The sequence below is a fragment of the Actinomadura sp. 1N219 genome, from assembly GCF_044326405.1.
GTDB lineage: Bacteria > Actinomycetota > Actinomycetes > Streptosporangiales > Streptosporangiaceae > Spirillospora.
On record NZ_JBIRAY010000001.1, the window covers coordinates 1,311,728 to 1,423,954 of the forward strand.

Annotated in this window: 112 protein-coding genes (2 of these 112 only partly in view); 53 read left to right on the forward strand and 59 right to left on the reverse strand. The window is 70.8% G+C overall.

Features of this window, described 5'->3' with window-relative positions; translation table 11 throughout:
- The 4 genes from ACH35V_RS05885 to ACH35V_RS05900 all read right to left on the reverse strand — a co-directional run.
- Positions 1-1,321 carry the 5' portion of a sensor histidine kinase gene (locus ACH35V_RS05885; RefSeq protein ID WP_395970483.1) on the reverse strand. Its footprint begins 65 nt before the window's first position, so 1,321 of the gene's 1,386 nt are visible here — the first part of the coding sequence; it begins with the start codon at positions 1,319-1,321; the stop codon falls past the left edge of the window.
- Positions 1,322-1,474: 153 nt separating this feature from the next.
- Positions 1,475-2,368 carry a cytochrome P450 gene (locus ACH35V_RS05890; protein ID WP_395970484.1) on the reverse strand — a complete coding sequence of 298 codons (894 nt, stop codon included), beginning with the start codon at positions 2,366-2,368 and terminating at the stop codon, positions 1,475-1,477.
- Between the two features lie 97 nt (positions 2,369-2,465).
- Entirely contained in the window at positions 2,466-3,113 is a 648-nt protein-coding gene (locus ACH35V_RS05895; protein ID WP_395970485.1) for a response regulator transcription factor, read from the reverse strand.
- Positions 3,110-3,934: a sensor histidine kinase gene (locus ACH35V_RS05900; protein WP_395970486.1), complete on the reverse strand. Its 825-nt coding sequence runs from the start codon at positions 3,932-3,934 to the stop codon at positions 3,110-3,112. Before ACH35V_RS05900 ends, ACH35V_RS05895 begins: the two co-directional genes overlap by 4 nt.
- Positions 3,935-4,247: 313 nt before the next feature.
- On the opposite strand from ACH35V_RS05900, the gene ACH35V_RS05905 reads away from it, so the two are divergent.
- Complete coding sequence (locus ACH35V_RS05905; RefSeq protein ID WP_395970487.1) at positions 4,248-5,813, forward strand: Rieske 2Fe-2S domain-containing protein; 1,566 nt, start codon at positions 4,248-4,250, stop codon at positions 5,811-5,813.
- Between the two features lie 107 nt (positions 5,814-5,920).
- Positions 5,921-6,085, forward strand: coding sequence for a hypothetical protein (locus ACH35V_RS05910; protein WP_395970488.1), 165 nt, complete (start codon positions 5,921-5,923; stop codon positions 6,083-6,085).
- 6 nt (positions 6,086-6,091) lie between these two features.
- Here the strand turns inward: ACH35V_RS05910 and ACH35V_RS05915 are convergent, their stop codons facing one another.
- The 8 genes from ACH35V_RS05915 to ACH35V_RS05950 form a co-directional block, all read right to left on the reverse strand.
- On the reverse strand, positions 6,092-7,012 hold the full coding sequence (locus ACH35V_RS05915) for a hypothetical protein (protein ID WP_395970489.1): 921 nt from the start codon (positions 7,010-7,012) through the stop codon (positions 6,092-6,094).
- A 22-nt stretch (positions 7,013-7,034) separates the two neighbouring features.
- Positions 7,035-7,778 carry a sugar transferase gene (locus tag ACH35V_RS05920; protein WP_395970490.1) on the reverse strand — a complete coding sequence of 248 codons (744 nt, stop codon included), beginning with the start codon at positions 7,776-7,778 and terminating at the stop codon, positions 7,035-7,037.
- Positions 7,779-7,780: 2 nt separating this feature from the next.
- A complete protein-coding gene (locus ACH35V_RS05925) occupies positions 7,781-10,483 on the reverse strand; it encodes an O-antigen ligase family protein (protein ID WP_395970491.1) in 2,703 nt (900 codons plus the stop codon).
- Positions 10,480-11,712, reverse strand: a complete 1,233-nt coding sequence (locus ACH35V_RS05930; protein ID WP_395970492.1) for a glycosyltransferase — start codon at positions 11,710-11,712, stop codon at positions 10,480-10,482. The genes ACH35V_RS05925 and ACH35V_RS05930 overlap by 4 nt, the downstream gene beginning before the upstream one ends.
- Positions 11,699-12,853: an SDR family NAD(P)-dependent oxidoreductase gene (locus ACH35V_RS05935; protein ID WP_395970493.1), complete on the reverse strand. Its 1,155-nt coding sequence runs from the start codon at positions 12,851-12,853 to the stop codon at positions 11,699-11,701. Before ACH35V_RS05935 ends, ACH35V_RS05930 begins: the two co-directional genes overlap by 14 nt.
- 2 nt (positions 12,854-12,855) lie before the next feature.
- Positions 12,856-14,004, reverse strand: coding sequence for a DegT/DnrJ/EryC1/StrS family aminotransferase (locus tag ACH35V_RS05940; RefSeq protein WP_395970494.1), 1,149 nt, complete (start codon positions 14,002-14,004; stop codon positions 12,856-12,858).
- 10 nt (positions 14,005-14,014) lie between these two features.
- Positions 14,015-15,526 carry a hypothetical protein gene (locus ACH35V_RS05945; protein ID WP_395970495.1) on the reverse strand — a complete coding sequence of 504 codons (1,512 nt, stop codon included), beginning with the start codon at positions 15,524-15,526 and terminating at the stop codon, positions 14,015-14,017.
- Between the two features lie 112 nt (positions 15,527-15,638).
- Positions 15,639-16,301, reverse strand: a complete 663-nt coding sequence (locus ACH35V_RS05950) for a response regulator (RefSeq protein ID WP_395970496.1) — start codon at positions 16,299-16,301, stop codon at positions 15,639-15,641.
- A 264-nt stretch (positions 16,302-16,565) separates the two neighbouring features.
- On the opposite strand from ACH35V_RS05950, the gene galE reads away from it, so the two are divergent.
- A complete protein-coding gene (galE, locus tag ACH35V_RS05955) occupies positions 16,566-17,570 on the forward strand; it encodes a UDP-glucose 4-epimerase GalE (RefSeq protein ID WP_395970497.1) in 1,005 nt (334 codons plus the stop codon).
- 66 nt (positions 17,571-17,636) lie between these two features.
- Here galE and ACH35V_RS05960 read toward each other — a convergent pair whose 3' ends face one another.
- Positions 17,637-18,323, reverse strand: a complete 687-nt coding sequence (locus ACH35V_RS05960; RefSeq protein ID WP_395970498.1) for a methyltransferase domain-containing protein — start codon at positions 18,321-18,323, stop codon at positions 17,637-17,639.
- A gap of 281 nt (positions 18,324-18,604) precedes the next feature.
- On the opposite strand from ACH35V_RS05960, the gene ACH35V_RS05965 reads away from it, so the two are divergent.
- Together ACH35V_RS05965 and ACH35V_RS05970 are read left to right on the forward strand one after the other, a co-directional pair.
- Positions 18,605-18,979: a type II toxin-antitoxin system RelE/ParE family toxin gene (locus tag ACH35V_RS05965; protein WP_395970499.1), complete on the forward strand. Its 375-nt coding sequence runs from the start codon at positions 18,605-18,607 to the stop codon at positions 18,977-18,979.
- The gene (locus ACH35V_RS05970) at positions 18,976-19,308 is read left to right on the forward strand and encodes a helix-turn-helix domain-containing protein (protein WP_395970500.1); all 333 of its coding nucleotides are present in this window, start codon (positions 18,976-18,978) and stop codon (positions 19,306-19,308) included. The genes ACH35V_RS05965 and ACH35V_RS05970 overlap by 4 nt, the downstream gene beginning before the upstream one ends.
- Before the next feature lie 331 nt (positions 19,309-19,639).
- Here ACH35V_RS05970 and ACH35V_RS05975 read toward each other — a convergent pair whose 3' ends face one another.
- The 4 genes from ACH35V_RS05975 to ACH35V_RS05990 all read right to left on the reverse strand — a co-directional run bounded on the left by ACH35V_RS05975 (position 19,640) and on the right by ACH35V_RS05990 (position 23,563).
- A complete protein-coding gene (locus ACH35V_RS05975; RefSeq protein WP_395970501.1) occupies positions 19,640-22,174 on the reverse strand; it encodes a tetratricopeptide repeat protein in 2,535 nt (844 codons plus the stop codon).
- Positions 22,175-22,183: 9 nt separating this feature from the next.
- Entirely contained in the window at positions 22,184-22,570 is a 387-nt protein-coding gene (locus tag ACH35V_RS05980) for a cupin domain-containing protein (protein WP_395970502.1), read from the reverse strand.
- 229 nt (positions 22,571-22,799) lie between these two features.
- A complete protein-coding gene (locus ACH35V_RS05985) occupies positions 22,800-23,186 on the reverse strand; it encodes a hypothetical protein (RefSeq protein ID WP_395970503.1) in 387 nt (128 codons plus the stop codon).
- Positions 23,165-23,563 (reverse strand): ATP-binding protein, encoded by a 399-nt coding sequence (locus ACH35V_RS05990; protein WP_395970504.1) that lies wholly within the window; start codon positions 23,561-23,563, stop codon positions 23,165-23,167. Before ACH35V_RS05990 ends, ACH35V_RS05985 begins: the two co-directional genes overlap by 22 nt.
- A gap of 206 nt (positions 23,564-23,769) precedes the next feature.
- On the opposite strand from ACH35V_RS05990, the gene ACH35V_RS05995 reads away from it, so the two are divergent.
- From ACH35V_RS05995 to ACH35V_RS06005, 3 genes are read left to right on the forward strand one after another with little or no spacing between them, the layout of a single operon-like run.
- Positions 23,770-24,576: a helix-turn-helix domain-containing protein gene (locus tag ACH35V_RS05995; RefSeq protein WP_395970505.1), complete on the forward strand. Its 807-nt coding sequence runs from the start codon at positions 23,770-23,772 to the stop codon at positions 24,574-24,576.
- On the forward strand, positions 24,573-24,752 hold the full coding sequence (locus ACH35V_RS06000) for a DUF397 domain-containing protein (RefSeq protein ID WP_395970506.1): 180 nt from the start codon (positions 24,573-24,575) through the stop codon (positions 24,750-24,752). The genes ACH35V_RS05995 and ACH35V_RS06000 overlap by 4 nt, the downstream gene beginning before the upstream one ends.
- Positions 24,753-24,791: 39 nt before the next feature.
- Positions 24,792-24,977, forward strand: coding sequence for a DUF397 domain-containing protein (locus ACH35V_RS06005; RefSeq protein WP_395970507.1), 186 nt, complete (start codon positions 24,792-24,794; stop codon positions 24,975-24,977).
- A 206-nt stretch (positions 24,978-25,183) separates the two neighbouring features.
- Here the strand turns inward: ACH35V_RS06005 and ACH35V_RS06010 are convergent, their stop codons facing one another.
- The gene (locus tag ACH35V_RS06010) at positions 25,184-25,795 is read right to left on the reverse strand and encodes a dihydrofolate reductase family protein (RefSeq protein ID WP_395970508.1); all 612 of its coding nucleotides are present in this window, start codon (positions 25,793-25,795) and stop codon (positions 25,184-25,186) included.
- A gap of 173 nt (positions 25,796-25,968) precedes the next feature.
- Between ACH35V_RS06010 and ACH35V_RS06015 the strand changes: the two genes are divergently transcribed.
- Positions 25,969-26,607 (forward strand): TetR/AcrR family transcriptional regulator, encoded by a 639-nt coding sequence (locus ACH35V_RS06015; RefSeq protein ID WP_395970509.1) that lies wholly within the window; start codon positions 25,969-25,971, stop codon positions 26,605-26,607.
- A 166-nt stretch (positions 26,608-26,773) separates the two neighbouring features.
- Here the strand turns inward: ACH35V_RS06015 and ACH35V_RS06020 are convergent, their stop codons facing one another.
- Positions 26,774-27,661 (reverse strand): aldo/keto reductase, encoded by an 888-nt coding sequence (locus ACH35V_RS06020; protein ID WP_395970510.1) that lies wholly within the window; start codon positions 27,659-27,661, stop codon positions 26,774-26,776.
- 51 nt (positions 27,662-27,712) lie between these two features.
- Between ACH35V_RS06020 and ACH35V_RS06025 the strand changes: the two genes are divergently transcribed.
- The 3 genes from ACH35V_RS06025 to ACH35V_RS06035 all read left to right on the forward strand — a co-directional run bounded on the left by ACH35V_RS06025 (position 27,713) and on the right by ACH35V_RS06035 (position 29,728).
- Positions 27,713-28,210 carry a MerR family transcriptional regulator gene (locus tag ACH35V_RS06025; RefSeq protein WP_395970511.1) on the forward strand — a complete coding sequence of 166 codons (498 nt, stop codon included), beginning with the start codon at positions 27,713-27,715 and terminating at the stop codon, positions 28,208-28,210.
- A 160-nt stretch (positions 28,211-28,370) separates the two neighbouring features.
- The gene (locus tag ACH35V_RS06030) at positions 28,371-29,030 is read left to right on the forward strand and encodes a TetR/AcrR family transcriptional regulator (protein ID WP_395970512.1); all 660 of its coding nucleotides are present in this window, start codon (positions 28,371-28,373) and stop codon (positions 29,028-29,030) included.
- A gap of 68 nt (positions 29,031-29,098) precedes the next feature.
- Complete coding sequence (locus ACH35V_RS06035) at positions 29,099-29,728, forward strand: LysE family translocator (RefSeq protein WP_395970513.1); 630 nt, start codon at positions 29,099-29,101, stop codon at positions 29,726-29,728.
- Here the strand turns inward: ACH35V_RS06035 and ACH35V_RS06040 are convergent.
- Complete coding sequence (locus ACH35V_RS06040; RefSeq protein ID WP_395970514.1) at positions 29,709-30,533, reverse strand: alpha/beta fold hydrolase; 825 nt, start codon at positions 30,531-30,533, stop codon at positions 29,709-29,711. The two genes, ACH35V_RS06035 and ACH35V_RS06040, sit on opposite strands and share 20 nt — an antisense overlap.
- A gap of 174 nt (positions 30,534-30,707) precedes the next feature.
- Here ACH35V_RS06040 and ACH35V_RS06045 point away from each other — a divergent pair, with 174 nt between their 5' ends.
- From ACH35V_RS06045 to ACH35V_RS06060, 4 genes are read left to right on the forward strand one after another with little or no spacing between them, the layout of a single operon-like run.
- On the forward strand, positions 30,708-31,706 hold the full coding sequence (locus ACH35V_RS06045) for a hypothetical protein (protein WP_395970515.1): 999 nt from the start codon (positions 30,708-30,710) through the stop codon (positions 31,704-31,706).
- Between the two features lie 59 nt (positions 31,707-31,765).
- Positions 31,766-32,377, forward strand: coding sequence for a TetR/AcrR family transcriptional regulator (locus tag ACH35V_RS06050; protein WP_395970516.1), 612 nt, complete (start codon positions 31,766-31,768; stop codon positions 32,375-32,377).
- Positions 32,378-32,425: 48 nt separating this feature from the next.
- Complete coding sequence (locus ACH35V_RS06055) at positions 32,426-33,784, forward strand: MFS transporter (RefSeq protein ID WP_395970517.1); 1,359 nt, start codon at positions 32,426-32,428, stop codon at positions 33,782-33,784.
- On the forward strand, positions 33,774-35,198 hold the full coding sequence (locus tag ACH35V_RS06060) for a pyridoxal phosphate-dependent decarboxylase family protein (protein WP_395970518.1): 1,425 nt from the start codon (positions 33,774-33,776) through the stop codon (positions 35,196-35,198). The genes ACH35V_RS06055 and ACH35V_RS06060 overlap by 11 nt, the downstream gene beginning before the upstream one ends.
- Before the next feature lie 22 nt (positions 35,199-35,220).
- Here ACH35V_RS06060 and ACH35V_RS06065 read toward each other — a convergent pair whose 3' ends face one another.
- Positions 35,221-36,450, reverse strand: coding sequence for a D-alanyl-D-alanine carboxypeptidase family protein (locus tag ACH35V_RS06065; RefSeq protein WP_395970519.1), 1,230 nt, complete (start codon positions 36,448-36,450; stop codon positions 35,221-35,223).
- A gap of 794 nt (positions 36,451-37,244) precedes the next feature.
- On the opposite strand from ACH35V_RS06065, the gene ACH35V_RS06070 reads away from it, so the two are divergent.
- The 3 genes from ACH35V_RS06070 (at position 37,245) to ACH35V_RS06080 (ending at position 39,411) form a co-directional block, all read left to right on the forward strand.
- Positions 37,245-37,844, forward strand: coding sequence for an RNA polymerase sigma factor (locus ACH35V_RS06070; RefSeq protein WP_395970520.1), 600 nt, complete (start codon positions 37,245-37,247; stop codon positions 37,842-37,844).
- A 2-nt stretch (positions 37,845-37,846) separates the two neighbouring features.
- Positions 37,847-38,899: an LCP family protein gene (locus ACH35V_RS06075; RefSeq protein ID WP_395970521.1), complete on the forward strand. Its 1,053-nt coding sequence runs from the start codon at positions 37,847-37,849 to the stop codon at positions 38,897-38,899.
- 92 nt (positions 38,900-38,991) lie between these two features.
- A complete protein-coding gene (locus ACH35V_RS06080) occupies positions 38,992-39,411 on the forward strand; it encodes a CBS domain-containing protein (protein WP_395970522.1) in 420 nt (139 codons plus the stop codon).
- Here ACH35V_RS06080 and ACH35V_RS06085 read toward each other — a convergent pair.
- The gene (locus ACH35V_RS06085) at positions 39,408-40,574 is read right to left on the reverse strand and encodes an aminotransferase class V-fold PLP-dependent enzyme (protein ID WP_395970523.1); all 1,167 of its coding nucleotides are present in this window, start codon (positions 40,572-40,574) and stop codon (positions 39,408-39,410) included. The genes ACH35V_RS06080 and ACH35V_RS06085 overlap by 4 nt on opposite strands.
- A gap of 196 nt (positions 40,575-40,770) precedes the next feature.
- On the opposite strand from ACH35V_RS06085, the gene ACH35V_RS06090 reads away from it, so the two are divergent.
- Positions 40,771-42,657, forward strand: coding sequence for an ABC transporter ATP-binding protein (locus ACH35V_RS06090; RefSeq protein ID WP_395970524.1), 1,887 nt, complete (start codon positions 40,771-40,773; stop codon positions 42,655-42,657).
- A gap of 71 nt (positions 42,658-42,728) precedes the next feature.
- Positions 42,729-43,184: a VOC family protein gene (locus ACH35V_RS06095; RefSeq protein WP_395970525.1), complete on the forward strand. Its 456-nt coding sequence runs from the start codon at positions 42,729-42,731 to the stop codon at positions 43,182-43,184.
- On the opposite strand, the gene ACH35V_RS06100 is transcribed toward ACH35V_RS06095, so the two are convergent.
- The 6 genes from ACH35V_RS06100 to ACH35V_RS06125 are packed head-to-tail and all read right to left on the reverse strand — an operon-like array spanning position 43,181 to position 46,283.
- Positions 43,181-43,624 carry an SRPBCC domain-containing protein gene (locus ACH35V_RS06100; RefSeq protein ID WP_395970526.1) on the reverse strand — a complete coding sequence of 148 codons (444 nt, stop codon included), beginning with the start codon at positions 43,622-43,624 and terminating at the stop codon, positions 43,181-43,183. The genes ACH35V_RS06095 and ACH35V_RS06100 overlap by 4 nt on opposite strands.
- 15 nt (positions 43,625-43,639) lie before the next feature.
- Complete coding sequence (locus ACH35V_RS06105) at positions 43,640-44,419, reverse strand: ABC transporter permease (RefSeq protein ID WP_395970527.1); 780 nt, start codon at positions 44,417-44,419, stop codon at positions 43,640-43,642.
- The gene (locus tag ACH35V_RS06110) at positions 44,410-44,646 is read right to left on the reverse strand and encodes a hypothetical protein (RefSeq protein ID WP_395970528.1); all 237 of its coding nucleotides are present in this window, start codon (positions 44,644-44,646) and stop codon (positions 44,410-44,412) included. The genes ACH35V_RS06105 and ACH35V_RS06110 overlap by 10 nt, the downstream gene beginning before the upstream one ends.
- Positions 44,643-45,587, reverse strand: a complete 945-nt coding sequence (locus ACH35V_RS06115; protein WP_395970529.1) for an ATP-binding cassette domain-containing protein — start codon at positions 45,585-45,587, stop codon at positions 44,643-44,645. Before ACH35V_RS06115 ends, ACH35V_RS06110 begins: the two co-directional genes overlap by 4 nt.
- Positions 45,584-45,904: an ArsR/SmtB family transcription factor gene (locus ACH35V_RS06120; RefSeq protein WP_395970530.1), complete on the reverse strand. Its 321-nt coding sequence runs from the start codon at positions 45,902-45,904 to the stop codon at positions 45,584-45,586. The genes ACH35V_RS06115 and ACH35V_RS06120 overlap by 4 nt, the downstream gene beginning before the upstream one ends.
- Before the next feature lie 19 nt (positions 45,905-45,923).
- Positions 45,924-46,283 carry a VOC family protein gene (locus ACH35V_RS06125; protein ID WP_395970531.1) on the reverse strand — a complete coding sequence of 120 codons (360 nt, stop codon included), beginning with the start codon at positions 46,281-46,283 and terminating at the stop codon, positions 45,924-45,926.
- Positions 46,284-46,372: 89 nt separating this feature from the next.
- On the opposite strand from ACH35V_RS06125, the gene ACH35V_RS06130 reads away from it, so the two are divergent.
- Entirely contained in the window at positions 46,373-47,656 is a 1,284-nt protein-coding gene (locus ACH35V_RS06130; RefSeq protein ID WP_395970532.1) for a cytochrome P450, read from the forward strand.
- A gap of 209 nt (positions 47,657-47,865) precedes the next feature.
- On the opposite strand, the gene ACH35V_RS06135 is transcribed toward ACH35V_RS06130, so the two are convergent.
- Both ACH35V_RS06135 and ACH35V_RS06140 read right to left on the reverse strand, forming a co-directional pair.
- Entirely contained in the window at positions 47,866-48,615 is a 750-nt protein-coding gene (locus ACH35V_RS06135) for an SDR family NAD(P)-dependent oxidoreductase (protein WP_395970533.1), read from the reverse strand.
- Positions 48,616-48,791: 176 nt separating this feature from the next.
- Complete coding sequence (locus ACH35V_RS06140; protein WP_395970534.1) at positions 48,792-51,497, reverse strand: ATP-binding protein; 2,706 nt, start codon at positions 51,495-51,497, stop codon at positions 48,792-48,794.
- 241 nt (positions 51,498-51,738) lie between these two features.
- Here ACH35V_RS06140 and ACH35V_RS06145 point away from each other — a divergent pair, with 241 nt between their 5' ends.
- Entirely contained in the window at positions 51,739-52,776 is a 1,038-nt protein-coding gene (locus ACH35V_RS06145; RefSeq protein WP_395970535.1) for a helix-turn-helix domain-containing protein, read from the forward strand.
- A gap of 479 nt (positions 52,777-53,255) precedes the next feature.
- Here ACH35V_RS06145 and ACH35V_RS06150 read toward each other — a convergent pair whose 3' ends face one another.
- Complete coding sequence (locus ACH35V_RS06150; protein WP_395970536.1) at positions 53,256-53,678, reverse strand: hypothetical protein; 423 nt, start codon at positions 53,676-53,678, stop codon at positions 53,256-53,258.
- A 328-nt stretch (positions 53,679-54,006) separates the two neighbouring features.
- Here ACH35V_RS06150 and ACH35V_RS06155 point away from each other — a divergent pair, with 328 nt between their 5' ends.
- From ACH35V_RS06155 to ACH35V_RS06165, 3 genes are all read left to right on the forward strand, one after another.
- Complete coding sequence (locus ACH35V_RS06155) at positions 54,007-55,044, forward strand: hypothetical protein (RefSeq protein ID WP_395970537.1); 1,038 nt, start codon at positions 54,007-54,009, stop codon at positions 55,042-55,044.
- An 89-nt stretch (positions 55,045-55,133) separates the two neighbouring features.
- On the forward strand, positions 55,134-56,078 hold the full coding sequence (locus tag ACH35V_RS06160; protein WP_395970538.1) for a glycoside hydrolase family 43 protein: 945 nt from the start codon (positions 55,134-55,136) through the stop codon (positions 56,076-56,078).
- A 555-nt stretch (positions 56,079-56,633) separates the two neighbouring features.
- Positions 56,634-56,903, forward strand: a complete 270-nt coding sequence (locus tag ACH35V_RS06165) for a hypothetical protein (protein ID WP_395970539.1) — start codon at positions 56,634-56,636, stop codon at positions 56,901-56,903.
- 275 nt (positions 56,904-57,178) lie between these two features.
- Here the strand turns inward: ACH35V_RS06165 and ACH35V_RS06170 are convergent, their stop codons facing one another.
- Positions 57,179-57,724 carry an HAD domain-containing protein gene (locus ACH35V_RS06170; protein ID WP_395970540.1) on the reverse strand — a complete coding sequence of 182 codons (546 nt, stop codon included), beginning with the start codon at positions 57,722-57,724 and terminating at the stop codon, positions 57,179-57,181.
- Positions 57,725-58,003: 279 nt separating this feature from the next.
- Between ACH35V_RS06170 and ACH35V_RS06175 the strand changes: the two genes are divergently transcribed.
- A complete protein-coding gene (locus ACH35V_RS06175; RefSeq protein ID WP_395970541.1) occupies positions 58,004-58,789 on the forward strand; it encodes a hypothetical protein in 786 nt (261 codons plus the stop codon).
- Positions 58,790-59,139: 350 nt separating this feature from the next.
- On the opposite strand, the gene ACH35V_RS06180 is transcribed toward ACH35V_RS06175, so the two are convergent.
- Both ACH35V_RS06180 and ACH35V_RS06185 read right to left on the reverse strand, forming a co-directional pair.
- Positions 59,140-59,607: an NUDIX domain-containing protein gene (locus ACH35V_RS06180; RefSeq protein WP_395970542.1), complete on the reverse strand. Its 468-nt coding sequence runs from the start codon at positions 59,605-59,607 to the stop codon at positions 59,140-59,142.
- Positions 59,608-59,631: 24 nt separating this feature from the next.
- Positions 59,632-60,858 (reverse strand): helix-turn-helix domain-containing protein, encoded by a 1,227-nt coding sequence (locus ACH35V_RS06185; protein WP_395970543.1) that lies wholly within the window; start codon positions 60,856-60,858, stop codon positions 59,632-59,634.
- A 71-nt stretch (positions 60,859-60,929) separates the two neighbouring features.
- Between ACH35V_RS06185 and ACH35V_RS06190 the strand changes: the two genes are divergently transcribed.
- The 3 genes from ACH35V_RS06190 (at position 60,930) to ACH35V_RS06200 (ending at position 63,005) form a co-directional block, all read left to right on the forward strand.
- Positions 60,930-62,045, forward strand: a complete 1,116-nt coding sequence (locus ACH35V_RS06190) for a radical SAM protein (RefSeq protein WP_395970544.1) — start codon at positions 60,930-60,932, stop codon at positions 62,043-62,045.
- Positions 62,042-62,176 carry a hypothetical protein gene (locus ACH35V_RS06195; RefSeq protein WP_395970545.1) on the forward strand — a complete coding sequence of 45 codons (135 nt, stop codon included), beginning with the start codon at positions 62,042-62,044 and terminating at the stop codon, positions 62,174-62,176. The genes ACH35V_RS06190 and ACH35V_RS06195 overlap by 4 nt, the downstream gene beginning before the upstream one ends.
- Positions 62,177-62,246: 70 nt before the next feature.
- Positions 62,247-63,005 carry a hypothetical protein gene (locus ACH35V_RS06200; RefSeq protein ID WP_395970546.1) on the forward strand — a complete coding sequence of 253 codons (759 nt, stop codon included), beginning with the start codon at positions 62,247-62,249 and terminating at the stop codon, positions 63,003-63,005.
- A gap of 63 nt (positions 63,006-63,068) precedes the next feature.
- Here ACH35V_RS06200 and ACH35V_RS06205 read toward each other — a convergent pair whose 3' ends face one another.
- Genes ACH35V_RS06205 through ACH35V_RS06215 form a run of 3 tightly spaced genes read right to left on the reverse strand, consistent with a single transcriptional unit; the run spans position 63,069 to position 64,191 of the window.
- Positions 63,069-63,245, reverse strand: a complete 177-nt coding sequence (locus ACH35V_RS06205) for a DUF397 domain-containing protein (protein ID WP_395970547.1) — start codon at positions 63,243-63,245, stop codon at positions 63,069-63,071.
- Entirely contained in the window at positions 63,236-63,421 is a 186-nt protein-coding gene (locus tag ACH35V_RS06210; RefSeq protein WP_395970548.1) for a DUF397 domain-containing protein, read from the reverse strand. Before ACH35V_RS06210 ends, ACH35V_RS06205 begins: the two co-directional genes overlap by 10 nt.
- A complete protein-coding gene (locus ACH35V_RS06215) occupies positions 63,412-64,191 on the reverse strand; it encodes a helix-turn-helix transcriptional regulator (protein WP_395970549.1) in 780 nt (259 codons plus the stop codon). Before ACH35V_RS06215 ends, ACH35V_RS06210 begins: the two co-directional genes overlap by 10 nt.
- Positions 64,192-64,314: 123 nt before the next feature.
- Between ACH35V_RS06215 and ACH35V_RS06220 the strand changes: the two genes are divergently transcribed.
- Positions 64,315-64,704, forward strand: coding sequence for an ATP-binding protein (locus ACH35V_RS06220; protein ID WP_395970550.1), 390 nt, complete (start codon positions 64,315-64,317; stop codon positions 64,702-64,704).
- Between the two features lie 198 nt (positions 64,705-64,902).
- Here the strand turns inward: ACH35V_RS06220 and ACH35V_RS06225 are convergent, their stop codons facing one another.
- From ACH35V_RS06225 to ACH35V_RS06240, 4 genes are read right to left on the reverse strand one after another with little or no spacing between them, the layout of a single operon-like run.
- On the reverse strand, positions 64,903-65,790 hold the full coding sequence (locus ACH35V_RS06225; protein ID WP_395970551.1) for an ROK family protein: 888 nt from the start codon (positions 65,788-65,790) through the stop codon (positions 64,903-64,905).
- Positions 65,787-66,602, reverse strand: a complete 816-nt coding sequence (locus ACH35V_RS06230; RefSeq protein ID WP_395970552.1) for a carbohydrate ABC transporter permease — start codon at positions 66,600-66,602, stop codon at positions 65,787-65,789. Before ACH35V_RS06230 ends, ACH35V_RS06225 begins: the two co-directional genes overlap by 4 nt.
- On the reverse strand, positions 66,599-67,540 hold the full coding sequence (locus tag ACH35V_RS06235) for a carbohydrate ABC transporter permease (protein WP_395970553.1): 942 nt from the start codon (positions 67,538-67,540) through the stop codon (positions 66,599-66,601). Before ACH35V_RS06235 ends, ACH35V_RS06230 begins: the two co-directional genes overlap by 4 nt.
- On the reverse strand, positions 67,541-68,788 hold the full coding sequence (locus ACH35V_RS06240) for an extracellular solute-binding protein (protein ID WP_395970554.1): 1,248 nt from the start codon (positions 68,786-68,788) through the stop codon (positions 67,541-67,543).
- Between the two features lie 492 nt (positions 68,789-69,280).
- Between ACH35V_RS06240 and ACH35V_RS06245 the strand changes: the two genes are divergently transcribed.
- From ACH35V_RS06245 to ACH35V_RS06255, 3 genes are all read left to right on the forward strand, one after another.
- Complete coding sequence (locus tag ACH35V_RS06245; protein ID WP_395970555.1) at positions 69,281-70,108, forward strand: SRPBCC family protein; 828 nt, start codon at positions 69,281-69,283, stop codon at positions 70,106-70,108.
- 11 nt (positions 70,109-70,119) lie between these two features.
- A complete protein-coding gene (locus ACH35V_RS06250) occupies positions 70,120-71,175 on the forward strand; it encodes an SRPBCC family protein (RefSeq protein WP_395970556.1) in 1,056 nt (351 codons plus the stop codon).
- 121 nt (positions 71,176-71,296) lie between these two features.
- The gene (locus tag ACH35V_RS06255; protein ID WP_395970557.1) at positions 71,297-73,429 is read left to right on the forward strand and encodes a histidine kinase; all 2,133 of its coding nucleotides are present in this window, start codon (positions 71,297-71,299) and stop codon (positions 73,427-73,429) included.
- Here ACH35V_RS06255 and ACH35V_RS06260 read toward each other — a convergent pair.
- Positions 73,426-74,031 carry a response regulator gene (locus ACH35V_RS06260; protein ID WP_395970558.1) on the reverse strand — a complete coding sequence of 202 codons (606 nt, stop codon included), beginning with the start codon at positions 74,029-74,031 and terminating at the stop codon, positions 73,426-73,428. The two genes, ACH35V_RS06255 and ACH35V_RS06260, sit on opposite strands and share 4 nt — an antisense overlap.
- A gap of 126 nt (positions 74,032-74,157) precedes the next feature.
- Between ACH35V_RS06260 and ACH35V_RS06265 the strand changes: the two genes are divergently transcribed.
- The 15 genes from ACH35V_RS06265 (at position 74,158) to ACH35V_RS06335 (ending at position 90,203) form a co-directional block, all read left to right on the forward strand.
- The gene (locus tag ACH35V_RS06265; protein WP_395970559.1) at positions 74,158-74,889 is read left to right on the forward strand and encodes an ABC transporter ATP-binding protein; all 732 of its coding nucleotides are present in this window, start codon (positions 74,158-74,160) and stop codon (positions 74,887-74,889) included.
- Positions 74,889-77,318 carry an FtsX-like permease family protein gene (locus tag ACH35V_RS06270; protein WP_395970560.1) on the forward strand — a complete coding sequence of 810 codons (2,430 nt, stop codon included), beginning with the start codon at positions 74,889-74,891 and terminating at the stop codon, positions 77,316-77,318. The genes ACH35V_RS06265 and ACH35V_RS06270 overlap by 1 nt, the downstream gene beginning before the upstream one ends.
- 106 nt (positions 77,319-77,424) lie before the next feature.
- Complete coding sequence (locus tag ACH35V_RS06275) at positions 77,425-77,751, forward strand: ArsR/SmtB family transcription factor (protein WP_395970561.1); 327 nt, start codon at positions 77,425-77,427, stop codon at positions 77,749-77,751.
- Between the two features lie 2 nt (positions 77,752-77,753).
- Positions 77,754-79,097: an alpha/beta fold hydrolase gene (locus tag ACH35V_RS06280; protein WP_395970562.1), complete on the forward strand. Its 1,344-nt coding sequence runs from the start codon at positions 77,754-77,756 to the stop codon at positions 79,095-79,097.
- 119 nt (positions 79,098-79,216) lie between these two features.
- A complete protein-coding gene (locus tag ACH35V_RS06285) occupies positions 79,217-79,657 on the forward strand; it encodes a helix-turn-helix domain-containing protein (protein WP_395970563.1) in 441 nt (146 codons plus the stop codon).
- A gap of 31 nt (positions 79,658-79,688) precedes the next feature.
- Positions 79,689-80,111, forward strand: a complete 423-nt coding sequence (locus ACH35V_RS06290) for a VOC family protein (RefSeq protein WP_395970564.1) — start codon at positions 79,689-79,691, stop codon at positions 80,109-80,111.
- Positions 80,112-80,633: 522 nt separating this feature from the next.
- A complete protein-coding gene (locus tag ACH35V_RS06295; RefSeq protein ID WP_395970565.1) occupies positions 80,634-81,443 on the forward strand; it encodes an SAM-dependent methyltransferase in 810 nt (269 codons plus the stop codon).
- A 196-nt stretch (positions 81,444-81,639) separates the two neighbouring features.
- Entirely contained in the window at positions 81,640-82,524 is an 885-nt protein-coding gene (locus ACH35V_RS06300; protein WP_395970566.1) for a helix-turn-helix domain-containing protein, read from the forward strand.
- Between the two features lie 283 nt (positions 82,525-82,807).
- A complete protein-coding gene (gene hpnC, locus ACH35V_RS06305; RefSeq protein ID WP_395970567.1) occupies positions 82,808-83,665 on the forward strand; it encodes a squalene synthase HpnC in 858 nt (285 codons plus the stop codon).
- A 4-nt stretch (positions 83,666-83,669) separates the two neighbouring features.
- Complete coding sequence (hpnD, locus tag ACH35V_RS06310; RefSeq protein WP_395970568.1) at positions 83,670-84,530, forward strand: presqualene diphosphate synthase HpnD; 861 nt, start codon at positions 83,670-83,672, stop codon at positions 84,528-84,530.
- Positions 84,527-85,897: a hydroxysqualene dehydroxylase HpnE gene (hpnE, locus tag ACH35V_RS06315; RefSeq protein ID WP_395970569.1), complete on the forward strand. Its 1,371-nt coding sequence runs from the start codon at positions 84,527-84,529 to the stop codon at positions 85,895-85,897. Before hpnD ends, hpnE begins: the two co-directional genes overlap by 4 nt.
- Positions 85,894-86,904: a polyprenyl synthetase family protein gene (locus ACH35V_RS06320; RefSeq protein WP_395970570.1), complete on the forward strand. Its 1,011-nt coding sequence runs from the start codon at positions 85,894-85,896 to the stop codon at positions 86,902-86,904. The genes hpnE and ACH35V_RS06320 overlap by 4 nt, the downstream gene beginning before the upstream one ends.
- A 21-nt stretch (positions 86,905-86,925) precedes the next feature.
- The gene (shc, locus tag ACH35V_RS06325) at positions 86,926-88,800 is read left to right on the forward strand and encodes a squalene--hopene cyclase (RefSeq protein ID WP_395970571.1); all 1,875 of its coding nucleotides are present in this window, start codon (positions 86,926-86,928) and stop codon (positions 88,798-88,800) included.
- On the forward strand, positions 88,797-89,801 hold the full coding sequence (hpnH, locus tag ACH35V_RS06330) for an adenosyl-hopene transferase HpnH (RefSeq protein WP_395970572.1): 1,005 nt from the start codon (positions 88,797-88,799) through the stop codon (positions 89,799-89,801). The genes shc and hpnH overlap by 4 nt, the downstream gene beginning before the upstream one ends.
- A 75-nt stretch (positions 89,802-89,876) precedes the next feature.
- The gene (locus ACH35V_RS06335; protein ID WP_395970573.1) at positions 89,877-90,203 is read left to right on the forward strand and encodes a hypothetical protein; all 327 of its coding nucleotides are present in this window, start codon (positions 89,877-89,879) and stop codon (positions 90,201-90,203) included.
- Here ACH35V_RS06335 and ACH35V_RS06340 read toward each other — a convergent pair whose 3' ends face one another.
- From ACH35V_RS06340 to ACH35V_RS06370, 7 genes are all read right to left on the reverse strand, one after another.
- Positions 90,204-91,061, reverse strand: a complete 858-nt coding sequence (locus ACH35V_RS06340) for an SMP-30/gluconolactonase/LRE family protein (protein WP_395970574.1) — start codon at positions 91,059-91,061, stop codon at positions 90,204-90,206.
- A gap of 110 nt (positions 91,062-91,171) precedes the next feature.
- A complete protein-coding gene (locus ACH35V_RS06345; RefSeq protein ID WP_395970575.1) occupies positions 91,172-91,579 on the reverse strand; it encodes a DUF1257 domain-containing protein in 408 nt (135 codons plus the stop codon).
- 13 nt (positions 91,580-91,592) lie between these two features.
- Complete coding sequence (locus tag ACH35V_RS06350; RefSeq protein ID WP_395970576.1) at positions 91,593-93,203, reverse strand: Hsp70 family protein; 1,611 nt, start codon at positions 93,201-93,203, stop codon at positions 91,593-91,595.
- Positions 93,200-95,455, reverse strand: coding sequence for a hypothetical protein (locus ACH35V_RS06355; protein WP_395970577.1), 2,256 nt, complete (start codon positions 95,453-95,455; stop codon positions 93,200-93,202). Before ACH35V_RS06355 ends, ACH35V_RS06350 begins: the two co-directional genes overlap by 4 nt.
- On the reverse strand, positions 95,456-97,003 hold the full coding sequence (locus ACH35V_RS06360; RefSeq protein ID WP_395970578.1) for an AAA family ATPase: 1,548 nt from the start codon (positions 97,001-97,003) through the stop codon (positions 95,456-95,458).
- Positions 97,003-97,590 (reverse strand): 4Fe-4S cluster-binding domain-containing protein, encoded by a 588-nt coding sequence (locus ACH35V_RS06365; RefSeq protein WP_395970579.1) that lies wholly within the window; start codon positions 97,588-97,590, stop codon positions 97,003-97,005. The genes ACH35V_RS06360 and ACH35V_RS06365 overlap by 1 nt, the downstream gene beginning before the upstream one ends.
- Positions 97,587-97,790 carry a DUF2997 domain-containing protein gene (locus tag ACH35V_RS06370; protein ID WP_395970580.1) on the reverse strand — a complete coding sequence of 68 codons (204 nt, stop codon included), beginning with the start codon at positions 97,788-97,790 and terminating at the stop codon, positions 97,587-97,589. The genes ACH35V_RS06365 and ACH35V_RS06370 overlap by 4 nt, the downstream gene beginning before the upstream one ends.
- Positions 97,791-97,979: 189 nt before the next feature.
- Between ACH35V_RS06370 and ACH35V_RS06375 the strand changes: the two genes are divergently transcribed.
- Complete coding sequence (locus ACH35V_RS06375) at positions 97,980-99,092, forward strand: serine hydrolase domain-containing protein (RefSeq protein WP_395970581.1); 1,113 nt, start codon at positions 97,980-97,982, stop codon at positions 99,090-99,092.
- Here the strand turns inward: ACH35V_RS06375 and ACH35V_RS06380 are convergent.
- The 9 genes from ACH35V_RS06380 to ACH35V_RS06420 all read right to left on the reverse strand — a co-directional run bounded on the left by ACH35V_RS06380 (position 99,070) and on the right by ACH35V_RS06420 (position 108,167).
- Positions 99,070-101,322 carry a hypothetical protein gene (locus ACH35V_RS06380; protein WP_395970582.1) on the reverse strand — a complete coding sequence of 751 codons (2,253 nt, stop codon included), beginning with the start codon at positions 101,320-101,322 and terminating at the stop codon, positions 99,070-99,072. The genes ACH35V_RS06375 and ACH35V_RS06380 overlap by 23 nt on opposite strands.
- Before the next feature lie 14 nt (positions 101,323-101,336).
- Complete coding sequence (locus ACH35V_RS06385; RefSeq protein WP_395970583.1) at positions 101,337-102,116, reverse strand: ABC transporter permease; 780 nt, start codon at positions 102,114-102,116, stop codon at positions 101,337-101,339.
- The gene (locus ACH35V_RS06390; protein WP_395970584.1) at positions 102,113-103,057 is read right to left on the reverse strand and encodes an ABC transporter ATP-binding protein; all 945 of its coding nucleotides are present in this window, start codon (positions 103,055-103,057) and stop codon (positions 102,113-102,115) included. Before ACH35V_RS06390 ends, ACH35V_RS06385 begins: the two co-directional genes overlap by 4 nt.
- 41 nt (positions 103,058-103,098) lie before the next feature.
- A complete protein-coding gene (locus ACH35V_RS06395; protein WP_395970585.1) occupies positions 103,099-103,767 on the reverse strand; it encodes a response regulator in 669 nt (222 codons plus the stop codon).
- Positions 103,764-105,089 carry a sensor histidine kinase gene (locus tag ACH35V_RS06400; RefSeq protein ID WP_395970586.1) on the reverse strand — a complete coding sequence of 442 codons (1,326 nt, stop codon included), beginning with the start codon at positions 105,087-105,089 and terminating at the stop codon, positions 103,764-103,766. The genes ACH35V_RS06395 and ACH35V_RS06400 overlap by 4 nt, the downstream gene beginning before the upstream one ends.
- 31 nt (positions 105,090-105,120) lie before the next feature.
- Positions 105,121-105,900, reverse strand: a complete 780-nt coding sequence (locus tag ACH35V_RS06405; protein ID WP_395970587.1) for a hypothetical protein — start codon at positions 105,898-105,900, stop codon at positions 105,121-105,123.
- Complete coding sequence (locus ACH35V_RS06410; RefSeq protein WP_395970588.1) at positions 105,897-106,814, reverse strand: ABC transporter ATP-binding protein; 918 nt, start codon at positions 106,812-106,814, stop codon at positions 105,897-105,899. The genes ACH35V_RS06405 and ACH35V_RS06410 overlap by 4 nt, the downstream gene beginning before the upstream one ends.
- 97 nt (positions 106,815-106,911) lie before the next feature.
- The gene (locus tag ACH35V_RS06415; RefSeq protein WP_395970589.1) at positions 106,912-107,310 is read right to left on the reverse strand and encodes a VOC family protein; all 399 of its coding nucleotides are present in this window, start codon (positions 107,308-107,310) and stop codon (positions 106,912-106,914) included.
- Complete coding sequence (locus ACH35V_RS06420) at positions 107,307-108,167, reverse strand: ArsR family transcriptional regulator (RefSeq protein WP_395970590.1); 861 nt, start codon at positions 108,165-108,167, stop codon at positions 107,307-107,309. Before ACH35V_RS06420 ends, ACH35V_RS06415 begins: the two co-directional genes overlap by 4 nt.
- A 148-nt stretch (positions 108,168-108,315) precedes the next feature.
- Here ACH35V_RS06420 and ACH35V_RS06425 point away from each other — a divergent pair, with 148 nt between their 5' ends.
- Positions 108,316-109,041 (forward strand): S1 family peptidase, encoded by a 726-nt coding sequence (locus tag ACH35V_RS06425; RefSeq protein ID WP_395970591.1) that lies wholly within the window; start codon positions 108,316-108,318, stop codon positions 109,039-109,041.
- Between the two features lie 69 nt (positions 109,042-109,110).
- Here the strand turns inward: ACH35V_RS06425 and ACH35V_RS06430 are convergent, their stop codons facing one another.
- The gene (locus ACH35V_RS06430; protein WP_395970592.1) at positions 109,111-109,992 is read right to left on the reverse strand and encodes a multiprotein-bridging factor 1 family protein; all 882 of its coding nucleotides are present in this window, start codon (positions 109,990-109,992) and stop codon (positions 109,111-109,113) included.
- A gap of 470 nt (positions 109,993-110,462) precedes the next feature.
- Here ACH35V_RS06430 and ACH35V_RS06435 point away from each other — a divergent pair, with 470 nt between their 5' ends.
- Both ACH35V_RS06435 and ACH35V_RS06440 read left to right on the forward strand, forming a co-directional pair.
- Positions 110,463-111,815, forward strand: a complete 1,353-nt coding sequence (locus ACH35V_RS06435) for a proprotein convertase P-domain-containing protein (RefSeq protein WP_395970593.1) — start codon at positions 110,463-110,465, stop codon at positions 111,813-111,815.
- Between the two features lie 361 nt (positions 111,816-112,176).
- Positions 112,177-112,227, forward strand: partial view of a DUF6745 domain-containing protein gene (locus ACH35V_RS06440; RefSeq protein WP_395970594.1) — the beginning only. It continues 633 nt past the right edge of the window; the window shows 51 of its 684 coding nt (coding positions 1-51); it begins with the start codon at positions 112,177-112,179; its stop codon lies off the right edge, out of view.

The following is a 112,227-nucleotide window of genomic DNA, read 5'->3' on the forward strand; positions in this document are numbered from 1 at the left end:
CGTCCGGCTCCGGTCCCGCCTCCATGGGGAGCGTCGCGCGGACGCGGAACCCGCCGCCCGGCCCCGGCCCCGCCTCGAACGAGCCGCCGAGCGCGGCGGCCCGCTCCCGCATGCCGCTGATCCCGCTGCCGCTGCCGCCCGGGTCGTCCAGGAGGGACACCCCCCGGCCGTCGTCGTCGACCTGCACCACGATCTCGTGCTTACCGTAGGCGATGCGGACCCGCGCCGTCACCGGGCCTGGACCGGCATGGCGGCTCACGTTCGTCAGCGACTCCTGCACGATCCGGAACGCGGCGAGGTCGGTGCCCGCGTGCAGCGGACGCCGGTCCCCGGTGATCTCGGCGTCGACGCGGAGCCCGGCGGCGCGGGCGCGGGCGAGCAGGTCGTCCAGCCCGCCGAGGCCCGCGGTGGGGGTGCGGGGCGCGGTCTCGCCCTGCGACCGCAGCGCGCCGATCACCCCGCGCATCTCGGTGAGGGCGTCCTTGCTGGCCTCCTTGATGGCGGCGAGCGCCGTCCGGGCCTGCTCGGGGTTCTCGTCCATCAGGTGCAGCGCCACCCCCGCCTGCACGTTGATCATCGAGATGTTGTGGGCGAGGACGTCGTGCAGCTCGCGGGCCATCCGCAGCCGTTCCTCGCTGGCCTGGCGGCGCTCCTCCTCGGCGCGGGTGCGGGCCGTCTCGGCGGCCCGCTGGGCGCGCATCCGGAGCAGCTCGGACGTGACGAGCACGACCAGCGCCCAGGCGGTGACGAACGTCGCGGCGACGGCGCTCGGCTCCTGGGGCGAGAACCAGCCGCTGCCGCGCTCCTGCTCCGGGACGCCGATCAGCGCGGACAGGCCGAAGAAGGCGGCCAGGCCCACGCCCGTCCCGGCCCAGGCGGCGAGCCGGTGCCCCGCGACGACCGCGGCCATCATCGCGACGCCGAGGGAGAACGGCGCGGGCCCGTAGGGGTAGGCGCGCAGCAGGTACAGCGCGGTCACCGCTCCGACCGCGGCCAGCGTGAACACCGGGTTCCGGCGGCGCAGCAGGAGCAGCGCCGGGCCGGCCAGCAGGAGGCCGAATCCGAGGGCGTCGAGGTCGGCGTGGCCGACGCCGGGGTCGGCGCCGCCGCCGTCCGCCCACGGCGGTCCGGACCCCTGCCGCCCCCCGCCGTGCTGCGCGCCCATCGACCCGAACACCTGGACGAACGCCAGGAGGGCCGGGACGACCCACACCGGCCAGGCGGCCGGACTCGGCCAGTGCGGCCTCCCCGCGTCGTTCCGGGGGGTGTGGGGGGTCGTCCCCCCACGATGACCCGGGCCGTGCGGCGGTGAAGTGCTCATGTCTGAACGTTAAGTCATCGAGGTCAGGGTGCACGTCGGCCGTGGGGAGTCAGCTTCCGTACTCCTCGGGACGTACCCGCGCGGGCCGGTCACCGCGCGGGCCGGTCAGCGCGCGGGCCGGTCAGCGCGCGGGCCGGTCAGCGCGCGGGCCGGTCAGCGCGTCCATCGGACGGGGAGGCGCTCGAAGCCGTGCCGGGCGTTGGACCGCAGCATCACCGGCTCGCCCACGATCTGCGGCAGCCCAGGACGTTCAAGCAGCGCGTCGAGCAGCGCCCGCAACTGCACGCGGGCGAGCCGCGCCCCCAGGCAGGCACGGAACCCGAAACCGAAGCAGAGATGGGATCGGGCACCTCGGACGAACCGGTCCGGCAGGAACTGCCCGGGGTCGGGGAACACGTCCTCATCGTGGTTGGCGGAGACGAGCCAGAGCGTGACGCGCTCGCCGGCGAGCAGCGGCACGCCGCCGATGACGGTGTCGCGCTGCACGATGCGCCAGACCTGGAGGACGGGCGTCCACCAGCGCAGCATCTCCTCGACGGCGGCGTCGAGGAGCCGCTCGTCCCACCGCGCCTCCTGGAGCCGGACGTACTGCGAGGGGTGGCGGAGCAGCGCGAAGAGGCCGCCGGCGAGGGTGTTCCGCAGCGTTTCGGGGAGGTCGCGGACGACCTCGCCGGCGAAGTCGACCGTCTCGCCGTACGGGACGCGGGCGAGCATGGCCCGCGCGGGCGGGTCCATGTCGATGGGGGCGGGGGCGGGCCTGTCGGGGACGGCGCCGGTGTCCGGGAGGTCGGCGGTGATGGGGCCGTGCAGCATCCCGTCCCCCTGCGGCGCGAAGAGCTCCGGGTGCGTGAGGGCGTGGTGGACGTCGGCGTAGCGGAGCACGCCCCAGGAGCCGGGCCGGTCGGCCATGCGGCCGTCCAGCCAGACCACCGGGGTCTTGGCCCGGAGCCGTTCCAGCCGGTCGAACGGGACGCCGCGCGCGTAGGCGTCCGCGCAGTCGACCACCCCGGCGTCGGTGATGGGCAGCGCGCCTCGCCGTTGAGGCATGGGAACCTCCTCTGCAAGACGGACGCTAACGTGTCCCGCCCTGACCCTGAAAGGTCCGGATTCGGCCGTCCGTTAGACGCACGCGTCGCGAAGGGGGTCAGCCGGCGAGCCACTCCCCGGTCTCGACGCTGACGAGGCCGTGCCTGGCCGCCTCGATCACCGCCTCCCGCTGCGAGTGCACGCCGAGCTTGCTGAGCACGCTCTGCACGTGGCTGCGTGCGGTGCTGCGCGTCACCCCCATCGCCTTGGCGAGCGCCTGCGTCGACTCGCCGCGCGCGAGCCGCGTCAGCACCTCCCGCTCGCGGGGCGTGAGGAAACGCGCGACCTGCTGCGCCTGGCTGCGGCGGCGCGTCCCGCCCCGCCTCGTCGGCTGGCGGACGACGACCTCGCCGTCGGCGACGCGCTCCAGCACGGAGAGGATGTCGCCGGCCTGCTGGCCCTTGTCCGCGAATCCCCGCACGCCCGCCGCTACCCCGTCGTCCAGCACCGCCTGCTCGAGGAACCCGCTGAGGACGACGAACTTCGTGCGCGGGGACGCGGCGCGCAGCCTCGGCATCCAGTCGAGCGCCGTGTCGGACGGGAACTGCAGGTCGATCAGGCCCACGTCCGGCTGCCTGATCCGCAGCAGGGGCATCGCTTCGGCCGGGGAGTAGGCCACCCCGACGATGTCGTGCCCGGCGTCCGCCAGGACCAGGGACAGCGAATCCGCGAAGACCGCATGGTCGTCGCAAATGAGCACCCTCATGGATGGCGCCGCCAGTCGTCGGCGTGGACGTCGGCGTGCGCGTCGGCGGGTATGCCCGCCGGGTCGGGGGGCGGCGCCGCCGGAAGCAGGATCCGGACGCGCGCCCCGCCCATCTCGCAGGTGCGGATCTCCAGGCTGCCGCCGTAACCGGAGATGAGGTCGTGGACGATCCCGAGCCCCAGCGACGCGAGCCCGCGCCGCGCGGGCCCCGGCCTGCCGGGACGCGGGGTCGCGCCGAATCCGGGGCCGTCGTCGTCGACCTGGATGACGACCCAGCCCTGGTCGGCCTCGACCCGCACGTCGACGCGCCCGTCCGCGACGCGGCAGGCGTTGTCGAGGACGTTGCGGACCGCGCGCCACAGCGCGACCGGGTCCATGTGCGCCCACGCCTCGCCGCCGCTCAAGCAGACCTCGTGCGGGGTGGCGAGCCGCATCCCGGTGACGATCTCGGCGGTGAGGTCGTGCACCTGGATCCGCTCCGGGGTCGGCGGCGGCCGGTCGGCGTGCCCGCCGTCCGCGTCGTCGTCGAGCTGGCGCAGCAGATGGTCGAGCCACCGGGTCTCGCCGAGCAGCTGCTCGATGCGGGCCCTGCTGGTGTCGCCGACGTCGTCCGCGACGACGACGGCCGAGGCCAGCATGATGATCGTGCCGAGTTCGTGGCGGATGTCGTGCCGGAGCCGCCGTCGCGACAGGACGTTCGCCCCGCTCGCCGCCGGCTCGTCGTCGGCGTCGTCGTCATCGGCGGCGGCCGTCTCGCCGGCGGCGGAGAGCCCGTCACCGGTCCTGAGCTCCCAGGGGCCGATTCCCGCGAGCGATCTCACGCCTGCGGGAGCGGCCATCGGAGACGGCCGACACCACCCGTTGTCCATGAGTTCCCCCATACCTTATTCCAGCAGCGTCTTAGACGCTGTCCCCGGATACGCGCGCTGTCCACAAATTGGCCGGACCCAACCACTTTCTGTCCAGAACCGGACACGCGCTGCAGTGGGTGAACCATTTTGATTGACGGCGCGTCGGCCCGAGCATTTTCGGTTCCTCCGTCGTCTCCGCGCCGCCTTTCTTCATGCCGACAGCGTAGCCCCGTTGCGCATTCCGGCGGGTGTGCCGCCGGGCCGGCTGAGAGATAGTCTGCACATGCCGAAGGTCACATTTCTCGGGCATGCGGGGGTGGCGGTGGACGCGGCGGCGTTTCACCTGCTCGCGGACCCGTGGCTCGCTCCAACGGGGGCTTTTCTCGGCGCCTGGCACCAGTATCCGAGAAACGATCACCTCGATCTCGTCCCGCTGCTCGACGCGGATTACGTCGCCGTCTCGCACGAGCACCTAGATCATTTCGACCCGTGGGTCCTGGACCGGCTTCCGGCCCGGACCCGAATCCTCATTCCGCGCTATCCGGGACCGGCCTTCCGCGAGCGCATGGCGGACGCGGCGGGCGGCCGCCAGGTGATCGAATTGACGGCGTGGGAGAAATTCCCGCTCGACACCCGGGGTTCCTGGATCACGGCGATTCCGGAGCTCTCGCCGATGTGCCATGACGCGGCATTTCTCATCGTCGCGGACGGCCGCGGGGTCCTGCACGGCAACGACGCCCGGCTCACCGCCGCGCAGGCCCGCCGCGCCAAGCACCTGGCGGGCGGACGGCTCGACCTGATGGCGGTGCAGACGTCAGGGGCGTCCTGGCACCCGATCTGCTACCGGTACCCGGCCGAGGAGATGGCGAAGATCTCCATGGACAAGCGGGTGTCGAAGCTCCGCTCCGTGCAGCGGCTCGTCCGGCAGACCGCGCCGGAGCTGGCCGTCCCGTTCGCGGGGCCGCCCTGCTTCCTGGACGCGGAGGTCGACCACCTGAACTGGGTGCTCGGCCAGGAGGACGGCGCGTTCTGCGATCCCGAGGTCGCCACGGAGTGGCTGCGCGAGCACCTGCCGAACCAGCTCTGGGACTCCTTCAAACCCGGCGACGCCATCGACCTCGACACCGGCGAGATCACCCGCGACCCCGTCTCGGCGGAGTTCTCCTTCGCCGACGCCGACCGGGGCGACTACCTCAAGCGGTACGCCGCCGACCGCGCGCCCGCCATCGCCGAGGTCATGGCGCAGCACCCAGAGCCGGGTCCCGACCTGTTCGACCGGTTCACCGCCCATTTCGAGTATCTCGGCGGGCTCAGCGACTACTTCCTGCGGCAGATCTCCATGACCGTGCAGTTCGAGGTCACCGGCCCGAACGGCGGCGTCTGGGACGTGGACTTCTCCCCGGACGGGCTCACGGTATCCGAGTCGTCCCCGGCCGTCCGCCCGGACTACCGGATCACCACGGCGGGACGGTGGCTCGACGGCGTCCTCGCCGGCCGGCTGGCGTGGGAGGACCTGCTCATCTCGTTCCGCCTCAGCCTCCACCGCGACCCCGACGTCTACAACGACTACCTCGTCGGCCTCCTCAAGCACGCCAACGCGCCCGCGCTGCAGGCCGTCGAGGCGTACGAGACCGGACGCGACGAGTCCGAGCGGATCACCGTCTCCAGCGACGGCGCCCGCTACGAGATCCCCCGCTACTGCCCGCACGCCGGCGAGGACCTGTCGGTCGGCGCCGTCGTCCGCGACGGCCGGATCCACTGCCTCGCCCACAACTTCGCCTTCGATCTCGCGACCGGCGAATGCGTCAACGCGCGCGCCGCCAATCTCACGAGCCGGAAAGTGACCTGAATCACCTTTCGGCGGGTAATCCTCCGCGACAAGTAGAGCGTGTCTGACATGGGGTTATACGTCGTCTCGTGTTAGATTTCTTGCCTGCTTGTCTGGGGGAATGAAGAGTGCGCGGTTTGAACCGGACGCGGCTCGGCCTGCTGGCCGTCGCGTTCGTTCTCGTCATCGGTGTGATGGAAGTCCTGGCGCTGAAGCTCGGGTCGATGGACTTTCCCGTCCCGTCGTCCGAATCTGGTCATCCGGCCGTGGCCGATAACCCGGGTGAGAATTAGCCCTGGTCAGCCCGCTTTGTTGCGGGCCTTCAGGAGGCTCTGCAGGTCGGGGTGGTCGCCGCCGGTGGCGTCCGAGAGGGTGGGGCAGGCCCACTCGTCCTGGTGGCCCCAGGAGTAGGAGATCTCCAGCGGGGGACGCGGCGCGAGCCGGTCCCAGCGGGCGAGGATCTCGCGGAACTGCTCCCGCGTCGGCAGCCAGTACTGCTTGTCGCCGCTGGAGCAGCTCTGCCCGAACGTCTGCAGGACGGGCGCGACCCGGGAGCGCGGGATGCCGGCGGCCTCCGCCATCCGGACCATCCGGTCGATCGCCCCGATGTCGCAGCGCTCCTGAGCCTCCGCCGAGCCCTTGCAGGGATAGGGATCGAGGCCGACCAGGTCGACGCCGACGCGGTCCGGCGTAAGCGTCTTCATCGGCCAGTCGGTGAGCGAGATGAACGAGATCTGGTCTGGTGCGTGCTGCCGGATGTAGTCGGCGCGGCGGCGGATCTCCTTCGTGATCTCGGGGCACTCGCCGGGGTTGGGCTCGTCCGACAGGTACCAGCCGTAGACCTTCGGGTTGCGGCCGAACCGCTGGACGGCCCGCGTGAACGAGCCGAAGTCGAGCTCGAAGTCGCCGCAGGTGAAGTTGCCGACCCACAGCATCGCCCGCATCCCGTCCGGGACCCCGGCGACGAGCGCGTCGTCGGGCTTCACGTCCACGAGGTCGTAGCCGAGCGCCCGCAGCCGCGGGTAGTCGGCGGGCTCGGTGTTCAGCGCGATGCGGCGCGTCCCGCCCGGCTCCGTCGCGGGCGTGCCGGGCGAGGCGAGCGGCCCCCGGTAGGGCTCGTGGCCGGACGCGCCCGCGCGCAGGTAGAGCAGGAACCCCGCGGCCAGCATCACCGCCGCGGCGACGGCTGTGATCCTGAACCGGACGTCCCGAAAATCCATGCTGTCCTTTCCCGGCCCGCCGCTAGACGGCGGACCCGGGCTCCTCGGCGGGATGCCCGGCGTCGGACGGCGGCGCCGCCTCCGTCACCGTCCCGTCCGCGGATACCCGCAGCGGCGGGACGGTGAACCCCAGGACGTACCAGACCGTCTGGGCGAGCGTCCGGAGCGTCGCGCGCATCGACGGGTCGCTCAGGAACACCGCGTCGACCGCGGCCTGCGCCGGGGCGAGCCGCTGGACGTAGAAGGCGAGGTCGACCTCCTCGCCGGGCGGGAGGACGTCGGAGTCCCGGAACCTGACCTGGGACACGCCCGTCATCCCCGGCCGGTGGTCGAAGATCCACCGCCAGCGCGCGTCGTAGTACACCGCGAGGTCGTAGGTTTCCGGGCGCGGCCCGACGAGCGTCATGTCGCCGCGCAGGACGTTCAGGAGCTGCGGCAGCTCGTCCAGGTACCAGCGGCGCAGCAGCCGGCCGGGCCTGGTGACCCGCGGGTCGCTGGTCGCGGTGACCTTCATACCGCTCGCGTTCTGGCGCATCGTCCGGAACTTGTAGATGGTGAACGGGCGGCCGCCCTGCCCGACCCGGGTCTGCCGGAAGATCCCCGGGCCCCGGCTCGTCAGCCGCACCAGCAGGTAGATGAGCACCAGCGGGACGGCGAGCAGCAGCAGCGCGGCCAGCGCGCCGGCGATGTCCAGGGCCCGCCGGCCGCGCGAGGGCGCGATGCCGTCGGACGGGTCGACAGGACGGGCGATGAGGGCCTCGGACATGGTCACCCCTTGTTCCTGACGTGCTGGAACCAGGCCAGCAGTGCCGCCGTGGTGGCGATGAAGGAGACGGACGTCGCGATCGCGGCGCCCCCCGCGCCGTGCGCCGGGATCAGGACGGCCCCGAGCACGACGACGACCAGCAGGCCGATGCCCTGCCCGGTGGACGCGGCGCCCGGCCGCCCGACCCCGTACAGGTAGGCCATGATGAGCCCCGTCACACCGAACGTGACGACGCCCGCGAGACGGATGTAGGTGGGCACGACCGCGTCGTCGAACACGTCGCCGAACACCCACGGCAGCGCCGTCCCGGCGATGAGCGCGAGCGGGAGCGCGGCCAGCACGGAGACGCCGAGCGCCGGCAGGATCAGGGCCGCGGTGCGGCGTGCCGCGCTCTTCTTGTCCTCCCGCGCGAAGTCGGGGTACAGGACGTAGTTCATGGCGAGGCCGGGCAACTGCACCAGCTCCGCGAACTTGCTCGCGACCGTGTAGACGCCGAGGACCTTCGGCCCGGCGAGCGCGCCCAGCAGCGCCATGTCGAAGCGGAGCTGGAGCAGGTCGATGAGCTGGCCGACGTAGCCGCGGAATCCGTATCCGGCGATCGACCTGCCGAGCTGCCGGTCGGGCCGTCCCCAGCCGCGGAAGAACCCGCGCCGCGCCAGCCTCCGTGCGATCCACGCCGCGGCGGCGATGTCGGCGAGGACGAGCCCGGCGACGAGCGCGCCCGGCCCGTGCCAGCCCAGCAGGAGCATGACGTAGATCGGCAGGAACACGAACTCCTCGACGGCGATGGCGAGGCTCGCGCCGTGCGGGTCGTCCGTCCCCTGGAGGAGGCCCTTCCCGACGGACACGTACCCCTGCGTGAACGACGGGATCGCGGCGGCGAGCGTCACCCACATGCCGAACGACTTGAAGAACACGAGGAAGAGCAGCGGGCTCAGCGCGAGCCAGCTCACGGCCGCCAGGACCGCGCCGATCACCGTCAGCCAGGCGAGCGTCGGCCGGACCCGGCTCTGGTCGCGGCCTTCCCGCGCCAGGAAGTAGGGCGCGGCGGCCGGGAGCCCCGCGTTCGACAGGTGGCAGAGCAGCCCCGGCAGGATCCGGACGAGCGTGAACGCCCCGACGAGCTTCGGCCCCCCGACCCGCGCGACGAGGACGGTCGCGAGCCCCAGCGACGCCAGCGCCCCCACCCGCGCCGCCATGTTCCCGGCGACGAGCGAGACGAGCCGCTTGCGGACCGCCTTCATCGCGTCGCCCTTGGGGCCGGGCGGCGGCTCGGCGATCGTGGTGGCGCGCGTGCTCGCCTGCGGGCCCGTCTGGAGGCGCACGTCGCGTGGGACGGGTTTCCGCAGGTCAGGACCGGCGTTCACCGGCGGCCCCAACGCAAGGGGCCGGGGCCGGCGCCGGGCGCGGCGGCCGAAGAGGTCCAGGGCGGCGATCAGGCCGAAGATCGCGAAGCCGTGCCGGTAGTGCAGGACCTCGTAGAACAGGGCGCAGATGAGGAACACGGCGATGAGGGCCCCGAACAGCTCGGGATGCGGGACGAGCCGCGCGTACTCGGGTTTCAGCGCGTCCCGCCTGGCGATCCGCACGCACCTCACCACCAGCGCGGACACCATCAGGATCAGCGCGAGCCCGCCGATGAACCCGCGTTCGAGGACGGAGGCGATGTAGTCGTTGTGCGCCTCGCGGACGTACATCTCCTGCCGGACGAGCATCTGCCTCTCGGTCTGCGCGGCGCCGATGCCCCACGGGTGCTCCTGGGCCTCGATCATGTGCCAGGTCGAGGAGAAGACGGTGCTGCGCGACTCGGTGCTCTCCCCGGTCGTCCGGCCGATGGAGTCGCGGAGTACCGGGGAGGCCTGGCCGGCGCGGTCCAGAATCGGCTGAAGGTCGATCTGGGTGACCGCCGTGACGGCGCCGGCGCCGAGGAACACGGCGGCGGCGCCGACCGCGATGGCGTGGTGTGCCTTTCCTTCGCGGAACAGCCGGAACAGGTAGCCGAGCAGCAGCGCGCAGCAGAGCGCGAGCAGGCCGCCGTTCGAGCCGGTGAGGAGTTCGGCGGCGATGAGGATCCCGCACACCGTCCAGCGCTGCCACTTCTTCTCCGGGAAGCGGGTGGCGCGCGCGATGAAGAAGACGCAGATGAACCAGTTGGCCGCGTAGTTGGCGTCGCCGAAGGTGAACTGCAGCCGCTCGCCGTCGATCTGCTTGCCGGACATCGCGTCGTTCCCGATCGCGAACCCGGTCATCATGACGAGCGCGTAGATCGTGCCGATCCAGACGAAGGCGCGCAGCGCGACGCGGAGCAGGGCCGGGTCGCGGCCGAGGTTGGCGAGGCAGACCGCCCACAGCAGGACGAACACGTCCTTGACGAGGGTGAGCACCCCGACGTCGTCGTTGGCGAGCGCCGCGACGCCGCCCGCGATGACCGTGAGCAGGGTGGGCAGCAGGAACGGCCACCGGACGGGCAGCTTCCGCGTCCCCGCCCACAGGAACGTCGTGAGGACGACCACGATCAGCACGACGTCGGGCAGCGCCGTGTTGCCGGGGCCGGGCGCGAGCCCGGCGGGCATCAGCATCGGCAGCGACGCGATGCCGACGACCAGGGCGACCGCCTCCGGCCGCCATCGCCGCCGCCTGGGCTCCGGCGGGTCCCGCGGCGGCGCCGGAGCCGAGGGCGCCGCCCTGGTCGCGGTCGCCGTCATGACCGCTGGTAGGGCCGCCTGGACGTGCCGCGGTACGTCTCGTCCAGCGCGGCGCCGAGGTGGGCGGGGGAGAACCAGTCACCGATCCGGCCGCGGGCGCGCTCGGCCATCCGGTCGGCGGCGGCCGGGTCGTCCAGCATGGCCGCGATGGCCCCGGCGAGCAGCTCCGGGTCCTCCGGCGGGACGAGCAGGCCGGTCTCCCCGGCGAGGACGAGGTCCTGGTTGGACGGGACGGCCGTCGCGACGAGCGGGATCCCGGCGCTGATCGCCTCGACCAGCACGCAGGGCAGGCCCTCCCAGCGGCTCGCCATCGCCATCAGGTCGAAGGCGGGCAGGACGGCGGCGACGTCGTCGCTGTGCCCGAGCCAGCGCATCCGCTCCTCGACGCCGAGCTTCGCGGTGAGCCGCTTCAGCCGGTCCGCCATCGGTCCGCCGCCGACCCACAGCCCGAACACGTCGTCCGGCAGCCGGGCGACGGCCTTGACGAAGATCTCCGGGCCCTTCTGGAAGGTGAGCCGCCCGACCGACCCGACGACCTTGACGCCGAGGGGCAGGTCGAGGCGGCGGCGCGCCTGCGCCCTGGACCCGGGGGCGGTCACGTAGGCGTCGACGTCCACGGCGGGCCACGACAGCCGCACCCGCTCCGGCGTCGTGAGGCCGAGCCGCAGCGCGGTCGTCACCGTGTCCGTCCCGACGCCGAGGAACGCGTCGGTGTGCTTCGCGGCGATGCGTTCGAGGCGGATGTAGGCGGCCCGCCGCGCCCACGACTGGAACTCGTTGAACGGGAACCCGTGCCAGGTGTGCACGATGCGCGGCACGCCCGCGCGGGCCGCCGCGAGCCGCCCGATGACGCCCGCCTTGGACGAGTGCGTGTGGACGACGTCGTACCGCCCCTCCGCGAGCACCCTGGTCAGGGTGGACAGGGCGGCGAGGTCGTCGCGCGGCGAGATCTGCGGCACCAGCGGCCCCACCTGGACGATCTCCATCCCGGCGCGGTGCGCGTCCGGCGTGAGGTCCCCGGCGGCGGCGTTCGCGACGGCCTCATCGCCGTAGCGGACGGTGCCGCGCCCGGCGGACGGTTCGCTGTCCATGCCGACGCCGCCGGTCACGATCGCGCGCTCGTACATGCCGTCCGGCAGGGCCAGCGCCCCGTTCAGGGCCACCCGCCCGCCGCCGCCGTTGAAGCGGGTGATCACCTGCGCGACGCGCAGTTTCCTACCGGTACTCACGGATGACCTCACAGGGCGGGAGGGGACGGCGGGCCGGGCGGTACTCCGGCAGCAGGCGGCGCAGCAGCAGCCGCACCCCGGCGGCGTCGCCCGCCTCGGCCGCCGCGGCGAGCGCGTCCAGCAGCGGCGGCAGCCCGGCGGGCGGCGGCGCGGGACGGGTCCCCCAGATCTTCGGGTGGGCGGTGCGGAGCCGCGGCTCGGAGTCGGCGAACGCCTTCTCGGCCAGCTTCTCGCCGGGCCCGAGGCCGCTGAACCTGATCGTCACCACGGGCGAGCGAAGTTGCGCCGCGTACCGCTGCACGAGGTCGAGCACCGGGACGGGCCGGCCCAGGTCGAGCGCGAACGTCTCCGCCTCCTCGGCGAGCGCGGCCGCCTCGATCAGCAGGCCCGCCGCCTCCGCCACCGTCATCACGTGCCGCGCCGCCTCCGGATGCGCGACGGTGACGACCTCGCCCGCCGCGATCGGGTGCGCGAGCGGGCCGAGCGGCGCGCCCGGCGCGCCGATGACGTCGCCGACGCGGACGGCGGCGAAGCACGTCGGGCCGCCCGTGGCCGTCCGCAGCAGCAGTTCCCCGAGCCGCATCGTCGCGCCGAGCACCGACGTCGGCTCCGCGGCCCGGTCGGACGAGACGAGCACGAGCCGCCGCGTCCCGTGCCGCACCGCGCTGTCGACGACGTGCCGGGTGCCGATCACGTTGTCGGCGACGCCGCGGCACGGGTCGTCCTCGACCTCGGCCAGCCGGTGCCGGCCCGCCGCGTGGAAGAGCAGCTCGGGCAGTGCGTCCCCGACGACGGCGTCGACGCGGTCGGCGTCCCGCACGTCCGCCTCGGCGAGGGTGACGCGGCAGTCGCCGGGCTCCCCGGCCAGCTCGCGGGCGAGCCGGTCCAGCCCGCGCACGTCCTTGTCGACGAGGCACAGCGCGGCGGGGCCGAGCCGCCGGACCCGCCGGCACAGCGCGGCGCCGACCGTCCCGCAGGCGCCCGTGACGAGCACCCGCCGGCCGCGGACGAGACGCAGCCCGCGCAGCTCGGCGAGCACGATCTCCTCCCGGTCCAGCAGCAGCGCGAACGGGCTGGCGGGCGGTGGCGCCGCGGCGGGCACGGCGGCCCGGCGGGGCCGGTGCGGCGGGAACCAGCGCACGGTCAGCTCCGGGTCCGCAGCGTCTCGGCGAGCGCGGCGACGACCCTGTCCTGGCCGTCCGCCGTAAGGCCGGGATAGAGCGGCAGCGACAGCAGTTCCTCGCCGACCCGGTCGGTCACGGGCAGGTGCCCGCACTCGTCCTCGCCGAGGATCTGCCGGTAGGCGGTCAGCTGGTGGGCCGGGATGAAGTGGACGGACGTCCCGACGCCCGCCGCCTGCATCGCGTCGCCCACCGCGTCGCGGTCCGGGACGCGCACCTGGTAGAGGTGCCAGGCGTGCTGGACGCCGTCGAGCCTGTTCCGCTGCGGAAGGACGACCCCGGGCACGTTCGCGAACGCTTCGTCGTAGCGGGCGACGAGCTCCACGCGGGTCTGCTGCCAGCCCGGCAGCGACCGGATCTGCGCGCGGCCGATCGTCGACTGGACGTCGGTCATGTTCGCCTTGAGCCCGATGGACTTCACGTCGTACCGCCAGCTCCCGCCGGGCAGGTACCGCTTCCACGAGTCCTTGCTCATCCCGTGCAGCCGCATCGACCGGACCCGGTCGGCGAACTCCTCGTCGCCCGTCGCGACCGCGCCGCCCTCGCCGATCGGCATGTTCTTCGTCGCGTAGAAGGAGAAGCACGCCGCGTGCGACTCCGAGCCGACGGGCTTGCCGCCGCGCGCCGCGCCCGGCCCGTGCGCGGTGTCCTCCACCACTCTCGTCCGGTCGAGGCCGGCCGCAGCGGCGAGAGCGGCGACGTCCACGGGGTAGCCGCCCTGGTTCTGGGTGACCATCGCGGCGGGCTTCACCCGGGCCGCCGCCGCGGCGACCGTCTCCGGGCTCGGGACCAGCGTCTCCTCGTCGATGTCGACGAACACCGGACGGAGCCCGGCGTGCAGGATCGCGTTGATCGCGCCGCAGAACGTCAGGCTGGGCGTCAGCACCGGCGACCCCGGCGGCAGGTCCATCGCGCGCAGGCTCAGCTCCAGCGCGCTCGTGCACGAGGCGACCGCGACGACGTGCGCGGCGCCGAGATGGTCGGCGAACTCCTGCTCGAACGCGGCGGTCTCCGGGCCGGTGGTGAGCCATCGGGAGTCGAGCACCTTGGCGACCGCGTCGGGCACCCCGTCGGTGAGCGGCGGGACGCAGAACGGAACGGCTGAACTCATCTGGTTGCTCCTAGTTGTCACGGGCCCGGCGGGGCCAGCGGGAGGTGGTCGTCGGGGATGTCGCCTTGCCTGCGGTGGCCACGACGCCGAGCAGCGGCCAGCCGGACGCGGCGACCAGGTCGCGGACCGTCTCCAGCCCCGCCACCGTCGTCACCGGCCCGACCACCACGACCACGCCGACCGTCTCGTCCGAGCCGGGGTCGATGTCCTCGAACGCGTGCACGTGGCACAGCCGGCGAACCGGGACCGGCTGGGTGACCTCCGACGGGGAAACCTCGCCGGACTTCTTCCTCATGAGGGCGGTGCCGCCGCCGGAGCGGACGATGGACATGCTCGTCCTGCCGCCGGGCCGGCCGCTGTTGAGAGTCGGCCAATCGTCGTCCGCGCCGTCGTCCGCGTCGCCCTCCCCGGACTTGCCGGCGCCCTCTCCCGGCTCGCCGGTGCTCGCTCCGGACTCGCGGGCCTCGCCGGACGTGTCGGGGACCTCCCCGGACTGGACGTGCTCGTCGTCCGCCCCCCAAGGGCCGGGCCTCGACGCGACGGCCCGGGTGTCGTCCCCATAGACCGCCGACGCCACCGCCGACACCAGCTCGCCGGGCAGCGGTCCGGGCGCGCCGACCAGCGCGACCCGTCCGACGCCCTCCCGCTTGGCCGCCAGCCGCACCCGGCGGCCGAGGTCGGCGAGTTGCGCGGGCCCCTTGTCGGCCCAACCGAGCAGCGGCACCCCGAGCCGCCGCGCAACCCGCCGCTGTCCCGGGATCGTGGGCCGGACCATCTCGGCCACGACCGCGATCAGGATCCCGCCGACCAGCCCGACCAGGCCCGCGATCGCCGCCATCATCACCGTGGGGTCCGTCTTCGGGGCGAGCACCGCGGGCTGCACCACCGTCGCCGTCCCGGCCGACGTGAGCTGCGTCAGCAGGGCCGAGCGGTCCGACCGCAGGTCCGTCAGCTCCGTCTGCACCCGCTCCCGCTCGTTGGCCGCGTCGATGTCGGGCACCGGCTGCGCCGCCGCCCGCCGCGACAGCGGCCCGAGCTTCTTCTCCAGCGCCCGGGCGCGCTTGTCGATCTCGGCCAGCCGCTGATTGATCGATCCCTGGTTGGACTCGTTGATCTCGCGGACGACCTCGGCGCCGATGGCGTCCGTCAGCGTCCGCGCCACGGCCGGGTCGGCGTCCTTCACCGACAGCTCCACGACCGTGGACGTCCCGAGCCCGGACACCCCGATGGCCTTCGCCAGCTTCGGCGGCGACCGGTCGACCCCCTGCCGCCGCAGCACCTCGCGCAGCAGGGTGTCGCTGGTCGCGAACGCCTTCACCTGGCTGACCACGGTGCTCACGCCCGCGTCCCCGGCCGCCGCGTCGGTCGCCGGGCCGCCGGACTGCAGCCGCGCCTTCGCGACCGACGGCGGCTCCTGCCCGCTCATCAGCAGCGCCACCAACGCCACCGGGAGAACCGTCATGACCAGCAGGAGCGCCCAGTAGCTGCGAACCACCCGCGCGGCGACTTCGTCGATCTCCACGTCTTCCCCTCCGGCTTCGTCAACCGCGAGCGTAAGAACGGGACAAGCTGGAGCAATCGCCCAAAAGACGACCCCCGGCTACGCCGTTTGCATCAGGCCGGCGGCAGCGCGTTCACCCGTCCGAGGGGCGCATCCCGGCGCGCATCGCGAGCGTGATCGCCTCCAGCGCGGAATGCATGTCGAGTTTCGCCAGCAGGTTCTGCGTGTGGGTGCGGACGGTGTTGGCCGACAGGCCGAGCCGTTCGGCGATCTCCGCGCGGCCGAGGCCGTCCACCATGCACTGCAGGACCTCCCGCTCCCGCGGCGTCAGCCCCGCCAGCAGCCGCGCCCCGGCGTCCTGCTCGCCGTCGTCGCGCAGGAGCCGGCGCAGCACCTCGCCCATCACGTCCGGCGGGATCCAGCCGCCCTGCCACGCCGCCGACCGGATCACCCGCGCGACGAGGTCGGCGCTCTCGGTCTTCTCCAGCCAGCCCACCGCGCCCCGCCGGATGGCCTGCACCATCGCGTCCAGGTCGCTCATCGCGGTCAGCACGACGACCCGGACGCCCGGATCCGACTCGCGGACCCGGTCCAGGACCTCCAGCCCGCTCTCCGCGCCCAGCGTCAGATCGAGGACGAGCACTCGCGGGCGCTCGGTGGCGATCAGGGCGAGTGCGTGCCGCACGTCGGCGGCGATCGGGAGGATCACCAGATCGGGCTCGCGGCCCAGCCGGGCCGCGAGGGCCTCGGCGAAGAGCGCGTGATCGTCCACGATGAGGACGCGGATCGGTTCCATGCACCGACCATGACCGGTGCCGGCGTCCGGCGGATCCCGCAAACGCTGTACTTCGATCAAACGCTCGATCGTGAGGGCGGGGGGCCTAACCGGCCGTCACGGACGGTGGCGTAACGTCGCATGCGCGGACGCGAATTCGCAGTGCGAGGTTCACCCTCGTCCGGACTCGGTCACCTGGAGGGCAGACCATTGACCGGCCGCGATTCGCCTGCTGATTCTGGTCCGTGTCATTTCAGGGGACATATCGGCTGTCAGGGGATGCTCATGAAAGTCCTGATCACCGGGGGTGCCGGTTTCATCGGGAGCACGATCGCCTCCGCCTTCGCCGAGCGCGGGGTCACGCCCGTCGTGCTCGACAGCCTCGTCACGGGCAGGTCGGAGTTCACCGACGGACGGATCTTCTACCGGGGCGACATCGGGGACGGTGAGCTGGTCGACGAGATCTTCCGGAGCCATCCCGAGATCGTCGCGACCGTCCACTGCGCCGCGCTGATCGTGGTGCCCGACTCGATGGCCGACCCGCTGCGCTACTACCGGGTCAACCTCACCAAGACGCTCGAACTCGCGGGCCATCTCGTCCGCAACGGCTGCGACCGGATGATCTTCGCGTCCACCGCCGGGATGTACCGCCCCGAGCCGGACCTCTCGGTCACCGAGACCTCCGACCTGGAGCCGCAGAACCCGTACACGCGCTCGAAGATGATGGCGGAGCTCCTCCTGGAGGACTTCTGCAAGGCCTACGGCCTGCGCGTCATCTCGCTGCGCTACCTCAACCCGATCGGCGCCGACCCGCAGCTCCGCACCGGCCTGCAGAACAGCAAGCCGACCCACGCCCTGGGCAAGATGATCGAGTGCCACACCCTGGGCGGCCCGTTCACGATCACCGGCGTGGACTGGGAGACCCGCGACGGCACCGCGATCCGCGACTACATCCACGTCTGGGACATCGCCCGCGCGTTCTCCGAGGCCGCCGCCCGCTTCGACTCGATCGTCCCGCCGCGCGGCGAGGGCTCGGGTTACGAGGTCATCAACCTGGGCACCGGCGACGGGACGACCGTCCGCGAACTCGTCGAAGCATTTCGCGAGGTGGTCGGCGACGATTTCAAGGCCGAAGAGGCCCCGGCCCGTCCCGGCGACGTCGTGGGCGCCTTCGTCAATCCGACCAAGGCATGGGAATTGCTCGGCTGGAAACCCGAATACACCATCGAGGACGCCATCCGCCATTCCCTCCAATGGGCCGAACGCCGCCGCGAACTCGACGTCGCCTGACCCGCCCGCACGGGCTCGTCCGGTCCTCCCGGCCCCCTGACAAGCCGGGAGGACCGAACGGGCCGGTCAGGGCCGCGTGGCCGCGGTCACGAACATCGGAAGGGCGAAGAACGACCGCCCGCTCCGGCCCCGTTCCCGCTGCTCCGCGACCCACGCCTCGGCCTGCGCCTCGCTGATCGCCCCAACCGACTGCGACTTGTCCGCCATGTCGGCCAGCACGGGCACTATCGCCCCGTCGGTGGAGACCGTGATGTCGGCCTCCACGGTGACGTCGGCGAAGCCCGCGTCCAGAAGAAGGTTGTGGAGGCGGCGGACGACGCGCGGGGCGGCGATCATGTCGGCGCGAGCGTGCACGATGGCGCGGGTGAGCGCGGCGTCGTCGGAGTCGATGACGAAGGTGTCCCAGTCGTGCCCGACCAGCACGATGCGTCCGCCGGGGGCGAGCACGCGCCGTGCCTCGGCGAGCGCGCGGGCGGGGTCGTCCAGGACGTGGAACACCTTGTCGGCCCGGTAACCGTGCAGCGCCCCGTCCACGTAAGGCAGCCCGTAGGCGTCCCCGGCCCGGAAGTTCGCGCCGGGCCAGCGCTCCCGGGCCAGGCTGATCATCCGCTCGTCCGGATCGACCCCGACCGCCCGCGCGCCCAGCTCGCCCATCTCCGCGACCGCCCGCCCGGCCCCGCACCCCACATCGACCACCGCCACGTCCGGCCTGATGCCGAGCAACCCGTAGGACCGCGTGCGCAACTCACGCATCTCGGGGATGCTCTCCGCGAGATCGAGCTGAAAAATAAGCGCATCGGTGCCGCTTGCCGTTTGCTTCTGATCCATGCCCAGAACCTTGCAACTTAAAGCCCACTCGAAGTCAAGCGGGCAACCCGTCCCGACGAGCGCACCACCCCGGCCCACGCCCGCGCCGCGGCCGTCCAGCTCACCACCAAGAACCACCTGCTCGCCGAGGTCGCGGCGGCGTGGGCGGCCCTCGCCCTGTCCTGACGGCGGCGGGCTGGTATGACCGATCAGTTATACTCAACCCCGTGAGTTGGGAGATCAGCCTGCACCCCGAGGTCGAGGCTTGGTACTTGGCGCTCTGCGTCAGCGATACGGAGACCGCGGATCTGATCAAGGACGCGATCGATCAGCTCGCCGAAGAGGGCCCAACTGTGCGCCGCCCGCTCGTGGACCGAGTTCAAGGCAGCCGGTACCACAATATGAAGGAGTTGCGGCCTCCCTCGACAGGCATGAGTGAGATCAGGATGCTTTTCTGCTTCGATCCGGCGCGAGAGGCGATCTTCCTGGTCGCCGGCGACAAGGCCGGCAACTGGGTTCGCTGGTATCGAGAAGCCATTCCCTTGGCTGACGAGCGTTTTACCGAGCATCTGATCGCGTTGAAGGAGGAGGAAGGGCGATGAGCACCGGATACAGCAAATGGTCCGAGGTCAAGGCCAAGGCTGCCGCGCTCGACCCTCGAGACGAGGCCGAACGCGCCGCCGGTGAGGCGGCCGCACGTGAACGGCGTGAGACCTACGTCCGCGGATTCCAGCTGTCTGAGATCCGCAAGGCCGCCGGCGTCACCCAGGCGCAGCTGGCCGAGATCCTCGGTGTCAGCCAGGCCCGGATCTCCAAGATCGAACACGGCGAGGTATCCGGCGTCGATGTCGTGCGCGACTACGTCGCTGCTCTCGGCGGCCACCTCGACCTGGTCGCCACCCTCGGCGACCGCACGTGGAAGGTCGCCTAACCGCCCGCACGGGCTCGACCGCCCGCTCCTTCCTGCCGGACACCAGGGCCTGCCGGACACCAGGGCCTGCCGGACACCAGGGCCTGCCGGACACCAGGGCCTGCCGGACACCAGGGCCTGCCGGACACCAGGGCCTGCCGGACACCAGGGTTCTTGACATCGATCTCCTTGACCTTCAGGGCTGCGGGGAGGTCCAGGGCCGCGACCATCGCCTCCACCGCCGCCACATCGCCAGAACCGGTATTGGTGCTCTCGGTGCTCCGAGCGCGGCTCAGGAGAGCTGAATAGAGTCGGGCATAGGATTCGAGGTCGGCGAAGGTGTCCTCCGCCATTACGATCTCACGTAGGTGGCGCGGGCGGCGTCGAAGTCGCCCTGCCTCATCTGCGCCCTTCCGCGAGTTATCCTCGCCCAGGAACGCACATATCTCAGGTCGAGGTGGTCGGCGATTCCGATGGCCTCCTGGCAGCACGCCAGCGCCTGATCATAAGAGCCTTCGAGCAGCATCGTGTCGGCCATGTACTTGAGCGTGACGGCGACTCCGCGCTCGTACTGCTGCTCCCGTTTGATCCGAAGACTGTCTTCGAGGTACCTGGCGGCGAGGGCCCTGTCGCCCAGCGCGTGATGAACCACTCCGAGACTTCCGTAGAGCGGCCCGATCTCCCGCCAGGAACCCATCTTTCCGTGAATGGAGATCGCGCGCTCGTACAGGGACAGCGCACGCTTCCAGTTTCTGCGCCGGCGCTCGATGTTCCCGCGGAACAGGTAGATGTTGCCCAGGTCGTATTCGAAGGGTGCCTGCTCTTCCAGGGTCAGCGCCTCGCGCAGCAGATCCTCCGACGCGACCCAGGTCCCGCTGTGGCTGAGCAGCCGCGCGAGCTGGATCATCGCGAAGGCCCCGGACCGCGGGTCGTCCTCCGTCTTGTAGATGCCTACCGCCTCCTTGGCGGCCTCGATCCCCTCGTCGGTCCTCCCGTGCAGCCGGCACACCGTCGCCTTGGCCAGGAGGAGCCGGGCCCGCGAGAGCGGATCCCGGCCGATCCGCCGCATCCCGCGCTCGATGTTCGCGTCGGCCTCGGAGAATCGGGAGAGAATGCCGCACGTCTCGACGAGCCGGTAATAGGACTCGGTCATGGCGATCGGCTCGGCGGCGGCGCCGGTCTCCAGCTCGTCGACGGCGGCTTGGTAGAGGCTCAGTGCCTCCTGGTAGCTTCCGCGGCCGACCAGCACGATCGCCCGCATCTCGATGATCCAGAGCTTGAGATCGCCCGGCAGATCGGAATGGAAGTCGAGGTCGTCCAGCAGTCGTTCGGCGGTGTCCCACTCGCCGTTTCTGATGGCCTCCTGGCTGGTGCACAGCAGCTTCCACAGCTGGCCGTTTCTCGTCGCGTACTGAAAGGCCGCCATTTCCTTGATCATAGGATCGAGTGAGGTGCTGTAGCCGATGTTCCGCGCGGCGCGGATCATCTCGTGACCCAGCTCGATTCCCATCTCTTCGTCAGCGGACAGGAGATGGTAGATCTCGTCGCTCAGGTACTGCGCGCCCCTCGCGCTTCTCCTGGAGCGGAGCAGGGAGGCGACCGTGCCGTGCATCCGCCGGACCCGGTCGGGGTCGAGTGCCCTGGTGTCGGCCAGCAGTGCGGCACGTGCCAGATCGTGCAGGCCGTAACTGCCGTCCCTGTTCCTCAGCACGAACGACAGGCCGACGATGACGTCGAAATGCTCGCGTGCGTCCGGCCCGACCAGGGCGTCCACCATCTCCCTGTCGAACCAGCGGGGGACCGCGCAGGCCCGGATGATCTGGACGAGCGTGTCTTCACCCAGCTCGGACATGAATCGGGAGATGACCCTTTCCACCACTGCCGGATGGTCGTTGAGGTCGCTCAGGTCGCTGGTCCACAGACGGTCCGACTTGGCGCGATGCGTGTCCGCGATGACACCGCAGAGGAAGGGGTAGCCACGGGTTGTGGCGTGGATGAGCCTGGCCTTGACTTCGTCGGCGATTCCGTGCAGCCGCCAGAACTCAATGCTTTCCGCCTCGGTGAAGGAGGTCAGTTCATAGGGGTGGGTGACGAATATGAGCGGTTCCCAGCTCGGCAGCTCGGCCAGGGGGATTCTTCCGGCCACGACCAATGTCACTTCGGTTTGCAGATGCGGGATCACACTTTGCAGCAGCCACTCGTCCAGGCCGGCGGTGCACTGCTCGTAGACGTCAACGGTGAGAAGGAAGGCCCCCTGTTCGAGCGCCAGGTGGTTCAGCACGTCCACCGTGAGCTCGGTCAGCTTGGCCTCCGCGTTCGCGCAGAACTGGATGTCCTCCTCTTTGAGCCCCGTAGTGCGTGAGATGCGACGAACGTCGGATCTGCTGATCCTGCCGCCGATGAAGCTCCCGATGTGGGAGCCGACCATGGAGCCCATCGGCAGCCCGGTCGCCGACCCCAGCGTCTCCCCGACCACGCCGCCGAGAAGTCCGCCCGATTCCCCGGCCTCCGCCGACATGGCGCCCGCCGCGTGCGCCAGCTTGATTTCGATGGCCTCCAGCTTTTCGAAGTGCCTCTCGAACTCTCGCAGCAGGGATGTCGGGGTGGATTTCCTGAGCTGAGAATAGAGGCTCTGGAGCGCCGAGAAGGGAGTCCTGTGCTTCTGCACACTGATTCCGGCGACGGGATGTCCCTCAGCCTCGGCCAGGGTGGCGAACTGCAGGAGCAGAAAGGACTTGCCCATTCCCGTCTGGCCGTGGATGTTCAGAATCGCCACGTCTTCGAACGCGCCGTTGCGAAGCCTCCTGAGGAACATACTCAGAATCTCCTGCCGGCCCGCGAACCTGTTCGTCCGGCGGGACTTCAGGAGATCCGAGTAGGTGCCCATGCTTCCCCGTTATGCCTCGCCGGTTGCTCGTGGCCACATCATGACCCCCTGTTCCGGCCCAGGAGGCGAAAAGATGTACAGCTGGCGGAGGGTGGTCTCGCCTGCCTTGTTGACATGCTGGTGTTCGGTTCCGGCGGGAATGTAGATCGCGTCGCCGGGGTCGAGCATGAACTCCCTGCCACACGAAAGGATGGTGGCGATTCCCTCGATCACATAGATGAACTCATCGACCTCTCGCGTATGCGGCGGGACGCTCGACCCCGCGGCGAACGAGATGTATCCGAGGGCAAGACTTTTCGCACCGGTCGATTTCGGGTCGATGAGCACCTGCGCAAGCACACCCTCGGCACCTTTGTGGACTTCTGCCCTATTACCACGTGCGATGACGGGCTCCATCGCCGGCCTCCCCTGCTGATCGTTCTTTGCGGGCACCCTGCATGCCCATCTTTGCATGTTCGGCGGAGAGGAAACAGAAAAGGATCTTTCCTACTCGCGCTATGAGTAAAACTACTCATTGACTCCGTGAGTTGACTCCCCGCATGGTCCTTTAACCGTATTTTCGGGCATCCCGCTCGATCGTTTTGCATATCCGATCAGGTCCGCTGCCAGGGACGGCGGCAATTGATCAGCGGCCTGGCCAGGTGGAGGGGAACATGCGGTGTTTGAGGAGGCCGTCCACCTCGTCTGCCGCACGCTTGGCGTCGCCACAGGGGCAGAGGTAGCCGTGCCTGCCGCGTCCGGCCTCGTAGTAGGCCCAGTTCCCGCCAGGTGTCGCGCGGACATGAACCGCGATGCGCACGTGGCGGTCCGGTCCGAACGCGAGGACCCACAGGAGCGGGGGACGGGTCGGGAACTCGTCGGCCTGGTAGAGCTTGATGTGCCGGTAACCCTTGGGTTCGACTGCGACCGCGAGTAGGTCGAGGTGGCGGATGGCCGTGGCCCGTCCCAGACGGGTCCGCCACCGCAACAGGTGGCGGCCCGCCTGGACGTTCAGCGGGCGCAACGGGCCCATACGAGCTTGCCCTCCTCGCCGAGCCGCCGGACACCCCAGTCGTGGACCATCTGCGACATGAGCAGCAGGCCGCGTCCGCTCTCGGCGTCGCCGTCCTCGTCCCGGACCACAGGGAGCGCGGTGCCTTCGTCCTCGACCTCGATGACGGTGAGCGGCTCGCACCCGTCCGGGAAGACGCGGACGACGATGCGCCCGACACCGACGTGCTTGTAGGCGTTGGTCACCAGTTCGGTGACCACGAGCCGCCCGTCGTAGTCGTCGGTGTGCCCGAGCTTGCGGAACCGGTCGGTGAGGTAGCGCCGCGCTTTCGCGGGCGCCTGGGCGTCCGGCTCCAGCACGAGCGCCGGCGACTCGGGCGCGAGTAGCACTGCGGGCATCGGTGAATCCCCCTCCAGCTTGGATGGCGGCTGATCTCGAACGGGGCCAATCCGCCAAACCGGAAGTACCCGCCGCTATCACCCTGTGTTATCGAACGACCACCATCCAGCCATGGGGAGACGTACTCTCTCAGGAGAGCTCGAGAACGCCCTCAACCGGGTTGCATCAAGTAGCTCCAGGGTTGCCCCTCGGAAGGAAGATCGAGATGGCCTCTACGATCGAGAACCGACGTCACACCCCCGAATTGCGGTCTTTCGGTGCCGTGGTCAGGAGGTCGCGCGAGGTGGCGGGGCTCAAGCAGGTTGAGGTTGCTGGCTTGGTGAACGTAACCCGCGCTTACATTGGCCATGTCGAACTGGGCAAGACTAGATGTCGGCTCGACTTCGCCAGGCGTCTCGACAACGCGCTCAAGGCCGACGGCGAGATCGTCAAGGCATGGAACGAACTGATTGAGTCGATCAAGTCCGTCAAGTACGCGGCTTACTTTGTCGATTTCCCGAAGGCCGAGTCAACGGCCAGCCTGGTCCGTGTCTATGAGACACACATTGTCAACGGCTTGTTTCAGACGGAGGCGTATGCGAAGGAACTAATCAAGGACCCGGACATCCTCAATACACGGATGAACAGGCAGAAGCAGGTTATGGCCGACCCTGTGCCGAAAATATTTGTTGTCCTTGAGGAGAGCGTTCTTCATAAGCAGGTCGGTACACAGGAGGTCATGCGCGAGCAGCTCGAGTACCTGCTGGAGCTCTCCGAGCGACCCGGCATCCGCCTGCAAGTGCTTCCCACCGCCGTCTACGTGGAAGATGCGCGAGCCGCCTTCGCGATCGCCACCCAGTCGGACCGTAGCGATACCGCATACCTTGTAACTGGCACGGGCGGGGTGACCAGCGCAGACCCGGTGGAGCTTGCCAACCTGCACGAGAGATTCGGTAGTCTTCAAGCAGAGGCTCTTAATGTGAGAGACACGCGAGCGCTGATTAGAAAAGTGATTGAGGAGAGATGGACATGAGCAAGTTGGTCTGGCGCAAGGCTTCGCGGAGCACGGCAGAGGGCGACAATTGTGTTGAGGTTGCCGGTTCTCCGAACACCGTGGCGGTACGTGACAGCAAGGACCCCGATGGTCCCAGGCTCATCATTAGCACCAGCGATTTCCAGCATTTCACGAACATTCTCAAAAACCTGTAGTTCGACGGGGTTGATTTGCCAGCAGAGTCATGAGACAACATGAACGTGAGCGAAGCATCGTGGCGCAAAGCTTCACGCAGCACGGTTGAGAACGATAGCTGTGTTGAAGTCGCTGGTGTGTCGAGCGGGGTAGCACTCCGGGACAGCAAAGACCCCATGGGCCCCAAGCTCGTCGTGAGCCGTCGTGACTTCCGACGACTCGCCCAGGTGCTCAAGGAGCGCTGACGGGCGCGTGTAGCGGACGACGGTCCAGTGCAGCGTCCGCTACGGATTGAGGGTGCGGGCGTGATGGAGCGCGTCGTTCAGTAGGTGGGTGAGGTGCCGCTTGCCCTCTGCGGTGGGATGCGCCGCCGCGACCGCGGGGCCTGGACGGCGGCCAGGCCCTCGCGTCGCCAGCGGCGATCAGCTTGTGAGGCCGACTTGTGCGGTGTTCAGGGGCGGCGGTAGTGCAGCGTGACCGCGCCCGTGGTGGGGATGGTGGTGGTACCGGCGAGTTGCCAGGTGGATGCGTGGTCGGTGGGGAGCAGACGCAGGCCCCCGCCGAGGGTCGCGGGAACCACGGTCAGGTAGAGCTCGTCGACCAGGCCTGCCTTGAGGAGCGCTTGGATGATGCTGGCGCTGTTCAGGACGAGGATGTCCCGGCCCGGAGCATCCTTGAGTGACCGCACCTCTGCTTCGGGGTCCCGGGCCACCCGGGCGTTGGTCCATTCCGTCTTCTCCAGATCGGCCTGCTGCAGCGTCGTGGAGAAGACCACCTTCTCCACGGTGGCGAGCCAGTTGCCCAGATCACGGGTTCGGGTCGAACTGCTCGGGTCCTTGGTCAAGCCGGGCCACACGGAGGTGAAGCCCTCCCAGTTGGTCCGGCCCACGATCGCCGTGCTCGCGCCCCGCCAGATGCCCTCATAGAAGACCTCGCTCTGTGGGCTCATGATGTGCTCCATGGCCCAGCTCATGTCGTCATCGGGCCCGGTGCTGCTGTAGCCGTCGATCGACACGACGGCGTCGGCGATGACGGTGCGCTGTGGTCCAGTGGTCCCAGCCATGGTGGTCTCCGTTTCACTGTTGACGGCCTCGTAAATAGTGTCCGCCGGATACTGTGTATGCTAGACACAATTTGAGAGTGGCGACAAGCCCGAAGTTTCGGAGGCTCGATGTGAACGGCACCGTTGAGTTGCTGTGGGGGCTGCGACAACCGCCGAGCCGAGGACCCAAACCTGTGCTCAGCGTCGACCGCATCGCCCAGGCCGCGATGGACATCGCCGACGCCGAAGGGCTCGCCGGGATCTCCATGCAGCGGGTGGCCGCCGAACTCGACTTCACTAAGATGGCGCTCTACCGCCACATCAAGGGCAAGGACGAGCTGCTCGCCGTCATGATCGAGGTGGCCGTGGGCGACGCGCCTGATCTGACGGGGGTGCCGGGCGGCTGGCGCGGCAAGCTCGGGCAGTGGGCCCATCAGATGTGGGCGACGTGGGATCGCCACCCGTGGCTGCCGGGCGCCACCGTCGGCGACCGGATCATGGGCCCACGAGAGGTCGCCTGGACCGAGGCCGCGGTCGCCGCGCTGGCCGGGACCGGGCTGAGCGGCGCCGAACAACTGGACGCCGTTCTCCTGCTCAGCGGCCACGTCCGCAACACCCGGTCGACCACAGCGGCCGGCACCCAGCCGTGGACAGCCGACCGGCGGCTCAACCCCGCTATCAACGCCCTGCTCGATGACCCCGCCGGCCGCTTTCCCGCGCTGACCGCCGCGATCACAGCCGCCGGGAACCCGTCCCCGGGCAGCAGCCGCGAGTTCGGCCTCCAACGCATCCTCGACAGCCTGGAACTCCTCATCACCCAACGCTCACGCTGAACCCGTACCCCGCGATCAACCAAGGTGACCAGCACATACAGCCGGAACCCACCTAGGCCGTCCAACCGCTTGGGCAGTCGACCTGCGGGACGTAGCACGGCCAGGGCGGCCCATTGTCGTGGGCTCGGTATCGGGCCGGCCTTGGCGGTGTCTGTCAGGGGGACGGTCATGCGGGGCCGCTCCGCTCGGTGAGCCGCTGGTATTGCTCGTCGCTGAGTTTGATGGCGGCGGCGTGCGCGTTCTCTTGCAGGCGGTGCAGTGTCGCGGTGCCGGGGATGGGGAGCATCACCGGGGAGCGTCGAAGCAGCCAGGCCAGCGCGATCTGGGCGGTGGTGTGGTCGGCGAGCCCTTCGATGTGGGTCAAGGTGCCGAGGGTGGAAAGGTCTCCGCTGCCGAGCGGTCCCCAGGGGATGAAGGCGATGCCGTGGCGCTCGCAGTGGCCCAGGACGTGGTCCCAGTGCCGGGTCGCGAGGTTGTAGTGGTTCTGCACCGAGACGATGTCGACGATCTCGCGGGCCGCCTGGATGTCGGCGATGTCGACCTCCGACAGGCCGATATGACGGATCTTCCCGGCTTCCTGCAGCTGTTTGACCGCGCCCAGGGTGTCGGCCAGCGGCACCCGCGGGTCGATCCGGTGCAGCTGGTAGAGGTCCAGGCAGTCCACGCCGAGCCGGCGCAGGCTGGTCTCGACGCCCTGGCGAATGAACTCCGGCAGGCCCACCGCCTCCCACTGGCCCGGCCCGGGCCGGACGCCGCCGCCCTTGGTGGCGACCACGATTCCGTCATAGGGGTGCAGGGCGTCCCTGATCAGTTCCTCGTTGGTGAACGGCCCGTAGGCCTCGGCGGTGTCGATGAAGTCCATCCCGAGTTCGACCGCGCGGCGCACAACCGCGATCGCGCCGTCGCGGTCGGCGGGGTCGCCCCAGGTCCCGGGACCGGTCAACCGGATGGCGCCGTAGCCGAGGCGATGCACACGCAGGTCCCCGAGCTCGATGGTGCCGCTCAGATGCGCGGGGCGCTGGAGAGGGTGAGTGGTCGTCTGCCCGTGATTCATGCACCATAGGCTGACCTCTCAAGCCAACTTGAGCGCAACCTGGAGACGCCGGTGAGTGACGAGCTGTACTCGATCACTGAGATTGCGCGCGCGTTCGGTGTCCGCGTCTCGGCCCTGCGCTACTACGAGGAACGCGGCCTGCTGCGCCCGACCTGCCGGCGGGCCAGAGTCCGCTACTACGACCGCGCGGCGCTCCGCTCGCTGGCGCTGCTGCAGCTGTGGCATCTCGACGGGATGATGAGCCTGGACGACACCACGACGCTCATGGCAGCGCCGGACCCCGCCCGCTGGAGAGACACCCTCGCCGCCCGCGCCGACGACCTCGAACAGCAGATCGAACGCCTGCGCGCGGCCAAGGCCGCCCTGGACCACTTCCTGAGCTGCACCAGCGAAGACCCCGCAACCTGCCCGGTCGTCGAGGAGATCCTCAGCCACCGAATCGACCGGGCCCTGCACGGCCTGCCAGACCAACCCCCGCCCGGACGGCCCATCTCCCCCTCTGCCAGCGAGAACCCTCAGAGCAGGGGGCGTCCGCCCGCGGGAGCGTGAGGGCAGGCTGCGGTGGAGTTCCAGCCTAGGCGTGGAGTGCCCATCCATCGAGGGCGTAGGCCACAGGTGTGCTGGGACGGCGGGCTCGCGCCGGCGGAGTGCCTCCACGTCCCCGTGGGACGGGTGGAAGGTCGGGCCCTGGGGCGGTTTGGGCGGGGATGTGCGGAAGAATGGGGGCGGCCAGTACAGGGCGGACGAGGCGGTCATTTTGGGCGAGGGCGAGCGGTTCACCGTCACGCGGACGCTGAACAAGGACCAGCGGGAGCGGCGGGAACGGCTGATCGACTCGGCGCGGGAGCTGGCGCTGGAGGGCGGCTACCCGGCCGTCACCATGCACGACGTCGCGGACCGTGCCGGGGTCGCCCGCGCGACCGTCTACCGCTACTTCGCCACCAAGGACCACCTGCTCACCGAGGTCGCGGCGGCGTGGGCGCACCGGGTCACGGATGACGTCGACGCGCTCGCGGTCGGGGACACGCCGCTGGAACGGCTGACGGCGCTGCTGGAGCGCATCGTGTACGTCGCGGCGGACGAGCCGACGCTGACCTCGGCCATCATCCAGGCGGTGACGTCGGACGACTCCAGCGTGGACGACGCGCGCACCATCCTGTTCCTGTTCTTGCGGGACCGGCTGTCCACGGCGATCGGCGACCCGGTGCCGGAGCGGGAGAACGTCGAGCTCGTTCTCGGGCACGTCCTGCTCGCTGCCTTGGTGAGCCTCGCGTCGCTGCGTCAGCCGGTGGAGGAGGTCGCCGCGATGGTCCGCACGGCGGGGCGTCTGGTGCTGGCCGGAGCCCTCACTGCGACCGCCGCGCCCTGAATTGGTTCTGTTTTTGTGAGGTTGATTGGCTCTGTTGTGTGGGCCATGACGGTACGTAGCGTGCTCGGGTGACGAACCCTCCGCTGTTTCTGCTGGCCGTGCTGGCGCTCGTCGCCATTCCCGGTCCGAACCATCTGTACATCACGACGCGCAGCATCGGCGAAGGGCGCCGGGCCGGGATCGCGTCCGCGCTCGGTGTCGAGGCGGGGACGGTCGTCCACATCGCCGCGGCGGGGGCCGGGCTGTCCGCGGTCGTCGCCGCGTCCGCGACCGCGTTCGGGTTCCTGCGCTATGCGGGCGCCGCCTACCTGGTTTTTCTGGCCTACAAGGCGTTGCGTGGGCGACATGAAATCGGCGAAATGGCGCTCGATCCGCAGCCGCTGCGTCGTGTCTTCCTGGACGGGATGCTCGTCAACGTCCTCAACCCGAAGGTCGTGCTGTTCTTCCTGGCGTTCCTGCCGCAATTCGTTGATCAGGGCGCGGGCGCTGTGCCGTTGCAGATCGTCGCTATGGGAGTCGTCACCGCGCTGATCGGCCTGGGGAGCGACATCGTGTACGCGGTCGCGGCGGGTTCAATCGGTGCGTGGCTGCGTGCCCGTCCTGCGTTCCGGCGGCGGCAGCGGTACGCGACGGGTCTCATCTACCTGGGGCTTGGGGCAGCCGCCGTGTTCGCCGGTCCTAGCGCTCGCCGCACATAGGTGTTGTGAGGTGGGCCATCAGCCGTGCGGGTGCGTCCTCCTGGAGGAGGTGACCGGCTCCCTCGATCCAGTGGAGTTCGGCGTGCGGGATCTTCTCGTGCAGCCATTCGGCGTACTGCGGGGGCAGGATGCGGTCCTCGCGGCCCCAGATGAGGCGCACCGGTAGCGAGATCTCGTCCAGCAAATGCTCGTACTCGGCCGTGTCCGCCTCCCTGATCTGGCTGTACTGGCGGTAGAACGCGGCCTGCTCGTCGGCGCCTCTCCATGGCGCGAGGAAGGCGTCGAGGACCCCTGGCCGGAAGCCGACATGCGTGGCGTGGCGGAGGTGGGCGGCCACGAGCGCCTCGTGCGCGTAGTCGGGAAGCTGACGGAAGACGTCTGCCTGCTGCAGGATGAGCCGGAACAAGCCTCTCTCCCACCGGCCGCCGCTCACGGCGTCGAAGAGGGTGAGATCCCCGAAACTCGCTTCTTCCAGCAATAGCGTCCGCAGCGCGACCGCTCCGCCGATGTCGTGGGCGACGACGCTTGGACGGGACAGTCCCCAGTGGTTCAGAAGCAGGCTGAAGTTCCTGGCATGGGCGGCCAGGCTGAGGTCTTGGCCTTCGCGCTGGTCTGACTGGCCGAATCCCAGATGGTCGAAAACGAAGACCTTGCGGGTCAGAGTGAGTGCCGGCGCGATGTCCCGCCAGAGGAAGGACGAGTACGGGGTGCCGTGGACGAGTACGACCGGGTCGCCACTGCCCATGACCGCCCACCGTACGAGCCCGTCGGGCGTCTGGAACTCTTCGTCCAGCCTCCAGTGCACGGATGACCTCCGTTCGATCGGATCCGGTACTGACCGCCATCCCCGCGGGTGCGGCCGCCATGCCGTGCCGTTGTTCTCGATCAGCTGTGGTGCGGCGGCCGTCTAGGTGATCATGGTGGGCGCCGCGGGTCGATCAGCGCGGCCACGGCTTGATGGACGGGGTGGCGGTACGGGATGGGCTGGAAGAGCATGCAGGAGTGGTCTAGGGCCTCTAGCGTCGCGTGCGCGCTCGTGCTGTCCGGCGCCGTCGCCTGGGCGGCGTTCGGCCCGGACGTGGCGCCCTCCGGAGCCGCCGGATCGGCGGCATCGGCCTGGCAACTGCCGGCGTCCACCCGTCCGGTGATCGTCGAGACGGCGTCGCGGCAACTCGTCGCGCTCAACACCATGGACCCCGCCCGCGTCGACCAGAACCTGGACGCCTGGGAGCAGGCCACCGCCGCCGCCGAGCATGATCGGCTCCGCGCGGCCCGCGCCGCCACCCGCGCCCGGTACCTGCGGGAGCGGGAAACGCTGTCGGCGGCGCGGGTGTCGACGGTGGTTCCGGTGGCCGCCCGCTCGGGACGGCAGGGGCCGGACGACGTCGTCCGCGCGGACGACAAGGGCTGGGCCTACCTCATGGCCGTGGTGCGCCTCACCTCCGCCAAGCCCGGCGGGCAACCGGTGGAGAAGGTGCGGAGGTACAGGGTGTTCATGCGGCTCACCTCGCACGGCTGGCGGATTTCCGACCTGTGGGAGGCGCCGGGCGGTGCGGTCATCATGGCGTCGACGACCGAAGGGAGCATCGGGCCGCCGTCGCGGGAGTTCCTGATGCTCAAGGACGCCCGGGCCATGATGACCGACCTGGCCAGGGGCGAGGGGCGCGACGTGCTGACCGGCTCCGCCGTCGCCGATCATGATCGGATCTGGCGGCGGGCGGGCGCTCCCGGAGGGACGAGGAACGGCAATGCGGTCGATGCCGGGGTCATCCGGCAGGACGGTGACTCGGCGGAGCTGCTGGTCTACCTCAACCTCGGCATCACCGAGACCGTGACCGAGCCCATCGAATCCACCGAGACCGGGATCAAGGGCTACGTGACCAGGACCCTCGCGTCCGGACGGGGCGATCTCGCGTTGCGGGTCACCATCGTCCGCGACGGGTCGGGCCGGCGGGTCAGCCGGATGCGGGACGCCTAGCCGCCGTCCCTCAATCAAACGATTGACCGGTTCATGGCGGAGCGTCTAGTTTGTGGGGAATGACCAGCAGCGATTCCGGCGGGCGCGAGCGGATCCTGGACTCGGCCGGGCGGCTGTTCGCCGCGCTCGGCTACGACGGCACGTCCACCCGCATGATCGCCGAGGCGGCCGGGCTCAACGTCGCCACCGTCGCCTACCACGTCGGCGGCAAGCGCGACCTGTACCTCGCCGTCATGGAGCGCGCCCACCTGGCCGAACGGGCCGCCCTCGAAGACGCCCTCGCGGAGGTCGCGCTGGACGCGGAGGGCCTGCTCACCCTCGCCGACCGCTATATCGACTTCTGCGTCGACAATCCGGAGATCCCCGCGCTGTGGATGCATCGCTGGCTGTCGGACGCCTCCGACGTCGCGCACCTTGAGGGGCAGTACGTCCGGCCGCTGACGGACATGGTCACCGCCGCCGCGCGCAAGATCGTGCCCGACGACGTCGACGTCGAGTACGTGGTGTGGACGGTCGTCTGGTGCACCCACGGGTTCTTCTGCGGCGGCGTCCTGGACGCCGACGGGCGGCGCCACGGCCGGGACGACCCGCGCGAGCTGGCCCGGTTCCGCGCCCACGTGCGGCGTCTGGTCGCCGCCGGACTCGGCCTGCCCGTCCAGACCGGTGGATGACGGCGGCCTGCGGATGACGGGCGGCCTGCGGATGACGGCGGCTTGCAGATGACGGGCGGCCTGCGGATGACGGCGGCGCTGCCGCGGCGGCGGCTTCTGGGATACGGCATCGGCTCGGTCGGCACCGGCGTGTTCTCGGCCGTGCCCGGCCTGCTGCTCCTGTACTACCTGACCGATGTTCTCGGTGTTTCCGCCGCGATCGCCGGGGTCGTCCTCGTGGTGCCGAAGGCGTGGGACGTCCTGCTCAATCCGATCGTCGGCGCCGCCAGCGACCGGGAGGCGGTCCGGACCGGACGCCGCACCCGGCTGCTCCTGTTCGGCGCGGTGACGCTGCCGTTCCTGTTCGCCGCCATGTTCGCCGTGCCGGTCGACTCTCCCGGGTTCGCCGCCGCCTGGGCCGGGATCATGTTCCTGCTGGCCGCGAGCGCTTTCGCCTGTTTCCAGGTGCCGTACGTGGCGCTGCCGGCCGAGGTGTCGGACGAGCCGTCCGAGCGGGGCCGCGCGATGGCGTGGCGGGTCGTCTGCCTGACACTCGGCATCCTGCTCGCGGGCGGCCTCGCCCCGGCGCTGGCGGACGCGGGCGGCGGCGGACGCGGCGGATACGCGCTGATGGGAGCCGTGATCGGGCTCGCGATGGGCGCGGCGATGGTCGCGAGCACGCTGGCGAACCGGTGGATACCGTCCCGTCCGGGGCCGCGCCCGCTGGGCCTGGTCGCGGCGCTGCGCACGGCGCGCGGAAACAGGCCGTTTTTCATGCTGCTCGGCGCGTACGTCGCGCACACCCTCGCCGTCGCGATCATGCTGGCGGGCGCGCCGTACGTGGCGACCTACCGGCTGGACGACTACAAGCTCACCTCCGCGATGTTCGTCTGCATGGTCGGGCCGAGCGCGTTCGCGGTACCGCTGTGGCGGTGGCTGTCGCGCAAGTACGGGCTGGTCAACTGCTATGCGGCCGGGCTCGTGCTGTTCGCGGCGACGGCCGCCGCGCTGTATCCGGCGATCACGTCGACGGCCGGTGTGCTGGCGCTGAGCGCGCTGATCGGCGTCTGCTACGCGGCCGTCCAGCTGCTGCCGCTGTCGCTGCTGCCGGAGACCGTCCACGCCGACGCAAGCCGGACCGGGCACGCGCAGTCGGGCGCGTTCACGGGCCTGTGGACGGCCGCCGAGACGGGAGCGCTCGCCCTCGGCCCCGGTGTTTTCGCGTTGATTCTGGCCGCGACGTCGTTCCGGTCGTCCGACCTCGACGAGCCCGTGCTCCAGCCGGGCTCCGCGCTCACCGGGCTGACCGCCGGGTTCACGGTCGTCCCGGCGCTGCTCCTGCTGCTCAGCGTCCCCCTGCTGCTGGCGTACCGCCGGCTGGCCGCCGTCCACCGACGTATCGAGGAAACACCGGAACATGCCGTCTGACCACCTCCCCGAGACCGGCCGCCCGGCCGCGGAACTGCTCGCCGAACTCGCCCGCCTGCGGGCCGCCGACCTGCCCGTTCGCGGCGGCCAGGTCACCGCCTACGTCTACGACACCGGACGCGAGGCCGTGCACGACCTCGCCGCCACGGCCTTCGCGGAGATGCTGGAGGTCAACTGCCTGGACCCGACCGCGTTCCCCAGCATCGTCGCCCTCGAACGCCAGATCGTCGGCGCCGTCGCCGCCCGCCTGGGCGGTGGTTCCGGTGTTTTCACCAGCGGCGGCACCGAGTCGATCATGCTGGCGGTCAAGGCCGCGAGGGACGCGCACGCGGTGGACGGGCGGCCGCAGATCGTCCTGCCTGCGACGGCCCACCCGTCGTTCCACAAAGCCGCGCACTACCTGGGCCTGGAGGTCGTGCACGTCCCGGTCGACGCGTCGTTCCGTGCCGACCCCGCCGCGACCGCCGCCGCGCTGACGCCCCGGACCGTCCTGGTCGTCGCCTCCGCGCCGTCCTACCCGCACGGCGTCATGGACCCGGTCCCGGAGATCGCCGCGCTCGCCGCCTCCGCGGGCGTCCGCTGCCACGTGGACGCGTGCGTCGGCGGCTGGGTCCTGCCCTGGCTGCGGGACGCCGGACGGGACGTCCCGCCGTTCGACCTGTCCGTGCCCGGCGTGACGTCCCTCTCCTGCGACCTGCACAAATACGGCTACGCGCCCAAGGGAGCCTCGGTCGTCCTGTTCGCGGACGAGTCGCTGCGCCGCCACGCCTACTTCGCCTCGGCCGACTGGCCCGGCTACACCGTGATCAACGCGGGCGTGCAGAGCAGCCGCAGCGCCGGACCGCTCGGCGCCGCCTGGGCGACCCTCAACGCGCTCGGCGCGCAGGGCTACCGCGATCTCGCCGAGAACGCCATGAAAACAGCGGAACGGCTGATCGCGGGCGTGGCCGAGATCCCCGGCTTGCGCGTCCTGGGGGAGCCGGTCGTCCCGCTGGTCGCCGTCACGTCCGACGACCCGGCGCTGGACGTCTTCGTCATCGCCGACGAGGCCCGTTCACGCGGCTGGTTCTTCCAGCCTCAGCTCTCCTACCAGGGCATTCCGCCGAATCTGCACTTCACGCTGACCGGCGTGAGCGATGTCGGCGCGCTCCTCGCGGCGCTCGCGGAGTCGGCCGAAGCCGCCCGCGCCGCTGGGCCGCCCGACGTCCCGTCCGGCCTGATCGAAGCCCTCGCCGCCCTCGACCTCGACTCCCTGGACGACGCGGACTTCGCGGCCCTCCTGGCCTCCGTGGGCGTGAACCTGTCCGGCGGCGGCGACCTGGAGATGTCGATGGTGAACGCCGTCCTCGACGTCCTCCCACCCGCGACACGCGAGGCCCTGCTTATCCGCTTCCTATCCGCCCTCTACGCCTGACCCGCCCCACGGCTGGAAGCGCTCAGCCGAGGCGGATCAGGCGTTTGAGGATGGACGGCTCCTCCAGCGTCTGCCCCAGTTCCAAGGGGACGCGCGCTGCCCCGGCCTTCACGGTCGCGACGCGCTCGCTGGTCTCGCCCTCGCGTGGCGGGTCGCCCTGGACGCCGATCGGCACGGTCAGCCCGGCCCAGCCGACCACGGTCACCGCGGACGCGGCGCGCAGCGGCGTCTTCCCGCCGAGACCGTCATCGATCCGCCCGACCCTGGCCCCCTTCGGCGCGAGGGTCGCCGCGGTCAGCGCCGCCTCGGCCGCCGTGACGAGCTGCCCCGCCGTGTTGACGGCGCCCGCCGCCGTCGGCGACTTCTGGCCCATCACCGCGCCCACGATCAGCGTGTTCACGCCCGCGACGTTCTTGCGCGCCGCGAACACGAAATTGCCGCCTGCCGCGTCCGTGTATCCGGTCTTTCCACCGACGACGCCGTACTGCCCCAGCAGGTAGTTCCCGCCCTCCCGGACCTCGCCGCCGTCGTCCGGGACGTACGTCCGGTTGTTCACGATCTCGGCGAAGGCCGGGACGTTCATCGCCGCGCGCAGCAGCTTCACCTGGTCGGCCGCCGTGCTCACCGTCCCGGAGTGGTAGCCGCTCGGATCGGTGTAGCGCGTGCCCGTCATCCCCAGCGACGCGGCCGCCGCGTTCATCTTCGCCGCGAACGCCTGTGTGCTTCCGGCGTCCCAGCGCGCCAGCTCGTGCGCCACGTCGTTCGCTGAGATGACCAGCAGCGCCTCCAGCGCCTTGCGCTGCGTCAACTGCTGGTTGGCGGTCACGCCGAGGATCGACTCGCCGCGCCTCTTGCGCTCGGGGATCTGCGCCGCCGCCTGCGGCGACACGGTCATCACCGGCCCGGCCTCGCCCGGCTTCAGCGGATGGTCGCGCAGGTACACGTAGGCGGTCATCACCTTGGCGACGCTGGCCGTTGGGATCGGCGCCGACGCGCCTGACGTGCCCATGGTGCCGAGCCCGTCCACGTGGACGACCGACTGCCCGACCGACGGCCACGGCAATGCGGGGGCCTGCCCGGGGAATGCGTGGCTGGACGCGATGGTCAGCTCGACGGACGGCTCCGGCACCGGGCGCACGAGCTGCCCGACGACGATCCCGGCGATCAGCACCAGCGCCGCAGCGACGACGACGAGCCAGCGGCGTCCCCGCTTGGGCTCCGCGACCGTCTCGGTGGGAGGCGCGAGTGGCACGGGCAGGGCTTGGGGCGCGGGGAGGGCTTGTGGCGCAGGCAGGGCTTGAGGCGTGGGGGGCGGGGGTGGCGCTTTGGGTGCTGAGGGCGTTGGGGCGGACCCATCCCACGGCACTGTCCATTGCCCGGACGACCGTACGGTCGGAATTTGCGGTGGCGCATTCTGCGACGGCCGGGATAGGACAGGCAAAGCCTCAACCCGCGTAGGCCCCGCGCCACCGGACTCTGGCGCAGACGGTGTTTCCGCTGGGGCGTCTTCCGATTCCTCAGTGTTTTCGGTGCTGTCGTCCTCTGCGGCGGGCTTTGGGAGGTGGACGTACCAGGGGCCCTGCGGGGGAGTGGGCGCGGGTTCTTCGGACGCGTCGTCGCCCGTGTCGGCTTCGTCGTTCTCCGGTTCGGGGGCAGGGCGGCGGATGGAGATGTCGGGCCTGGTCAGGGAGGCATTCTCGGGGATGCGGAATTCTGCGGTGGAGGCGCGGGCGGACTCGTTGTCGTCGTCGGCGCGCTGCTTTTCCGAGCCGGACGTCACCGGTTTCTGCTGGGCGTCGTCGTCCACGGCCCGACCCTCCTTGACTGGTTCCTCCAGGCGGACGGAGCGGCCCTCCCCGACAACCCCCGTGCATCTTGAAGGATGCGCAGTTTATCGAGAAGGTTCGCGTGCAACGGCACACGCCGCAGGGTGTCGCGACTGGCGTGAACCCGGAACGGGACTTGTGGAGAGACATCGCTGACACGTCCCCGCACGGGAAGGCCGGCCCGAATGCCCTGGTGGGTTGCGATGACATGGTGGGCGCGATGACCGTCCCCCCGACGACGACGCAGGAATGCGACGCGGATCTCATCGAGAGTTCGCTGCTGGATCCGGAGGCGTTCGCCGCGCTGTTCGACCGGTATTCGGCGATGCTCTTCCGCTACGTCTCGCGAAGGCTGGGACCGGAGGCCGCAGAGGACGTGGTCGGCGAGACGTTCCTGGCCGCGTTCAGCAAGCGGCGCCGCTACGACCTGGCGCACCGCGACGCGCGGCCTTGGCTGTTCGGCATCGCGACGAAGCTGGTCGCGCGGCATCACCGGACGGAGGCCGCGCGTTACCGGGCGCTGCGCAGGAGCCCGGTTGACGGCCCTGTCGAGGGTCCCGCCGACCGGGTCGCGGCAGGGGTGACCGCTTCGGCGGCGCGTCCCGCGCTGGCCGCGGCGCTGGCGGGGCTGCCGAGACGGGACCTGGACGTCCTGCTGCTGGTGGCGTGGGGCGACCTGGCGTACGAGGAGGTGGCGCGGGCGCTCGGCATCCCGGTCGGGACCGTCCGGTCCCGGCTGAACAGGGCCCGGCGCAAGGTGCGCGCGGCGCTCGGCGGCACGAACCCGTTGCAGGCGGACCCGATGGCGGAGGAGGCGTGACCATGGACGATCTCGAACTGATCCGCGACTTCGGCCGGGACCTGGAGCACGAGCCGGCGGGCTCGCTCGTCCGACAGCGCGGGCGGCTGGTGGACGCGGCGACCGCGCACGACCGCCGCGACCGCCGCGACCGGCGCGGGCCGATGCGGTGGACGCTCTTCGGCGTGCTGGCCGCGGTGGCAGCGGCGGCGGTGACGGCGGCGGCGATCCTCGTCCCGGCGGCGCTGATGGACGGCCGGGACGGCAAGCCGGCGGCGACGGAGACCACCGCGCCCGCCGCCGCGAAGACCCTCAACGTGCTCGTCATAGGCTCGGACGCGCGCCGCGACGGATATCCGGCGCGTTCCGACACGCTCGTCGTGATGCACGTGCCGGCCGACCGGAAGAACATCCGCGCGGTGAGCGTCCCCCGCGACTCCCTGGTGGACATCCCCGCCTGCCAGGACGCAGGCGGCAAGGCCGTCCCGCCGCGGCGCGGGCTGATCAACACGGCGTTCTCGCAGGGCGGCGCCGCCTGTGCGCGGAAGACGGTGGAATCGCTGACCCGGATCAAGGTCGACCAGACCGTGGTGATCGATTTCGGCGGTTTCAAGGCGATGGTGGACGCGCTCGGCGGCGTCCAGATCACCCTGCGCGAGCCGGTCGCCGACCCGAAGGCAGGGCTGAACCTGCGTGCGGGCACGCAGCGGCTGAACGGAACCCAGGCGCTCGCGTTCGTCCGGTCCCGTTACGGCTTCGGTAGCGACGGGTCAGATCTGAGCCGTATCAAGCGGCAGCAGCAATTCATGGGTGAATTGGTGCGGCAGGCCAAGGGCGTGCAGTTGAGGAATCCGGTGCGGTTCGCGAGGTTCCTCGCGGCGGCGGCCCGGTCGGTCAAGGCCACGCCGAAGTGGGATCTTCGAGGGCTGGAGGCGCTCGCCCGCACCTTCGAGAAGACCGGCGCGGACGATGTCGGGTTCGGCGCCGTTCCCGTCCGTCCGGCACCCGAAGACCCGAATCGGGTGGTCTGGGACCCAGCGGGCGCAGAGCGGATGTTCGCCCCGTTCCGCTCCTGAACGCCCCGGCCTCCATGAGTGATCCCGTTTCTGCCGGGTAGGGGCGACTCGTCCCCGGGGCCAGAGGCAACGCGAGGCTCAAGGAGTGAGCGATGGCTACGAAGGTGCGCGACATCATGACCGGCTCCCCGACGTCGGTGTCCCCGGAACTCGACATCGTGACCGTGGCGCGGGCGATGCGCGACGAGGACATCGGCGCGGTGCTGGTCATCGACGGCGAGGACCTGCAGGGCCTCGTCACCGACCGCGACCTGGTGATCCGGGGGCTGGCCGCGGGCGGCGACCCGGCCTACGCGAAGATCGGCGCCATCGCCAGCCGGGCCACCGCGACGGTCGGCCCCGACGACTCGCTGGACAGGGCCGCGCAGATCATGCGCGAGCGGTCCGTGCGGCGGCTCCCCGTCCTCGAGGACGGGCGTCCGGTCGGCATCGTGTCCATCGGCGACCTGGCGATGGAGAAGGACTCCCAATCGGCGCTGGCCGACATCAGCGCGGCCCGCCCGAACACCTAGGCGGTGCCGGGGAGGACGGACAGCAGCCGTTCGATCTCGTTTTCGGTGTTGTAGTAATGCACGGAGGCCCGCACGGCCGACGGGACGGCGTGCGGGTCATATCCGTGTGAGATCGGGTTCGTGACATTGATGTTGACGCCGCGTTCCCTTGCGGCCTCTTTGACGGCGGACGGCTCGTGGCCGTCCACGGTGAACGTGACGATGCCGGACGGCCGCACGCCCTTGTCCAGGACGGCGACACCAGGCCGGACGACCAGTTCCTCACGCAGCGTCTGTGCGAGCCCTAGCACGCGCTTCTCAATAGCGGCCATTCCCAGATCGGACGCGTAGTCGGCAGCGACACCCAGACCAATCTGCCCGGCGACGTACCGTTCCCAGGTCTCGAAACGAACGGCGTCCTGGCGCACCTCGTAGCCGTCCGATGGATTCCAGGCGGCGGCCTGCAAATCGAGGAAAGGCGGCTCCAGCGTCTGGACGATTTCGCGCCGCGCATATAGGAAACCCGTCCCGCGCGGTCCGCGCAGGAATTTGCGTCCGGTCGCTGACAGCAGGTCGCAGCCGATGTCGTTGACGTCCACTGCGAGCTGGCCGACCGACTGGCACGCGTCCAGGAGGAACAGGACGCCGTGCTCCCGGCAGAGCCGTCCGACCTCCGCGACCGGGTGGACGAGCCCGTTGTGCGTAGGGATGTGGTTGAGCGACACCAGCCGGACGCCGCCTTTGACGAGTTCGGCCTCCAGCGCGTCCAGGGAAATCGTTCCGCTGGGCTCGTCCGGGATGACTTCCACACTCACGCCCTTGGCCGCGGCCATCTGCCGGTAGGCGATCGCGTTGCTGGAGTACTCGCTCGTCGTCGTGAGGATGCGGTCGCCGTCCGCGAACGGAATCGCGTAGAACGCCATGTCCCACGCACGGGTGGCGTTCTCCACGTAGGCGATCTCGTCGGCGTGCGCGCCGATCAGCCTTGCCACCGCGTCATAGAAGTGCTGGACGGACGCCGCGTTCCGCTCCGCCGCCTCGTACCCGCCGATCGTCGACTCCAGCGCGAAATGCCTTGTCACCGCGTCGATCACCGGACGCGGCGGCAGCGCGGCGCCGGCGTTGTTGAGGTGGGCCACGCTCGCGCAGCCGGGGGTGTCGGACCGGAGCTCGTCGATGTCCACGTGCCGCCTTCCCTCGAAATCTTGCCTTCCCTCGAAAATGTCGTACCCGTCCGGCACGGTGGAGTGCACAGGTCGGGCGCCCGGATCGCCGCCCTTGACCTCAACCTCCGTTGAGGTCGCATGCTTGCTCTGCTCGGGTTCAGCTCGGGCTCCACTCAGGCCAACGGTTCAGTGCGAATGATCAGCGGGGGTCGTCATGGACATGGAAGTCACCGCGTGGATGTCGCTGCACCACGCGATGAACGCGCGCGACAGCAGGCCCTTCTCCAAGAAGACCTTGCGCCGCATCAGCGGATTCGCCCGCCCGCACAGACGGGCGCTGGCCTCGTTCCTCGCGCTCAGCGTGGCCCTGGCCGTCCTCACGGTCGCGACGCCCGTGCTGGCCGGACGGGTCGTCAACGCCATCGTCGACCAGGCCGCCACGTCCACGGTCGTGGGCCTCGCCGTGCTGATCGCCGTCCTGGCGCTCGGCGAGGGCGGGCTCGGGCTCGCCAACCGGTGGCTGTCCGCCCGCATCGGCGAGGGACTGATCCTCGACCTGCGCACCTCGGTGTTCGACCACGTCCAGCGCATGCCGGTCGCGTTCTTCACCCGGACCCGCACCGGCGCGCTCGTCAGCCGCCTCAACAACGACGTCATCGGCGCCCAGCGCGCCTTCAGCGACACCCTCTCCGGCGTCGTCAGCAACCTGGTGACGGTCCTGCTCACGTTCGCCGTGATGGTGCAGATCTCCTGGCAGATCACCCTTCTCGCGCTGGTCCTGCTGCCCGTGTTCGTCCTCCCGGCCCGCCGCATGGGCAGCCGCCTGGCGCGCCTCGAACGCGAGGCCGCCGCGCACGACGCGGCGATGAGCACGCAGATGACCGAGCGCTTCTCCGCGCCCGGCGCGACGCTGGTGAAGCTGTTCGGCCGCCCGTCCCGGGAGTCCGCCGAGTTCGCGGCGCGGGCCCGGCGCGTCCGCGACATCGGCGTCCGCACCGCGATGGTGCAGCACGTCTTCATCACGGCCCTGACCATGGTGTCCGCGCTGGCCCTGGCGCTCGTCTACGGGCTCGGCGGGTTCCTCTCCCTGCGCGGCAGCCTCGACGCCGGCGCCGTCGTCGCCCTCGCGCTGCTCCTCACCCGCCTCTACGCGCCGCTCACCGCGCTGGCCAGCGCCCGCGTCGAGGTGATGAGCGCCCTGGTCAGCTTCGAGCGCGTCTTCGAGGTGCTGGACATGCGGCCGCTGGTCGCCGAGAAGCCCGAGCCGGAGATCCGCACCGTCCCGGACGGTCCCGTGTCCGTCGAGTTCGACGGGGTCCGCTTCGCCTACCCGTCCGCCGACAAGGTCTCCCTGGCCTCGCTCGAAGAGGTCGCGACGCTCGACACCCGCGGCGGCGTCGACGTCCTGCACGACATCTCGTTCCGCGCCGAACCCGGCCAGATGATCGCGCTCGTCGGCTCGTCCGGCGCCGGGAAGTCGACCATCGCCCAGCTCCTGCCGCGCCTCTACGACGTCGACGAGGGCTCCGTCACGCTCGGCGGCGTCGACGTCCGCGACCTGTCCTTCCAGGGCATCCGCGACACGCTCGGGATGGTCACGCAGGACGGGCACCTGTTCCACGAGTCGATCCGCGACAACCTCCTCCTCGCCCGTCCCGAGGCCGCCGAGGACGACCTGTGGGACGTCCTGCGCCGCGCCCGCCTCGACACCCTCATCAAGGGCCTCCCGGACGGCCTCGACACCATCGTCGGCGAACGCGGCTACCGCCTCTCCGGCGGCGAGCGCCAGCGCCTCACCATCGCCCGCCTCCTCCTCGCCCGCCCCCGCGTCGTGATCCTGGACGAGGCCACCGCCCACCTCGACTCGACGTCCGAGGCCGCCGTCCAAGAAGCGCTGACCGAGGCCCTCGACGGCCGCACCGCCATCGTCATCGCCCACCGCCTCAGCACCGTCCGCGCCGCCGACCTCATCCTCGTCGTGGAGGACGGCCACATCATCGAACGCGGAACCCACGCCGCCCTCCTCACCGCCGAAGGCCGCTACGCCGACCTCTACCGCACCCAATTCGCCGACCAACCACCCCTAGAACCCGTCGCCTAACCCCTGGGTTTGAGCAGCGACCCCTGGGCAGGACACGCCGCGTGGAGTGACACGGCTGGGGAGGACGTGGGATGGTCGAACGGAGTGAGTTGCCTGCTCCCGTGGAGGGGCTGGTGTTGACGCATTTTCTGACCGTGCGGGACGTGGCTCGGTCTCGCGCGTTCTACGCGGACGTGTTCGGCGGCACGGTGGTGCTGGACGAGAACCCCGCCATCGTCAAGGTCGCCAACACCTGGATCATCATGAACCCCGGCGGCGGCCCCACCCCGGACAAACCGGACGTCACGCTGACGGCGCCCGAGCCCGGCGACCCGGTCTCGGCGTTCATGAACGTCCGCGTCGCCGACATCGCCACGTTCTACAGGGCGGCGACCGCGCGCGGCGCCGAGTTCCTCACCGAGCCGATCGACCGCAAGGCCGAACTGCGCTGCTACATGCGCGACCCCGACGGCCACCTCATCGAGGTCGGCCAGGCCACCGGCATGCTCGAAGGCGTCTACGCCGACCCGCCCGCCACGTCCGGCTAGGGGATCTCGGTGAGGACCTGGTGGAGGGCGCGGAGGACGTGGGAGCGCCAGCCGCTGCCCATGCCGCGGAAGGCGAAGGCGTGGACGGGGTCGTCCAGGTCGAAGCCCTCGTGCCGGATGAACAGGCGGGTGCCGCGGCCCTCGGGGACGAGTTCCCAGGTCACCGTGGTGTCGAGGCTGCCGCCGCCCCAGCTGATGCGCAGCAGGCGTTCGGTGTCGAGGTCGAGGACCTGGCAGCGGATCGTCCCGTCGAAGTCGACGTTCGGGATCGGACGGGTCGCGAAGGCGAAGCGGTGGCCGACCACGGGCTTGAAGTCGTTCGGCATCAGCCAGCGGGCCAGCAGGTCCGGGTCGGTGAGCGCCCGCCAGACCTTGGCGGGCGGATGCGGGAGGAACTCGTCCACCTCGATGGCCGCCCGTTCGCCGCTCGTTCCGTCCATGTGGCGTCCTCCCTGTCAGATCCGGCGGAAGCGGGCGACGGCGACGGCGGCGGAGACGATGATGATCCCCGCCGTCCACGCCAGCGCCCGCGTGATCTCGCCGGTGTGCGGCCCCGCGTCCTGCGTGAGTGACCGGACGGCGTCCATCATGACCGTCACCGGCTGGTGCTCGGCGAAACCGCGCAGCCAACCCGGCATCGTCTCCACGGGGACGTAGGCGCTGGACACGAAGCTCAGCGGCAGCGCGAGGAACCCGGCGCCCTGCGCGGCCTGCGGGTTCGCGGTGAGGAGGCCGATCGCGACGAACGTCCACACGAAGGCGAAGCCGAACAGGACGCACAGGCCGAACGCGGCCAGGGCGGAGGCCGGGCCCGTGTGCACGCGGAATCCGACGGCGAAGGCCAGCGCGGCGGAGACCGCGAGGATCAGCGTGACGCGGACTGTGTCGGCCAGCACCTGACCAGCGATGACGGCGGTGCGCGGCATCGGCAGCGACTTCAGCCGGTCGAGGTAGCCGGAGGCGGCGTCGTCGGCGACTGCGACGGCCGCGCTCATCCCGGCGAACAGTCCGCTCACCGTCAGCAGGCCGGGGATCATGTAGTCGACGTAGCCGGTGCCGCGGGTGTCGATGGCGCCGCCGAACACGTACCGGAAGATCAGCAGGAACGCGACGCTCTGCACGATGCCCATCACGATGATCTGCGGTGTCCGGAGCGTCCGGCGGAGCCCGCGCTGGGCGACGACCCAGCTCGCCGTGCCGAGGGCGGCCGTGCCGGGCGCCCGCGTCATCGCCATGCCGCCCGCTTCACGGCCGCCGCGCTCTCGCTCGACGGTCGACACACGTTCGCCACGCTGACGCCGAACGGGTCAGACGCGGTCGCCACGCTGACGCCGAATGGGGCAGACGCGGTCGCCACGCTGACGCCGAACGGGTCAGACGCGGTCGCCGTGTCGGCGTCGGCGGGCGTGCGGGCCGTGTCAGCGTTCTCGTCGTTGTGGCCGGGCGGGGTGGCGGGGTTCATGTCGGGCTCCGTTCCGGGGTGGCGGTCAGGGCGAGGAAGACCTCGTCGAGGGTCGGGCGGCGGAGGGCGATGTCCGCGATGGCGGCGTGGTGCCCGGCCAGCGCGTGGACGGCCTTCACCAGGTCGTCTGGACCGTTCCCGGCGGGCATCGTCAGGACGAGCGAGGACGGGTCGGTCTGGACGGCGCCGACTTCTTTCAGCGCTCGCGCTGCTGGTGCGACCGCGGCGTGGTCCCGGAGGTGAATCTCCACCAGATCGCCGCCGACCTGGGATTTCAGCTCCCGAGGGGTGCCCTCGGCCACGACCCGGCCGTGGTTGATGATCACGACCCGGTCGGCGAGGCGGTCGGCCTCGTCCAGGTACTGGGTGGTCAGCAGGACGTCGGTGCCGCCGGACACGAGATCGCCGATGGCGTCCCACAGCCCGATGCGGGCGCGCGGGTCGAGGCCGGTGGTGGGCTCGTCCAGGAGCAGCAGCCGGGGCGCGCCGACCAGGCTCGCGCCCAGGTCGAGGCGGCGGCGCGTCCCGCCGGAGTAGGTGCGGACGAGGCGGTCGGCGACCTCGTCCAGCGCGAGGCGTCCGAGGACGTTCCGGGCGCTCGCGCGGGCGGCGCGGCGGCCCTGCCCGAACAGCCGGGCGATCATCTCCAGGTTCTCCCGGCCGGTCATGGCCGCCTCGACGGTCGCGTGCTGCCCGGCCAGGCCGATGATCCGCCGCACTTTGTCCGGCTCTCGGACGGCGTCGATTCCGTCTACGCGCAGCGTCCCGCCGTCCGGCCGGACGAGCGTCGCCACCGACCGGACGAACGTGGTCTTCCCGGCGCCGTTCGGGCCGAGCAGCGCGACCACCCGGCCGGGTTCGGCGACCAGGTCGAGCCCGGCGAGGGCCGTCACGTCGCCGAACCGCTTGACGAGGCCCTCGGCCTCCAGGACGGGCGTCACAGCTCGTCCTCCTCGTCCAGCAGTTTCCGCAGGTCGGAGAGGCGTTCGCGCCAGAACCGCTCGTAGGGGCTCAGCCATTCCGACAGCTCGCGCAACGGCTCGGCCTCCAGCCGGTAGATGCGCTGCCGGCCGTCGCGCCGCTCGCTGACCAGCCCGGCGTCGCGCAGCACCTTCAGATGCTCCGAGACGCTCGGGCGGCTCATCGCGAAATGCGACGCCAGGTCGTTCACCGGGCGCGGGCCGTCCAGCAGCAGCGCCGTCAGCTCGCGCCGGACGGGGCTCGCCAGCGCCGCGAAGACGTCCACGTCACTGTCCATGTCGGTTCCCGGCCGCTGGTCAGCGCGCCGCGAGGACGATGCCGTTGCCGTCGGGGTCGGCGAGCGTCGCCTGCCGTCCCCAGGGCAGGTCCTGCGGCCCGTCGACGTCGACCCCGGCGCTGCGGAGCTGCTCGCAGTCGCCGTCCAGGTCGGACGTCTCCAGGATCAGCCCGTGGACGCTGCCCGGCGCCACTCCGGGGACGTGGTTCGCGAGGACGACGTTCGTCTGCGCGCCCTTCGGGGCGAGCTGGAGCCAGCGGATCGGCCCGTTGGACTGGTCGGACACGACCTCGAAGCCGAGCGTGTCCGCGTAGAAGGTCTTGGCGGCGTCCTGGTCGGACACCGGAACGGTCAGCAGCCGTACATGCGTGATGTTCATGCGGCAGACGATACGTAGGAGATTCCCTACCTGTCAAACGTAGGAATCTCCCTACGCATCAGTCGCGGTCTCCAGGGCAGTGACGAGCCATGCGCCTCATCGAACGCCTCGACAGCACATTGCCGCTGGCGGCGCGGCCTTACGGGCTGTTGTCGTCCCGCGCCCGCCGCCTGAACCGCGACGTCTACGACACGCGGCTTCTGCTGCAAAAGACGACCTGCATGACGGGCGCGGACGCGGCGCGCGTCTTTTACGACCCGGACCTTTTCGTCCGGGCCGGTGCGGCGCCGCGCCGGCTGAGCCTCACATTGTTCGGCGAGAACGGCGTGCAGGCATTGGACGGGGAAAGGCATCGCGCGCGCAAGGCGATGTTCATGTCGCTGATGACCGCGGACGCCCGGGACGAGCTCCGCGATATCGCGTCCAGGATCTGGTGGGAACGCATCCGGGAATGGGAGGGGCGGCGGCAGGTCGTCCTGTTCGACGGGGTCGGCGAACTGCTGAGCCGGGCCGTCTGCGCCTGGACGGGAGTGCCCGTCGCCGAGCGCCACGTCCCCGCGATCACCGGCCTCCTCACCGCGCTGATCGACGCCCCCGCCGCCGTCGGCCCCCGCTACCGGCGCGGACGCGCCGCCCGGAAGATCGCCGACCGCTGGGCCGCCGAGCACGTCCGCCGCACCCGCGCCCGCGCCGCTTCGGCCGCGGATGGCCCGAACGCGGATGGCCGCACGGCCTTGGACGTCATCGCCTCCTTCCGCGACACCGACGGACGCCTCCTGCCCCCGGACGTGGCGGGCGTCGAACTGCTCAACGTCCTCCGTCCCACCGTGGCGGTGGCGCGCTTCGTCGTCTTCGCCGCCCTCGCCCTGCACGGGAATCCCCAATGGCGGCATCGTCTCGCGACCGAGGACGACCCGGAACTGCTGGAGGCGTTCGTCCAAGAGGTACGGCGCTTCTATCCGTTCTTCCCGATGGTCGCCGCGCGGGCAGCACGTGACTTTGAATGGCGCGGCCACCATTTCCCCAAGGGGCGTCGAGTTGTGCTCGACCTGCACGGAACCGACCACGATCCGCGCTTGTGGGAACGTCCTGAACAGTTCCGGCCCGAACGTTTCATGGGACGGGAGCCGGACGCCTATTCCATGATCCCGCAGGGCGGTGGGGACCATTACGACGGGCACCGTTGCGCCGGAGAATGGATCACCAAGGATCTGATGAAGGTGTCCGTCACCGCGCTGACCCGGTGGATGAGCTACTCGGTGCCCGCGCAGGACCTGCGCGTCCACCCGTGGCGGGCCCCGGCCGTCCCGAAGAGCCGCTTCATCGTCACCCAAGTCGCCGACACCCGCATCGACGCCGCCGCAGGCCGCTGACCCGCGACGCCGCCCGAAACAGGCCGCTGACCCGCGACGGCGTCGCCGCAGGCCGCTGACCCGCGACGGCGCTCCGAAGCAGGCCGCTGACCCGCGTCAGCGCCGCCGCAGCAGGCCGCCGACCCCCCGCGCCGCAGCAGGTCGCCGACACCCGCGTCGACACCGCCGCAGGCCGTTGACCTGCGGCGGCGCCCGGAACAGGCGGACGGTCAGTCGACCAGGGCCCCGGCGGTGATGTTGACCTGGGTCGAGGTGAGGCTGGCGGCGCGGTCGGACGCGAGGAACGCGGCGACGTAACCGACGTCGGCGGCGGTCGCGGCGCGCTTGAGCAGGGTGGCGTCCACGATCTGCTGCTTGGCCTGGGCCATCTCCGGAATGTCGGGGAAGGACTCGGGGATGCCGCCGCTCTTCATCGACAGCACGCGGACCGAGTGCGGCCCCAGCTCGCACGCCCACTGCCGGCGCATCGCCTCGATCATGTCGAACCCGACCTGCACGTTCCCGAGGCCCGGCGAGTGGTTCGTGCTGTCGGAGCCGCCGAAGTGCAGGATCACGCCTGAGCCCTGCTTGATCATGTGGCGCGCGGCGGCCTGCGTGGTCAGCATGAACGTCCGGGCCATCTTCTCCAGGGACGCGGCGAACTCGCCGATCGGCATCTCGATCATGGGCCGGAACAGCCCGTCCATCGAGATGGCGTTCACCGAGACGTCGACGCTTCCGGCGGTCGAGGCGACGGAGTCGACCCAACTGTTGACGGCGTCCCCGTCCAGGGCGTCCACGCGGGCGGTCTCGGCCAGGCCGCCGGCCTCGCGGATCTGCGCGGCGACGGTGTCGAGCTTGGCGGGCGTCCGTCCGGTGAGGAAGACCCGCGCGCCTTCGGCGGCGAAGGCCCGCGCCATGGTGCCGCCGATCGTCCCGCCGCCGCCGTAGATGATCGCGGTCTTGTTCTCCAGAAGCATCGTTCTCTCCGTTCGTCTCGAGTTGCTCCGCAGGGTGGTCTCGAAGGTAGGCGCGCGGCCGGACGTCCCGCATCGGTCGCGGAACGTACCCTGAAAAGCGCAGGTCAGAGCGGCAATCGGCGGCCGGAAAGGCGCTCTGGGCGGACGCGGCGCGGCGACCTACCGGTACGGCTAAGTCAGATGACCGATACGAGCCGGGCCAGCTCCATCCGCCGCGTCACGCCGATCTTCGGATACGCCTTGTAGAGGTGGTGCCCGACCGTGCGCGGGCTCAGGTAGAGCTGCGCGGCGATCTCCCGGTTGCTGAGCCCGGCGGCGGCGAGCCGGACGACCTGCAGCTCCTGCGGGGTCAGCCGCTTGAGCGGGTCGGCGTCCCCGGCGCGGGCGGCCGGACGGTCGCCGAGCGCCTCCAGCTCGGCGCGAGCGCGCTCGGCCCAGCGTTCCGCGCCGAGCCGGTCGAACGCGTCCACCGCCGAGGTCAGCTCGGTGCGCGCCTCGGTGCGGCGGCGTCGGCGGCGCAGCCATTCGCCGTAGAGGAGACGGGTTCGCGCGGCGTCGTAGGCGTGGTCGCCGTGCAGGCTCAGCGCGGCCCGGTAGTGCTCGTCCGCGTCGTCGCCGTCGGAAAGCAGCGCGCGGCAGCGCGACACCAGCGCGGTGAACGACGTGGCCGCCGCCCATGCCTCGAAGGCGGGCAGGTACTTGCGAGCCAGGTCGGGGCGTCCGGCCCGCACCGCCGCCTCAGCATGGTCCGGGACGGCGCGGATCAGCACGTCGTGACGCGCCGGGCCGGAGCACACGGCGTCCAGATGCTCCAGCGCGGCGTCGGCGTGGCCGTCCGCGAGATCGTGCAGGCCGAGCCCCCAGGACGCCAGCGCCGCGTTCGCCGGCATCGGTTCGGCCTGCCGGAGGACGCCGGGCCCCATCGAACGGCTGCGCCCGGCGTCCGACTCCAGCCGGACCGTGACGCATTTCAGCGCGGTGACCTGCATGTCCATGCCGATGTCGGCGGCCAGCGACAGGCCCTCCGACGCGGCCGACTCGGCGCCGTGCAGGTCGCCGAGCAGCAGCCGTCCGATCGCGAGGGGCTCCAGGACGTACGGCAGCCAGCCGAGCGCGCCCTGCGCCTTGACCTCTGCCGCCAGGCTCTCCAGCAGCGCGATCGCGCCCCGGTCGTCGGCCACGATCAGCCCCAGGAAACCGGCGATGATGCGTTCGACGACGTCTTCGACGTCCCCGGCCCGCGCCGCCTCGACCAGCGCCCGCATCGGCACGACGCCCCCGGACGCGCCGCCCGGCAACCGCCCGTAGGCGATCAGGCCGCCCGCCACCAGCGCCTTGGCCGAGCCCGCCGGGACCTTCGCCCTGCTCAGCAGCGCGACCGCGTCCTGGACGAGATCATGCGCGCCCGCGTCCCTGGCCGCCCAGACGGCCTCGGTCAGCATGGACACCGCCTGCTCGGGATCGCTGTCCACGATCAGCGCCGCGCCCTCCAGCGCGAGTTCGGCGTCGGCGGCCGGGGAGGTGCGCTCGTACGCGACCTGGGCGCGGATGAACGTGGCCTCGGCGATGACCCCGTCGTCCCCGGTCAGATGGGCGGCCTCCGCGGCGAGGCGGGTGGCGGCGTCGGGACGTCCGGCGTCGTAGGCGGCCCGCGCCGCGTGGACGAGCCGCCGCGCCTTGCCCTCCGCGTCCGTGCTGAGCCGCGCCGCCCGCTCGTAGGCGGCGGCGACGGCGGCGGACCCGCCCCGGTCCCCGGCCCGCCGCGCGGCCCGCTCCAGCTCCGCCGCGACGCTCTCGTCCGGCCCGGTCGCGGCCGCCGCGAGATGCCACGCCCGCCGGTCTGCGTGCTCGTCGCCGCCGAGCGTCCCGGCAAGGGCGGCGTGGACGGCGATCCGTTGATGATGCGTCGCGTTCTGGTACGTAACGGCACGGATGAGCGGATGCCGGAACCGCACCTCCTCGCCATCGAGCACCACCAGCCGGGCCTCCTCCGCAGGCCCCAGATCGGCCGCGCCGAGCCCGAGCGTCTCCGCGGCCCGCAGCACGACGCCCAGGTCAGCGGTGCCGTCGGCCGCGACGACCAGAAGCAGCAACCGGGTGGCCTCCGGCATCTCGGCCAGTTGGAGCCGGAACGCCTCCTGCACGCGTCCGCCCACCTGCCCGCCCACCGGCAACGGCCCCGCGTGCCGGGCGGGCTGGGACTGGAGCGCGTTCGCGAGCTCGATCAGAGCCAGCGGGTTGCCGCCCGCCTCGTCCAGAAGCCGCTCCCGCACCGGGACCGTCAGGCCGGGCGCGTGCGCGTCCACAAGGTCCTGCGCGGCGGCACGCTCCAGGCCCTCCAGCCGGACGACGTCCAGCCCGTGGCCGTGGTCCGGGAACGGGGCGGCGGCGTCCCGCACCGTGAAGATCATGGCGATCGGGTCGGCGCCGAGCCTTCGAGCGGCGAACAGCAGCGCGTCCAGCGAGGCCCGGTCGAGCCACTGCGCGTCATCGACCACGCACAGCACCGGACGGTCGGCGGCCAGCTCGGACAGCAGCGTCAGAGTCGCCGCGCCGATCAGGAACCGGTCGCTGACCGGCCCGGCCGCCAGCCCGAACGCAGACCGCAGCGCCGCCGCCTGCTGGCCGGGCAGCGCGTCGAACCGGTCGGCGTACGGGTACAGCATCAGGTGCAGCCCGCTGAACGGCAGCTCCGTCTCGGACTCGACGCCCGCGCCGCGGACGAGCCGCATGCCCGTCGCGTCCGCCGCGACCTGCTCGATCAGCGAGGTCTTCCCGATGCCCGCCTCGCCCCGGATCATCAGCGCCCCGCTCCGTCCGGAACGAGCGCCCTCCAGCACCCCGGCGACGCGCTCCCTCTCGCGATCACGCCCAATGAGCACGCGCAAACAGTAACAAAGCCGAGACATTCATCCCAGCAGTTTCCGCCACGACCGTCAGGACGAGACGGAGGCCGGAGCGGTCCCGTGCGCAACTCTTTATCGGGCCGCGGTACCTTGCACTGCTCATCCGGCAGATTCACGGGGAAGAGGCGCCGGAACCGGCCATTGCCCAAGCAACCGCGTTGCCCGAAGGTGGATTTCGCACCGGCATGATCACCTCGGGGGATTGGAGGAATCCGCGATGGAATCTGACGACCCCGTCTCCGAACCCGACGACCCCGTCTCCGAACCCGACGACCTGAGCGACGTCCCTTCTTTCAAGGCGGGCCTGCGGCGGCTGAAAGCCTGGTCAGGGATGTCCTACCGGGAACTGGAGCGGAGGGCGAAGGCGACCGGGGAGATCCTCCCGGCCACCACCATCGCGGACATGCTCAGCCCCTCCCGTCCCCGCATGCCGCGAGAGAACCAGGTGCGAGCACTCGTCCGCGCCTGCGGGTGCGACGAGGCCCAGGTCGCCGCCTGGCTCAGGACGCGCCGCCGGATCGTGATGACCGAGGCCGCGCCCCCGGACGCCCGCGAGGACGGCCGAGCCACGGATGTCATTTCGGCTCTGGACGACCCGCACGTCCGCACAGGTCCGGCGGGCGTCCATCCCGTCCCACCGCACCGGACGTCCGGCCGTACCGCGATCAACGCATTGCTGACGGCCTGCGGGATCCTGCTGCTGGTCGGCTCCGGTGCGCCCCTCGTGGCACCGGTGCTCGACGGCCGAGTCAGACCCGCGGACGATCCACGACCGCAGACGATGGCGACATCCCGCCCGCCCGCGCCGGGTCTGCCGGCATCGGGCCCGTACCGCATTCGCGCCGCGCATTCGGACCTGTGCCTGTCCGAGCGTCGAGGCACGACGAGCGGCCTCGTCCTGCAAACGCAGTGTGCCCGGGCCTTCCCGCCAATTTCCCTGGAATACCAGACAGCCGCCCGATATCGCATCACCACCGACCACCCCGAGTTCGGACCAGGCTGCATGGGCATCTCCGGGGCCCGGAAAACCCCCGGCCCATATGTCTCCAATGACTTCTGCGGCAACGAGAACAAAGGCGCGGAGGCATTCCTCCTCACCCGCGTCACCACCCCGGCTCCCGGCTACACCATCCGTGTCGCCCACAGCGGCCTCTGCCTTGGATTCCCCGAGAACACCACCCGCGACGGCGCTTCGTTGCATCAGATGGAGTGCGACCAAAGCCCCGGCCAGGTGTTCGCCATAGAACCACGGTAGTCGCCGGGCTCCCAGTGATCGTCCGGGCCGTCCGGTTCCGGGCGGACGTAGTACCAGGTGTTGCCCGCGCTGTTGGCGATCCCGGCGATCGGCCCCATTCCGGCCACTGCCATCACCGTGGGGGTGGCCGCCTGCCAGTCCCATGTTCCCCCTTTCAGGTCGCTGGAATGCCGATCGCCTGACAATTGATCACGCCGAGCGGTGCGGGCAATCACCTGGACCGTTCGACCTCGTCCGAGGTCGTCCGCACATGTACGGCGACCCTCATCGCCCCAGGTCAGGTCTGCGGCCCGGACTCCTCCGACGATCTGTTCCGGCTTGTGGTCACTCCAGGGACGACCTGCCGGTACCGCCGTACGACCGCGGCAGGACTTCGCCATCCGCTCGCGCCCGCGCCCCGTTCCTGCGGCCCGACAATGGAGCGCTCCCTTGACCGCCCGGGCGGTCAAGGGAGCGAACCCTCGGACGCGGGCTTACGCTCAGCCCTCGCCGTAGGCGCCGAATTCCGTCAGGTGACCGGCGCCCTCACAGTTGCCGCCGAACCTCCAGTACCCGGGGTCCTGCTTCGGGCCATAGCGCGTGCTGCCGTCGCTGCACGTGGTGTAGGCGCCGTATTGGCCCGAGTGGATGCGCAAGTTGCCGCTCCAGGACATGTTGTCGTGCTGGACACTGTCCCAGGTGTAGTCCTTCAGAACGATGCGCTTGGAGGCGCTCTGGCCCTTCAGGGACTTCATGCCGGGCAGGGTCTGGCCGTCCTTGAGAACCTTGGTCGTGCCCTGGGTGGCGGCGGGCTCCGGCTTGGCCGTCGCCGTGGCGTCGGCGCCGGACGCGGCGCCCATGGCCAGCAGGCCGGCGGCGGCGGTGGCCAGCACGGCGCTGGCTGCGTTCGCGGTGGTGTGCATGGTTCTCCCATCCGTCTCGCTGCTTCTGGCGGCGAGACTCATGTGTTCGGTTGCCTTTGTTCTTGTGGTGCGGGCGGGTCTGCTCACCGTCGGTGACTGCCGCCGTGCGACGGCGGCCGACCGGTGCCCTGGGAAGAGAAAAACCCGCTGGTGAGGGTGTCCAACAGGGCGTCGGACGGGCTCGTCCGCCTTCGTCCGAGCCGTGGCTGGGCTGGGACGGCAGGCGACCACGTTCGGACACGCATAGTCACTGATCGGACACGCACAGACAGGATTGGGGGATAATCGGCGTCAGGACAGCGGAGAAACTCAAGCGCAGAGGTCTGGCGTGACGATCAGTGATGACCCAGAAGCCTTCCGGGCCGTACGCCGGTCCCAGCTGGACTCGGTGACGTGCGGAGAGGAACTGGCGAAGCTGCTGGCCGAGCAGTACGCGCGAGCCGATGTGTCGCTGCGGGAGCTTGAGCTGCGGTCGAACAAGGCGGGCGGGACCCGGCTGGCGCGGGCCACCTGTTCGGACATGCTGGCCGGACGCAGGTTCCCCAAGAAGGCGGTGATGGTGGCGTTCCTGCGGGCGTGTCAGGTGCCTGATGAGCAGCTCGCCGACTGGGCGCGGGCATGGGAACGGGTGAGAATCGCCCAGCTCTCCACCGCGCCGATCTCGACCGCGCAGGTCTCAGTGGCGCAACCGTCCAGCGCAGAGCCGGGCGGGCCCGTCCTTGAGCACTCGCCCGGCGAGCTTGCGGGCGGCAGCGCAATCGCCGGCCAGAACACGCAGCCTGTAGTGGGCAAGCCCGTCCGCGGGCGGAAACCTGTTCGGCGTCGCATTGGACTGGTGGTCGGGCTGATCGCTGCCACTGGCCTGGCCACCGCCATCGGCCTCTCGGCGTTCGTCGATCCAGGCTCCGCTCCCCGACGCCTGACCGACGACGGTCGTGCGTTCAGCAGCGGCGGGTCGAGCCGATTCATCGTGGCCGTTGATCCAGCCCATACAGAGATAAAGCTGACTCGCCGTCTGGACGCCATCGTCGCGAGGCAAACCGCCACCGTCACCGTGAACGGGGCCTTGGCCGCGGTATGGCAACCCCTGCACGGGGGACCTCGGATCTGGAAAGACCAGAGCGTCGTCCTCCCCTCCGTGCTGACCGTGGGGCGCCGCCAGCTCACGATCACCAACACGTTCGTGTCCTCGGAATTGGACTTCAACGAGTTCACCTACTTCGTCGACCAGAAGGTCGACGGTGACTGGTCCCGGGCCGACACCGTCAATGTCGGCGCAGAGCACGCGGACAGTGAAGCCGCACATCGCTACCGCATCACCAACCAGACCTGGGTCGGAACGCGCGACCTCGACTACCTGAGATGAGGCTCATCCGACAGCGGTCCGCGCCCGTGCCCGGTGCGCCTGGCGCGGCGCGCGAAAGGCGTGGTGCGATGCGAGCTTCTGGACGTACGGTGCTGCTGATCGCCACGCTGGCGACGGTCATGGCGCAGGTCGGCCCGGTTCTGGCGGTGGTCGCGGCGCGTCCCAGGGTCGTCATCGCCACCGATTTCCCAGACCCGGACGTGATCCAGGCCGGGTCTACCGTGTTTGCGTACTCCACCAGTAGTTCGGCAGGCACGGTGCCGGTCGCCAGTGCGCCGTCCGCCTCCGGACCATGGACCATACGCCGGGACGCCCTGCCCACCCGGCCGTCCTGGGCGACGGAAGAAGGCGGTTTCTGGGCGCCGGACGTCTCCCGCCGCGCGGACGGCCAATACCTCATGTACTTCACCGCCCCGAGCGCCGCGACCACGCCCACGCGCATGTGCGTCGGCGCCGCGCTCTCGTCCGGACCGCTCGGCCCGTTCCGGCCCATCGGCAATGGCCCCCTCGTCTGCGACCCGAGCGAGGGCGGCGACATCGACCCGGCGAGCTTCGTCGACACCGGCGAAGAGAGATACCTGCTCTACAAGAACGACGGGAACGCGCTGAACAACGGCACCCCGTCGATCATCTGGCTGCAGGAGGTACAGGCCGACGGGATCACCTTCGTCGGCCCCCGCAGGGAACTGATCCGCAACGATCGCCCTGACGAGAGTGGCGTGATCGAAGCACCTGTGCTGATCAAACGCCCCACGCAGTACGTGCTCCTCTACTCGGGCGGCCCATACTGCGGCGACACATACTTCACCGGCTACGCCGTGTCTCCCTCACTCGCGGCACCCTTCAGCAAGTCCGACCGGCCGCTGATGACGACCGAGACCCTCGGCGGCGCGGTGCGGGGCCCCGGCGGCGCCGACGTGCTCGGCGAGCGCGTCTTCTTTCACGGCTGGGTAGGGAAGTGCCCTGGAAACGGCGCACGCTGGACCTACACGGCCGACCTCGGCTGGACAAACGACCACCCCGTCCTGCGCTGAACCGACCAGACGCTCGATCAGGATCGAGGAGATCGCGCAGACCAGGACGACGTCGCGGATCAACCGGTACGCCCGGCGGTTCCCTGTACCCGTGCTGACGGGGAAGCGATGTCCGCGAGCAGGCTGAGTGCGCCGGCCGGCGGCGGCGCGGGCACGGGGTGAAGCTCGCTGCCGGATCATCGGACACGGGGATGAGGGCAGAGGTCGGGCTGGTTCGAGTCGGCCCGCGTAGCTGTCCCGACCCGGGACCCCTCTCCGGCGGACGCGGCTAGCTTGTGCCCGACCTCGGCGAAGGCGGGAGAAGCCATGCGAAAGACGCGAGCCCCAGGACGACACACCGTTTGGCCTCTGGCCATCCCCGCGTTCGCGCTGCTGCTCGCGGGGTGCGGCGACGAGGACCCGGGAACGGCCACCTCCACCTCCGCCTCCAGCGCGACGCGTTCTCCGGTGACCACGCGCCCCGCCTCCCCGTCCCCGACGCCGACCCCGACCGCGACGCTGCCGAAGGCGGCGAACGGCGTCCGCCTCGCCGCCTGCGCGGACGCCAGGTGCGAGGTGGAGGTCGGAGTCGGTGACGTCATCCGCTTCAACGCCCGCGTGAGAGGCCAGGCCGGTCTGGCCGAGATGACGGTGGCGAGCATCGGAGACATGGCGATCGAATTCAAGATGGCGGGCGGAGGCATTGGTTTCAGCCCACCCGGATCGGACGACCCCTTCAACATCAACGGCACTTTCTCCCACACCCTGATAGCCACCGCGGGTCAGAAGGCCGTCATCCGCCTGGCCGCCCCGAAGCCCGGCGCCGGCGCAGCCGAAATCGGCTAGCCCGTATGCGACGCCCACCCTGTGAGGAGGGCCGGACGTCGAGAGGGGCGCTAAAACCCGAGGTCGTTGAGGAAGGTGTCAGCGTCAGCGTGAGTCTGGGCCCCTGGGGCCGCGGCGGCCACAGCCTTTGCGAACGCGCCCCCTGATCAGAGCAGATCGCCGTGTTCGAGGTAGCGGGTGGTCCCGTCGCGGTGGGCGGCATGAGCGTGGACGAGTCGGCGTGCCCGTCGCGCGATGACTCTCCGGTGTTGTCGCGGGACGTGGGCGAGGCTCGATCAGGCGGTGCCGTTCGCCGGTGCCGCTCTGCCGGTCGCGCGTAGCCACTCGTCGAGAACGCGGTAGTCAGCCAAGGTGAGGCCCCTGCTTGGGCTGACGCGGTGAAGGAGAGCTGATCCGGGATGGTGTGCGGATACCCAGGAGTGATCTTTGTCGGTGATCTCGTCATCTATCCAGGCGAAGGAGCGTCCGGCCGCCCAGGCGACGAGGGTGCGGGTCTTCCAGTGCAAGCCGTCACGTTCGTCCTGCTGTTCGGTCTCGGGCGCGTCCGGCCAGGTCACTATCGCCAACTGGGGCAGCCCGAGGCGTGGGGAGACGCACTCGTTCGCGTCCTCCATCCAGCTGGTGGCCCAGACCAGCTCGCAGTGGAGCGCCATCAGACGGGGTCCATGCTCGGGATTGATCCTGGCCAGGAGCGGATTCGCCTCGGCTTGCGGTGATGAGACCGCCGGGTAAGTCGGGTACCGGTGCGAAGCGGCCCCGAAGGGGATGAGGGGTCCGTCGACGTCGAGGAAGAGCAGCGGACGCTGTACGGATCCGGTCACGGCCGCACAATATCGACAGATGTCGCGGCTTCGGTGGACGTCCCGCCGTCTGGCGCCACACACCGTTAAGATCGCTTACCGGGAATGGTTTATTGTGCAAATGCTTGTTTGCCCGGGATTGCCCTGCATTCTCCCGAGTCTTTAACCAATTTCCGGCGATGTGGGTTCAATTCACGCGGGCGCGCGGTGTAGCGTTTAATAGGCATACCGCTATATAGTTGACAACTGTAGCGGACGACGCCATTTCTCCCTCCATTCGAACAATCGAGGAGGTGTGCAATGTCTCGAGAACTACTTTTCTACCGCGAGTCTGACGGTCTAATCGCGACGGCCAGGATTGACACCGACGGACGTTTCGGCCACCTTGCGGACGGGAAGCTCGCGTCGAGGTGGACAAGCATCGTTCCGATAGGACGAGAACTGCTGTTCTACCGCGATTCTGATGGGGTCATCGCGACGGCCAGGATTGACACCGACGGACGTTTCGGCCACCTTGCAGACGGAAAGGTCTCGCCGGGGTGGACACATATCGTTCCGATAGGACGAGAACTGCTGTTCTATCGTGACACCAACGGTCGTATCGCGACGGCCAGGATCGGCACTGACGGAATCTTCGCCCACCTCGCGGACGGGAACCTCCAGGCTGAGTGGACACACATCGTTCCCATAGGACGAGAACTGCTCTTCTACCGCGACACCGACGGTCTCATCGCGACGGCCAGGATCGACACCAGCGGGCGTTTCGGCCACCTTGCGGACGGGAAGCTCTCGTCGAGGTGGACGCGCATCGTTCCGATAGGACGAGAACTGCTGTTCTATCGCAAGTCCGATGGGGTCATCGCCACCGCCAGGATCGACACCGACGGACGTTTCGGCCACCTTGCGGACGGAAAGGTCTCGTCGGGGTGGACACACATTGTTCCGATAGGACGAGAACTGCTGTTCTATCGCGACACCGACGGTCGTATCGCGACGGCCAGGATTGACACCGGCGGGCGTTTCGGCCACCTTGCGGACGGGAACCTCCAGGCCGAGTGGTCGATCATCACACCCGGTCTTCCCTGAGGCACAATAGTCGGTACAGGTTGCGGGCCGCGCGGCGTCCGTGCTGCCCTTGACCTGTCCCGCCCGGCTCGCCGATTCATGGCCGCCTCATCTGCGACCTTCGCCGACCTCGCTGCGGCGTTCGTCGTCCGGACACTGATAGCCACCGCGGGTCAGAAGGCCGCCATCCGCTTGGCCGCCCGAAGCTCGGCGCCGGCAGAGCCGAAATCGGCTAGCCCACATGCGCCGCCCGGCCCTGGAAGGAGGCCGGGCATCGAGAGGGTGCTAAGCCCAAGGTCATTGAGGAAGATGTCGGCATCAGCATGAGCGTGGGCCCTTGGAGTCGCGGACAGCCACGGCTACAGGCCTAATCAGAGCAGTTCGCCGTGTTCGAGGTAGCGGGTGGTCCCGTCGCGGTGGGCGGCATGAGCGTGGACGAGTCGGCGTGCCAGCCGCGCGATGGTCAACTCGTGGATCTGGGCGATGTCGTGAAATTGATGGTTGCTCAGTTCGCTGGTGTCGAGATGGATGGCGTTGAGTTGTTCTGGAGCGAGCGTGCCGCCGTCGAACAAGAAGAGGATCTTGTCGCCTTCGGCCTCGTTGGGTGCCCAGTCTGCGATCAGGAGCCGTCCGACCTCGGGGCGGATGCCGAGTTCCTCGGCGACCTCGCGTACTGCGGCCTGATGGGGCGTCTCGCCGTGCTCGACGTAGCCGCCGGGGATGTCGAGATAGTCCTTGTAGCAGGGGTCGACCAGCATGACGTGGTCGTGTTCGTTGAAGAAGAGCACGCCTGCCGCCGCGCGGGCGCGCGTGAAGCTCGCTGCCGGATCATCGGTCACAGGGGTCGAGACTAGGAGATCGGGCTAGATGATGTTCATGCGCCGGGCGAGATCGGCCAAGACGCGGCTTCGCCTCCCCGTGGTGGTCTCGCGGAGTTGGTGGACGACCTGGCGGCTCATGACGTGCGTGTGGACCTGTTCGGCGGCGCGGCGTTCAGCCGCAAGCAGCTCGGTGACGGCTTGGTCGATTTTGTTGCGGGCGTGGTAGGCGTTGACGACCTCGAGGCTGTGGCGGACGGCGCGCTCGGCGGGCATGCGGACGGTGTCGATGCCGGTGGCGAGGTCGAGCGCGGTGAGGACGTCACCAAGGGCCATGGCGGCGGTGACGCGGTGGATGCGCACGTTTGTGGGGCCGAACGCCGTCCACAGGTGGTTGGCGTCGGAACCGAGCTGGTCGGCCATCTGCTCAGCCCGCGCAAGGTAGTCCATGGCGACAGTGCGGTCGCCGGCGCGGGCTGCGGCGACCGCGCCCGGCAGGAGAAGGGTGCCGTGGATAGATAGAAACATTGGTGAGCAGTGAGCAGGCTGGCGTCGCAGGTACCGCGATGCGTCCTGGGCCATGGCGGCGGCCTCGTCGAGCCGTCCTTGGGAATGCAGGGCATGGACGACTGATCGGAACAGCGACCCGATGATCAGGGGGTCTGCGGTGCGTTCGGCTGCGGTCAGCCCCCGCTGAGCCGCGATCCAGGCGAGGTCGGACTCACCGAGCTTCGTGAGGATCATGGCAGCCGACTGGTTGGCCAACGCGGCGAGCCGGTCGGCGTCCGGCTGCCGTGCCGTGTCGGCCTCGCGTGCGGCCAGGTGAGTCTGGGTGAGCAGGGCAGGCAAATGCGTTAGCACCTGTTGATAGTGCGATCGTTGGTAATCGGTCATCACCGCGATGACGTCGCGGCGGAGCACGTCCAGGCGGGGCGGCTCCGGCTCGGCTTCGATCGCGGCGAGCAACGTGGACAGTTGCCGATGGTCGGTGAGCGCGGACCGGACGGCGCTGACGTCCGGCGGCGATGCGAGTGACCGCGCCGATGCGGCCGGTTGCGGGCCGATGAGGTCGAAGACCGAGACGCGTAAGGCGTCGGCAAGGGCTCTGATGACCGAAAGCCTGTCCAAGGGTGCGCGGTCGTTCTCGATCTTGCTCAGCCAGTCTTCGGTCCGTCCGACCAGTCCGGCCAGGACCTCCTGGGCCATGCCGCGTCGGACGCGATGCCACGCCACTCGTTGCCCTGGCGACAGGTGTCGCCGCTGATCGCTCATCACAGCCCCTGTCGAATGACCCCGGATTTTCTTTCCGGGTGGTGGCCCTTCTGCGGTTCTAACTTCATGGCATGCACGAGTTGATCGCGAGCCCCTTCCTTGGTGAGTACATGGTGCTCAAGCCGGGGGAGCCACGTGGGGTCAAGATCTCCCGGAAGGCGTATCTGGCCCTTGCGGCGGCGGAGGTGTTCCCGACGTGGCTGGCGACCGCTGCCCGCAAAGTGTGGGGTGATGACCTCTACAGGCAGTCCACCGCAGGCCGTCTGCTGATTCGACCTGAAGTCGGTTACCGGTTCGGCAAGGCGACTTACGAGTTGAACCTCGGATGCAACTACGACTGTGAGCACTGCTACCTCGGGCTCAAGACCTTCGCGGGCCTGGACTGGCCCGAACGCGAACGGCTTCTGGAAGTGATCCGGGACGCCGGCGTCCTATGGCTGCAGCTCACCGGCGGCGAACCGATGGTCGATCGGCTTTTCGCCGCTGTCTACGCCAAGGCGTGTGAACTGGGCATGATGCTCGAGGTCCTGACGAACGGGTCCCGCCTGGCCAACGACAAGATCCTCGAACTGCTGACCGCGCGTCGCCCGAGCAAGATGAGCCTCAGCGTCTACGGCGCCACCGCCGAGACCTACGACGGGCTCACCCGGCGTCCCGGTTCTTTCGCGAAGTTCATGCGCGGTCTGGTGGCAGCACACGAAGCGGGCCTTCAGATGGACCTGAGCCTGATCATCACCAATCGCAACGCCCACGAACTCGACCGGATGCGTGGACTGGCCGACCGGTTCGGGCTGCGCCACCGCGAGTACGCCAATATGTCGCCGACCATCCACGGCGGCGATGAGAGCCTCCCTTCGCAATCCCCGCAATTCCTGCGCAAGCGCACGCCTTTCACCGGCTGCGACGCCGGTCATACCTCATTCCACGTTGACCCGTTCGGCCGCGCCAGCATTTGCAAGATCGGCCGCGAACCCAATATCGACCTGATCCACGAAGGCCCGTCCGGTCTGCTCCGCCTGGGCGGTATCAGTGATGGCCTCCTGCGGCGACAGGCCGGCTGTACCGGCTGCACGCTCCAGAGCACCTGCGGCACCTGCATGCCGCTCGTCCAGCTCTACCGCAAGGCCAAGGCCCCGCTCGCCACCTACTGCCAACACACAGAAACCGGAAAGGAGGAAGCTCAGTGAGCAAGACGATCGAGGTCCACGACGAGCCGATGGCCGAAGAGGTCATCACGGTCCAGACCGTCGAGGACGTCAACGACGAGGCGGAGAACGCCATCGGACTCGGATGCGGCGACGACAACCCCTACCGGTGACCGACTCACCCGGTGATCCTGGCCCCTCGCCTTCCAGTGGGCGAGGGGCCGTTCCAGTACGTTTGCCAGCGTGACGGAAAGAATCTCCTGGCACGAGGTACGGGACTTGATCGAGCGGCACACCGGCCCCGTGGTCCGTGCCCGCCACGTCAGCGACGGGTTCAATTCCGAGATCGCCGTCATCATCAACGAGACCACGTTCGTCAAGGGACTGCGCACCGACCACCCCCGCGCCTGGACTCAGGAACGCGAACGCCAGATCAACTCGCACATCCGGCACGTCTCGGCTCCGTTGCGCTGGTCGCAGACGGCGGCTGGATGGGACCTCAACGGCTTCGGCTTCCTGGACGGCCGCGCGGCGTCCTACCAGCCGTCCAGTCCCGACCTGGAACTGATCACGGCGATGATGATCCGCTGGCCGCCCGCACCGGACGGCGTCGATTTGAAACACGCCCCGCAACGCTGGTCGGCGTATAGCGACCGCTCGGAATTGTTCGACGGCGATTGGCTTTCACACACCGACTGGTCACCAAGCAACATCCTCATCAGCGGTGACCATGCGTACATGCTTGACTGGGCCTGGCCCACCCGTGGAGCCCGCTGGATCGACCCGGCCTGCTGGGTCGTCTGGCTGATCGCCAGCGGACACCACCCGGCTCAGGCACAAATCTGGGCCTCCAAGATCCCTGCATTCGCCGCCGCGCCTCCCCATGCGACAACGGCCTTCGCGCAAGCGCAGGCTGCTATGTGGGAAGACATCGGGGAGCACGCGCCCCATCCCGGCCTCGCCGCCGCAGCCGCAACCTGGATCAAACACCGAACCTCTTAGCACGCCCCGCGTCCGGCCGAGGGATGGCTGCCCGGCCCTGGGAGGAGGGCCGGGCAGTGGGGGCTATCGCTTGAGGGTGTTGAGGATGGTGTGGAAGGTGTGGGGGGTCAGTAGGAGTTTGGGGCCGTTGGGGTCTTTGGAGTCGCGGACGGCTACGGCTTCAGGGAGCCGCCCCACTTCTACGCATGCTCCGCCCTGGTCACCGCTTTGCCATGCCTTCCGCCACTTGATCACGTCCACCGGTCTACCGCCTTCACCAGCAACTCACGGAAGGCATCAGGGGAGAGGATGAGGTGTCCCCCGTCAGGATTCTTGCTGTCACGGACACCCACGCCGCTTGGAAGGGGCGCGACTTCTACGCAGGCGTCCCCCTGTGAATCGCTCCGCCGCGACTTCCGCCACTGGATCAGCTCCACTTTGTGACCGCCTTCCGAATGAACTCTATGGACTCGTCCACGCTGAGCGCGTGAGCCTGAATGAACGAGAACGTGCTGACGACGGGCAAGATATCGGCCGGATCGCTTGTGGTCACTCCGCCGCGAGCGTTAGCCATGTACAGCAGCTCCTCGCCCGTGGGCTGTGTCGCGAGGTTGAACGAGCCAGCCAGGCCCCAGTATCGCCCAGTCGGAGCGATCTGCAACGCCACGTTGTCCATCCGGGCGACCTCTATGAGGTGCTCACACTGTGCCTTCATGATGGCTGGGTCTCCTACGTCGGCGAATAGGACCGGCTCGCTGAGGACCACGCTGATTTTGGGCGGCACCTTCCGCTTCAGGATGGCCTGGCGCTTGAGTCGAGCTTCGACGGCCTGCTCAGAGCCAAGCAGGGCGCGCATGTACGCCTCAGTCTGGAACAGGCCGTGCACGGCAGTGAGCTCGAAGGCGCGTAGCAGCGCCGCCGTGGCCTCGGCCTTCGGGTAGTCGGTGAAGAACTTGGGGTAGGCGGCGGACCGCAGGAGATCGTCCCAGGCGTCCAGGAATGTGGGTGCGCAGTCCATGGCCACGTCGAGGCGCTTGGCGAACTCTTCCCGGCAGCGGGTCGTCCCTAGCTCGACCTGGGCGATGTAGGAGCGGGTGACGGATGCGCGCTTGGCCAGTTCGACGCGTGTGAGCTCGCGTTCCTTGCGGGCGCGGGTGACCTCCTGCCCAAAGGCGACCGTCTGCGGGGTCGGCTTCCTCGTGGCCATGTGAACCCTCCTCGCTGACAGCAGGTGACAGCAAGCCTTTTGTGTTCGCTCGCTTCGGTGGTAACGCTACGCCATGAAGTGAAGCATGTGCGCAGAGTCACAAGATTCGGAGGTGGGTTCCGGATGAGCGAGCCGGAGACGATTGTGATCAAGGCGGACGTGCGGGAGGTGCGGGAGGCGCGGGACTTCGTGGGGCTGGTCTTCGGGGCGTGGGGGCTGACGGACTTCGTCGCGCGGACGGTGGTCAGCGAGCTGGCCACGAACGCCGTCGTCCACGGGTCGGAGGACGGGGACACGGTGATCGTGCGGGCCTACCGGAAGGACGACGGAGTTCCGGTCGTGGAGGCATGGGACCGGTCCGACGCCCTGCCGGTCGTCCGGCCCGTGAACTACGGGGTGGAGAGCGGGCGAGGGTTGCTGCTCCTGGAAGGGCTCGTCCGGCGGTGGGGGACCCGGCCGCTGAATGAGGGCGGGAAGGTCGTCTGGGCTGAAATCGAGCCTGTTCGCGCGTGAACGACGGGATTCTGCTGCTGTTCCTCCGGCAGATCTTTCCGGAGTGGTCGATCACGCGGGACTCGGACGGAGTTTGGCGGGCCAGCGGGCGTGTTCGGGTTTGGGCCTCGTCTGTTGACGGGGTGCTGGACGCGCTCGCTATGGCTGAGCCTGATGCCGGGGAGCGGGTGAGGAGTTTCTTCGATGTGGGGAAACGCGCTAGCGGTCGTTCTGTGTGAGGCGGTGGGCGAGGATTGTGGCGCCCTTCACGGCGGCTTGATCGTCCAGGTTGGAGAGGAGGAGTGGTGGGGGCGGACGGAAGAGTAGGCGGTCGGCTAGGCGGGTTGTCAGCGGGTTGAGCAGGGTTTCGCCAGCTTGGGCTAGGCCGCCGCCTATGACGATTAAGGCTGGGTCTAGCAGGAGTGTTGTGGCTGCTAGGCCGTCGGCGAGAGCGTCCAGGGCGTCGGACCAGACTTGTTTCGCCTTCTCGTCGTTCTTTTTGGTGCGGGCTATTACCTCTTTTGTTGGGACGTTCTCGTCGTAGCGGCGGGAGATCGCGGCGGCTGAGGCGTAGGTTTCCAGGCAGCCCTTGTTGCCGCAGGCGCAGTCTTCGCCGTTCGGACGGACGACCACATGGCCTATCTCGCCGCTCCAGCCTGCGGCACCCGGATACGGGGTGTTGTTGATGATCAGGGCGGCGGCTATTCCTGTGCCTATTGCCATGAAGACGAAGTCGGTGGCGTCGCGGCCCGCGCCTAGGACTGCTTCCGCCAAGCCTGCTGTGCGGACGTCGTGGCCGATGGCGACGGGGATTCCTAGGCGTTCTTGTGCCAAGTGCAGCATGGGGACGTCCCGCCAGCCCAGGTTGGCCGAATAGACGGCTGTGCCCGTGGAGTCGTCAACTATGCCGGGGACGACGATTCCGGCGGCGCGGGCGGGGGAGCCTAGGGACGATGCGCGGGTGGTGAGGTGGGTGGCGAAGTCGAGGATGGCGGCCACTGGGGTGGTGTGGTCTGTGGGTCGGGATTCTGTGGCGATGATCTCGGAGTTCTCGGTTATGGCGGCCTTCATGGTGGTGCCGCCTACGTCCAAGCCGATGAGGCTCATTTGACCGAACCCGCCGTGAGGCCGCCGATTAGGTAGCGCTCTATGAAGATGAACAGGATTACTACCGGGACGATCGCGATCAGGGACGTGGCGAACAGGTACTGCCAGTGTGCTTGGTATTGGGTGACGAAAGATGGGATGGCTACCGTTAGCGGGCGGCGGTCTGGGGAGGCTGTGACCGTGAGCGCCACGATGTACTCGTTCCACGCTGCGATGAACGTATAGACGACGGCGGTGACGACGCCCGGCATGGAAATGGGCAGGGTGACGCGGGTGAGTGCACCGAGGCGGCCTGCGCCGTCCAGGAAGGCGGCCTCTTCTAGTTCTCTCGGGATGCTGGAGAAGTAGCCGTGCAGGATCCAGATGCAGAACGGGAGGTTGAAGGCGGCGTTCACCAGGATGAGGGACATGAGGGTGTCGGTCAGGTCTAGGGCGACCATTTCGCGGTAGATGCCGATGACCAGGGCCGTTGGTGCGAACATTTGGGTGACCAGGACGAGCAGGAGGAATGCGCCGCGTCCGCGGAAGCGGTTCCGGGCCGTGTAGTACGCGGCGGGCATCGCGCAGGCCAGGGTTACGACCGTGGCTACGGCTGCGACCGTCAGGGACACCCGCATGTATGTCCAGACCGGGGCGGCCGACCAGACGTCGATGAAGTTCGACCATGTCCAGTGGGTCGGCAGGTAGGTGCCGGGCGAGGCGGTCAGTTCGCGCTCGGGTTTCAGGGCGGTTATGAACATTTGCAGGTATGGGAGCAGAAACGCTAGGGCTACCAGCCAGCCGATTCCGGCGAGGACGATCCGGCGGGTCATCGGACCTCCTCGCGCCAGCGGGCGGCGCGTAGATACATCAGGACCATGACGAGGATCAGGACGAAATTGACGACCGCCATCGCGCCGGACTCGCCGACGTTCTGGTCGTAGAAGGCCAGCTTGTACATGAACGTGGTGGTGGTGTCAGTGTCATGGCCGGGGCCGCCGCCCGTCATCGCCCAGATGATCGGGAAGCTGTTGAACACGTTGATGACGTTGATGATCGAGGCGATGAGAATGGCGGGGCGCAGTAGCGGGAGCGTGATGCCGAAGTAGGTGCGGAATACCCCGGCGCCGTCTACGCGGGCCGCCTCGTAGACGTCCGACGGGATTGTTTGGAGGCCCGCGAGGATCACGAAGGAGGTGAATGGCAGCGAGACGAACACCGCGACCCACATCATCCACAGCATCGCCTGGGTGGGGTTCGCGAGCCAGTTCACCGGCTTGTCGATCAGGTGCAGGTCGAGCAGGACGCGGTTGACGAAGCCGGAGTAATTGTCCAGCATCCATTTCCAGATCAGCGCCGTCATCAGCACCGACGCGGCCCACGGGACGACGACCGCCCAGCGGACGGCGCGGCGGCCCGGGAAGCGGGCGTTCAGGAGCTGGCCCAGCGCGAGCGACAGCGCCATCGTGACGATCACGATCCCGCCGACCCACAGCAGCGTCCGCAGCACGACGGGGATCAGGTCGTCCTCGTCGAAAAGGTCGCGGTAGTTGTCGATGCCGCGGTAGCCGACCGTCACGCCGGACGACGTGATGTCCTGCAGCGACGTGCGGACCATCTCGATGACCGGCCACAGCACGACGATGGAGATCAGCACGAGGGACGGGCCCAGCCACAGGAGGGGCGCGAGCGCCCGGCCGGCCCGCCGGGGCAGGGAGGGGCGGGGGACCTGGGAGGCGACCCCCCGCTGCCTGGTCTCGAGGTCCTGCACTCAGCCGGCCTTCTCGGCCGTCTCCTGGATCATGTCCAGGACCTTCTTCGGGTCTTCGTCCGCCACGGAGCCGCCGAGGTCCTGCTTGACCGCGCCCGCGACCGCGGACCACGCCGGGTTGGACGTCGGCGCGAACTTCGACGTCGGGAGCGCGTCCACGAACTGCTTCATGTAAGGGTCGGCGCTGAGTGCGTCACCGGCGGATTTGGTCACCGGCAGGAAGCCCTCCACGGTGAGGAACTTGGACGTGTTCTCCTTCTGGTAGACGAAATCCAGGAACTTCTTGATGGCGTCCTTGTTCTTGCCGCCGGCCTTCTTGAACGCGACGAGGACGTCCATGACGCCGAGCGTGTTGTGCTCGTTTCCGCTCCTGCTCGGCAGCGGCGCGACGCCGAAGTCGAGGTTCTTGGTGACCGGCTCGATGAATCCGGCCTTCGTGAAAGGGCCGCCGATCGACATGCCGACCTTGCCCTGCGCGAACTGGCTGAACACCGTCTTGCGGTCGGTGCTCTCCGGGTTCGGCTGCGTCAGCCCGGACGTGTTGAGGCCCTTGAGGAAGGTGAGCGTGTCGACGTTGGCCTTCTGGTTTATGGCCCATTTCCCGGACGCGTCCACCCAGCCGCCGCCGTTGTTCATCGCCCAGCAGTGGAACTCGGCCTGCGCCTCCTCAGGACCGAGCGGCAGCCCGTATCCGAACGCGCCCGCCTTCTTGATCTTCTCCGCGTCCGCCTTGACCTCGTCCCAGGTTCTGGGCGGCTGGGCGATGCCGGCCTTCTTGAACAGGGCCTTGTTGTAGAAGAGGAGGCGGGCGCTGGAGATGAACGGAACGCCGTACTGCTCGCCGTTGTACTTGGCCTGCTCGGCGAACGTGGGCGTGAAGTCGCTCAGCGTGGTCGGGGACACGACCTCGGACGCCTTGTAGACGAGGCCGTCGCGGGCGAAGTCGGAGAACGCGTTGTAGTTGAGGACGTCAGGGACCTGTTTCGTCTGGACGTAGGTCTTGACCTTGGCGTCCATCTGGGTCCAGTCGACCATCTCAAGGTTGACCCTGTAGCCGGAGTTCTCGGCCTCGAACTCCTTGATGAGGGCGTCCCAGTAGGGCTTGGTGTTGTCGCCGTAAATGGCGGCGACGAACTTGATGCTCTTCCCGCCGGAGTCGTCGCTCGACGAGCTTCCCTTGCCGCATCCGCCGACTCCGAGCGCCACGGTCAGGCTCGCGGCGACGACGCCTAAGAGGTGCCGCTTCATCTGTCCCCGCCTTCTCCCGGCGTGCATGGTTGACGTGGTCCAGCACGTGGAGGCGTGCGCGCGTCCGCCTCCCTCTGCCGTGCGTGAATAAATGTGCGCGATCCGATCGCTCATCGAGCACAAACGCGCGCATGTGGCCATGAAGATAAACACTGGTCCGAACCGGTTCAAGAGTTTTGTTAAGCAAGTTTCTTAACTGTGGCCGCGCCGGCGGGCGGACGTTGATCTCTGGTCCGGTCCGCACGCTGGGCTGGTCTGATCGGGGTGACGACGGGTGTCCGGCCGTTCGCGTCGAGTGCATCGCGTCCGGTGGGCCGCGTCCTGATGTGGCCACCTGCCCGGAGGCCGCTCGCGGGTGGTCCGGCGGCCTTCTCGCCTCTCCCTGGCCTGGGGTCTGTTTTGCCCTGCCTTGACCGGGTAATGCGGCGCCGTGCCTGGAACGGGCACCAGCGAAAAGGGACCGGCAAGGCGGAAAGGGGCTGGCGAGGGGACATGAGCTTTCGGACGGGGCTGGCCGCCGGGGCCGGCGGAACGGTGGCCGCGATCTCTGCGCGCCGCCTCGGCCGCCGGACGCCGGGCGGGTTCGCCCAGCGGCTCGTCGACCGGCTCGCCCAGCGGCTCGTCCAGCGGCTTGAGCGGAGTCTGGAGCGCGCCGTCCGGCGTCTCACGGCCGCGGCCGAGCAGGGCGGGCCGCTCGTCAAGGCCGCCCTGGCCGGGGTCAAGGCGCTGCACGAGGGCAAGTCACCGTTCCGCGCGCTGCTGAGCTTCGGCTGGACGGCCCTGAAGGAGACCCTCGCCCGCATCTTCGGGCGCGGACGAAGGGGGAAGCCGACCAACATCGTTGAACAGACCGACGTGGGCGCCCCGCGCCGACTCGTCTACGACCAGTGGACGCGGTTCGAGGACTTCCCGTCCTTCATGAAGAAGGTCGTCAGCGTCGACCAGACGGAGGAGGGGAAGCTGCGCTGGAAGGCGAAGATCTTCTGGTCGAGCCGGACGTGGGAGTCGACGATCGTCGAGCAGGTCCCCGACCGGCACATCGTGTGGCGGTCCAAGGGCCCGAAGGGGCACGCGGACGGGACGGTCAGCTTCCACGAACTGTCGCCGAACCTGACCCGCGTCCTGCTCGTCCTCGAATACCGCCCGGCCGGTCTCTTCGAGCGGACCGGCAACCTCTGGCGCGCCCAGGGACGCCGTGCCCGCCTCGAACTCAAACATTTTCGCCGCCACGTGATGACGCGGGCGCTGACCCGTCCCGACGAGGTCGAGGGCTGGCGCGGCGAGATCCGCGACGGCGAGATCGTCACAACCCCCCAGTGAGGAAGCGAATCATGAAACGCGGAAACCGGATGGGCCGGTTGCCCGTCGGAACCATCACCAAACGGCTGCCCGGCCGCCGCGGCAGGCGGATCCCCGGCCTGGGCGGCGTCAACGGCATCGCGAAGAACCTGCCCGGCAAGCGGACCGCCGGTACGGCAGGCGGCGTCCTGCTCGGCGCGGGCGCGGCCGTCGCCGCCAACCGCGCGCTCAGCGGACGCCGCAACGGCCAGGGCTCGTCCGGCGAGGCGGACGCGCAGGAGAACGAGCAGAAGAAGCGGAAAGGCAAGGCCAAGGCCAAGGCCGCTGGGAAGAACTCAGAGCAGTCGGGCCCGGGGGTGTTCGGACGCCTCAAGGGCACGGCCGCCGGCGTCAAGAGCACGGCCGCCGGGGTCAAGGACACCGCCACCGGCGTCCTTCCCGGCATCGGCCAGAACGGCTCCAAGGACGAGGCCAAGGGCGACTCCAAGGACGGCGCGAAGGGCGGCGGCAAGGGCGGCGGGAAGAAGGTGAAGGTCACCAACATCGTCGAGCACATCGACATCGGTGCGCCGCGCCGCCTCGTCTACGACCAGTGGACGCGGTTCCAGGACTACCCGTCCTTCATGAAGAAGGTCGTCAGCGTCGACCAGACGGAGGACGGGAAGCTGCACTGGAAGGCGAAGATCTTCTGGTCCAGCCGGACGTGGGAGTCGACGATCGTCGAGCAGGTCCCGGACGAGCACATCGTGTGGCGGTCCAAGGGCTCCAAGGGACACGTGGACGGGACGGTCAGCTTCCACAAGCTGTCGCCGAACCTGACCCGCGTCCTGCTCGTCCTCGAATACCACCCGCAGGGCCTCTTCGAGCGGACCGCGAACATGTGGCGGGCGCAGGGCCGCCGCGTCCGGCTGGAGCTGAAGCACTTCCGCCGCTTCGTGATGACGCAGTCGCTCACGCGTCCCGACGACGTCGAGGGCTGGCGCGGCGAGATCCACGACAGCGAGGTCGTCCGGACGCACGACGAGGCGCTGGACGAGGAGGAACGCGACCGCAGGGACCGCGAGAAGGAGTACGAAGAGGCCCGCTGACCCCCGCCCCTGACCCCCGCCCCTGACCCCGCCCCGCCCCCGGGCCGGGCCGCCGGACGCCGCATCCCGGTTCCTCTGGTTGGCTGTGGTGAGAGTTTTCTGGCGGGGGAGTTGAGGGGCAGTGGCCGAGCCGATGCATGACCCGCGCGTGGCGCGGGTCATCGTCGGTGTCGTGCTGACGTCGTTCGCCGGCGTCTACCTCCTGGCCGCCCCGTCCCGGACGGACGGCGTCACGCGGGTCGGGACGGCGGCCGCACTGGTCGCGCTGGTTCTCGCGCTGCAACTCGTGTGGGTCGTCCCGCGGTTCGAGCGGTGGCGCGGCGTCCCGGTCGTGTTCGGGCAGGCCCTGGCCGCTTACACGGCGGTGATCGCCTTCGGGACGTCCGTGGGGATGCTCGGCTTCGTCGCGGGCGCGCTGCTGTCGGCGGGCGCGTGGCCGATCGCGGCGGGGGTCGTGGGCAGCGCGGCGCTGATCGACGTCCTGCGGGACGGCCTGGACGGCGGCGCGAGCGTCGTCGACGTCACGATCACGTGCCTGCTGATCGGGCTGGTGACGTATGGGCTGGTCAGGCTGGCCGATCGGGCGGACGACACGGCGGCGGCGCGGCTGCCGCTCACCGTGGCGGCGGTCGAGCGGGAACGGCTGCGGATCGCGGCGGAGCTGAACAAGGGCCTCGGCGACGGGCTCGCGGCGATCTCGGACGGCACGCGGCGGGCGGTGGAGCGTCCCGACGCGATCGGGGACGTGCTGGCGGTCGCCCGGCGGTCGCTGAACGACGCGCGTGCCGCCGCGGCGGACTTCCGGAGCATGTCGCTGGCGCCCGAGGCGGCGGCCGCGCGGGCCCTGCTGGAGGCGGCGGACGTCCGGGCGGACGTGCGGACCGGGCACCGCGAACCGCTCGGCCCGGCCGGGGCGCTGCTCGCCCTGGTGCTGCGGGAGGCCGTCACGGACGTGGTCCGGACGGGGTCGGCCCGCGCCTGCTCGATCGAGACGTCCGAGAGCGGCGGCGCCGTCAGGCTGCGCGTCGCCAACGACGGGGTGCGCACGGCGGCGCGCGGTGAAGAGGGCCTGGAGGAAGCGGCGGAGCGCGTCCGGGAGGCGGGCGGCGCGTTCTCCGCAGGGCTCAGCGACGACGGCCGGTTCGTCGTGGAGGCGGTCGTGGACGCCGGCGACCGCGCCGTCCCGGTCCCCGACCGTTCGGCGTACCGGCTCTCGCTGACCCTCCTCGCGGCCGTGCTGGCCGGGTTCTGTGTGAAGGGCCTGCTGCTGGTCCCGTGGGGACCGCGATGGGCGGGCGCGGCGGCCGTCCTGGCGCTGATCGCGGTGGCGCAGTTGCTCTGGACGAGCCGCGGACGGCCGAGAGCGTGGCCGCTGATCCTCGCCGTGCTCGGCGCCGCACTCGTCCCGGTGTTCGGTGAGGCGTGGCTCGGCGTCTCCGGCGTCCTCGCGGGGACGTTCCTGGTCGGCCTTCCCGTCCGGGCCGCGGCTCCGCTGGTGGCGGCGGTGATGGCGGGGGTCGGCGGGGCCGCCGCGGCGCTCGGCCTCGGGACGGCGGCGGTCGTCAACTACACGGTCAGCACGCTGGTGACCGGCCTTGTCGTGTATGGGCTCGTCCGGCTGGCGAGGCTGGTGCGGGATCTGCAGGTCGCGGGGGCGGAGCTGGCGCGGGCGGCGACCGTCCAGGAACGGCTGCGGGCGGCCAGGGACCTGCACGATCTGCTCGGGCACAGCCTGGCGGCGATCCTCCTCAAATGTGAGCTGGCGCGGCGGCTGGCCGGCGCCGACGCGGAGCGCGCCCGCACGGAACTGGCCGAGGTCGCCGCGATGGCGGAGCAGGCCCGCGACGATCTCCGCACCGCGACGGGCGGCGCCGCCGACCTCTCGCTGGACGGGGAGGTGGCGTCCGCGCGGTCGGTGCTCACGGCGGCCGGCGTCGAGGTCGACGCCAAGACCGAGCATGCCGTCGACGGTGATGCGTCGGCGGTGCTCGGGACGGTGCTGCGCGAGGCCGTGACGAACGTGCTGCGGCACAGCGCCGCGACGCGCTGCACCATCCGCACGGAGCGGGACGGCGACACCGTGCGGCTGGTGGTGGAGAACGACGGGCTCGACCCGGCCGCGCCGCGCACGCCGCCCGGCTCGGGCATCGGGAACCTGACCACGCGGCTCGCCTCGCACGGCGGGACGCTCAGCGCCCGCGCCGACGGCACCGGCCGGTTCCGCCTCGAAGCGGAGATCGGCCGGTCGGCCTAGAGCCAGCCCGCTTCGCGGGCGATGCGGGCGGCGTCCGTGCGGTTCCGCGCGTTGAGCTTGGTGACGGCGGCGGTCAGGTAGTTGCGGACCGTCCCGGCCGACAGGTGGAGGCGTTCCGCGATCTCCGGCGCCTCGGCTCCCTCGGCGGCGAGGCGCAGCACGTCCGTCTCGCGCGGGGTGAGCGGGTTGTCGGCGATGTCCCAGGCGGTGAGGGCGAGCTTCGGGTCGAGGACGCGCCCGCCCGCCGCGACCGTGCGGATCCCGGCGGCCAGTTCCTCCGGCGGCGACGTCTTCAGCAGGAAGCCGCGGACGCCCGCCGTCAGTGCGCGGCGCAGATGCCCGGGCTTCCCGTGCCCGGTCAGGACGAGCACCGCGACCTCCGGCATGGCGGCGTGGAGCGCGGCCGCCGCGGCGAGACCGTCCAGGCCGGGCATGTCGATGTCGAGGACGGCGACGTCCGGGCCCGCCGAGCGCGCCGCGGGCAGCACCTCGTCGCCGCGGTCCACCTCCGCCACCACGGTCAGGTCGGGTTCGAGGCCCAGCAGACCGGCGAGGGCGCTGCGGACGACATGGTGGTCGTCCGCCAGGAGCACCTTGATCACCCCTCATGTGTACCAGCGACTCGGGCGTACCGGCGACGCGGTCACGGCCGGACCCATGACGAGATCACGGGTGCCCGGTGATCACGTCTCTGGCCCGCGAAGCCGCAGGTCAGAAGACTTATGGGCATGAGCGAAGCAGTGAGGCTGGAGACGGTGAGCAAGGTTTACGGGCGGGGCAGGGGAGCGGTCGCGGCGCTGCGGGAGGTGACGGCGTCCGTCCCGCGCGGGCGGTTCACGGCGGTCATGGGGCCGTCCGGGTCGGGCAAGAGCACGTTCCTGCACTGCGCCGCCGGGCTCGACACGCCGACGTCGGGCAGCGTCCGGCTGGGCGGCACGGACCTGTCCGCGATGAACGAGACGAAGCTGACCGAGCTGCGCAGGAAGCGGGTCGGGTTCGTGTTCCAGGCGTTCAACCTGGTGCCGTCGCTGACCGTCGCGCAGAACATCACGCTGCCGCTCCGCCTGTCGCGGACACCGGTCGACAAGGTGTGGCTGTCGGACGTGGTCGCCCGCGTCGGATTGGCGGACCGGGCAGGGCATCGTCCGGGCCAGCTGTCGGGCGGGCAGCAGCAGCGGGTCGCGATCGCCCGCGCGCTGGTGACGCGTCCGGACGTGGTGTTCGGAGACGAGCCGACTGGCGCGCTCGACACCATGACGGCCCGGGACGTCCTCACCCTCCTGCGGGAAACGGTGGACGACATGGGCCAGACGGTCGTGATGGTCACGCACGACCCGGTCGCCGCCTCCTACGCCGACACCGTGCTCTTCCTGGCCGACGGGCACATCGTCGACTCGATGGACGCGCCGTCCAGCGACAAGGTCGCGGCGCGCATGACCCGGCTGGGGGCGTGGAAGTGATGCTCTGGCTCGTTCTCAGCACGCTGCGGCACCGCAAGGCGGGATTCGCGGGCGCGTTCGTGGCGCTTCTGTGCGCTGCCGCGTTGGTCTGCGCGTGCGGTGTCCTGCTCGACACGGGACTGCGCGGCTCTGTCGCACCCGAACGGTACGCGGGCTCTCCGGTCATCGTCACTGGGGACCAGTTCGTCTACAAGACGTACACGAAGAAGAAAGGCAAGAAAAAGCACAAGGCGAAGGCGATCGCCGAGCGTGCCTGGCTGCCGGCGTCCGTCGCCGACAAGGTCAGGCAAGCGGACGGTGTGCGGAACGTGGTCGCCGAGGTGTCGTTCCCCGCCGAAATCAGCGATTCCGCCGACGACGACCGCGAATCGTGGGGTCATGGGTGGGAATCCGCCGCCCTCACTCCGTTCACCATCCGGGACGGACGAGCCCCCACCGCGAACAACGAAATCGTCATCGACGCTGCGACGGCCCAGGCGAAGAACCTCCGTCCAGGCGCAACCGTGAAGGTCGCCTCGACCACCCCTGGGACGTACCGCGTCGTCGGCGTCACCGAGCAGTCCCTCAAGCACCAGACCGCCGTCTTCTTCACCACCGCCCAGGCCGCCCACCTGTCCGGACGGAACGGCATGGTCACCGCCATCGGAGCGCACGGCTCCGAGAAGGCGATCGAGGACGCCGTGCGCGGCACCGGAGCCACCGTCCACACCGGCGAAGACCGGGGCAAGGCGGAGTTCCTCGGCGCGGAGAAGTCGCGGATCAAGCTGATCAGCATGGGCGGCGCGCTCGGCGGGACGGCCCTGCTCGTCGCGATCCTCGTCGTGTCCGGGACGTTCGCGCTGTCGGTGCAGCAGCGCGAGCGGGAGATCGCGCTGCTGCGGGCCGTCGCCGCCACGCCCCGCCAGGTCCGCCGGATGATCGGCCGTGAGGCGCTGCTGGTCGGGCTCGTCGCGGGGCCGCTCGGCGCCTTGGCCGGGCTGCCGCTGGCCTTCTGGCTGCGGGACAGGTTCCGCGCGCTCGACGCGCTGCCGCCCAACCTCGACCTGGTCGTCAGCCCGTTCCCCGCGTTCGCCGCGACGCTGGCCGCGATCGTCGCCGCGTTCGCCGCGGCCCGGATCACCGCGCGGCGAACGGCCCGGATCCGTCCGGTCGAGGCGCTCGGGGACGCGGCGCTTCGGCGGCCCCGGCTCGGCGCCGTCCGGATCGTCGCCGGTCTCGCCGTCACCGCGGGCGCGATCGTCCTGACCATCGTGCTTTCCGGGCTGAACACGGAGGCGGCGTCCAGCCCGGTCACGATGCTGACCGCGCTCGTGTGGACGGTCGCCGTGTCGCTGCTCGGCCCGGCCATCGCGCGCGCCGCCGTGGCCGCGCTGTCCGTGCCGCTGCGGCTGTTCCCCGTCGGCGGGGGGCTGGCCGCGGCGAACCTCGGGGCCGGGGCGCGGCGGGTCGCGTCCGTCATGGTGCCGCTCACGCTGATGACGGGCCTGACCGCGACGATCCTGTTCTCCCAGACCACGATGGGCCATGCCGCGACACGCCAGGCGACGGACGGCACGATCGCCGCTCACGTCGCCGGGCCCAAGGCGCCGCACAGCCTCGCCGAAGAGATCCGCCGCTCGCCCGGCGTGACGGCCGTGACCGAGGTCCTGCAGAGCACCGTCCGCGTGGACCTGGAGAACTACGCGATCCAGGGCGTCACGCCCGGCGGCCTGGAGCGCACCATGGACCTGGGCGTCCGCGACGGCTCGCTGCGGAACCTGAACCCGTCCACGATCGCCGTGAGCGCCACCGCCGCCGACCGGCTCGACGTCCGTCCCGGCGACAGGCTGCGCCTCACCCTCGGCGACGGCACGCCCATCGCGCCCACGGTGATCGCCGTGTACGAGCGCGGCCTCGGATTCGGCGACCTCACCGTGTCCCGCGACCTGCTCGCCGCCCACGTGGACGACCCGCGCGGCACCCTCCTGATCGCCGGGACGCCGCCCGCGGGCCTGCCCACCACGGACGCCGCCGCCATCGCCGAGACCAGGGCGTCCACGAACGCGGAGGTCAACCAGGTCGCGATGGCGCTGATCATCGCGTTCACGGCGATCGCCGTGGTGAACACCCTCGCGATGTCCACCTCCGACCGGGCCCGCGAGTTCGCGCTGCTGCGCCTCGTCGGGATCACCCGCCGCCAGGTCCTGCGGATGCTCGGCTGGGAGACCCTCGTGATCGTCGCCGTCGCGTCCGTCCTCGGCACGGCGATCGCGCTGGCCACGCTCACCGCGTTCAGCGGCGGGATGACGGGCGGGGCGCCGCACGTCCCGCCGCTCGGGCACTTGGGCGTCCTCGCCTGGGGCGGCCTCCTCGCCGCGGTCGCGACCGTCCTGCCCGCCCGGCTGGCCATGGCCGCCCGCCCCGCCGACACGATCAACACCCGCGACTAGCCGCCCGCCCGCCGCTCCCACGTCCTGCACAACCTCGCTACATATGCTTGCGTGTATATACGCACCCGTGTATCTTCGAGGTGTGGTCAACAACGTGCAACAGCGAATGACGGCGATCTCGGAGCCGAACCGGTTTCAGATCGTCGAGTTGCTCAAGGACGGCCCGCGGTCGGTGGGCGCGATCGTCGACGCGCTGGGCCTGGGCCAGCCGCAGGTGTCCCGGCATCTGCGGCTGCTCGCCCAGGCGGGCGTGGTCGAGGTGACCAAGCGGGCCCAGCAGCGGATCTACCGGCTGCACCCCGAGGCGATGCGCGAGCTGAGCGACTGGGCGCAGGGATTCGCCGCCCTGTGGTCGGAGCGGATGGACCGCCTCGGCGCCTTCCTCGAAGACGACGACCGCGCACCCGACGAGGCGAACCGGCAAGGAGGTTGAACATGCCCGAAGGCACCGCGGACGGCATTGTGATCGACAGGTCGAGCAACACCGTCCATATCAGCCGCACCTACGCCGCAGGCGTCGAGCGCGCGTGGTGGGCCTGGACCGATCCCCAGGCGATCAGTCGCTGGTGGGGCCCGCAGGGCTGGGCCGCGACCGTGTACGAGATGGACGTGCGTCCAGGCGGACGCTGGCGGTTCCAGATCGCGCCGGTGGACGGATCGGCCGCCCCGGTCCGCAGCATCGCCACCTACAAGATGGTCGTCGCCTGTGCCCAGCTGCGCTACGACGACGAGTTCGCCGACCAGGCGTGGCGACCCGACGGCACCGGCACCTTCCCCACCACGGTCACCTTCGTCCCGGCCGGCGCCGGCTGCACCGTCGAGGTCACGGCGGGCTTCCCCGACGGCCAGGCGCTGCAGCGGGCGGTCGAGCTCCAGATGGCCGAAGGCTACGCCGAGGCCCTGGACCGGCTCGCCGACCTGCTGGACGCCCCGCACACCGGCACACCTTCACCCGAAAGCGAGACGATCATGTCCGACCTTCGCACCGTCACCTCCGCGGACGGCACGACCATCGCCTACCAGCAGACCGGCTCGGGCCCCGCGATCATCCTGATCAGCAATGTCGCCGAAGACCACACCGGCGTCTCGGGCATGGCCCAGGCGCTGTCCGAACACTTCACCGTCATCAGCTTCGACCGCCGCGGGCGCGGCGCCAGCGGCGACCCCCAGCCCTACGACCCGGCCCGCGAGATCGACGACGTCGCCGCCCTGATCGATGTCGCGGGCGGCTCCGCGGCCCTGACCAGCGGATCGGGCGGCTGCGGCCTCGCCCTCGACGCCGCGAGCGCGCTGGGCGGCAAAGTGACGGGGCTCTACCTGTACGAGCCGCCCTTCATCGTCGACGACTCCCGTGCCCCGGCGCCCGCCGACTACCTCGAACACCAGGAAGCGCTGATCGCGGCGGGCAAGCGCAGCGAGGCCGTCGAGTACTTCATGACCGAGATGATCGGTGTCCCCGCCGAATACATTCCCGCGATGAAGCAGGACCCTTCCTGGGACGTCATGGCCAAGTACGCCCACACCTACGCCTACGACGGCCGCATCATGCGCGGGCTCCAGGACGGCAAACCGCTGCCCGCCGACCGCTGGTCGATCGACGCGCCGATCGCGGTGGCCGTCGGCGGCAACGGCGAGGACTTCATCCGCCAGGGCGCCGACGCGCTGGCCGCGCTCCTGCCGAACGTCACCGTGCTGACCCTGCCCGACCACGACCACTCCGCGTTCTGGATGGCGCCGGAGCCGGTCGCCGAACAAGCACGCGCCTTCCTGCTCGGATGACGCCCACTGCGATCCATCCCCGCCCCCTAACGGCGTCATGGGGCGGGGACGGCTCGTCCGCTGACGGCTCGTCCGCTGACGCCTCGGTCGCTGTCAGAGGCCGGGGGCATACTGAAGGCATGGCGTCCGTGCCGCCCGCCCGCCACCTGCTGCGCGCCAAGGATCTCGCCGACGCGCGGTACTTCGAGCCGCTCACGGTGGCCGACCTGGCGAACGCCGCCGGGCTGTCCCGCGCGCACTTCAGCGACCAGTTCCGGCGCGCGTTCGGCGAGTCGCCGCACGCCTACCTGCTGACCCGCCGCCTCGAACGCGCCGCCGCACTGCTGCGGACCACCGACCGGTCCGTCGCCGAGATCTGCGTCGGCGTCGGGCTGCAGAGCATCGGCTCGTTCACGACGAGCTTCACGCGCATGTTCGGGATGTCGCCGACGGCCTACCGCGCGGCGTTCCCGCCGGCGTCCGTCTACGCGCGGATACCCGGCTGTGTCCTGCGAATATACGGCCGCCCGAAACACCGGACGTTTCGAGAAGACACCCCCGCCGCCCCAGATCTAGCGTGAGGGTTCCAGCGACCCGACAGGGAGGAACCCGATGATCACGCTTGCCAGCACGCAGTTGTGGGTGCACGACCAGGACGAGGCGCTCGCCTTCTACACCGGGAAGCTCGGCATGGAGGTCCGCGTCGATGTGACCATGCAGGAGATGGGCGGTTTCCGCTGGCTGACCGTCGGCCCGGTGGGGCAGCCCGACGTCTCCATCGTCCTGATGGCCCTCCCCGGGGAGCCGGTCATGGACGAGGCGACGGCCGCGCAGGTCCGCGAGCTCATGGCCAAGGGCTTCGCCGGGACGATCTTCCTCGGCACGGACGACTGCCACGCCGCGTACAAGGAGCTGACGGACCGCGGCGTCGAGTTCGTCGAGAAGCCGGAGGAGCGGCCGTTCGGCATCGACTCCTCGTTCCGCGACCCGTCCGGCAACCACATCCGCCTGACCCAGGCCTACGCGAGGTCCTGAACGCCGCCGCGACCGCAGCGCACCGCCTTTGCGCGCACCCGTGATCATTTCTCTTTGCGGACGGTGACGGCCAGAAATCCTAATTATCCGTTATGGATGGTTTTGCGGGGGCGTCATCCTTCCGGTGGGTGCCGGTCGCGAAAATGATCGCGATGTGGGCGCAAAGGCGGGGCCGAGAAGGCATGAGCGGCGAAATGTCCGATCGGCGGGGTGCGAACCCTGGTACGGACGGGTCAGGGGATCATGGCGCGGCCGTAAGCGGTCGCTTCATCGCGAGGACCCGGCGCGGGTTTCGCCGGACGCTCCGGATCTTCGCGGGATTCACCCCTGGTCACCGCCGTCACGCCAACCTCGGAGACATGCCCACTCTGCGTATTCGTTAATGTCCTCAATGGCAATGCGGACAGGTCCGAATTTCGGTTTTCTGGCCACCCCCGGAGTGCCGGGTCTAGGTTTGCCGTAACGCGCGCGCCGGCGCCCGTGCGAGCGGCGCGGCCGCCCCCCGAAAGGAGCGTCAGGCCGATGACCGATGGCACCCCCGGCCCGGATCAGGGGCCCGAGACGAAGATCAACACTGACGTTCCGCAGTCCGCCCGGATCTGGAACTACTGGCTCGGCGGCACCGACAACTACGAGGTCGACCGCCTCGCCGGCGACGAGTACGTCTCGCTGTACCCGGGCATCGTGCCGCTCGCCCGCGCCGGCCGCTACTTCATGGACCGCGCGATCAGGTTCCTGATCCACGAGCGCGGCATCCGGCAGTTCATGGACTGCGGGACCGGCCTGCCCACGGTCGACAACACCCACGAGATGGCCCAGCGCGCCGCCCCCGAGGCGAGGGTCGTCTACGTCGACAACGACCCGCTCGTCCTCGCGCACGCGCGCGCGCTCATGACCGGCACGGACGAGGGCCGCACCGCCTACATCGACTGCAACCTGCACGATCCCAAGACGATCCTGGACCGGGCGGGGGAGACCCTCGACCTCGCGCGGCCGGTCGCGCTGCTGCTCGTCAACGTCATGGGGCACATCGTCGACCCCGACGAGGCGATGCGCGTCGCGCGCGGGCTGATCGGCGGCCTGCCGCCCGGCAGCTACCTCATCCTGGACGACTGCACCGACGACAACGAGGCGTTCAACGCCGCGCAGCGCGCCTACGACGACACCGGGGCCATCCCGTTCCGGCTCCGCAGCCGCGAGTTCCTGTCCGGCTACTTCGAGGGGCTGGAGATCGAGGAGCCGGGGCTCGTGACCGTCAACGAGTGGCGCCCGGACGTCGGCGTCGAGGTCGAGCAGCTCCCGACGCTGTGCGGGGTGGCCCGCAAACCCTGACGCGCGGCCCGCAAACCGTGACGGGCGGCCCGCAAACCGTGACGCGGAACCATTCGCCACGGAAAGATCGACGGTCTTCGAAGCCACAAGGCGGAGACCTTCCACGGAAACGTCGCGGACCGTTCCCTTTCCAGCGCGTTCTGTGAAGGTATAGTCGATACGGCCGCTCACGCCGTCCCCCTTGATTGGAGTCCCCTTGGCCTCCGTCACGATCACCGGCAGAAGACAGTCCACCGCCGCGCACGGGGATCCCCTCGTCCCCAGGCTGCTGCTGGCGCGCCGGCTCCGCGCGCTCCGCGAGTCGGCCGGCATCGGCCGGACCGCCGCGGCGACGGCGATCGGCGGATCCGACTCCAAGATCACGAGGCTGGAACTCGGCCGCTCCGGCTGCTCGGTGCCGGACGTCGCCGAGCTCCTCACCCTCTACGGCGCGGACGACGCCGAGCGCACGACCCTGCTGGCGCTCGCCGAGCAGACCACGGCGCACCCCTGGTGGCACGCCGACGGAGACATCGTCCCGGTGTGGGTGCGGGCCTACCTCACCGCCGAGCAGGCGGCGAAGCTGGTCCGCACGTTCGAACCGCGGTTCGTCCCCGGCCTGCTTCAGTCCGAGGAGTACGCCCGCGCGCTGATCCGCCAGGCCTCCCCTGAGGACGAGGTCGACCGGCGGGTCGGGTTCCGGATGCGGCGCCAGCGCGTCCTGCGCCGCCGGCCCCGGCCGCTCAACCTGTGGGTCGTCCTGGACGAGCGGGCGCTGTGGCGCCCCATCGGCGGCCCGGCCACGATGCGCGCTCAGATTCGGCACATCATCGAGCTGTGCAAGCGGCCGAACGTGACCGTCCAGATCGCGCCGGCCGGGATCTGCGGACGGGTCGAGGGCGACGGGCCGCTCACGCTCGTCCGGTTCCCGCAGCAGGGACTGCAGGACATGGTGTACCTGGAGCGGACCGACAGCGCGCTCTACCCCGTCCGCCGGGTGGAGATCGAACGGCACTGGCACGTGTTCAACACGCTCGTCACCGAGGCCGCCCCGCCCGAGCGCACGAGCCGGATTCTCGCCGGCATCCTCGCCACTTACTGACCGTTTCCGCCGGTCATCGCCTTATTTGGCCACTGCTGTACCGGTCCGTGCTCGCTGCCCGGGAATGAGCCTTGGCAAACGGTGCTCGCATGTCTCGTGGATCACATATTCCCGTCTGACCACTTCCGGTCTATATTCATAAATGACGGATATTCGGGAGGGTCTACGCGGTTACCAGGGGACGTACGCCACAGGACCCTCGTTGCCCGTGTTTACCGGGCGGGCACCCGGTTATCGGGCATGTTCGAACGCCCCGCACCACCGCCGCCCTCGAAGGAACGCCATGTCCGTCAGTGAGCGTTTGTGGAACGAGACAGAGGAACGCCGTTCTCGCGATGAACTGCAGACGGGGGAGAACTTTCCCGTCGCCAGCCGGCTCCTTCCGGCCCGCCATCGCGCGCACCTGCTGAACGTGTACGGCTATGCCCGGCTCGTGGACGACATCGGGGACGAGGCGCCCCCCGGCGAGCGGGCCGGACTCCTCGACGCGGTCGAACGCGACCTCGACCGCGTCTACGCGGGCACGCGCCCGGAGCTCCCGGCGATGCGCAACCTGGCCCGCACGATCACCGGCTGCGGGATCCCGGCCGAGCCGTTCCGCCGCCTCCTCCAGGCCAACCGGCAGGACCAGGAAATCTCCCGGTACACGACTTTCGACGACCTGCTCGACTACTGCACCCTGTCCGCCGACCCGGTGGGGCACATCGTCCTGTACGTGTTCGGCGCCGCCACCCCGGAAAGGCTCCGCCTCTCCGACAAGGTGTGCACGGCGCTGCAGATCATCGAGCACTGCCAGGACGTCGGCGAAGACCACCGCAACGGCCGGATCTATCTGCCGCAGGACGACCTCCGCCGGTTCGGATGCGCGGACGGCGACCTCGACGCCGCCGTCACGCCGACCCGGCTGCGCGGCGTCGTGGCGCTCCAGGCGCGGCGGGCGCGGGAACTACTGGACGAAGGAGCGGACCTCACCGTCCGGCTCCGCGGATTCGCCCGCGTCGCCGTCGCCGGCTACGTGGCCGGCGGACTCGCGGCGCTGGCGGCATTGGACAAGAACGCGTACGACGTGCTGGGCGGCCCGTCACGACCGAGAAAACCGCGGCTCCTCGTCGAGTGGTCGCGAACCTTGGGAAGGAGATGAGGAGATGGACGAAGCCAGCGCGTACCGGCATTGCGAGAATGTCGTGCGCTCCCAGGCTCGTAACTTCTCGTACGGGATCCGCCTGCTGCCCGCGCCGAAGCGGCGCGCCCTGAGCGCCGTCTACGCGTTCGCCCGCCGGGTCGACGACATCGGCGACGACCACGACGCGCCCGCCGCGACCCGGCTGGAGAAGCTCGCGGAGGAGCGCGCGCGGCTCGCCGACCCGGGCGGCGACCCGTCCGATCCCGTGCTGGTGGCGCTGGCGGACGCGGCGCGCCGCCACCCCATCCCGCTGGACGCGTTCGGCGAGCTCATCGACGGCTGCGAGGCCGACGTCCGCGGCGAGACCTACGACACGTTCGACGACCTGCTCTGGTACTGCCGGTGCGTCGCGGGCGCCGTCGGGCGGCTGTCGCTCGGCGTGTTCGGCACGTCCGACCCCGGCACGGCCGGGCCGCGCGCCGACGCGCTCGGCGTCGCGCTGCAGCTGACGAACATCCTGCGGGACGTCCGGGAGGACGGCCTCAGCGGCCGCGTCTACCTTCCCGCCAAAGACCTCGCCAAGTTCGGCTGCACCCTGCACCTGGACGAGTCGGGCCGGTTCACCGACCCGCCCGACCACCTCGTCTCCCTCGTGAGGTTCCAGGCGTCGCGGGCGGCCGAATGGTACGGGACCGGGCTGCGGCTGCTGCCGATGCTGGACCGCCGCAGCGCCGCCTGCGCCGGGGCGATGGCGGGCATCTACCGGCAGCTGCTGAAACGCATCAGGTCCGATCCGCTCGCCGCGCTGCAGACCCGGACGTCGCTGCCGGCCTGGGAGAAGGCGGCGGTGTCCGCCAAGGCGATGGCGGGGATCCACCGATGACCCCCGCGGCGGGGGACGGGCACGTCGCGGTCGTCGGCGGCGGGCTCGCGGGGATCACGGCCGCGCTTGCGCTGCAGGAGGCCGGGTTGCGGGCGACGGTCTATGAGGCGCGGCCCCGGCTGGGCGGCGCGACGCACTCCTTTGAACGCGACGGCCTCACCGTCGACAACGGGCAGCACATCTTCCTGAAATGCTGCACCGCCTACCAGGGGCTGCTGGGACGGCTGGGCGCGGCGGACAAGGTCCGCGTCCAGGACCGCTTCGACGTGCGCGTCCTCACCCCCGACGGTCCTGGCGGGCGGCTCCGCCGGGCCAAGGCGCCGGGGCCGCTGCACCTGATGCCCGCGCTCGCCCGGTACGCGCTGCTCTCGCCGGGCGACCGGCTGCGCGCCGTCCGCGCGTCGCTGGCGCTCGACCGGCTCGACCCGGACGACCCCGCGCTCGACGGGTCGAGCATGGGCGGCTGGCTCGCCGGGCACGGCCAGCGCGAACGGGCCCGGCACGCATTGTGGGAGCTGTTCGTCACGGCCGCCCTGAACATGAAGCTGGACGACGCCGCGCTCGGGCCCGCCGCGTTCGTGTGCCAGACGGCGCTGCTCGGCCGGTCCGACGCCGCCGACATCGGTGTTCCGGCGGTGCCCCTCGGGGAGCTGCACGGCACGATCGCGGCGGCGAGGATCGAGGAGGGCGGGGGGCTCGTCCGGCTCGGCGCGAAGGTCACGGCGATCGAGGACGGGCCGAAGCTCGTCGTGAACGGCGAGCCGGTGAGCGCGGACGCCGTCGTGGTCGCGGTGCCGCACCGGGTCGCGTCCTCGCTCGTCCCGGCGGGCGCGTGCCCGAACCGGGGGGAGTGGGCGGGGCTCGGGTCGAGCCCGATCGTCAACGTCCATGTCGTCTACGACAGGCCCGTGCTGGACGAGCCGTTCGTCGCCGCGGTCGACTCGCCCGTCCAGTGGGTCTTCGACCGGACGGCCATCAGCGGCCTCGCGTCCGGCCAGTACCTCGCGGTTTCGGTGTCGGCGGCCGACCGCTGGATCGACACCCCGACCGCCGAACTGCGCGACGTCTACCTCGCCGCGCTGGAGCGGCTGTTCCCGGCCGCCCGCCGCGCCCGCGTCACCGACTTCTTCGTGACGCGGGAACGGCACGCCACATTCCGCCAGAGCCCCGGCAGCGGCGCGCTGCGCCCCGCGTCCGCGACCCGGCTGCCGTGGCTGTTCCTCGCCGGCGCGTGGACGGACACGGGCTGGCCCGACACGATGGAGGGAGCGGTGCGCAGTGGTCTCAGCGCCGCCCGGCTGGTCCGGCGGCATCTGGTCGGCACGGGCACCGACGTGGGCGCCGGCGCGGGGGTGAGCCCCCGATGACCGCCGTGCCTGCCTCGATGACGGACGGGCGCGCGCTGGTGGACCGGGCGATGCGAGCGTCCGCCGAACGGCTCGACCCGATGACCCGCCGCGTCGTCGCCTACCACCTCGGCTGGACCGACGAGCAGGGCCATCCGGCCGCCGCCGGCGGGAAGGCGCTGCGCCCGGCGCTGGCGCTGCTGTCGGCCCGCGCCGCCGGGACCCCCTACGAGACGGCGCTGCCGGGCGCGGTCGCCGTCGAGTTCGTGCACGCGTTCTCGCTGCTGCACGACGACATCATGGACGGCGACCGGACCCGCCGGCACCGTCCCGCAGCGTGGACGGTGTTCGGCCCGTCCGCCGCGATCCTCGGCGGGGACGCGCTGCTGGCGCTGTCCGAGGAGCTGCTGCTGGAGGAGCAGACGCGCGGCGCGCACTGGGCGGCGCGCGCCCTGGCCGCCGCGACGCAGCGGCTCATCTCCGGCCAGGCGCTCGACCTCGGGTTCGAGCAGCGCGACGACGTCACCCTCGACGAGTGCCTGACGATGGCGGCGGACAAGACCGGCGCGCTGCTCGCCTGCGCCTGCTCGATCGGGGCGATGCTCGGCGAGGGGCCGACCCGGCTGGTCACCGCGCTGACCGGGTTCGGGTCCGAGATGGGCCTGGCGTTCCAGCTCGTGGACGACCTGCTCGGCATCTGGGGCAGCCCGGACACGACCGGCAAACCGGTCCTGGCCGACCTGCGCGCCCGCAAGAAGTCGCTGCCCGTCGTCTTCGCGCTGACCGCCGGGACCGCCGAGTCGGAGCGTCTCGCCGAGCTGTACGCGCTTCCCGGGGCGCAGTCCGAGGACGTCCTGCGGGAGATGGCGCGGCTGGTCGAGGCGGCCGGCGGACGGGAATGGGCCGCGGCCGAGGCGGACCGCCGGATCGCGTCGGCGGAGAAGCGGCTCGCCGACTCCGGCATGGACGACGACGTCCGCGCCGAATTCCGCGACATCGCACTCTTCGTCACCTCCCGGGACCACTGAACAAGCGGTTAGGAGCGCTGAATGACCACGACCGACGTGTCCGGACTGACCGGTGCCGCCGCTGCCGCCGCCGGTGCGGCCCGCGACCATCTGCTCGGCCTGCAGTCGTCCGAGGGCTGGTGGAAGGGCGAGCTGGAGACCAACGTGACCATGGACGCCGAGGACCTGCTGCTCCGCCAGTTCCTCGGCATCAGGTCGGAGCGCGAGACGGCGGAGGCGGCGCGCTGGGTCCGCTCCCAGCAGCGCGAGGACGGGACGTGGGCGAACTTCCACGGCGGGCCGCCCGACCTGTCCACGACGGTGGAGGCGTACGTCGCGCTGCGCCTCGCGGGCGACCCCGTGGACGCCGACCACATGCGCCGGGCGGCGAAGTACGCGCGGGACGCGGGCGGCATCGAGGCCACCCGCGTGTTCACCCGGATCTGGCTGGCCCTGTTCGGGCAGTGGTCGTGGGACGACCTGCCCGTCATGCCGCCCGAGCTGATGTACCTGCCGAAACGCGTCCCGCTGAACGTGTACGACTGGGCGTGCTGGGCGCGGCAGACGATCGTGCCGCTGACCGTGCTCGGGTCGCTGCGTCCCGTCCGGGCGCTGCCGTTCGACCTGCCCGAGCTGCGCGGCGGCCATCGCCCGGCGAAGGACCAGAAGGGCTGGGGACGGTTCTTCAACGGGCTCGACCGCGTCCTGCACGTGTACGAGAAGCGCCCGGTGCGGCCGCTGCGGACGGCGGCGCTGCGCCGCGCCGCCGACTGGATCATCGCCCGGCAGGAGGCGGACGGCTGCTGGGGCGGGATCCAGCCGCCGTGGGTGTACTCGCTGATGGCGCTGCACGAGCTCGGCTACGGCCTCGACCATCCCGTCATCCGGCGCGGGCTGGACGGTTTGGAACGCTTCACGATCCGGGACGAGAAGGGCCGCAGGCTGGAGGCGTGCCAGTCCCCGGTGTGGGACACCGTCCTGGCGATGAACGCGCTCGGCGACGCGGGCGCGCCCGCGGACGACCCGGCGCTGCGGCACGCCGCCGCCTGGGTCGTCGGCGAGGAGGTCCGCGGGCCGGGGGACTGGTCGGTGCGGCGGCCGGGGCTCGCGCCGGGCGGCTGGGCGTTCGAGTTCGACAACGACGGCTACCCCGACACCGACGACACCGCCGAGGTGATCCTCGCCCTGCGGAAGGTCGATTTCCCGGACGCCGAGGCGCCGATCGGGCGGGCCGTCCGCTGGCTGGAGGGCATGGCGTCCAGCGACGGCGGCTACGGGGCCTTCGACGCCGACAACACCCAGGACCTCTGCACCAAGCTGCCCTTCTGCGACTTCGGCGCGGTCATCGACCCGCCGTCCGCCGACGTCACCGCGCACGTCGTGGAGGCGCTCGCGGGCGAGGGCCGCGCGGAGTCGCCGACCGTCAAGCGGGCCGTCGTCTGGCTGCTGAAGGCCCAGGAGGCGGACGGCTCGTGGTTCGGACGCTGGGGAGCCAACCACGTGTACGGGACGGGCAGCGTCGTCCCGGCGCTGGTCGCGGCGGGCGTCGGGCGGGGCAAGTCGCCGATCAGGCGGGCGGTGGCGTGGCTGGAGCGGCACCAGAACGACGACGGCGGCTGGGGCGAGGACCTGCGCTCCTACGACGACCCGTCCTGGATCGGGCGGGGCGAGTCGACGGCGTCGCAGACGGCCTGGGCGCTGCTGGCGCTGCTCGCCGCCGGTGAACGCTCCCCGGCCGTGGACGCCGGCGTCCGCTGGCTCGTGGACAACCAGCGCCCCGACGGGACCTGGGACGAGGACCAGTACACCGGCACCGGATTCCCCGGCGACTTCTACATCAACTACCACCTCTACCGGCTGGTGTTCCCGATCAGCGCGCTCGGCCGCTATCTGTCCAAGGAGGTCCGACCATCATGAGCATGCCGCTTCGTCAAAGCGTCCGCATCGGAAGCTATATCCTCCGCAACAAGATTCGCGGCAGGGACAAGTTCCCTCTCATCGTCGAACTCGAACCGCTCTTCGCGTGCAATCTCGCGTGCGCGGGATGCGGCAAGATCCAGCACACGCACGACATTCTGAAGAAACGGATGCCGGTCGAGCAGGCCATCGCCGCCATCAAGGAAAGCGGCGCCCCGATGGTGTCGATCGCGGGCGGCGAACCGCTCATGCACCCGCAGATCGAGGAGATCGTCGGCGAGCTCGTCAAGATGAAGAAGTTCGTCTTCCTGTGCACGAACGCGCTGCTCATCCCGAAGAAGCTCGACAAGTTCAAGCCGTCGCCGTACTTCGCGTGGGCGGTGCACATCGACGGGCTGAAGGAGCGGCACGACGCGTCCGTCTGCAAGGAAGGCGTCTTCGACGACGCCGTCGCCGCCATCAAGGAATGCCAGCGGCGCGGTTTCCGCGTGACGACGAACACGACGTTCTTCAACACCGACACACCGCAGACGGTCATCGACGTCCTCAATTACCTCAACGACGACCTCAAGATCGACGAGATGATGATCTCGCCGGCGTACGCGTACGAGAAGGCGCCCGACCAGGAGCATTTCCTCGGCGTCCAGGAGACCAGGGAACTGTTCCGCAAGGCGTTCGCGGACGGGCGGCGCAAGCGCTGGCGCTTCAACCACTCGCCGCTCTTCCTGGACTTCCTCGAAGGCAAGGCGGATTTCGCCTGCACCGCGTGGGGAATCCCGTCCTACTCCCTTTTCGGCTGGCAGCGTCCCTGCTACCTGATGTCGGACGGCTACGCCCAGACGTACAAGGAACTCGTCGAGGAGACCGACTGGGACGCCTACGGACGGGGCCGCGACCCGCGCTGCGCCAACTGCATGGCGCACTGCGGCTACGAGCCCACGGCCGTCCTGAGCACGGTCAGCTCGCTGAAGGAGTCGTTGAGGGCCATCCGCGAGAAGTAGGAGGTCTGGCGAGTTCGGTCCGGGAAGTGTCGGTGGCGGGCGACATACTGGCGGTCTTCGGAGGGGGAGGTTCGTATGACGCCTGAGGAACGCTTTGACCTGCTGGTCGGCGAGCTGGAACGAAGACCGGGGATCTCACCGCCGGGCTCCGGTGGGCGGGGCGGGTTCGGCTCGTCCACGCTCCGGTGCAACAACAAGATCTTCGCGATGTTCGTGGACGGCCGGCTGGTGGTGAAGCTCCCCAAGAGCAGGGTGGACGACCTCGTCGCCGCAGGGGAGGGCGTCAGGTTCGACGGCAACAAGGGCACCCCGATGCGCGAATGGCTCAGCCTCGACCCCGGCTCCGACCTCGCCTGGCCCGACCTGGCCGAGGAGGCGATCAGCCACGTGACCCCCGCCTGATCACGGCCGGCCCACTCCCGGGACGTCCACCCGCGTGACGAGCACCTGGCCGCTGCCCGGCGTCACCAGGTCCTTCCCGGTCATGCCGAGGAACTCGGCGGTGACGATGAACAGCGACCTGCCGTCGGGGCCGCCGAGGGCGCAGGCGAAGCCGCCGCGGTCCAGCTCGACCGTGTCGAGGACGGTCCCGCCCTCGGCGACGCGCACGCACCGCTCGTTGGGCACGTCGGCGTACCAGACGGCGCCTTCGGCGTCGAGGCAGATGCCGTCCGGGGTGCCTTCGTCCGGGGTGCCTTCGCCCAGGTCGGCCCAGACGCGCCGGTTCGACAGGTCGCCGTTGTCGTCGATGTCGAAAGCCAGCAGGCAGTGCCGATGGGAGTCGGCGACGATCAGGGTGGAGTCGTCGGGCGTGACGGCCATCCCGTTGGGGAAGGCGATGTCGTCGGCGACCTGGCGGACCGTGCCGTCCGCGGCGGCGAGGTGGACGAATCCCGGCTTGAACGCGTCCGGTTCGGCCGGGTTCCAGCCGAGCCGGTTGACGTAGGCGTTGCCGCGTCCGTCGAGCGCGATGTCGTTCCAGCCCGGCTCGCCGAGTTCGGCGTGCGGGGCCAGGGTTCCGTCCGGTTCGCGGCGCAGCAGCCGTCCGGTGGCGGAGTCGACGACCAGCAGCCGCCCGTCTGGGAGGAACGCGGTGCACAGCGGCAGCGACTCCACGCGCGCGACCACCTCGCTGCGGCCTTCGAGGTCGACGGCGACGACCTCGCCTGCCGTCCAGTCGGAGAAGTACAGGCGGTCGTCGTGCCAGCGCGGCGACTCCACGAGTCCGCGTCCGTCGAGCAGCGTCCGGACCTCGGCCATGAGCGTCTCACCCCAATCCCGTTGCGCGCCTGCCCCTGTGGCGGCGTCTCACCTCCTACACGAACGGAGGCCGCCCGGATCGACACCGGCCGGAGAAGAGTTTTCGGAGATCAGGTGTAGCGGCGCAGGACCAGGCGGCGCTCGCCGTTCTCGCCGACGACGTCGGAGTCGATCTCGTAGCCGTTGTCCTCGGCGTAGCGCAGCGCCGCGGCGTGCCCGTAGGCGCGGTTGAGCCCCGCCAGCCACGCCTGGTCGAAGCGGCTCCTGTCGTACCCGCTGATGATCGCCTCGAAGGCGCCGTCCCCCCGGCGGCGGAACCCGAGGTCGTTGCTCTGCCTGCCGATGTGGCGGCGGCGGACGATCACCTCGGCGCGCTCCGGCCGGGCGTCGCCCTGATACCCGTACAGCGTCTGCGGCTCGTCGTGCGTCTCGACCGACGGGAGCCCGACCGCCGCGAGGGCCGCGGCGAGCAGATCGGCGTCGCGGAGCGTGGTGCGTACCCGGGTGAAATGTGACATGGCGGTCCTCGCTTCAGGCCAGCCGGACGACGGGCTGCCGGTCCAGTATCAGCACCTGGCGGTGCAGGTCGTAGGCGGTGACGGTCAGGCGCTTGTGCGCGTCGACGCGGAACTCCAGGCGGAAACGGTCCTGGCCCGCGGCGGCGGGCGGGTCGGCGACCAGGAACGTCGGGCTGTCCTCGTTCAGCCACAGCATCGAGCGCTCCTGGCGCTGCTGCGGGCTGACGGCCACGGCGCGCGCGCCGCCGCTCGCGTCGAAGGCGATCTCCAGCTCGGCGCCCGCGTCGCGGTAGGTGGCGTGCGCGAGCTCGTAGACGGCCAGGCCGAGCCGCCGCTGCCGGTCGTGCACCGCCTTGACGGTGATCGTCCGGACGGGCTCGGGCGTCGGGTACGCGGTGCCCGCCTCGACCAGCGTCTCGAACTCGTACGCGCCCGTCTCGCCGTCGACGTGCCGGATCGCGTAGTCGTGCTGGACGTGGTCGTACAGCTCGCTGCCTCCCGCGATCCCGGCCGCGCCGGTGGCGACCGCCTCCAGCGGACGGTCGAGGCGGACCACGTCCGGGTCGAAGTGCAGGGCGACGAGGTCCTGGACGGCGGGGATGAGGCAGCTCCCGCCGACGAGGAACACCTGCCGGAGATCGTCCACGCCGAACCCGCGCCCGGCCGCCGCCTCCAGGCACCCGCGCAGCGCCTGGTTGACGCGCCGCAGCACGCCCTTGTCGCGGAGCAGCGCGTCGAACTCGGCCCGCGTGACGGCGACCCGGTGCGTCTCGCCGGTGCGGGCGTCGCGGGCCTCGATCTCGGCCCGCGGAGCCGTGGCGAGGGCGCGTTTGGCCCGCTCGGCGGATGCCAGGAGGCGGCGGAACACCCGGTTGTTCCCGATCTGGTCGCCCGCCGGGAGGGACAGGCGCGCGGCGGCGTGCTCGGCGAGGATCGCGTCGACGGTGTTGCCGCCCAGGTCCAGGCCCCTCTTGGCGATGGTGCGGACCCCGGCGCCCGCACCGGCCGCGTCGGGTTCCTGCACGCGCACCACCGAGACGTCGAGGGTGCCCGCGCCGAAGTCGACGACGGCGAACGCGTCCCCCGGGTTGAGGCGGGAGTGGTAGCCGACGGCGGCGGCGGTGGCCTCGTCCACGACCCGCAGGCGGGCGGCGGGCAGCCCGTCCCGGACCTCGCGCACCAGCCAGTCGCGGTAGCGGTCGAACGACTCGACGGGCGCGGTCGCGACGATCTCCAGGTCGTCGTCCTCGACGGCGAGCACGGCGAGCGCCATGACGTCGCCGAGGAACCGCGTCGCGGCCTCCCTGCCGGTGATCTTGCGGTCGCCGACCTTGCGCGGCGCGTCGTAGGCGTGCCCGGACACGTTCGCCTTGGTGGACGCGAACACCGTGACGCCCGGCGTCTCGAACAGATCGGGGGTGATCTGGGAGCCGAGACGGCGGGCGGAGCCATCATCCGCGTAGGCGATGAGGGACGGCACGACCCGCTGCATCGGCCCGGGACCGGCCTCCCGCAGCACGTCGACGCCGGGCAGCGGGATCGGCGCGCCCTGGCCGTGCTCGGCGTCCCAGCCCGCGACGACCGTGTTCGCGGTGCCGAAGTCGATGCCGATACGGGTCGTCATGCGTTTCCGTTCTGCTGCCGGGACAGCGCGATGTCGGTGGGCCCGGCTGCGGGCGCCGGGCCGGTGCCCAGCGCGATGTCGCCGCCGAAACGGTGCGCCAGGCAATTGCCCAGCAGTTCGAGCGCGTCCCGCACGACGGGATCACCGATTTTCAGGCGGAGTTCGCGCGTGCGCTGGAGATCCTGCGGAGTGCAGTGCAGAAACGGCCGTTCAAGGAACGCCCGCGCCGTGGGCAAGTGGCGACTGTGGATCTCAAGGGTTTCATACTGCATTTCACCCGACGATGTGACGAGCATGTCTCCGGCCAGCGGCATGGCCAGGAACCGCCGGAATTTCGACTTCGCCTGCCCCTTGGCCTGCAGCCAGGGAATGCCGGGATGGACGCCGCCGAAATGAGGGGTCACCAGATCGGCCGTGAGTATTTGGTGGGCGAAGAACGGATCCAAGGACGCTCCCTCCCACTCCTCGACGGGCCAGCGGTCGCGGACGGGGCCGTCGTGCGCGGCGGTGCGGTGCGGCACCCCGTCCGGCGGGAGTTCCCAGATCTCGGTGTGCTGGCTGATGGTGAGCCCTTCGCGCGCGTGCCCGTGCACGGCCAGGGTGTTCGGGTCGAGGAAGGCGAGCGCGTCGACGGAGCAGTCGTCGCCCGCGAACTCGTCCGCCGGTATCTTCCGGACTTCCGCCGCGTCCTCCGTCGTCACGTAGATCTCGTTGTGGAGGTCGGAGAAGGCGATGAGCCGGGCGGCGGGAAGCGTCGTCAACTGGCATCGGTTTTGGAGGGAGACGGCAATGCCGCCCATCATCTTCCGGAACGAATGGACGGGCACAAGCCGCATTCGATCGGCGCCGGGATCCGCGAACGCCAGACCCTCCAGGTGAATCATCACCGCGCCGCGCGACGTCCTCCGCAGGTGCGGTGACATTCCCTCGGGCGAGTCGAACGTGTGCCGTTCAGGAAAGACCCGGTCGAGGCGCCAGCGGAGATCGGTCTGACGGTTGAGGAGGATCTCGTCGCCGAGGTGCAGCAGCGGATGGAGGAAACCGGAATCGGTCGTGCCGGTGACGTGCATGGTGCTTTGGCCGCTGCCGATACGCAAGGTCTCCACGTGGAGCGTCGTCGGCGTGGAGCGGCCTTCCGGCCAGCTCACGGCCAGTTCGGCGGAGTCCGGTGAGATGGACACCGCCATGCTGTTCCGCGGCGTCCCGAACCTGGTCAGGTGCTCGGCGGGCAACCGGCCGACCGTTTCGCGCAGCTCCTGCCAGGGCCGGGTTGCCAGCAGCGCGAGCAGGTCGGCGTCGTCGCCGGTGCGTTCGTCCTCCGGGAGGAGCCGCGCCGCGGCGGCGGCCTTGGCGAGGGGCAGGTCGCGGACGAGGCCGCGCAGCTCCGGCCAGCGCCGATGCTCCGCGAGATGGTGCCCGAGGTAGTCGAGTTCGGCGTCGGACAGCTCGGCGACCCGGTCGCGCCGCTCGCCCGCGACCACCACCCGGATCAGCTCGGAGTCGCCCTCGGCGGCCATGATCGTGCGCAGGTCGGCGCGGACTTCCGGGGCCGCCGTCCGGTACGCCATCGCCAGCAGCGCGCCGTCGCCGTCCAGTGCCCGATGCTGCTCATGCTGCCCGGTGCGCACGAAGAACGCGGCGCGCTCCACCTGGCCGGACGGGGCGAGATGATGCGCGACGCAGAACGCCGTGAGATCCGGCGACTCGGCGGCGGCGGTGACGGCGATGGCGCACAGGGCGTCGACGGCGTCCGGGGCGGGGTGCGCGGCCAGGCGGGCGCGGGCCCGGTCGCCGATCGGATGGTCGAAGCGTGCGGCGGCCTCGGCGAGCACGTCCGGCGGGACGTCCGTGGCGGCGTCCGCGTCATCGTCTCCGTCTCCGCGCGCCAGCCTGCTGAGGGACGCGACGCGAAGCCTCGCGTCCGGCGTGGCGGCCCGGTCCCAGCGGTCCAGGAGTGACCACAGGCGGTCGTCGTGCTCGTCCAGCCAGTCGGTCCAGGCGGCGTCGACGAGCACGCCGGGAACGGGCGACAGGACGTCCAGCAGCGGAGACGACCAGCGGCGCGCGGAGAGGGCCAGCCACGCCCGCCACAGCGTCTCGCCCAGAGGAGACCCGGCCGCCTGCGCGAACGCGCGCACGGCCGCGGGATCACCCGCCTCCGCCGCACGCACCACGGTACGGACGGCCCGCGCCCGCGCCGCCCCCGGACGCGGATAGACCCTCAGCAGCAGCAGGGCGCCCCGGACGTTCACCTACACCTCCAGCACCGGCACCTGGTGTCCGGCGGCCAGCTCGGCCTCGGTGAAGGACGCCGACTGGGCGCGTCCCTCCCGCAGCCAGGTGCGCAGGTCCTCGATGACCTCGCGCTGCGACGTGCTCAGCGGGACCGTCCGCGCCGCCGCCCGCGCGACGTCGTCCGTCGTGACGTCGCGCTCCTCGGCGAACGCCTCGTACATCGCGTCCACGATGACCTGCTCCAGCTCGGCGCCGACGAACCCGTCGCAGTCCCGCGCCAGCCGGCGCACGTCGAACGCCTCCGGCGTCCGGCCGCGTTTCCGCAGATGGACGGTGATGATCTCGCGGCGTTCCGCCTCGGTGGGCAGGTCGAGGAAGAAGATCTCGTCGAACCGGCCGCGGCGGAGCGTCTCCGGCGGCAGCGCGCTGACGTCGTTGGCCGTCGCGACCACGAACACCGGCTCCGTCTTCTCCTGCATCCACGTCAGCACGGTTCCGAAGACGCGCTGCGACGTGCCGCCGTCATGCCCGCCCGCCGCCAGCGCCTTCTCGACCTCGTCGATCCACAGCACGCACGGGGACACGGTCTCCGCCAGCCGCAGCGCCCGGCGCACCCGCTCCTCCGACTCGCCGACCAGCGAGCCGTACAGCGCGCCGACGTCCAGCCGCAGCAGCGGCAGCCGCCACAGCCCGCCGATCATCTTCGCGGTGAGGCTCTTGCCCGTGCCGGGGATGCCGATCAGCGCGATCCCCTTCGGCGCGGGCAGCCGGAACTCGCGGGCCGCGTCGCCGAAGGCGCGCTCGCGCAGCCGCAGCCACTCCTTCAGCACGCCCAGGCCGCCGAGGTCGTCGGGGCTCTCCTCGGCGGTGTAGAACTCCAGCGCCTCGCTCTCCCGGATGACGGCCTTCTTCTCCGCCACGACCGCGTCGATGTCGCGGTCGTCCAGCACGTCGTCCCGGACGATCGCCTTCGCGAACGCCTGCCGGGCCCGCGCGGCGGTGAGGCCCAGCGCCGCCTGCGCCAGCCTGCTGCGGCCCGCCGGGGTGAGGGCGCACCTCACGCCCTTGGTGTTGTCGATGAGGTGGTCGAGCTCGCGGCGCAGCGCCGCGCCGTCCGGCAGCGGCATCTCCACCACCACCGCGTCGTCGCCCAGCTCCACCGGGACGGACCGGATCGGCGTGGTCACGATCAAGGACGAGCCGGTGTAGACGAGCTTGTCGGCGAGGTTGCGCAGCCGCCGCCTGACCACCGGGTCACGCTCCCAGAACGCGTGGAAGTCCTTGAGGACGTACAGGTCGCGGCGCGCGGGCTCCTTCACCGCCAGGTCCTGGATCTTGGCGAGCACGTCCGGCGGCGAGACGGCCTTCGGGAGCTGCCGTCCCTCCGCCGATTCCAGCCCGGAGGCGACGTCCCAGGTGATCAGGTCGGCGGACGCGTCGCGGTCGCGGCGCACCCGGTCCAGCATCTGCAGCGCCCGCCGCTCCTCGACGGTGACCAGCACGATCAGCGCGACGCGGGCGCGGAGGTACAGCCGGATCTCGTCCTGGACGGAGTCCCCGCTCATCAGAGACTCCGTCCCGGCGCGGCCATGCCGGTGACCGTGACCGTCCCGGCGGTGATCGTGATCTCCAGCTCGGGGACGGCCGCCAGGTCGTCCGGGCCGTAGCGATCGGTGCGCATCCAGTACTCCTTGTTCGACGAGCCGCGCAGCCCGCGGGCCACGCGCAGCCGCTCGTTGTAGCGTCCGGCGACGACCAGGTCGGCGTCCGCGACGGCCGCCGCCCGCGCCGGGTCCGTCTCGATCTCCCGGCGGGTGAAGCCGGTCAGCACGATCACGCCTAGGCCGCCGCGCGCCTTCACCTCGGCGCAGAACGCGGCGATCGCGGCGGGCTGCTCCAGCGGCTCCCCGCCGGTCAGCGTCACGCCGTCCAGGTGCGCGGCGTCCGCCAGCACGTCCGCGGCGACGTCACCGGCCGTCCGGACGGACGCGCCGCCGCCGTCGCTCTGCGCATGCGTCTCGGGGTTGAAACAGCCGGAACACCCGAGCGCGCAGCCCTGGCTCCAGATCACGTACCGCGTGCCAGGCCCGTTGGCGACGCTGCGAGGAAGGACGGCGTGCACCCGCCACGGAACCCGTGGAGAGGAGGTCATCCCTGCCACTGGCGGTCCTGCTCGTCGGCCTCCGCCTGCTGGTACGCCTCGTCGGTGAGCTCGTGGTGTTCGACGTCCCCGCCGAGCGCCTGGACGAGCGGGTCGGTGTCGGCCAGGCACCGCGTACCGGCCACGCCCTCGACTCTCAGCTCCACGGCGCCGTCCGGCCCGATGACGATCTCGACCTTCTCCTCGGCCATCGCACACCCCTCACCGGAATCGGGCCGTCCCGAATGTCTCGTCCATTCTCCAGCAAATCCCTCCGCGGGGGATGTGCGGGGGATGTGACGTAGTACGGATTGCCGAGCGCGGAGCCGATACCCGAGAGGGACGCCCATCCGGTCCGCCCGCTCCTAGCGTGATGATCACGTGAAGAGACGGGAGAGGCCATGCTTCGCAGAGTGATCGCCGCCGGCGTCGTCGGACTGGTGGTGGCGGGGACGGTGACCGTGCCGGGGGCTACCGCGTCCGCGTCCCCGGACGACCATCGGCGGCTCAGGCAGCTGATCGAGCGGATCGCCACCGAGGACGGGGCGCCGGGCGCGATGGCGCGGGTCGAGGAGCGGGACGGCCGGACGACGATGATCAGGAGCGGCGTCGGCGACATCGAGACCGGCGCGCCGATTCCGGTGGACGGCCACTGGCGGATCGGCAGCATGACCAAGCCGTACGTCGCGACCGTGGTGCTCCAGCTCGTCGGCGAGGGGGACGTCGAGCTGGACGCGCCCGTCGACCGGTACCTGCCCGGCCTGGTCGACCGCAAGATCACCGTCCGGCACATCCTCCAGCACACCAGCGGCCTGCCGGACTACCTGAAGCACCTGTCCATGCCGGACATCATCGCGAATCCGCTCGCCCACCACGACCGGAGCGACCTGCTGGCCACCGCCCTGAAGCATCCGCCGCTGTTCAAGCCGGGCAAGGAATGGTCGTACGGCAACACCGGCTACCTGCTCGCCGGGATGCTGATCGAGAAGGTCACCGGCCGCCCGTACGGCGACGAGATCAAGCGGCGCATCCTCAAGCCGCTGGGGCTGAGCCACACGTACGTGCCCGTCGACGACTCGTTCCTGCCGTCGCCGCACCCGCGCGGCTACGTCCGCACCGCCCCGGACGCGGCGCCGCTCGACCGGACGCGGCTCAACCCCTCGGTCGCCCCGTCCAGCGGGAACATGGTGTCGACGGCGTCCGACGTGAACCGCTTCTTCAGCGCCCTGCTCGGCGGACGGCTGCTCGACCGGCCCGAGCTGCGCGAGATGAAGACCACCCGCCCCACCGGACGCGAGTCAGGGTCGAGGTACGGCCTCGGGCTGGAGCGCGTCAAGCTGCCCTGCGGCGGCCACCTGTGGGGACACGCCGGGGACTTCATCGGGTTCTCCACCCGCAGCGGCATCAACGCGGACGGCAGGACGGTCACCATCATGGCCAACCTCAAGCCCGGGAACACCGACGCGCAGGACGACGACCTGGCCGACGCCCTCACGACGGCTCTGTGCGACTGACGTCCGCCCTCGCCCCGGTCGCGGTCTCGCCGCCGGATCGGGGCTCGCGGTCGGCGGGCGGCCGGTCGGCAGGCGCTCGGGTGGCGGGCGGCCGGTCGGCGGGCGCTCGGTCGGCGGGCGCTCGGGCGCAGGTGAGGGCGACGAGCGGCAGCAGCGTGACGAGCCCGAACGTCACCAGCCGGATGCCGTAGTCGTTGACCACCGCGCCGATCGCGCACGTGGTCAGGACCGCCGCGAGCGTGGGACGCAGCGTCGGCCACGCGCGCAGCGCCGCGTCGAGGCAGCCGGGCGAGAACCGGCCCGGCCACGCCACCGTCACCACCAGGACGGCCAGGACGAGCGCGGTCCCCCAGGCCAGCGGCCCGCCCGCGAGCGAGCCGAGCGCGTACCCGGCCTTGCGCTCGACGAGCTGCCAGGCCTGCCCTTCGAGGACGTCCTGGACGAACCGTCCGGCATGGGTGCGCGAGGCGGCGGGACGCAGCCAGTCCGCCACCGCGACGGCCGCGACCGCCGCCACCGCCGCCGACCCGACCGCGATCAGCCGCACCAAGGTCAGCCGCACCCCGGCGACCGCGAAGCCCAGCACCGCGACGCCCGGGATCAGGGCCAGCCCGCCGCCGACGTCCGCGCCCCAGGACGGCCACGTGTCGACGCCGACGGCCACGGCGCCGATCACCGCGACCGCCGCGGTCGCGGCCCGCCGCCGTCCGCGCTCGATCAGCTCGGCCGCCGCCGCTCCCGCCAGCACCAGCGCGGCGACGGAGAACACGGCGAACGTGGAGTTGCCGAACCCGTAGTACCGCCCGCCGTACAGCGCGGACGGGCCGAACGGGCTGGCGCGGTGCAGCAGCGTGCCGGTCGCCGCGTCCACGACCAGGACGCTGAAGGTCAGCAGGCTGACGGCCAGCGGCACCCGCCACAGCGGGCGCGCGGGCAGCAGCCACACCGGCACCGCCGTCACCGCGAGGGTGAACAGCAGTGCGCCCCAGAGCGCCGCGTCCTGGAACGGGGCGTGCCACCACCGCGTAAGCGACATCAGATACACCGACGCCGGCAGCACCGAGAGGACGAGCGCCGCGTAGATGAATCCGCGCTTCTGCCACGGTTTCGGCGTCCGGCCGCGGCGTGCGGTGATCACCGCGGCGCCGTACAGGACGAACTGTGTCGTAGCCACCACCAGCAGGAGCAGCCCCGCCCAGCGCCGCAGCGTCTGGTCGGTCGTGGTCACGGCCCCCAGCTCGTGGACGGTCGTGGTCGGGTCGGCGGGACGCGCGCGGCCCAGCGAGATCGGCGCGCCGCTGAACTCCGCGGGCTCGGGCGCGCCGACCGCGTCGAGGATGGTGCTCGGGACGTCCAGCAGCCGCACGACCCCGCCCCAGCGGGTCGAGGTGACCGTGAGCAGCGCCGGGTCGTCGCGCGACGCCGTCGCCGGACCGGCGACCATGCTCACCGCCAGATGCGGCGTCCCGCCCGGCGGCTCGGTGACGCCCTGGACCAGCACGGTCGTGCCGCCGTCCAGGCGTTCCAGGACGCTGCCCGCGAACGCGTCGATCCTCGCCAGGGAGTTGAGCCGTCCCGAACCGGACTCCACGACCTGGCCGCCGTCGATCACCGTGACGGGGCAGCGGAGCGCGGCGTCGTCCACGGTGGCGCTGTAGCGTGCGACGGTCCCGTCCGGACGCGCCAGCGCGACGGCGGCGGCGGGGCCGATGGCGGTCTCGCATCCTTCGTGCTCGGCCAGCGCCTTACCGAGTTCTCCAGGGTGCGGTGAGAACTCCGACCGGGACTGCGCCTCGACGAGCTCGTCCCACCGCCCCACGCGCGCCTCGCCGCCGCCCCTGCCGTCGCCGTCGCCAGCGCCCGTGACCTTGGGGAGGGGCTCGCATTCGCCCTCGTCCGAGCGGGGCCCCGCGCTGGACTGGCCCGCCGACAGCGACAGCCATCCATCCGCCGCGCAAGCCGAGCCGCCGGTCGTGCGCACCGTCGCGGCACCGGCCGCGGCGCCCGCGCCGCCGGTGAGGAGCCGCCACAGGTGCGGGGTCTGGTCCTCGCGGATGTCGCCCCACGCCAGGCCCGCGACGCCGATGACCACCACCGGCGCCCGCACCGGACGGACGTCCCCGCCCGACCGTCCCGCGATCTGCGCCGCCGCCGACCCGACGACCAGGCACAGCAGCACGGCCGCCCACGCCACCGCGATCCCGGCCCGCCGCCGGCGCTCATCGATCATGACGGCTCACACCTTTACGTGATGTCGCGGCGGACGGTCGTGACCGTGGCGATGGCCGCGAACGCCAGCCCGTACCCGAGGAGCAGCAGCACCCCGCCCCAGGCCGGCAGCGTGTCCAGCTCGCCCGGCCCGCCGAACACCGACGTGGTGAACGTGACCGCCCGCACCGCCCCGGCGGGCAGCCACTGCCCGACCTGCGGCAGCGCGAGGGTGACGATGCCCTCGACCAGCTGCACCCAGGCCACCGCCACGATGATCGCCGCGATCTGGTTGCGGATCAGCGCGCCGAGCCCCAGCCCGACCAGCGCGTACAGCGCCATCGCCAGGACCGTGCCGCCGAGGATCAGCGGGACGTCGTGGTCCAGCAGCGACGTCGAGCCGCCCTTGATCGCCAGCGCGGGCAGCGCCACCGCCACCGTGACCAGCACCGTCGCCAGCCCGAACCCGGCCCCGAACAGGAAGTAGGAGATCAGCTTGGCCGCCAGCACCCGGCCGCGGACGGGCGTGACCAGGAACGTCCCGCTGATCGTCTGGTGCCGGTACTCGCCGGTGATCCCCATGATGCCGAGGATCATCATGAACAGGACGCCGCCGCTGGCGCTGGCGTAGAACGCGCGGACGGTCGCCGGGTCGGTGACCGGCGGGATCCCGGTCTCGCCGTTCATCTCGACCCCGGCCAGCGCCACGTACAGGGCGAGGCCCATCAGGCTGAAGCCGAGGCTGAGGGCCAGCATGCCGAGCCACATCCGGGTGGAACGGATCTTCAGCAGCTCCGCCCTGACCAGGTTGATCATGCCTGCCCGCCCTGCACCGACGCCGTCTCCTCCAGCTCAGTGCCGCCCTGTACGGGCAGCCCGTCCAGCTCCGCCATCGTGAGCTCCAGGAAGATCTTCTCCAGCCCGGAGCGCTCCCGGGACAGCTCGGCGAGCACCGCCCGCGCGTCCAGGGCCGCCCGTCCGACGTCCTCCGGTTCGAGCCCGGTCACCCACAGCCGGTCGTCCTCGCGCCGGACCCGTCCGCCCGCGTTCTCCAGCACGACGGCCAGCTCCCCGGCCTGCGCCGTCCGGACCCGGAGCTCGCCGCCCGCGCCGACCAGCTCGCCCATCGGCGCGTCCCGGACGAGCCGCCCGTGCGCGACGATCACGACATGGTCGGCGGTCTGCTCGACCTCGGGGAGCACATGGCTGGAGACCAGGATCGTGCAGCCGTCGTCCGCCAGGTGGCGCAGCAGCGAGCGCAGCCAGTGGACGCCCGCCGGGTCGAGGCCGTTGGCGGGCTCGTCCAGGATGAGGACACGCGGCTCGCCCAGGATCGCGGTCGCCAGCGCCAGCCGCTGCCGCATCCCGAGCGAGTACCCGATCACCCTGCGGTCGGCGGCGCCGGTGAGCCCCGTCCGCTCCAGCACCGTGGCCACCCGCCCCTCGGGGAGCCCGGCGGCCGCGCAGGCGATCCGCAGATGGTCGCGGGCGCTGCGGCCGGGATGGAACCCCGTCGCCTCCAGCGCCGCGCCGACCTCGGTGACCGGACGCTCCAGCCCCGCGTACGGACGGCCGTTGACCAGTGCCCGCCCCGAGGTGGGCGTCACGAGCCCGAGCAGCATCCTCAGCGTGGTCGTTTTTCCGGCGCCATTAGGCCCGAGAAAACCGGTGACCATTCCCGGACGCGCGGTAAAACTCAGCCCGTCCACGGCACGAACCGACCCGAAGTGCTTGGTAAGCCCCTCAACCGAGATCATGCAGGCATTCTTCCAGCCCGCGGCCCGGTACAGGCCGGGGCCTATTCTGGGCCGACCAGACGCGTGTCGTAGGCGAAGATCACCGCCTGCACGCGGTCGCGGGCGCCGATCTTCGCCAGGATGCGGCCCACATGCGTCTTCACGGTCGACTCCGCGACATGGAAGCGCCCGGCGATCTCGCCGTTCGTCAGGCCCCGCGCGATGGCCTCCAGCACCTCGCGCTCCCGTTCGGTGAGCGCCTCCAGCCGCGGGTCGGGGGTGACGGACGGAGCGCCGCCGCCTGACGGCAGCAGATGCGCGTAGCGCGAGATCAGCCGCCGGGTCAGCGCCGGCGCCACCACCGCGTCCCCGGACGCGATCGCCCGGATCCCCGCCAGCAGCTCCTCCGGCTGCGCGTCCTTCACCAGGAATCCGCCGGCCCCCGCACGCAGCCCGGCGAACGCGTACTCGTCGAGGTCGAACGTGGTGAGGATCAGCACGCGGGACGGCCCGCCCGCGGACACGATCCGCCGGGTGGCCTCGATGCCGTCCAGGCCCGGCATCCGCACGTCCATCAGCACCACGTCGGGCCGCAGCTCCGCGGCGAGGCGCACCGCCCGGCCGCCGCCGGCCGCCTCGCCCGCGACCCGCATGTCGTCCTGGCTCTCCAGCAGCATCCGGAACCCGAGCCGCTGCATCGTGTGGTCGTCCACGATCAGCACCGAGATCACGGCGCCGCCTCCTCGGCCGCCGGACGCCCGGCGGGCAGGGTGCACCGCACCTGCCACGCGCGGCCGCCCGCGGACGGGCCCGCATCGAGCGTCCCGCCGTACAGTGCCGCCCGCTCCCGCATCCCCTGGACGCCCTGCCCGTCGCCGTCTGCCGCCGGACGGGCCCGGTCGCCGCCGGTGTCGGTGACGGTGACGTCCGCCGCGCCGTCCGCCGCGCACGCCACCGACACCTCGGCGCGCGCGCCCCTGCCCGCGTGCTTGAGGGTGTTCGTCAGCGCCTCCTGGATCACCCGGTAGACGGTCAGCTGCCGTCCCGCGGAGAGGGCCGCCGTCTCGCCCGCGACCGTGCACCGGACCGGCAGGCCCGCCGCCCGCACCCGGTCCAGCAGCGGCTCCAGTTCCGCCAGGTCCGGCTGCGGGGTGAGCGCGGCGGGGACGGGCGCGTCCTCCTGCAGGACGCCGAGCAGCCGCCGGAGCTCGCCGAGCGCCGTCCGCCCGGTGCCGGAGATCGCTTCGAGCGCCTGCCCGGACCGCGCGGGGTCGCGGGCCGCCGCGTAGGCGCCGCCGTCCGCCAGGCCCACGATCACCGAGAGGTTGTGCGCGACGATGTCGTGCATCTCGCGGGCGATCCGGGAGCGCTCGGCGGCGGCGGCGAGCCGGGTCCGCTGGTCGCGCTCGACCTCCAGCCGCTCGGCCCGCTCCACCAGCGACGCGATGTACTCGCGGCGGCTGCGCACGGCGATCCCGGCCATCGCGATCGCCGCCACGATGGCGAGGAAGGGCACGTAGTCCCGCCACACGTCGTCCGGCCGGTCGGTGCGGACGATCTGGAGCCCGGCCGACGTGATGATCGTCGTGCCGACCCAGACCAGGCAGGGGAGGGGCGAGCGCAGCGCGACGTTGTAGACCGCGACGCCGATCGAGGCGAGGACGAGGGAGGCGAGCCCCAGCCCGTACGCGTCGTGCACGACGAGAACCGTGATGACCGCGCAGAACGCGGCGAAGGGGCGGCAGCGCCGCCACAGCAGCGGCAGCACGAGCCCGGCCACGACCAGCCACGGCGCCGCCGCCGGGACGTGCACGCCGTCCACCGGGTCCTCGAAGGCGAGCGGATGGCCGGCGGAGCCGGTCGCCTCGCCGTAGGCGATCTGCGCGATCCCGCGCGCCGCGATCAGCACGGGGAGCAGCACGTCCCAGAGCCGGGGCCGGCGGGCGTCGAAGGCCCGTATCCGCCGCATGGCGGCGTGCAGCCGCAGGGGCGCGGACGGGACGCCGCCGACCCCGGCGCCGCCCGTCCCGCCCGCGCTCGTCCGAGCGTTCATGCGTTCATCGTCGCCGCTCCGGTGGCGGACGTCACACGTCCCGGCGCGTCAGCCGGGCCGCGGCCGCCGCCAGCGCCAGCGCCGCCCAGCCCGCCAGCCCCAGCACGGCCCCGGCCTTCGACGGGAGGCCGTCCTGGGGATCCGACGTGATCAGCGCGAGCATCGAGTACATCGGGGTGTAGTCCACCGCGACCTTGATCCAGTCGTACGGCAGCAGCGGCGCCAGCCCCGGCACGAGCAGCACGACCCCCACGAACGTGCTGATGGCGGCGGGGGTGTTGCGCATCAGCGCGCCGAGACCGAGGCCGAAGAGCCCGCTGAGCGCCAGGGTGACGGCGACGCCGAGGAGCGAGACGGCGATCCCGTCATCGGACAGGCCGGCCTCCATGGCGGTGCCGGAGAGGAACAGTTGCGCGATGAAGAACGTGCCGAACGCGGCGATCAGGGCCAGCACGAAGACCGTCGCGCCGAATACGAGCGCCTTCGCCCACAGCACCGGCAGCCGGCGCGGCACGGCGGCGAAGCTGGCGCGCGCCATGCCCGTGGACCACTCCCCGGCGGTGGTGAGCACGCCGAGCACGGTGACCAGGACCGTGCCGAACTGCACGCCGACGAGTGGAGCGGCGACCGGATCCTGGAAGTCGCCGCCGCCGTCCCCGGTGAACGTGGCGCTGATGAGCACGCCGAGGCCCAGCATCAGGACGCCCACTCCTCCGAGCGTGTACCGGGTGGACCGCAGCGACCACAGCTTGGTCCATTCCGAGCGCAGCACGCCGGCCGTGGTCAGGCGGTAGGCGGTCGCGGTGCTCATGCGGTGGCCTCCCGGGCGTGGTACTCGACGGAGTCGCGGGTCAGCCGCATGAAGGCGTCCTCCAGCGACACCCGGTGCGGGGCGAGGTCGAACAGCGGCACGCCGTGCGCGGCGGCGGTGCGCCCGATGTCCTCGGCGCTCAGTCCCCGCACGGTCAGCACGCCGGGCTCGTCGCCGCGCACCTCGACGCCGGGTCCGGCGAGCAGGCCGCGCAGCCGCCCGGCTTCGGAGGACCGCAGCGTCACCAGGTCCTGTCCGGCGGACCGGACGAACTCGTCCATCGTCGTGTCCGCGAGCAGCCGCCCCCGCCCCACGATGATCAGGTGTTCGGCGGTGAGCGCCATCTCGCTCATCAGGTGGGACGAGACGAAGACGGTGCGTCCCTCGGCGGCCAGCTTCTTGAGCAGGCCGCGGATCCACAGCACGCCCTCCGGGTCGAGGCCGTTGACGGGCTCGTCCAGGACGAGGACCGCCGGATCGGCGAGCAGCGCGGCGGCGATGCCCAGCCGCTGCCCCATGCCGAGGGAGAAGCCGCCCGCGCGCTTGCCGGCGACGGCGGCGAGGCCGACGGCGTCGATGACCTCGTCGACCCTCCGGCGCGGGATGCCGTGGGTGTGCGCGAGGGCCAGCAGATGCTTGACCGCCGTCCGTCCCTTGTGGACGGACCCCGCCTCCAGCAGCGCCCCCACCTCGGCCAGCGGCGCGCGATGGTCGGCGTACCGCTTCCCGCCGACGGTCACCCGCCCCCGGTCCGGCCGGCCCAGTCCGATGATCATGCGCATGGTGGTGGACTTCCCGGCCCCGTTCGGGCCGAGGAAGCCGGTCACGACGCCGGGTTCGATGGTGAAGGTCACGTCGTCGACGGCGGTCGTGCCGCCGTATCTCTTGGTGAGCCCGTGTGCTTCGATCGTCATGGCACCGACGCTAGGAACGGCGCCCGCTCCGATCGTCCGACCGTGGACGGCACCTCGCACCCGCGCGTAGTACCGCGGGTGGACGCGCAGCGCGGGGTCAGGTTCTGGACGCGGGCGGGGCGGCGGCGGGTTGGAAGAGTTCGATGAGGTTGCCCGCCGGGTCGGTGAGGAGGATCTGGCTGCCGCCGGGGCCGGTGACGACGTCGCCGGTGAAGGTCAGTCCGGCGGCGCGGAGGCGGGCGATCTCGGCGTCGAGGTCGTCGACCATGAGGTGGATGCGGTTGCGGCCGGGGACGGCGGGGTCGGGCGTGGCGCGGGCGCCGGAGCTGGCGGGGCCCGAGAGCAGCAGCCGCAGTGGCCCGCGCACCACGTCGGCGAAGGCGGTACCGGCGCTGGTGCGCAGCGTGAAGCCCAGGTGGGCGGTGTAGAAGTCGGCTGCCGCCTGGACGTCGTCGACCAGGTAGCGGACGCTGGCGAACTGATCAGGTGCGGTCATGACGAGACCTCTCGTGGTGGACGGACGAGCCGGGGCAGCAGGTAGCGGATGCGGGTGTCGATGTCTGCTGCCGTCCGGACGAAAGCGGTGCGTTTTGGGCCGTCGGCCGTGGCCGGGTCGGGGATGCTCCAGTGGACGCGCCGGGCGTGGTCGCCGAAGTCGGGGCACACTTCGCGGACCTTGTCGCACAGGCTGATCACGTAGTCGAAACGCCGTCCGGCCAGGGTGTCCAGGTGCCGCGGGCGACGGTCTGCGACGTCGATGCCGTAGCGCTCGCGGAGCACCCGCACGGCGTCCGGGTGCAATTGTGGTTTGGGGTGGCTGCCCGCACTGGCCACCTCGACGCGGCCGCCGGTGCGGTGGTCGAGGAGCGCCTCGGCGATCGGGGAGCGGGCGCTGCTGCCGGTGCACGCGAACAGCACGGCTGGACGGACCCCGGATGCGGTCGGCGGTGGGGCCTGGGCGGGGCCGAGCGCGGGGTCCTGCGCGGCGTGCTGCGCGGCGTGCTGCGCGGCGTGCTGCGCGGCGTGCTGCGCGGGGGCGAGTGCGGGGTGCTGGGCGGGGGCGAGTGCGGGGTGCAGGGTGGTGCCGGCGGTGGTCAGCGCGTGTGCGCAACGCTCCAGGTCGAGGTGGTAGTAGCTGTCCCGGGCGTCGAAGCTGCTGCGCCGCGCCGTGACCAGCCCCCCGTCCCGCAGCAGCCGCAGATGGTAGGAGACCAGGTTCTGCGGCTCGCCGACCGCGTCCACCAGCTCGCGGACGCGGTGGTCGCCGCCGGCCAGCTCGCGCAGCAGCCGCCACCGCAGCGGATGCGCGGCCAGCCGCAGGAAGGCCGGGACGGCGTGATCCGTGGACTCCACGGCATCCAAGATACATCAAACCGGTTTGATGTATCTACCGGAAAAGTATTCACACTGAAAAATTGGCCCTGTCTAGAAGTGCCACAGAAGTGCGCCGCTGGTCTACTTTTAAGGAGCTTTTGCGCATTACGCGGCAAAGGAGCTGTGCATGCCCACCCCACGCACCATTCCTTTGGCCAGTGCAGTACTGGCCGTGCTTGTCGGAATGGCCCTCCCCGCCGCGGCGGCCGAGGACGCAGGCGAGGCCCGCCCGCCGGCGGTCCAGGCCGCGCCGCCGATCATCGGCGGCCATTTCGTGACCGACGCCGAGGCCCCCTGGGCCGCGTCGATCTATCGCAATGGAGCGTTCACATGCTCCGGGACCGTCATCGCCGCGACGTGGGTCCTCACCGCGGCCCACTGCGTCGGCAGCGGCCTCACGGTGCGGGTCGGCAGCGTCCACCGTGAGCAGGCCACCACGGTCAGCGTGAGCGAACACCAGGTGGCGCCGAAGGGCGATCTGGCGCTGGTGCATCTGGCCGCCGGGCATGAGACCACCTATGCCAAGCTCGCCGACGCCGATCCGCCCGTCGGATCGACGAACCAGATCTGCGGCTGGGGCCGTACCAGTTACAACGGGCCGCTCTCGGAGCAGCTCAAATGCGCCGACGTCCGCGTCACGTCCGTGGGCGGCACGTGCCTCGACCACCGCTACGGCCCGGCGATCTGCACCACCAAGATCACCGGGAATGCCTGGAGCGGCGACTCGGGCGGCCCGCAGCGCTACAACGACCAGCAGGTAGGAGTCGCCTCCACCGCCGACGGCCGGTCCGAGCAGACGTACGGGAGCGTGCCCGCGGGCCGCTCCTGGATCCGCTCGGTGGCCGGCGTCTGAGACCCGCCCCCCGCCCGGATCGCCCGGCCGGAACCTCGTTCCGGCCGGGCGTTTCCGCACGATGCGGGGTCAGTCCCATTCCCAGCGGATCCCGTGCACGCCCGGCCGCACCTCCAGGTCGGCCATGTGGACGCTGTGCCAGCCGGACAGCCGCAGCTCCTGGACGTCGGCCGAGGGCGTCGACACGTTGGGCTGCCAGGTGCGGTGGAAATGGGTCGGCAGCGCGTCCGGCTCGAACTGGACGCGCAGCAGATAGGTGTGCACGGGGAAGCGGAACCACCGCTGGTAGAACGTGGCCTCCGGCCCGTCGTCGCTGTAGCCGAACTCGTACTCGACCATGTAGGTGTCGCCGCGTTGCAGCGGGTGCTCGAACAGCAGCTCCGCGGCGGTGACGCCCCCCTCGGTGCGGACCCGGCCCAAGCGGCAGTAGGACGTCCGGCGGATGTCGGGCAGCATGTCGTCCTCGCAGTAGTACACGGCGACATGCCTGTCGACGCCGTCGGCGCGCGCCTGGAACACCACCTGGGTCCGCACCGACCGCTCGTCGCGCTTGGCGCCGACGCGGACGGTCTCCATGCAGTTGACCCAGCGCAGCTGACCGTCCAGCGGGTTCTGGATCTGCCCGAGCAGCCTGTCGACCTTGGAGTGCACCTCGCAGACGTCGCGGTACGTCAGCCCTCCGTGTACCGCCCGGACCCACCGGCCGCGCGGGCGCCGCGGGCCGAGCAGCGCGGCCAGGGAGTACGGCGCCACGTCCAGGATCTCTTCGAGGGCGCGGACGGCGCGCAGCGACTGGGAACGTTCCGGACGGCACCGCCCGCGCTGCCAGTTGCTCAGGCTCGCCATGCTGACGTGGATGCCCCGCTCGGCGAGCTTGACGTGCAGCCGCTCCAGGCTCAGCCCCCGCGCCCGGATCGCCCCGCGCAACGCGTGATCGAACGAGTCCGCCATCGTGGGTCCTCCTGACAGCGTCATCCTGCCGCTTGCCCGGCGGTCACGGGGACCGAGGCGTCGTAACGGGCCGTCCGCCGTCAAGGGCTGAGAGCAACGCCGAACGTACTGGAGCGGTGGCGGCCCGTCCAGGGGCGATCCGCGCGGTCGCGCCGCGGCCTCCACGCGCCGCGCCGCGATGCGCGGAGGCCCGACTTTTTCATGATTCTAAAGATTCAACTCGCTCGGGCGGCGCTGCCTCGCCATTCGTGGGGGACCGGCCGGACGGCGGCGGCCGCGTCGCCTTCCACCAGCGACGATGCCGTGCCGATCAGGGCCGGGCGGGCCGGGGTTTCAGTGTTTTGAACTGAATATTCAGAGTTTTGCCGCTCGGTCGCGTCGTCGCCTTGCCGTCCTGTTTCGTCGGGCGCAATCTACGGCGCGGCGGTGTCCGGGGGCACGCCGCCGGTCCCTCGATTGAAGGAGTAACCGTGTTCCACCACAGACGGGCGGCCCTCAGCGCGACGGTCACGCTCGCCGCCCTCCTCGCGACGGCCGCACCCGCCGGGGCCTCACCTGCCGAAGCCGCGCCGCCGGGCGCCGGTGCGACGTCGTCCGCCGCCGCGGATCTCACACAGGCCGTGACCGCGGCCATGCAGCACGGGCTCGGCGCCAAGGCCAGATCCTCCTACGGCGTCGCGGCGGGCTCCCACCTCCAGACGCTCGTGGAGCCGCAGCGCTGGTCGTCCGACCGGGCTTGGACGTTCGGCAGCTCGGTCTTCCTGATCCCGAAGGGCATCGAGACCGCCCCCGTGACCTCGCTCTTCGTGGCGCGGCTCTCGGGCGGCGTCTGGAAGGTCGGGCTCCAGGGCACCCCGGACTTCGCGACCCTTTCCCACCAGGCCCCGGCGTCGGTCGTCAAGGACGGTGAACGCGGCCCGTTCGCGCGGACCGTCCAGCCGCAGGGCCTTGCCGCCGACACCGGCCTCTCGCTGCCATGGAAGCAGGGAATGGGATGGGCGCACTGGGGCGTGCACGGCAACAGCGGCCAGTCCCGCCCGTACAACTCGATCGACTTCTACGGCGGCGACGGGAACGTGCTCGCCTCCCGCGCCGGCACCATGTACCGGCACTGCACCAGCGGCGGACGCTGGCCGTACATCACCGTGATGCACGACAACGGCTACACCACCGGCTACTACCACCTGCGCGACGCCACCACGAAAGCCAGCGGAAGCCAGGTGAACCTGGGCGAGTACCTCGGCCGCATCGCCGAGGAGCTTCCGTGCGGCGGCTCGGCGAACGGCGACCACACCCACTGGACGCTGTGGTCGGGATCGGACGGGAACACGCCGGTCGCCGTCCAGGGCAAGACCATCGGAGGCTGGACCTGGTGGGAGGGCGCGTCGGCCTATACCGGCTACGCCGAGCGCAACGGCACCCGGATCTACCGCAACGCCTGCTGCAACCTCGTCAACTACGGCGGCGGAGGCGACCCCGGGAGGACGTTCGAGAACACCGCCAACGTCGACATTCCCGACCAGGGCACGGCGGAGTCGTCCATCACGGTCAGCGGGGTCTCGGGCAACGCACCGCGGTCGCTGTCCATCTACCAGGACATCCACCACACCTGGCGCGGCGACCTGCAGGTCGACCTCATCGGGCCGAGCGGCCGGGCCTACCGGCTCCGCGACCATGACGCCGACGACGAGGCCGACATCGTCCACGAGACGGACGCGATCGACGCTTCGAGCGAGACCGCCAACGGCGTCTGGAAACTGCGGGTCACCGACATGGAGGCCAACGACACCGGCTACATCGACGCCTGGAGCATCACCTTCTGACCGGCGGCTCTCCCCAATCCGGCCCCGGTCGCCCCGGCCCGTACGCGCACACCCGCGTACGGGCCCGGCGGCGTACGGGCCCGGCGGCGTACAGCCATGAGCGGTTGCGCGGACGGCGCGGAACAGGCCATCATCGAAACATGATCTCCAACCGGAAGGGCGGCAACGCCCCGGCGCGGTGACCGCGCCCATGCGGCGCGACGACGCCGCTCGCCCCGCGGCCGATGTCCGCGGAAGGAACGCTCAAGACCGATGGCGGGAAGCAGTCAAGATCCGGCAGGAATGGCTGGACCACGGCCTGTCCACGGAACCCGCAGACCGGCACACCACCGAACGCAGCCTCACTGCGATCTACGCACGAATGTCCCGTCCACGGCCCAGTTTCGTGTGGGCCGACTCTCCGGCGCAGGCG

Coding starts and splice junctions, on each gene's coding strand:
- ACH35V_RS05960 (WP_395970498.1), bottom strand. CDS start 18,323: ATGCGTGAGTTGCGCACGCGGTCCTACGGGTTGCTCGGCATCAGGCCG.
- ACH35V_RS06385 (WP_395970583.1), bottom strand. CDS start 102,116: ATGATCAACCTGGTCAGGGCGGAGCTGCTGAAGATCCGTTCCACCCGG.
- ACH35V_RS06135 (WP_395970533.1), bottom strand. CDS start 48,615: ATGCTTCTGGAGAACAAGACCGCGATCATCTACGGCGGCGGCGGGACG.
- ACH35V_RS06320 (WP_395970570.1), top strand. CDS start 85,894: ATGACCGCCGTGCCTGCCTCGATGACGGACGGGCGCGCGCTGGTGGAC.
- ACH35V_RS05895 (WP_395970485.1), bottom strand. CDS start 3,113: ATGAGGGTGCTCATTTGCGACGACCATGCGGTCTTCGCGGATTCGCTG.
- ACH35V_RS05940 (WP_395970494.1), bottom strand. CDS start 14,004: ATGAGTTCAGCCGTTCCGTTCTGCGTCCCGCCGCTCACCGACGGGGTG.
- ACH35V_RS06280 (WP_395970562.1), top strand. CDS start 77,754: ATGCCCGAAGGCACCGCGGACGGCATTGTGATCGACAGGTCGAGCAAC.
- ACH35V_RS06130 (WP_395970532.1), top strand. CDS start 46,373: ATGCGCCTCATCGAACGCCTCGACAGCACATTGCCGCTGGCGGCGCGG.
- ACH35V_RS05985 (WP_395970503.1), bottom strand. CDS start 23,186: ATGGGCCCGTTGCGCCCGCTGAACGTCCAGGCGGGCCGCCACCTGTTG.
- hpnD (WP_395970568.1), top strand. CDS start 83,670: ATGGACGAAGCCAGCGCGTACCGGCATTGCGAGAATGTCGTGCGCTCC.
- hpnE (WP_395970569.1), top strand. CDS start 84,527: ATGACCCCCGCGGCGGGGGACGGGCACGTCGCGGTCGTCGGCGGCGGG.
- ACH35V_RS06400 (WP_395970586.1), bottom strand. CDS start 105,089: ATGAACGCTCGGACGAGCGCGGGCGGGACGGGCGGCGCCGGGGTCGGC.
- ACH35V_RS05995 (WP_395970505.1), top strand. CDS start 23,770: ATGGCCTCTACGATCGAGAACCGACGTCACACCCCCGAATTGCGGTCT.
- ACH35V_RS06230 (WP_395970552.1), bottom strand. CDS start 66,602: ATGACCCGCCGGATCGTCCTCGCCGGAATCGGCTGGCTGGTAGCCCTA.
- ACH35V_RS06405 (WP_395970587.1), bottom strand. CDS start 105,900: ATGAGCACCGCGACCGCCTACCGCCTGACCACGGCCGGCGTGCTGCGC.
- ACH35V_RS06335 (WP_395970573.1), top strand. CDS start 89,877: ATGACGCCTGAGGAACGCTTTGACCTGCTGGTCGGCGAGCTGGAACGA.
- ACH35V_RS06430 (WP_395970592.1), bottom strand. CDS start 109,992: ATGGCGGACTCGTTCGATCACGCGTTGCGCGGGGCGATCCGGGCGCGG.
- ACH35V_RS06415 (WP_395970589.1), bottom strand. CDS start 107,310: ATGACCGCACCTGATCAGTTCGCCAGCGTCCGCTACCTGGTCGACGAC.
- ACH35V_RS05950 (WP_395970496.1), bottom strand. CDS start 16,301: ATGGAACCGATCCGCGTCCTCATCGTGGACGATCACGCGCTCTTCGCC.
- ACH35V_RS06145 (WP_395970535.1), top strand. CDS start 51,739: ATGGAATCTGACGACCCCGTCTCCGAACCCGACGACCCCGTCTCCGAA.
- ACH35V_RS05970 (WP_395970500.1), top strand. CDS start 18,976: ATGAGCACCGGATACAGCAAATGGTCCGAGGTCAAGGCCAAGGCTGCC.
- ACH35V_RS06055 (WP_395970517.1), top strand. CDS start 32,426: ATGACGGGCGGCCTGCGGATGACGGCGGCGCTGCCGCGGCGGCGGCTT.
- ACH35V_RS06250 (WP_395970556.1), top strand. CDS start 70,120: ATGAAACGCGGAAACCGGATGGGCCGGTTGCCCGTCGGAACCATCACC.
- ACH35V_RS06045 (WP_395970515.1), top strand. CDS start 30,708: ATGGGCTGGAAGAGCATGCAGGAGTGGTCTAGGGCCTCTAGCGTCGCG.
- ACH35V_RS06275 (WP_395970561.1), top strand. CDS start 77,425: ATGACGGCGATCTCGGAGCCGAACCGGTTTCAGATCGTCGAGTTGCTC.
- ACH35V_RS06270 (WP_395970560.1), top strand. CDS start 74,889: ATGCTCTGGCTCGTTCTCAGCACGCTGCGGCACCGCAAGGCGGGATTC.
- ACH35V_RS06285 (WP_395970563.1), top strand. CDS start 79,217: ATGGCGTCCGTGCCGCCCGCCCGCCACCTGCTGCGCGCCAAGGATCTC.
- ACH35V_RS06360 (WP_395970578.1), bottom strand. CDS start 97,003: ATGAGCGGGGACTCCGTCCAGGACGAGATCCGGCTGTACCTCCGCGCC.
- ACH35V_RS05920 (WP_395970490.1), bottom strand. CDS start 7,778: ATGTCCGAGGCCCTCATCGCCCGTCCTGTCGACCCGTCCGACGGCATC.
- ACH35V_RS06340 (WP_395970574.1), bottom strand. CDS start 91,061: ATGGCCGAGGTCCGGACGCTGCTCGACGGACGCGGACTCGTGGAGTCG.
- ACH35V_RS05925 (WP_395970491.1), bottom strand. CDS start 10,483: ATGACGGCGACCGCGACCAGGGCGGCGCCCTCGGCTCCGGCGCCGCCG.
- ACH35V_RS06080 (WP_395970522.1), top strand. CDS start 38,992: ATGGCTACGAAGGTGCGCGACATCATGACCGGCTCCCCGACGTCGGTG.
- ACH35V_RS06375 (WP_395970581.1), top strand. CDS start 97,980: ATGCTTCGCAGAGTGATCGCCGCCGGCGTCGTCGGACTGGTGGTGGCG.
- ACH35V_RS06410 (WP_395970588.1), bottom strand. CDS start 106,814: ATGACGATCGAAGCACACGGGCTCACCAAGAGATACGGCGGCACGACC.
- ACH35V_RS05990 (WP_395970504.1), bottom strand. CDS start 23,563: ATGCCCGCAGTGCTACTCGCGCCCGAGTCGCCGGCGCTCGTGCTGGAG.
- ACH35V_RS06220 (WP_395970550.1), top strand. CDS start 64,315: ATGAGCGAGCCGGAGACGATTGTGATCAAGGCGGACGTGCGGGAGGTG.
- ACH35V_RS06290 (WP_395970564.1), top strand. CDS start 79,689: ATGATCACGCTTGCCAGCACGCAGTTGTGGGTGCACGACCAGGACGAG.
- ACH35V_RS06125 (WP_395970531.1), bottom strand. CDS start 46,283: ATGAACATCACGCATGTACGGCTGCTGACCGTTCCGGTGTCCGACCAG.
- ACH35V_RS06020 (WP_395970510.1), bottom strand. CDS start 27,661: ATGAATCACGGGCAGACGACCACTCACCCTCTCCAGCGCCCCGCGCAT.
- ACH35V_RS06365 (WP_395970579.1), bottom strand. CDS start 97,590: ATGACCTCCTCTCCACGGGTTCCGTGGCGGGTGCACGCCGTCCTTCCT.
- ACH35V_RS06050 (WP_395970516.1), top strand. CDS start 31,766: ATGACCAGCAGCGATTCCGGCGGGCGCGAGCGGATCCTGGACTCGGCC.
- ACH35V_RS06120 (WP_395970530.1), bottom strand. CDS start 45,904: ATGGACAGTGACGTGGACGTCTTCGCGGCGCTGGCGAGCCCCGTCCGG.
- hpnH (WP_395970572.1), top strand. CDS start 88,797: ATGAGCATGCCGCTTCGTCAAAGCGTCCGCATCGGAAGCTATATCCTC.
- ACH35V_RS06010 (WP_395970508.1), bottom strand. CDS start 25,795: ATGGCTGGGACCACTGGACCACAGCGCACCGTCATCGCCGACGCCGTC.
- ACH35V_RS05980 (WP_395970502.1), bottom strand. CDS start 22,570: ATGGAGCCCGTCATCGCACGTGGTAATAGGGCAGAAGTCCACAAAGGT.
- ACH35V_RS06390 (WP_395970584.1), bottom strand. CDS start 103,057: ATGATCTCGGTTGAGGGGCTTACCAAGCACTTCGGGTCGGTTCGTGCC.
- ACH35V_RS06075 (WP_395970521.1), top strand. CDS start 37,847: ATGGACGATCTCGAACTGATCCGCGACTTCGGCCGGGACCTGGAGCAC.
- ACH35V_RS06095 (WP_395970525.1), top strand. CDS start 42,729: ATGGTCGAACGGAGTGAGTTGCCTGCTCCCGTGGAGGGGCTGGTGTTG.
- ACH35V_RS06110 (WP_395970528.1), bottom strand. CDS start 44,646: ATGAACCCCGCCACCCCGCCCGGCCACAACGACGAGAACGCTGACACG.
- ACH35V_RS06380 (WP_395970582.1), bottom strand. CDS start 101,322: ATGATCGATGAGCGCCGGCGGCGGGCCGGGATCGCGGTGGCGTGGGCG.
- ACH35V_RS05890 (WP_395970484.1), bottom strand. CDS start 2,368: ATGCCTCAACGGCGAGGCGCGCTGCCCATCACCGACGCCGGGGTGGTC.
- ACH35V_RS05975 (WP_395970501.1), bottom strand. CDS start 22,174: ATGGGCACCTACTCGGATCTCCTGAAGTCCCGCCGGACGAACAGGTTC.
- ACH35V_RS06185 (WP_395970543.1), bottom strand. CDS start 60,858: ATGAGCGATCAGCGGCGACACCTGTCGCCAGGGCAACGAGTGGCGTGG.
- ACH35V_RS06215 (WP_395970549.1), bottom strand. CDS start 64,191: ATGGCCACGAGGAAGCCGACCCCGCAGACGGTCGCCTTTGGGCAGGAG.
- ACH35V_RS06105 (WP_395970527.1), bottom strand. CDS start 44,419: ATGGCGATGACGCGGGCGCCCGGCACGGCCGCCCTCGGCACGGCGAGC.
- ACH35V_RS05905 (WP_395970487.1), top strand. CDS start 4,248: ATGCCGAAGGTCACATTTCTCGGGCATGCGGGGGTGGCGGTGGACGCG.
- galE (WP_395970497.1), top strand. CDS start 16,566: ATGAAAGTCCTGATCACCGGGGGTGCCGGTTTCATCGGGAGCACGATC.
- ACH35V_RS06175 (WP_395970541.1), top strand. CDS start 58,004: ATGTCTCGAGAACTACTTTTCTACCGCGAGTCTGACGGTCTAATCGCG.
- ACH35V_RS06060 (WP_395970518.1), top strand. CDS start 33,774: ATGCCGTCTGACCACCTCCCCGAGACCGGCCGCCCGGCCGCGGAACTG.
- ACH35V_RS06190 (WP_395970544.1), top strand. CDS start 60,930: ATGCACGAGTTGATCGCGAGCCCCTTCCTTGGTGAGTACATGGTGCTC.
- ACH35V_RS06070 (WP_395970520.1), top strand. CDS start 37,245: ATGACCGTCCCCCCGACGACGACGCAGGAATGCGACGCGGATCTCATC.
- ACH35V_RS06245 (WP_395970555.1), top strand. CDS start 69,281: ATGAGCTTTCGGACGGGGCTGGCCGCCGGGGCCGGCGGAACGGTGGCC.
- ACH35V_RS06000 (WP_395970506.1), top strand. CDS start 24,573: ATGAGCAAGTTGGTCTGGCGCAAGGCTTCGCGGAGCACGGCAGAGGGC.
- ACH35V_RS06425 (WP_395970591.1), top strand. CDS start 108,316: ATGCCCACCCCACGCACCATTCCTTTGGCCAGTGCAGTACTGGCCGTG.
- ACH35V_RS06090 (WP_395970524.1), top strand. CDS start 40,771: ATGGACATGGAAGTCACCGCGTGGATGTCGCTGCACCACGCGATGAAC.
- ACH35V_RS06240 (WP_395970554.1), bottom strand. CDS start 68,788: ATGAAGCGGCACCTCTTAGGCGTCGTCGCCGCGAGCCTGACCGTGGCG.
- ACH35V_RS06350 (WP_395970576.1), bottom strand. CDS start 93,203: ATGACGACCCGTATCGGCATCGACTTCGGCACCGCGAACACGGTCGTC.
- ACH35V_RS06225 (WP_395970551.1), bottom strand. CDS start 65,790: ATGAGCCTCATCGGCTTGGACGTAGGCGGCACCACCATGAAGGCCGCC.
- ACH35V_RS06265 (WP_395970559.1), top strand. CDS start 74,158: ATGAGCGAAGCAGTGAGGCTGGAGACGGTGAGCAAGGTTTACGGGCGG.
- ACH35V_RS06295 (WP_395970565.1), top strand. CDS start 80,634: ATGACCGATGGCACCCCCGGCCCGGATCAGGGGCCCGAGACGAAGATC.
- ACH35V_RS06345 (WP_395970575.1), bottom strand. CDS start 91,579: ATGTCACATTTCACCCGGGTACGCACCACGCTCCGCGACGCCGATCTG.
- ACH35V_RS05915 (WP_395970489.1), bottom strand. CDS start 7,012: ATGGATTTTCGGGACGTCCGGTTCAGGATCACAGCCGTCGCCGCGGCG.
- ACH35V_RS06370 (WP_395970580.1), bottom strand. CDS start 97,790: ATGGCCGAGGAGAAGGTCGAGATCGTCATCGGGCCGGACGGCGCCGTG.
- ACH35V_RS06005 (WP_395970507.1), top strand. CDS start 24,792: ATGAACGTGAGCGAAGCATCGTGGCGCAAAGCTTCACGCAGCACGGTT.
- ACH35V_RS06100 (WP_395970526.1), bottom strand. CDS start 43,624: ATGGACGGAACGAGCGGCGAACGGGCGGCCATCGAGGTGGACGAGTTC.
- shc (WP_395970571.1), top strand. CDS start 86,926: ATGACCACGACCGACGTGTCCGGACTGACCGGTGCCGCCGCTGCCGCC.
- hpnC (WP_395970567.1), top strand. CDS start 82,808: ATGTCCGTCAGTGAGCGTTTGTGGAACGAGACAGAGGAACGCCGTTCT.
- ACH35V_RS06150 (WP_395970536.1), bottom strand. CDS start 53,678: ATGCACACCACCGCGAACGCAGCCAGCGCCGTGCTGGCCACCGCCGCC.